The sequence below is a fragment of the Paenibacillus sp. EB106-04-04-XG159 genome (assembly GCF_058791835.1).
Genome location: NZ_JBYTDY010000004.1, coordinates 186,550 through 301,892, shown reverse-complemented (window position 1 = coordinate 301,892; position 115,343 = coordinate 186,550). Strand labels below are relative to the sequence as shown.

Sequence of the window (115,343 nt, the reverse complement as noted above, 5' to 3'; positions counted from 1 at the left end):
CGACTCCCCACGTGTCAACAGCAACGTGTCTTCCGAAAGTTGAGTATTCCATCTTCCGGTTCCCCCTTCCTAGGAATAAAATGTTTGAAAAAAATTTCATCCGCTAGGACCTACGTCATTCACTTCCCGAGGGAAAAATCTCTCGCAACATACAATGTCCTGAGTGAATCCTGGTTCCTATAATGTTTTCAACGAGATTAAAAATAACATCTAACGCTGATTATTGCAACTACTTTTTTTGTAAATTGACAGACCGCCTATTCCGAACATTAATTACTCATCTTTACCATATGATTCGGATGTCTGTATGGTGATAGCGATAATGCTAGGATATGGTTAATTATCGTTCGTTTCAATGCCATGCATTCGTTGTATTCGCCAAGTTATGACATTGCAATAGGTCAGCTTGACCAGATATCGAGCTATGAATAGATCGTTAAGGTTTAGTAAAAGGCACACTGTATATGCTATGCACGCTATGGACAAAACGGTTCCAGCCATCATCATGAGTATACAGTCTTTTTTAAGACATCCCGCTATAATCAAGTCGATCAACGCATAAGCAGCCGCATTCATAATAAAAAGCCGCATCTCCTGCAGAGCAGATGCGGCCTCTCTTATTAATATGATGTCGTATTCTTAAGCTTCCAACATGAACAGCTGTTGAACCATGGATTGCAGCTCGCCATCAATGCGAGTGATTTGAGCGGGATCATGCGTACGGTTGCGTTCGTCAAGCAGCTGGTTGATGCGGTGCTGGATCTCTCCAATTTGCCGTTCGACCGTCTTCTTCACGAACACATGCTGCAGCTTGCTAGCCGTATCCTTTTGTTCGTATACGATTCGCGCCTCGTCTCCCTTGTTCTCCACGATCTTGGAAACCGAACCATCCTCGTAGAAATAAGTGATCGTAAATCCAGCGAATACCCGATTCACAATCGCTTCTCCACGGAAAGTAGACATTAGCTTTTGCATAATTTGAGTAAGCATCGGATGCCGCAGTCGGCAAGACGTCGCACAGACATACCGATTCCCTTGCTTTTCAAACAAGAAAGTAATCTCATCGCCCTTTCCGTCCTCAAGAACTACTTCTTGAGATCCATTTTCCAATACTTTAACATGCCAGCCTATCGGCTGTCCGACTAAAGATTGCAGTAAGCGGGTCAACTGAGCTTCTGTTAATTGCATACGGGCTTTCACATACTCTGTGGCTAATCGTCTAGCCATAAATATCTCCTCAATTCCTTCATGCTTGATGTGCATGTAATCATTATACTACAGCCGTCAGTTCAATTCCTGTTCACCGGCCTTGATAATTGAGGAGATTCTCTAAAAAAACGGAACAATTCCGAATTCCGCTCAAATAATCACCGTTTTATTTGCGCTCAATCCATTCCTCCACGTATTTCCATGCAGGGTTGCGAATTGTTTTGCATGCTTGTCCTGCGCTATACATGACGATAAGCCTTTATTCCGCCGTATCCTGATCCACCTGTTCGCCAGTTCCAGCAGCTTCAACAATCATTTCCCACAGCTCATCTCTCCCTGCTCCTGTCTCAGAAGAGAACATAATTAATTTGTGATCAGGACGCATCAGCAGCGATTTGCGGATTTCCTTAAGATGGGATGCCCATTTGCTGCGCGGCAGTTTATCTGCCTTCGTGGCGACCACACACAATGGAATGTTGTAATGGGACAGCCAATCATACATTAGAATATCATCCTTGCTCGGCGGATGGCGGAGATCAACTACCTGTAGTGCAAGCTTAAGCGGCTCACGGTCCTGGAAGTAGGTCTCAATCATTCGTCCCCACTCCTGACGCTGTGTCTTGGATACTTTGGCGAAACCGTATCCTGGCACGTCTACGAAGTAGTAAGCATCATTAATCCGGTAATAGTTCAACTGCTGTGTCTTGCCCGGCTGAGAGCTTGTACGCGCTAGATTGCGACGTTGGATGAGACGATTGATGAGCGATGACTTACCGACATTAGAGCGCCCCGCCAGTGCGATTTCCGGCAAACCGTCTTCCGGATATTGAGCAGGTCCAACTGCACTAATAATAAAGTCTGCTTGTGTAATTTTCATGTATGCTTTCACCTCGAATAATATGAATAACTGCGTTAACAGTATAATTGATTTATTGCACGAGCAACAGCGGACGCCTAAAACAGCGCCCGCTGCATAGATGCTATATTGAACTGTTCCGCTCATCTAGAATCGCATGCTCCAGCACTTCATCCAGATGCTCTACAGGCACAAGGGTCAGCTCTTGACGCACACCTTCCGGAATCTCTTCCACATCACGCACATTGTCGCGAGGGAATACAACCTTCTTAATTCCAGCTCGATGCGCCGCTATAACCTTCTCCTTCAAGCCGCCGATCGGCAATACTCTGCCGCGCAGCGTAATCTCGCCCGTCATCGCTACTTCCTTCGATACATAGCGTTTCGTCAGAGCAGATACTAGCGCGGTAGCCATCGCGATGCCCGCAGACGGGCCATCCTTCGGAATAGCGCCTTCCGGCACATGAATATGCACATCCAGCTTCTCATGGAAGCTAGGGTCAAGGTGCCACTGCTCAGCTTTGGCTCTTACATAGCTGAAGGCAGCCTGTGCGGACTCTTTCATCACGTCTCCCAGCTTGCCTGTAAGCAGCAGCTTGCCGGAACCTGGAACGACGCTTACCTCGATGCTAAGCGTGTCGCCGCCGACTTCCGTCCACGCTAAGCCAGTCACCATGCCAATCTGATCATCTTTCTCCGATTGGCCATAACGATAGCGTGGAATGCCAAGATACGATTCCAGCTCATCCGCCGATATTGATACCTGCTCAACTTGCTCAGATACAATTCGTCTCGCGGCCTTACGGCATAATGCCGCTAAGCGCTGTTCAAGCTGCCGCACACCAGCTTCTCGGGTATACAGACGAATAACCTTGCGAATCGTTTCCTCATCTAACTGTACCTGCTGTTCTTCCAACCCATGGTCACGCTTCTGCTTTGGCAGCAGGTGTCGAACCGCAATCTGCAGCTTCTCCAGCTCCGTATAGCCGGACAATGGAAGAATCTCCATCCGATCTAAGAGCGGTCGAGGAATATTATGAACGGCATTCGCTGTTGTTACAAACATCACGCGTGACAGATCGGCCGGAAGCTCGATGAAATGATCGCTGAACGAATTGTTCTGCTCCGGATCAAGCACCTCCAGCAAGGCAGAAGCAGGATCGCCTCTGAAATCGGACGCCATCTTGTCGATCTCATCCAACAGCATCACCGGATTCATCGTGCCCGCTGACTTCAAGCCTTGCACGATCCGTCCAGGCATCGCTCCCACATAAGTGCGGCGATGGCCGCGAATCTCCGCTTCATCCCTTACACCGCCGAGCGAGATGCGGACGAACTGTCGACCCAGCGACTTGGCGATCGATCTCGCCAATGAGGTCTTACCAACACCCGGAGGTCCGACTAGACATAGAATGGGTCCTTTCATGCGCTTCACCAGCTGCTGCACAGCCAAGTATTCCAGCACACGTTCTTTAGGCTTCTCCAGGCTGTAATGATCCGCTTCCAGAACAGCTTCTGCTTTAGCCAGATCCAGATCATCCTCTGAACACTTGCCCCACGGCACGGATAATAGCCAATCAATATAATTGCGAATAACGGAGCTCTCCGCTGAAGTAGGCGGCATTTTCTCCAGTCGATCAATCTCTTTCGCAAGCTTCTCCTTCACCTTATCTGGCGCTTCAAGCTCCTTCATCTGTTGACGAAGCTCATCCATCTCGCCAGTTCGGCCTTCTTTATCACCGAGCTCCTTCTGGATCGCCTTCATCTGCTCGCGCAAATAGTATTCCTTCTGCGTCTTCTCAATCTGCTTCTTAACCTGCGAATTGATCTTGCGCTCAAGCTCCAGCACTTCGCTCTCGTTGTTCAAGAGCGACAACAGCAAGGATAATCGCTCCTTCACGTTCTTCGTTTCAAGAACCTCCTGCTTATCCTTCATCTTAAGCGGGAGATGACTCGCAACGACATCGGCGAATCGTCCAGGCTCCTCAATATCGGATACCGTTGCCAAGGTTTCCGGTGTTACCTTTTTGGATAGCGTGACATAGCTTTCAAACTGAGCAAGCAATGTCCGCATCATCGCTTCTATCTCTGCAGTCTTGTCATTGATATCATCAATCACTTGAACTTGCACTTCAAAGAATTCCTCGTTCGATACGTATTCCACTATTTCCGCACGCGATACGCCTTCCACCAATACTCGTATCGTACTGTTCGGAAGCCGCAGCATCTGGCGCACCTTGGCCATCGTGCCGACTTGGTATATGTCTTCTTTCGTCGGTTCCTCTACGCTAGTTTCCGATTGTGAGCAGAGCAGCAGCATCTGATCTTCCATCATCGCATGCTCTAACGCTTTCACGGATTTGTCGCGGCCGACATCCAGATGAAGCACCATGCTTGGATAGACGAGCAATCCTCTAAGCGGAAGCATAGGCAAGGTTCGTCCCTTTGCAAGTTTAAGCCTCATGGATATGGCACCCCCAAGCTATCTAGATAGATGTCTATTTCAATTGCTACTTATATATTCACCAATTGTATCAAATTGAGTGACTCAACGCCAATGAGCAATCCCGCCGTCAATCGGCGGGACTTGCATCAGAAGCGTCAGCGTGCAGAAGCGGCATTGAAGCGCCTGCAGTACGCTCAAACGGTTTAGGCAGCTCCAGCGATTCTTCCTGCCATTGCGAGCCGAACGTGTGACGCAGCACTTCATCAAAATACTCAACTGGAACAACCTGCAGTCCTTCCAAGCCAGCGAATATTTCTTGCCAGTTTTCCTTCGGAATAATGACCTTCTTCGCCCCAGCCTGAAACGCTGCCTCCACCTTCGCCAACACGCCTCCAACTGGCTTTACACGACCATGTACGCTCATCTCACCCGTGATCGCGAGCTCATGATCGATCGGCCAATGATTGATGGCGGACGCAATCGCCACGCCCATGGCTATACCAGCCGAAGGTCCATCTACAGGAGAACCGCCTGGGAAATTGATGTGCAGATCGTAATTAGCGGTTTCAAAGCTGCTGTTTCGCAGCACGGTGAGCACATTTTCAATCGAGCCCTTAGCCATGCTCTTCCGGCGCAGCGTACGCGCCCCTCCGCCCAGCTCCTCTTCCTCAACTACACCGGTAATCGTGTATTTGCCTTGACCGTTCTTCACACGTATCGCGGATACTTCAATCTCCAGCAGAGCGCCCATATTAGGCCCATACACCGCCAGACCGTTCACGAGACCGATCTGAGGCTCGCTTCCTACCTTTCGATCCGGTCGAGGCGAGATCTGGCTGCTGTTGATGACCCATTCCACATCTGCCGCATTAACACTCGATCGCCCCTCTGACAGCGCCAATCCGACCGCCAACTGAATGATATTAACGGCCTCGCGTCCATTCGTCGCATACTTTTTCAGTACGCTGACCGACTCCGGCGAAGGCGGGAATCCAATCTTCTTGATCGCATGCTCGGCAATCGTTTCAATTTCTTCCGCAAGCAGCGGTCTAAAAAATATTTCCATGCAGCGAGAACGCAGCGCTGGCGATATGTCCTGAGGTGAGCGCGTAGTTGCGCCTACCAAGCGAAAATCAGCAGGCAGTCCATTCTGGAAGATATCATGGATATACGTCGGTATATGTGTGTCCTCCGAATTGTAATAAGCGCTCTCCAAGTATACTTTGCGGTCTTCCAGCACTTTGAGCAGCTTATTCATCTGGATAGGATGTAGTTCGCCTATCTCATCGATGAACAGAATGCCGCCGTGCGCCTTCGTCACCGCTCCCGGCTTCGGCTGCGGGATGCCGGCAACCCCCATCGCGCCCGCTCCTTGATAGATCGGATCATGCACGGAGCCGATCAGCGGATCCGCGATACCTCGTTCATCGAAGCGCGCCGTTGTCGCATCGATCTCCGTAAACTTCGCCTCCTGCGTAAATGGCGAGCTTGGATTCTTCTTCGCCTCCTCGAGAATAACGCGGGCGGCCGCAGTCTTGCCCACTCCCGGCGGGCCATATACGATAACATGCTGCGGATTGGCACTGCACAGCGCAGCCTTCAGCGCGCGCAAGCCGTCGCGCTGACCGACGATGTCATTCATCGTCACGGGGCGCGTCTTCTCTGCTAGCGGCTTCGTCAGTGTAATCGAGCGCATCTTGCGCAGCTTATCCATTTCCTTGCGCGATTCACGGTCAACCGCACTGCGGTTTGACTTCTGACTTCGCAGCAGGTTCCAGAAGTATATACCGATCACGATCGCGAAGAAAGCGTTGATCAGCATTAAGATCATACTTAAATTCATAATTGTCCATCCTCCCGAAGGGTACCTTATCCATTAGCTTCTTCATCAAAAGCAATATAGGCACAAAAAAATCCGGCAAAGTTTAATACTTGGTAGTATTGCCCTTAGCCGGATTCCTTATAAGCAGGATGCAAACAATTAGCTTCTCTGCTCTATAATTTCATATTCATTTTAGTTGTTCGGACGATCCCAGCATTCTACATTTTTCAGACCAGGAACAGAATCCTTGTAGAATTGCGGCTCTTTCCCTTGCTTACGCTGTTCCCGATAATCCTTAAGCGCTGCAAATGCAAACTTCCCAAGGAACAAGATCGCTATCAGGTTGATCACAGCCATCAAGCCCATGAACAAATCAGCCATATCCCATACGAGCGAAATTTTCGCTACCGAACCGAACATAACCATAGCCACAACGCCGATTCGGTAAGCAGTCAGCCAACCTTTTTTCTTCGTTATAAATTCAATGTTGCTCTGACCATAGTAGTAGTTACCGATCAAGGAACTGAACGCAAACAGGAAGATGGCAAAGCCGATGAAATATTGTGCCCAATCGCCTATTTCTGCCGCAAGTGCTTGCTGCGTCAATTGAATTCCATTCAATTCGCCAGTTATAGGAACACCGGAGAACAAGATGATGAACGCTGTCGCGCTGCACACGAGAAGAGTATCTACAAATACGCCGAAGGATTGAATTAAGCCTTGTTTAACAGGGTGGCTTACGGTTGCTGTTGCGGCAGCATTCGGAGCGCTACCCATACCTGCCTCATTCGAGAACAAACCTCGTTTAACACCGTTCATAACAGCGGCACCGATACCACCAGCTACTGCTTCCTCGAATCCAAATGCATTGCTGAAGATGAGACTGAATACTTCAGGAATCTGTTCATAGTTCATGATCATAACCACTACCGCAATCCCGATGTATGCAAGCGCCATAACTGGGACAACCACTGACGATACCTTCGCTATGCGCTGAACTCCGCCGAAGATCGTCAGAACGACCATTACGGAAAGAATGATACCTATCGTTGCAGGTTTAATATTGAACAAATCGCCAAACGACGCACTAACCGTATTTGCCTGCACAGAGTTGAATACGAAGCCAAAGCTGAAGGTGATCAATAGAGCAAAGATAATTCCCAACCACCGAGCATTGAGCGCCTTTTCCATGTAATAAGCTGGTCCGCCGCGGAACGTATCACCGTCTCGAACCTTGTAGATTTGCGCGAGTGTCGATTCGATAAAGGCAGAAGCGGCACCGATAACCGCAATGAGCCACATCCAGAATACAGCGCCAGGACCGCCGAGCGTAATCGCAATCGCAACGCCCGCCAGGTTTCCGGTACCAACACGAGATGCCGTACTCATCGCAAATGCTTGGAATGAGGAAACGCCTTTCTTTTCCTTCTTCTCTGAAGGTTCTGTCGAATCGTCTTCATCTTTAGTGTCACGCCCCACAAGAATCCGGAACGTTTCGCCAATGGCCGTGAGCTGTACAAATCCCGTTCGGAACGAGAACCATACCCCCGCAGCAATCAAAATAACAATAAGCATCAAGTACATCTTATCATTGAACAATAAAATGAATTCATTAAGTTTATCCAGCATGCATTGCACCCTTTCTAGTAGTAGTTATCGCATTAATGGTGTAATGTCATGTTTCCTTACATAACACATTTTCTGATTTTACCCTATATTCGAGGAAAGTGAAAGTTTTTGCCCCATTGAAACTTAATCAAGTTCATAATACCAGTGATAATTTTTTTTGATCGGTATGTAAAATTTGCTAAATCGTCGAATGAAATCGTGTTCAATTGGCAATTTTTCTTGTATTATGGAAATAATGTTCAATTCTTGTCGCATGATGATTATACAGCTCTTATCCTTTTACCAATATATCCAACGCTCATGAGGAGGAAGCTTCGTGAACAAGCAGAGAACAACAACATGGAGATGGGTCTGGATGCGGGGACCGAACCAGCCCGCTGTTCAGTTTTCGCTTTCTCCTCGAATCGCTATCAGTGTGATCATCCTGTTGATCTGTCTTATAATATCGCTCATTACGGGGCTTATCATGTATGTTCAGCACAATCGTGAACTCACTGAGCTTAATACTGCCCTGCAATCACAGATAGAGCAGCAGCAAACTGCAATCGCCGCTTTAGAAGCCGATCTAACTGTACTGAATCAAGAATCTGCTCTCATGCAGTCTCAAATGGATACAGTGTCCAAACTTGAGCAGCAGCTGCGGCAATATATCGAACTATCTGCAGAAAGTGTCGCAACCAAGCTTTCCCTTCCTAATGAAGAACAATCAACGGAATCCAGCGAGAAGCCAAGATTGCATTCCTTACATACAAGCCCCTCTTCGCTATCTTTAGAACAGGATTCAGTTGGAGGTGAATTCGTTTCGCCGCCTGCTCCTACTGGTTATCAAGCGGCTTATTCATCAACTGCTGACATGCTGCAGCAGCTCGATCATATGATGGCGACTATTTTACGATGGGATAAGGATATACCAGCGCTACTCAAACAAGCTGAGGTTGTCAAAAAGGAATTAAACGCAATACCTACTTTATGGCCTACTACAGCCACACGCATCACTTCGACATTTGGAAGCAGGGATGATCCATTTAATCGAAGAGAAGCGTTTCATAACGGCCTAGATATCGGAGGCAATATAGGCGAAGTAGTGCTGGCCGCCGCAGATGGGACTGTCATTGAAGCAGGGTACGATTATGCCAGAGGAAATTATATCATCATTCGTCATACAGCGAATCTAACGACACGGTATTTGCATCTGTCCGAGATTCTGGTCGAGAACGATCAAGCAGTAAAGATGGGAACCCAGATTGGTAAGCTAGGGAATTCAGGCCGCAGTACAGGACCTCACCTGCATTTTGAAATTCTTAGGCGCGATATGCCGCTGGATCCCATGTCAATGCTCGTTTCTCCATAACATTTCATAGTTCATAGGAGTAGGAGGATGTCCATGTTTAATAAGAATACGGCCAGCAAACGACCTCCTGGCACAGATACGATTGTTGGACAAGCCAGCCGCTTTGAAGGCAAGCTTCATTGCGAAACGGATCTGCATATCGAAGGGAAGATTGTCGGAGATATCACTTGTACGAGAGATGTTATGATCGGGGACACAGGCTCTGTGTCGTCCAATATTCAAGCGGCTAATCTTATCGTAGCTGGCCAATTAAGCGGCAATGTGAACGTAAGCGGAAGCTGCGTTATTGAGCCTACCGGCAGACTCAACGGCGATGTCGTGAGCGCTACTTTCATCATTAAAGAAGGCGGCACCTTTAACGGGACTAGCCGCATGGATAAGAAGAATGCCGCAAGCGGCAAATCAGCATCTGAACCAGCCGCTTCAGCCAGCGTCTAAGCTGGAACAGCAAAGAACCTCCAGTCTCACCGCATATTTGCATGCGTGACTGGAGGTTCTTTATTGATGTTAACGTATCATTACAATTCGTACTTCATGATCTCGACTTATTGATGCAGATGCTGCTTGCGCCCAGGAATCTCGCCCGTACGCTCGTACACCTCTACAATGTTGTCGATTTCCTTCTTCAACTCGTTCAACAGTTCAGCCTCCGGCACTTTGCGGATCATCTGCCCATATCGGAACAGCAATCCTTCTCCGCGAGCGCCCGCAATGCCGATATCAGCCTCGCGCGCCTCACCAGGTCCGTTAACAGCGCATCCGAGAACCGATACCTTGATCGGAACTTTGACGTTAGCAATGTATGCCTCAACCTCGTTAGCGATGGAGAACAGGTCAATATCCAAGCGACCGCAAGTCGGACAAGATACCAGCGTCGCAGCATTCGTGATCAAGCCAAATGACTTCAGCAGTTCACGCGCAACCTTTATTTCTTCAACAGGGTCCGCGCTCAAGCTAATGCGCATCGTCGACCCGATGCCCATCGATAACAGCGCGCCGAGACCTGCCGCACTCTTAACTGTACCGGAGAACAACGTGCCCGCCTCTGTAATACCCAAGTGCAGCGGATAAGGGATTACCTCTGCTGCTTTCGTATAAGCGGCGATTGCCATCGGCACGTCTGAAGCTTTCAGAGACACGATGATATCGTGAAAATCAAGCTCCTCCAATATGCCGATATGGTACAAAGCGCTCTCCACCATCGCCTCTGGAGTCGGATATCCGTACTTCTCCAGCAGATGGTTTTCGAGCGAGCCTGCATTAACACCGATCCGAATCGGAATACCTCGCTCCTTGCACGCTTTTACAACCGCTTCAATCTTATCGCGTTTACCGATATTGCCCGGATTAATCCGAACTTTATCGATTCCGTTCTCGATTGCCTTCAACGCAAGTCGATAATCAAAGTGAATATCTGCAACAAGCGGAATATGAATCTGCTTCTTGATCTCCTTGATCGCTTCAGCGGCTTCCGCATTGTTGACAGTTACACGAACTAATTGACACCCAGCTTCTTCAAGGCGGAGAATTTCCGCTACTGTAGCTGCAACATCGGCGGTCTTCGTCGTACACATACTTTGAATAAGTACTTCATTGCTCCCGCCGATTGTGAGGTTGCCAACTTTAACTGGTCTAGTCTGTTGACGCAAATACATGTTCATTCTCCCTCCTATCGGTTGAACGACGGAAAAGCGCCCTTAGGCGCTTTCCTCTTTCTTCTTCTCCGTCGTTAGTTCTGGAATGATTCGTTCACGTACAACCTGCTCTGTTATACGGCAAGTCGTAATATCTTCGCGCGAAGGTACTTCATACATCACATCGAGCATGATTCCTTCGATGATCGCGCGCAAGCCGCGTGCGCCCGTGTTGCGTTTAATCGCCTCACGCGCAATCGCTTCTAGTGCGCCCTCTTCGAATTCCAGCTTCACGTTATCCATCTCAAGCAGCTTCTGATACTGCTTCGTCAGCGCATTCCTAGGCTCGCTCAAAATGCGAACCAATGTATTCTCATCGAGCGGCTCGAGCGTAGAGATGACTGGCAGACGTCCTACGAACTCCGGAATAAGACCGAACTTCAGCAGGTCCTCTGGAAGCGTCATCGATAAGTATTCTCCAGCCTTCAGATCTTTCTGACCGCCGTCAGCATTAAAGCCGATCACTTTCTTGCCGACACGACGCTTAATAATTTGCTCTAGGCCATCAAATGCCCCGCCGCAAATGAATAAGATATTCGTCGTATCGATCTGAATGAACTCTTGATGAGGATGCTTGCGTCCACCTTGCGGCGGAACAGAAGCGACTGTGCCTTCAAGAATCTTAAGCAATGCTTGCTGCACACCTTCGCCAGATACATCGCGTGTAATCGAAGGGTTCTCCGACTTACGGGCTACTTTATCAATCTCATCGATGTAAATAATGCCTCGTTCAGCCTTCTCCACATCGTAATCAGCTGCTTGAATGAGCTTCAGCAATATGTTCTCAACGTCTTCACCGACATATCCGGCTTCCGTCAAGGAAGTTGCATCCGCAATCGCAAATGGGACGTTCAAGATCCGAGCCATCGTTTGAGCTAACAACGTCTTACCAGAACCCGTAGGACCTACTAGCAAGATATTGCTCTTCTGAAGCTCAACATCCTCGATCTTGCTCTGGGAGTTGATTCGTTTGTAGTGATTATATACGGCTACAGACAGCGACTTCTTCGCCTGCTCCTGACCAATTACATATTGATCCAGGATAGTGCGGATCTCCTTCGGCTTCGGAATATCCTTCAGATCAACCTCGTCTTCATGACCGAGTTCTTCCTCTACAATTTCATTGCAGAGCTCTACACATTCATCACAAATATATACACCTGGGCCCGCAACAAGCTTGCGAACCTGCTCTTGTGATTTACCGCAGAAGGAACATTTCAATTGGCCCTTCTCATCATTAAATTTGAACATTCGCTTCCCTCCTTACTTCGGCAATGAAGAGCCCGGATGGAGCACCATATCAACGATGCCATATTCCTTCGCTTCATCTGCACTCATGAAGTAGTCGCGGTCCGTATCTCGTTCGATCTTCTCGAGCGGTTGTCCGGTACGGTCCACATAGATTTGATTGAGTTTCTGTCTTGTCTTAATAATCCAGTCAGCGTGAATCTTGATGTCCGTCGCTTGACCGCGAACACCGCCAAGAGGCTGGTGAATCATAATCTCGCTGTTAGGAAGCGCAAATCGTTTATTTGGTGCTCCTGCAGTCAGCAGCAATGAACCCATGCTGGCAGCCATACCAACGCAGATTGTGGATACATCGGGCTTGATGTGATTCATCGTATCCATAATCGCCATACCGGCTGTTACCGAACCGCCAGGGGAATTGATATAGAGATAAATATCCTTCTCCGGATCATCTGCTGCCAAAAATAATAATTGAGCAATGATGCTGTTCGCCACGTCATCATCAATGGCGCTGCCAAGGAAAATAATGCGATCCTTGAGCAATCGGGAGTAAATATCGTAAGAGCGTTCGCCTCGATTCGTCTGCTCGATTACCATAGGTACCAGGTTCATGATTCTAACCTCTTTTCTTTATCAAGCTTTACAATCCTATACAATTGTATTTTATCATGTTCCAGCAACAATGTCATTTTCACACTGTTATTAAAGTGTAGATCGTGCAAATATGTAGTTCCTTCACTGGTCTTGCGACCATTACTTAGCCTAGATAGCAAAATAGAGTCATCGCGACTCATCTTATGCTTATCTAAATATGTATGCCCTATCAACCATGTACCATACTCAAGGAAGGTGTAACATCACATGTTCTAAGACTGTTGTTTATGTTGTTTCGATATCTAACAGCCGTTACCGCGAGGAAAAAATAAGGCACGCAATATAAAATTGACGTGCCTTATCCTGTTGAACCGGGGGTATTATCCTCAGCCAATATATGCGATTAGTTGTTGTCTACCAAGAATTTAACTGTTTTGCGGATCAACGCTTCTTCACGAAGGTTCTCCAGGTTGCCGTTCTTCTCCAAGATCGTGCGAATTTCTTCTGCAGAACGTTGGTACGCTTGTGCCATCTTCTCCAGTTCTTCCGCCAGCTCTTCATCAGATACAGACAGGTTCTCTTCTTTAGCTACTTGCTCCAACACGATGTTGTTCTTCACGCGCTTGTCAGCTTCTTGCTGCATTTGCTCACGAAGGTCAGCAATCGTTTGGCCAGATAGAGTCAAGAACATATCGATGTCCATACCTTGCATGCGAAGACGGTTGTCAAGATCCTTCACCATGTGTTGAATCTCAGATTCAATCATAGCGCGAGGAATTTCAACTTCAGCATTAGCGGATACTTGTTCCACAACTGCTGCTTCACGAGCTTGTTCTGCTTCTTGATTCTTGCGATCTTGAAGCTGCTTGGACAAGTCAGCTTTGTACTCTTCAAGCGTATCGAATTCGCTGACATCTTTAGCGAACTCATCATCCAATACTGGAAGCTGCTTGCGCTTGATTTCGTGAACTTTAACTTTGAATGTTGCAGGCTTGCCAGCAAGATTCTCAGCATGGTAGTGCTCTGGGAACGATACTTCAACGTCTTTGAAGTCGCCTGTTCCAAGACCAACCAATTGCTCTTCGAAACCAGGAATGAAGGAGTTGGAACCGAGCTCAAGGCTGTAACGCTCGCCCTTGCCGCCTTCAAACGCTTCGCCATCAACAAATCCTTCGAAGTCGATGACTACAGTGTCGCCATTCTTAGCTGTATCTTCGTCAACGATGATCAGCTCAGCTTGACGCTGCTGTACACGCTCCAGTTCAGCATTCAAGTCTTCTTCTGTTACTTCAGCCGCAGCAGTTTCGATCTTCAGACCTTTGTATTCGCCAAGCTTAGCTTCAGGCTTAACTGTAACTTTAGCTTTGAACTTGAATGTTTGGCCCTTGCCGAATTGCTCAACATCAACTTCTGGCTGGTCTACAGGTTGAATGTTTTGTTCCTTAATCGCTTGGGTGTAAACTTCTGGGAGCAAGATATCAATGGCGTCTTGGTACAGACTTTCCACACCGTATTTTGCTTCGAAAATTGGGCGAGGCACTTTTCCTTTACGGAAACCAGGAACGTTCGCACGTTTTTGAACTTTCTTAAACGCTTGATCCAACGCTTCCGTTACGCGCTCCGCATTGACTTCTACTTCCAGAACCCCAAGGTTCTTCTCTATTTTTTCCCAGGTTGCTTTCATTTTATGCCTTCCCCTCCAAAAAGATCGCATGGCTCGAGTGTACCCTTGCACGTTCGAATAACCACTATATTATATCGAACAATAAATAGTTTTTCAAGGCAAGTCCTTCTACCACTGATTTCGCACACATAAACTGTACGAATAGTACCTACTCATATATACGCATAATGATCGGATCGTACTATAGTTTCAGCGCGCCTTCATCAATTTCTTCAACGCCTGATCATAACGCATTCTTTGCTCGTCGCTGACCGCGTACATGCGCTTCACCTCAGTCTCTTCCTCTTCCAGATGAAGGAATCCAGCGACTAGTTTGTGCAGTGCGGCAGCCCAAACATTCGTATCCGAATTATCATTGTCCTGCAATTGATCATACAACACTGAGCCGTAGATGGCTCTTAGAAATTGTTGCCACATCTCCTCAGCAAAATAGGCTAAAGAAGGTTCTCGCAGGGCTGCCACATCATGGACATATTGAGCGGGCAATCGCAGTTTGTCTGGAAATGAGGCATAGTCCATCGGAGTGCGCTCTATATGAACGACAATCTGCTCACCTGTCCGCCAGAACGTAACCGCACCAGTCGCTCCTCTTCGCTTGAGTATCTGCAGCAAACCAAATTGTACGAGCGGGTGAAGCGTCTCTCTCTCCATTAAGAATATAAGGTCATCATTCAGATCCTCATCATCGACGTTAGCCAGTTGCTCCAGCACCAGCCATTTGCGTTCATCTAATGTAATATCCTTGAGTGAATCCAATAAGCGACGAACATATTGGTCGTCCGTTCGCAGCTTCTTAGCGACTTGAGCTTGCAAGAGCTTCTCCTCAGATTCTTCCTCAAGCTCTGTCTCATCCTGCTCCATATGTGTGGTATGTGCCTGCGCTTCACTCCGATTCCTTAGTTCCGGAAACACCATTTGAAGCCAATCATACAACGCACTCCATTCACTGCGAGTATCTTCCTCTTCCCCATCGAATTGCAGCAAAAATTCCAGAAGCTCCGCGGCTTCAGCATATCGTTCCGATTCGAGGAGTCGCGTCAATTCTACCTGATAATACTGATACGTTTTGGGAAATAAGACAACATTATGTTTTCGGGCATGCTCTTCTTCTCTGTCTGTAATAAGTAACACCTGCCTTTACTTGGAAGTTGCTTTTACTTGTTATGTATTGTATTTATTGAAGATAGCCCGTCACTTCTTATAGTGACCATTCCTTCATAAAATAACGCCGTATTCCTGCATTATACCATAATCTGCTTGACTTCTGCTGAGACGCAAACATACGTACTTACCATCACTTTACCCATTTCCCACAATATGAAAAACAATAAATTATTCAATTTCTATTGCACAACAACTGTAATTTTGATAAGATCATAAATGTTCTTCAAAAAAAGCTCATATGTCCCAGTAGCTCAGCTGGATAGAGCAACGGCCTTCTAAGCCGTCGGTCGGGGGTTCGAATCCCTCCTGGGACGCCATACTTAATTACACAAGACCCCGACATGTCGGGGTTTTTTTTGTTGTCTAAAGAGATATTTTAAGTTGAACATTAGTACAAAAGGTATTCCAATCCACCAAGTATAATCACTGTAGCGCTTCATCGCGCGCAAGATAACTTGGTTTTTCCCCGTTACAGCGTGCGGTGTACGCAGAGCTGACACGTTAACGAGGAAAATCCGCTTACGTCTACGCAGCAATATACATCGAGCCTGTCGCATGCAAAGTAAAGCATCGGGGTTATTTTAATAGCGGCATACTGTTTACACCCGTTTTTGAATCGTTTATTACATATAAATGGGGCTGTCCCTAAAGTGGATTTTTTCTACCTAAGGAGCCGGGAGCGGACACACGAGCCGCTATTTGCAGCAAACACCACTAATTCGCCATACTAGCGGACCGTAGAGCCGTTATTTGACCCGAATAAGCAGTTTAGTGCTGGTTTTGAAGCAAATAGCGTCATCTGTGTCCGCAATCCCTCAAAAAATACCCCGAAATCATGAAATAGCGGCCCCTGTGTCCGTTCAAGCGCAGGTCATACGGCCTTTCTGTCACTGAATGTGCTATCGGACAAAAAAACGCTGATCCAGTTCACAGTCTCATCGACTAGATAAGCAGTTTCTTATTGGTGTAGAAACAAAGAAGGGTTGACCCAAAAGACATGAGAAAAATGACTTTTAGGACAACCCTTTTTTCCATACTATCTTATTTTATATTGATATTCTTTGCCTTCGATGGTTAATAGTGCAGTAATGCTTTTATCAGATGTCTCAACTTCTTTAGGGACTTCCGCCAAGAATATTAACGTCCCCTTTTTTAAGGGCTCAATGCTGGTGATATTCGTATAAGTAAAATCTTCCCCTCCTCGATCCTCGATTGTAGAGAACATACTATACTCATACTTGTCATCGTACTTAATCTTACAATCTAAGAATGAATCTGCTCTCTCTCCTGAGCTGCCAAGATTTTTTACTTCTATCGTTATTGCTAAATAAGTGGAGTCAGCCTCTTTTGATTCATAATACGTATAGAAGCTACCTGGTTTAGATGGTTCTATTTTCTTCCCGAATTTTGTATTAGTAATGGTATATTCGGCAACACCGTCAATTATCAATGCTTCATTCTTATTCATTGCCAGTTTCTCATCTTTTTGTTCTGTTTCTGCAGAACTAGGAGCGGCAGAAGTTGATTCCGAATTACTGTTAGAATTACTCTTTAGTTGATCAGTAAGTTTCTGATTCTCCTTCTTTAAATTTTCTATCTCAGTTTTTAGTTTTGCTATTTCTTCATTATTATTTGGATTGCTCGCGCTATCACCAGAAGAACATGCTGACACAAGTATTAGAGATGTAAGTATTAATACAAATAATATCTTTTTCTTTTTCTTTTTCATTTTTATCCCCCTCGATGGCTTCTTGCTCATCCACGACGACACGATACGATGCTTTCCGCTTGCTATATGGATTCGTGAGTCATTGTTTTCAGTGTGTATTATCGCATATATAGGAATCTTCGAGAAGTGAATTTTTACATAATAAGACATAAAACGTGTAATTAATTCGACATATCATAGGAGGTCTGACTCGTTCATCTTTACATGTATCGGTAGTAAACGGTCGGTCTACGTCAGAATCATCATCAACATACCAAAAAGTTTCCGATCCCTACGCATTGTGACAGCGGTGCAGAATATATCGATAAATTCACATCGGATCACAACGCCGATAACACGAAAAAGCCCCGCCATCATAACGATGACGAGAAGTTGAGCTGCGTTGTTAACAGAGTATCTTTCGCGGTCTACTACCGTTCATATCCTCGCTTGATAATAACGAATAACTCGTCTGAATGCTCGTTATAAGCACCCGTAAGGTGTATTATTTGTTTGGGAATTAGTAGTTTGAGTTGTTTAGTGAATATTTTGATTCCCCTAATGGCGTCCCAGGAGAGATTCGAACTCCCGACCGACGGCTTAAAAGTTCGCTTGTATGCGGCCAACGGTTTCTCTTAAAGTCTCCCAAGCGTGGATATATATTCAATTATCGTTCGTGATAAGATAGTAGAGTAAATGTTGTAAAAACAGATTGTTGGAGGGGAAACCTTTGGATAAACGTTTAGAGCAATATTTAAATGAGTGTGAGAGCAAGTTTCCGGTGGGTGGAGCAATTGTAATTTCTAAAAATAGTAATGTAATATACGCCAAAGGGTTTGGCAAAGCACGTTTAGGGGAGGATGCAATAGATTTTACGCCCGATACATTGGTTAGTATTCAAAGTGTATCAAAGAGTTTTGCAGCAGCATCTATTATGAAATTAGTTGAGGACAATCTTGTATCGTTAGATGCTCCTCTTGTTGACTATCTTCCTTACTTTCAAACAATGGATAAAAGCATTAGCGATCAGATTACTGTTAAGCAGTTGTTGTCGCATACAACAGGGCTCCCGGGAGATCTAGCGATTGGTAATCTAATTACTCCTAATAGGCAGGAGTTTACCGCATTCGATACCTTGAAAAGTCAGTTTGGGATTACGGATGACGATCTCGAGAGAATCCATACTCCTGAAGATGTGACCAGGTATTTAAGAAATGTCACATTAGAACGTGAACCGGGCACGAAGTGGAGTTATTGTACGGATGGCTACATTGTCGTTGCAGATTTATTTGAGAAAGTCAGTGGTATGAGATGGAACGATTATTTAGAAAATGAGTTATTGCCGAATTTGAACCTAGATCGAACAACATTGAACTATAAAAAAGTAATGCAGGATAGCAATAGCGCATCATACTACACTAATAATGGAGATGCTTTTGTCAACATAGTAAAACCTGATGCTCATATGGATGTATTCAGTACGCCTTTTCCGATTAATCCAATAGGGGCACCAATGGGATTTATTTATTCTACTGCGAATGATCTCACTACATATTTAACTTCTTATATGCGAAAAGAATCTTTTCTGACGAAGGAATCTATATCCGCCATGACGGAGTCTATAGGGAAAATAGATGATGATGGGAGTTATGGTTTAGGATGGGCAACTTGGAACAATAACGGATACAAGGTAGTTGAACATGGTGGAGGTTTTATAGGAGTCAGTTGCAATATAAGCATGGTTCCGACGGCGGGAATAAGCATTGTTGTGGTGTCTAATCATGACCAGACTCCATCTTATCTGATCTGCAAGGATATTGTAGATATATTTTTAGCAGATTCTTAATAAACCGGAATTTAGGTAAGATCCCGACATGTCGAGGACAGGCTGTCGAGACTTTCTCGATAGCCTGAGGAGCTGTATTCGCAGCTCCTTCTTTTCATTAGAATGGTCTTCTATTCAAGGAATTCAATTAATTATCCCCCTCAGAAAATGAGAATTATTCATATATTATAGGAGGATACACTGTGGGAGAACGTGTAATGCTTATTCGGTCCAACATATAGCCGATGACCTTTCGATCCTTCACTTCTTGATCTGCTGGATACTCAACATCCCATAATATGAAAAAGACTGTCCGCAGACAGTCTCTTCCCACAGAAGCAAATCGCAATTAAATAGATCCTGCATTCGTTCTTTGCATCATAGAGTTGTTTCGCATCATGCCTTGAGTATCCGCATTTCCTCTTCCTTGATGGCAATTGTTATACATTTGCTCTAACTCGGAATCATTGAGATTCGGATGCATTTCTTGCATGAATGGAAGCATGTCATTGAATGTAGAAGGACCTACCCCCGCAGCATAAGCAGCCGTTCCGATACCAAGCGTCAGAACCGCAGCTCCTACGATAGCGATGATTTTCGTTTTCATGATGTTCACCTCCTTTCATTCGCACGATAATCCCTAATTAAGATGGAATCTTACTTAATGTCATCCACTGACCGTCTTTGGAGGGACCGAGTTTATGAAACAATGGCATCTAATTCATCTTCATCACTCGGGGTATCGCTGATGATCGTGATATACATGCGAAGCGGCAAACAAATAATTTCTTCATTCGGCTTCGTAATATGGCCATACGTAAAGCAAATCTTTTCCGGGCAATCTGACTCTACTACTTCGATGCCATAATCACGAACTCGAAGCAGATCATAGCCTCTATTGGTATTAATCTCAATCCACTGCGTCTCTTGTGTGAGTTTTACAGTCTGATAGATATCGCCATCCACTTGAATTTGTGCGTAAGCTTCCCCTGAAGGAATCTCCTCAGGAGTAGGTTGAAGAGCATAAATCCCGTAAATGATCGCCGCAACAAGCAGTACTGTAGATATTAGGATGTAATCTCCTTTTTTAAATTTCATAGCATTCAACTTCATCACATCTCTTCTTATAGCTCAGCACTTTCAAGGCAGGATAACTTATGAATACACGTCTAAATGAACCTGCAAGATTCCTTGTGCTCTTATCTTACTTCAAAAGTATGTTGAAACTGTGTAGATCGAAACTTTCTTTTATTTAGACACAAAAAAAGTGCCTCCGCATCGAAGTCACTCTTTCTTTCCTTTCCGTTGTTTAAATCGAAGAAATCGATAAATCAGATAGATGACTATACCGATAATCGCCATCCAGGTACACGTTGATCTGAACATTCCGAACCCGATCGCAAGCGAATCGATTCGAAAGTAGGAAGCTGAAACGGTTAAACACATCAACCCGATCGCTATAAAGAACAAAGCAATGAACCAGTCTGATTTCTTCATTATGATTCCTCCTGCATCGTCGGGAGAACGAATTGAACCGTAAAACAAGTACCCTTATCCCTCTTACTGTTTACTTGAATAGTGCCTCCTTGCAGTTCGACCAACCTCTTCACGATCGACAGACCAAGCCCCGTACCGCCCGTTTTCCGTGATCTTGATTTCTCTACCCTGTAGAATCGGTCAAAGATATACGGCAGCTCATCCTCAGGTATTCCAGCGCCTGTGTCCTCTATCGAAAGAGAAAGCGTGTCAGATGTACATCGAAGATGAACATCAATATGACCTTTTTCGGTATAGCGGACCGCATTCTCCATTAGATTGAGAACAATTTGCTTCATACGTATTTCATCGCCGCGAATTAACGGAATAGATACTGAAGGATGAACAACCAGCTCTAATCCTTTGTCTTTCGCTATCAATGAAATCGTCTGCGCCGCCTGAGCGACAACATCTTGCAAGTCCACCCATTCCATGGACAGACTGATCTTTCCTTCTTCCATCTTAGCAAGTTCAAATAGATCATCCACCATGCGCTGTATACGTACACCTTCTTGATAAATAATGTCCAGGTAGCGATCCTTCTCTTCTTCTGTCGTATACAAATGGTTCTTTACAACTTTGGTGTAACCTTGCAGGTAAGTGATTGGCGTTCGCAGCTCATGCGAGATATTCGCGAAGAACTCTTGCCGTGTATCTCGATACCGCTGCAGATCGGCGGCTAAATTATTGATCGCCGCAGCCAAATCACCAATTTCATCTTTGCTGTGGATGTCGAGTCGGGTTTCTAACTCTCCAACCGCAATTTTCTTGGTTGCCTGCTGCATCATAATGAGTGGTCGAGAAAAGAGCAAAGCCATGATCCAGGTGATTCCTATCGCAAGCAAGAATGCTCCTACACCTGAAAGAAACAGCAAATTCCGCACTGCATTAAGGGATTGATCCATACTTTGCGTCGATGCCATCACATAAATAGCTGAAGAAATCTGATTATCTTGATAGATCGGTTGGCCAATCACCATATAGCGATTGCCTAATGGATCTTCGTGTTCTAAGTTAATGGTTGTCCCTGAAAAGATCTGTTGTAGATCCTCTGGTCGTATAAACGACCGATCTTCAGCGTTGTGCTCACCTGTATGATGGGTGATCTCGCCTGCATCATCGATATAAAATATACTTACATTAGAAAAATCGGCGAACGTCTTGATCATTTCCTCTGAGGGGGCATCAGTGGTCTCCACCATCGTGATGAAATGAGAGGTCATCTCTGTAACCTCTGTTCGCATCTCGGTATGATAAAAGTTTGAAAACATCTGATAGAGGCTTACACCAAGAAAAAGGAGGACGATTAAAAAAATCGCTGCGATGATTGACCCTAATTTCATCCCGATCCGATTGCGTCTCATCCTTCTCCTCCCTGCGCTGAAAATTTATAGCCCACTCCCCAAACCGTTTGAATGGGGTCATAACCCAGTCCTGCACGCTGCATTTTTTCCCGAATATTCTTAATGTGGGTATCTACGACACGAGCATCTCCCGAGTAATCATACCCCCATAATCGCTCAACCAACTCTTCTCGTTCAAACGTGCGATGATTATTTTGTGCCAGATGGAGAAGCAAATCAAACTCTTTCGGAGTAAAGTCAATGCATTCATCATAAATGCGAACTTCCCGTGCGTCTGCATGAATATTAAGGTGCTGGAAGACCAGAATTGTCTCCTGAAGTTTTTGCGCTTGACTGATCATCGAACGCCGTAATAGCGAATAGACACGCGCCACCAATTCCTCAGGCTCAAAGGGCTTCGTCAAGTAATCATCGGCTCCAATTCCTAATCCATGAACTTTGTCCTTGGTTTCCGAACGAGCTGTGAGCATGAGAATCGGCATTGTTTCGGTTTCTCGAATAGTTTTACATAGCTGCCAACCATCCATGCCTGGCATCATAACATCCAATATCAGAAGATCAAACGGTTGCTGCTTGATCAGCGACAAAGCCTCATAACCAGACGAAGCCTCTTTGACTTCAAATCCTTCTTTCATGAGATAAATGCGAAGCAGATTCCGCATATTCCATTCGTCGTCAACCACTAGAACTTGATTATTAGCCACTGCTATCACCTTCTTTATATGCGAATCCTACTCTAAATTTAATTGATATAACTTTTCTATTCAAGATTTAGTCGGCTCGTTATTTCGTTCGTTCTGAGCTTTTAGTTCATCAAGCTCTCTTTGCATCCTTTGTGTTTCTTCTGTATTTCCTTTCCCATGATTACCATACCCGTGACCTTTACCCATCCCGAACATCATGACAATCATCATAAGGGGACACACCAGCAATAACAGCCAAGACCAATCCATCACTAACTCCTCCATATCCCATTAAGGTTTTGTATATAGGCATTGTAGAACAAGAATGTGTGGAAACCATGGAGAAACCATTCAACTCATACAAAAACTCCTGCAAGCAAAGCAGTTTGCAGGAGTTCAATCGTTATTCTGGTTTGTTGCCTACACTTGGGTCAGGTGTATAGTCGCTTTGATAGTCTTTATATTTAACATCCGTTACCATACCAGCAGACGCATGGTGCAAGTCGTGACAATGAAACATCCAATCTCCCGGATTATCCGCTTCGAAGGCAACCACATATTCTTCGCCTGGCTTCACATTAAGGGTATCCTTGATAACAGGCGCTCCATCAAGCAGTTGACCATTCTTACTTAAGACTTGGAAGAAATGTCCGTGTAAATGCATCGGATGATCATCGGTTTTCGATTGATTTACAAAGGTTACTTTAACTTTTTCACCTTTATCCACTTTAATGGAATCCGTCTCAGGAAATACCTTTCCGTTTATGGTGTAGACCATTTCTCCGTCCTTCATCTCGATATTCAGATTTAGACTTACCTCTCGATCATAGGACAGATTCAAGGAGAATTTGGTCTCAGTTTGTACACCGTATTTCATCAGATTGAATTGTGGCAGCTGCTCGGAGGCGTTGGAGGCATCAGTCTGTGTTGTAGACCCCTCATATGTAACAACCGCTCTCATGCTTTTCACTCTGTCATCAGTTCCATGCTCTTCAAGCAGCCAAGACCCTGGATTATTCGCTATAAACTCGATGTCGTACCGCTCGCCTGGAGCGATGGCAATCCCTTGATCCGTAACAACAGCCGGACTATTCACCGCCTGACCATCGGAAGCCACCACTTTGAATTCATGTCCATGCAGATGCATCGTATGCGTAAGATAACCCGCGTTGATGAGACGAATACGAACCTTTTCACCATCTTTAACTACAAGCTTATTGATGGCATCACCAGTCTTTCCATTCATGGTATAAACGTCATACATGCTCATGTCATGACCTTTCATTCCTTCTGTGTCACTCATATTCATTTGACTGTGGTCCATACCACTCATGTCGCCCATGTTCATCTTGCCATGATCCATGCCTTCCATATCCATGCTTCTTGAACTCATCCATTCGTCAAGAACCAGCGTGCAATTCCGATCATAGCTATCCTTCGGATCTTCCACGATTAACGAGCCATAGAGCCCCTTATCGAGTTGATTGACGCTATCTTGATGCGAATGGTACCAATAGGTTCCTGGAACGGCAGCCTTAAACTCATACGTAAACGTTTTGCCTGAAACAACGGCGTCTTGCGTGACCCCTGGAATGCCATCCATATCATTCGGAACAGGGTAGCCGTGCCAATGAATCGAGACGGGCTCTTCCAGTTCATTCTTTAAGTTGATCTTGACTGTGTCTCCAACTTTGACACGAATCTCAGGGCCAGGTACCGAATTGTTGAATGTCCATACAGGCAAGGTTAACTGATCAGATACCTTCAGATTGCTCGCTTGTGCCGTGATGGTGAACTCCTTGCCGTCGACGATCGGTGTCTCTTTTGTGAGAACAATATTTCCATTAGAATTCGTGCAACCAGCAAACACGATACTGATCGCACCGATCGCAAGTAGGAGTTTATATTTTCCTTTCATCATCATGAACCTCCACTTCAGTTTCTGGTACATTTTCACTCTATACAAAAATTGTGTGGAAACGATGAAGAAGGACGAAATTTTAATTATCTTAATTCAAATGTTTTTTATCTATAACAAAAAACAGAGATTCTCCATTCGAATCCCTGCTAATGTCTTATTATCTCTTTGTTTCTTTAAACCCAATCAAGCGCATGCTGTTTAAAATGACGATCAAAGCAGCACCCGTATCACTCAACACAGCAAGCCACAGTGTTAAGATATCTGGAAAGATCAGAACGAGTGCAAGCAGCTTAATGATGATGGAGAACCAGATGTTTTGCATAATAATACGCAATGCCTTGCGGCTAAGCTGAATGGTATGAGGCAACTTTTCCAAATTATCAGCCATTAACACAATATCCGCGGTTTCCATAGCCGTATCTGTTCCTGCTCCCCCCATCGCAATTCCCAGATCAGCTGTGGCAAGAGCAGGAGCGTCATTAATTCCATCTCCCACCATGGCTATGGATTTACCTTCAGCTTGCAGCTTTTTAATGGTCTTTGCCTTATCTTCAGGAAGCATATTAGCAAAATAGCGGGTTACGCCAGTTCGTGAAGCCACTTTGACAGCAGTGCCTTTATTATCGCCTGTGAGCATCAGGACTTCCTCTACACCAGCTCGCTTCAAGGCTTCTATAGCATGAATACTCGTTTCTCGAATCGCATCCGCCACTGCAATCAACCCGATGAGCTTATTCAACGAACCAATCAAAATAAGAGAATTACCATCAGCTTGCAGCTCATCAAGCTGATGTTGATTGCTTGCGATAGGGTGGCCTAGTTGCTCGAAAAGCTTTGTGTTTCCGGCATAATAGGTCTCGTGTCCAATGATTGCCTGAACGCCCTTACCTACGATATTTTTATATTCAGAAGCGGATTGTGCGGATACCCCTAAATCTATCGCATGCTGCACGATTGCTTTCGCAATAGGATGTGTAGAGTATTCTTCAAGTGTTCTTGCAACGGATAATAATTCGGTTTCCGTTCCTTCATACGCGATAAGCTGCATGACTTTCGGTTGTCCTTCGGTCAAGGTTCCTGTCTTATCAAACGCAACAGATTGAATACTGCCCGCGATCTCTAGATAAGCTCCGCCTTTAATCAGCACTCCATTTCTTGCAGCATCCCCGATTGCGCTGACGATTGCGACAGGTGTTGAAATGACCAGTGCACATGGGCAAGCAACAACGAGCAGCTCCAAGCCTTTATAGAACCACTCACCCCACGTTCCGAACCCGAACAGAGGGGGAACCAACATAACTACTAAAGCTCCAATAAATACGATTGGTGTGTAGATGCGAGCGAATTTATCGACAAACGCTTGCGTGGGAGCTTTTTGATCCTGTGCTTCTTCGACTAAACGAATGATCTTAGCAACGGTAGTATCATCAGACAGCTTGGTGACGCGTACCTCAAGAGTGCCATCTTCATTCAGAGTACCTGCATATACAGGATCTCCTGCTTCTTTATCGACGGGGATGGATTCTCCTGTAATCGGAGCTTGATTAACGCTTGATGTCCCAACGACCACCTCACCATCGAGTGGTATTTTTTCACCTGGCTTAACGATAATAAGATCTCCGACCCCGATCTCTTCAACGGGGCGTCTTCGAAGACTCTCAACTTCTCTCACCCACGCTTCAGGCGGAGCAAGATCCATCAAGCCTCTAATCGAATTACGCGTCTTCTCAATCGATTTGGTCTGGAGGACATTTCCTAATGCAAATAACCATACCACTGTCGCTCCTTCAAGCCACTGACCTATAGCGACCGCACCGATCACTGCTGCAGTCATTAACACGTTCATATCCAAAGAGCGGCTTTTTACTGCGTAATAAGCACTTTTCGCCGGTCTGTAACCGCCGATCACAATGGATAATAGATATAAAGCAACAATTATCGTAGATGATACATCAACATATGATCCTAAAAAACCTAATACTAAAAAGGCTCCTGAGGCAGTAATCAGCGAGGTTCCCGAACGATCTTTTTTCATTGTCGAGGTTGACTTGCTCTTGGAGACCAATATGGCTTTAAACCCAGCTTTAGAAACCTCCTTCATAATTTCTTCAGCTGAATTATCGTGTTCAATCTTCATTTTACCAGTCGAGAAATTGACACTTACGCTGCTTACGGATGGAATGGCCTTTAAATGGTTTTCTAGCGTTACTGCACAAGCACCGCAATCCATGCCTTCAATCTCATAGACACGCGATTTTTCCTTTCTTTGAATCGGCTCTAACTCAAATCCAAGCTTCTTTACAGCTGCAGGCAGCTTATCGACAGATGAGGAATTGGCGGCTACAACTTGCAGTTTTCCTGTACTGTAGTTTACGTTAGCCTTCGTGACCCCTTCCAAGGCAGAAACTGCCTTTTCAATGGTCAATGCGCAAGCAGGACAGTCCATTCCATGAACCAGATACTCAACTTTTTCACCTTCAGATGTATCAGAAGAAGTCGAACTGTTTTGGCTTTGATCTGCCTTAGAATTCGTACAACATTTCCCCTCAGCACTCGATGTCGTTTCTACATCCAATACGGTTAATGTTTTCTTGAATTTAGGCTCTGGCTTAGGTTCTGGAGAAGAAGAACAACTCATGCTCGAACAGCATGAACTTTCTTTAGGTTCGTTATTACGCATAAGACTTCTCCTCATTCGATTTCGAGCAGCAATCGAGCTTATCGTTCTGTTCGCACGATGCGACCTCTTTTTCTACCTCAACAAATACGATATCCATCATCTCAATCAATTGCCTAATCTGGCTATTTCTTAAACTATAATAGATGAATTTGCCTTCCTGACGACTAACTACAATTCCACATCCCTTCAAACAGGATAAGTGCTGCGATACGTTCGATTGATTGCCATTCAATTCATTAACGATTTCGGACACTGTGAGCTCCTTATCTTTAATGACGTGCAGTATCTGTAAACGTGTCTTATCGGAAAATCCACGCATAAATTTCGCTTTAACATCGAGTTGGCTCGAATCCATCCTAACTCTCCTCCTTACATATTCAGATTCACTAATATGAACTCATTCATCATATTAGTGAGTATTAATATGTGTGTCAACATTTTACTTTCCCAACCCTAACCATAATCACAAAAAAGACTGCCTAATCTTACGGCAGCCTAGGTATTTTACTTAGAAACAACCTTCTGATGTTTTCGCGCCCATATTGCAACAGGAATTAGGAGCAATGAAAGAATTCCACCTGTAAGGGACAGTGCCGCATAACTAGTATTAGCTGCTACCATGCCAGAAAGAGCTCCTCCCGATGCGCCTGCTAAAGCAATGAATACATCCATTGTCCCTTGGGTTTTCGCACGCGTCGTTGGATCGGTAGCGTCCACAATAATAGCAGTTCCACTTATTAGACCAAAGTTCCAGCCAAGTCCCAATAGGGCGAGAGCGATAATAAGCACCAGCATAGAATCAGCAGGAGCAGCCGCAGCGATTACACCTGCTGCTAGTAATACCCCAGCAGAGGCAAATGACATTGCCGTTCGTCCCACTTTATCAACCAGATAGCCTGTAACCAAAGAAGGGAGATACATAGCTCCAATATGAAAACCTATCACTAAACCAACATCGCTTAAGCCGTGTCCATGATGCTTCATGTGTATGGGAGTCATCGTCATGATTGCCACCATAACAATCTGTGTCACGATCATTACGGCAGCCCCCACAATAATGCCGCGACTGTTGTTTGAATTGACATTCGCACTTTTAGTCGATGAGCTGCTGTTTGTATCTGCTCTAGCAATCTCATTTGCAACAAGAAGCGGGTCTGGATAGAGAAATATGAAGAATACAATCCCAGCTAGAATAAAGGCCGCTGCAGCTAATATAAAGGGTCCCGCTAATGCCGGAACTCCAATTGCCGTTGCGTAGCTGCCCATCACATCAACTAAGTTAGGACCAGCAACCGCACCAAATGTGGTTGAAACCATGGCAATACTAACTGCTGTCGCTCGTTGCTTGGGACCTGCTAGATCAGTGCCTGCATACCTTGCTTGCAGGTTTGTCGCAGTCCCTGCACCATAGATGAACAGCGATGCAAACAGGAGAACGATGTTATCACTTACAGCCGCAATCACCACCCCGATCGCACCGACACCACCCGTTAAGAATCCAGCTGCAAGCCCGGTTCGACGTCCGTAACGTTGAGAAATCCGTCCCACCAGTAACGCCGCCGCAGCAGAGCCAAGCGTGAATAATGCAGTAGGTACACCTGCAAAACTATCATTTCCCAGCATATCCTGAGCAAGTAATGCCCCCACTGTAACCCCTGCCGCAAGTCCTGCGCCGCCGAATATCTGAGATATAACAACAATAAATAAAGTACGCTTATATAGCTGCTTTTGCATTTCTACTGAATTTACGTATTTTTGTATATGTCTCTTCTTTATTTTGTATTCGTGTGATAAATGGGACAACGCTTGGTAACCACCTTTCTATATGCTCGATTTTTTAAAAAGTCACCATTTTGTCAGCCCACTGTTCCGCCTGCGATCATGAACTGAGCTGTTTACCGATCTCCCAATGATAGCCGAACGGGTCAGCGATACGTCCTATACGCCAGCCGTGTCCTTCGCTGACAGGTACGACTTCGGTTGCTCCAGCGGCAATGGCCTGCTCGAATGCCGAATCCGGATCATCGACGGTCATGATCATTCGAACCGTACCTCGAGCTACAACCTCAGGGCTGCAGTCAGGATCTTCTTGAATCCAGAAATTCGCCCCATTGATAGAAAGTTGTGCGATAGCAAGCTTACCGTTATCATCCTCGAGACGGTACAACTCGACCGCATCGAAGGCTGTCTTGTAGTAATCAACAGCTCTCGCCGCATCATTCACTGAAAGCCACGGTGCAATATTGGTCTCTAGCCGTTCTAAACCTGACTTAAGGTTGCTCATCCCTGTTTTCCTCCCTGTATATGTATGCCTAAACACAACTTTTATAGAATTAGAAACCATTTACATTATACTACAGCCCTTGAATATCATTAACGAAATTGCCATCGTGCGCTTTAATTCTATGTAATCGCAAAAATACTCAATCCAGTCACAGGCTTCCGTCGATAATATTGATATAATCCATCTAAGAAAAGTGACTGGAGGAGCATTCATGTACACACCTATTCCGTTCCCTGCCATAACGGCTAAGATTAAAGAGTTGAGCGGTCTTGAATTTGAGCGTTTTGCACATGCAGTCCTTGGCTGGAGCAATCCTTTGGAATACCGCAGGACACGTCAGATCCAAGATCATGCCATAGTTGGCCTTGGAATTCATAAGCATCATAGCAAGACTATTTATTCAGCCTACGGCTATGAATCGAGTACACATTGGATAGATGCTAAGAATACACTTGATGCTGAGGTCAAAGGGTTAAGAGCTTATTTTACGCGCAATCATGTGCAGTTGGAGAATTGGATTGTTCTTCTCAATCGAGAGTTGGCGGAGGACGAATACGAAGAGATTCAACGAGTAGGTATGGAAAATGAAATCAGTTCAGTTCAAGTGATGACTCCGGTGGAATTGGGACAACTGATTGTTCAATCCGGTTTATCCTATCCTGTGGGTCGGCTCTTTGGACTGCTTCCTCACGATCGCTCCCAAGATGAATTGCAGCCCTATACTGCGTCAAAGGATATTTTGTTGAATCTGCCACAGCTGCGACATGAAACCGTTGAGCATAGAAAGAAGCAGCTTATTCAGATGATGGGTGAGATTATGGCAATAGCTGCAGCGACACTCGAGGATTTTATGGACAGCGAACACACCCCGATTCAGCGCCTCATTTCATATACTCGAATAAGCGATCCGCATATCAAACTTTATGTGTACGATGATGATCAGTTCATACAATCTCAGGAGGATCATCGCAAATCCTATTCCATTTTAGAGGCGGGAGAACAGGGTGAAATCACATTCAAGGTTGTCGATCTTTATGGTATCTATCGGATCCTGAATATACTGACCAGAGACGTAGAGAAATATCAGATTAAAGATGCTTTCGAGGAATTAATGGGGATCAGTTATTTTTCGCTGACTAGACTTACTCGAATTTAACATGACAGGTACAACTAATCTGGGTCACAATGTTGTCAATGAGGCCGAGAAGAAGATGCCATAAATCGGTAAACTAGTGCTATACTTGTAAGGAAGAGAATCAATCGGTGAGTCCATTCCATAACAAGCTCACTGATTTTTTCTTGATTATTGGCATTAATCCATATATCACTAGGAGGGTTAAGATGAAGAAGAGACTGTCTTGGATCATGGTTGTTGCCCTTGTGCTGACCATGCTCGTCCCGGTTGGAGCTTTTGCTGCTGAAAGCAGCGCCCCTTATGGAGCAACACAGCAAACGGCGGCGCAGAAGGCTGACCTGTTGACAGGCACTTATGGTACGACCAGCTTGCAGTATGCACTTATTGATAATGGAAAGATCGTGGTATCCGGACATTCCGGTGTCAACCGTGTGTCTGACAACACGCCGCTGACGGCAGAAACCATGTATAGCATCGGCTCTACGAGCAAGATGTTTACTACGGCAGCTGTTATGAAGCTGGTGGATGAAGGCAAGGTAGATTTAGATAAGCCTGTGACCACCTATATTTCTGAATTCACCATGAAAGATGAACGCTACAAACAAATCACTCCGCGCATGCTATTGAATCATTCAGCTGGTTTTGGCGGCTCCACTCTTAGCAATGCTTTTTTGTTTGATGATAATGATACATACGTGCATGATAATTTGCTAGAGCAGTTATCTACACAGCGGCTTAAGGCTGATCCAGGGGCATTCTCGGTTTATAGCAACGATGGCTTCACATTAGCAGAGATTCTAGTAGAGAGAGTTAGCGGAATGGACTTTACGAGCTTCATTCATCAATATATTACAGAGCCGCTCGGAATGAAGAATACGAAGACTCCGCTCGATGCTGTGAAGGATGACCAACTGGCTGGTCTATATTATCCTGCAACTCAACAAGAGCTGCCTAAGGATACGGTTAACGCAATCGGAACCGGTGGTATTATCTCAACTGCGGAAGATCTTGTTCGCTTTGCACAGATCTTCACGGGGAACGCAAACGGAATTATTTCAGAGAAGTCCGCAGCCGCGATGAGTCAGCCCGAGTATGCAAAAGGAATGTGGCCAGAAGAGGCTGATTCGACGATTGCATACGGATTAGGTTGGGACAGCGTCAACTTGTTCCCGTTTAATGATTATGGAATTCAGGCGCTTACTAAAGGCGGGGATACGCTTCTCTCCCACGCTACACTAGTCGTGCTGCCTGAGCATAAGATGGCTGCCGCGGTCGTATCCTCTGGCGGCGTCAGCACGTTGAATCAGATGATGGCGAATGAGATGCTATTAAGTGCACTGCAGGAAAAAGGAGTCATTAAGGAATTGAAGCCTGCCAAGTCATTCGGCGCTCCTGTGAAAGCAGACATGCCGCAGGATCTGGCCAAGAATGCAGGTATCTACGGGGCACTGGGTCAATTGTTGAAGCTGGATATCAGCAAGGATGGAGAGCTATCCATTGGTTCAGTCATGATGCCTGATTTCCCTGCACAGCAATTCACGTATACGAAAGACGGTTCTTTCGTGAATGCGGACGGCAGCATAAAGGTTAGCTTCGTAACAGAAGATAACGGACGCACTTACTTATGGGTAAGAGGCTATCAGACAATACCAGGTCTTGGGCAAACGGCTTTATCCGAGTATCAAGCGGAGAAGCTGGAGGCTAATGAATTGTCTGAGGATACAGCTGCCGCATGGGCAGCACGTGAAGGCAAGATGTACTACCTCGTCAATGAAAAGTATACGTCACAAGTTTACTTGATGATACCGCCTGTCAGTGGTGTAGCAACCTTCAAAGATATGCCAGGGTACCTAGTGACGAACAAGATCACGGGGGCTAATGAAGCCATCAGTGTGCTGCAGATCCCGGTCATGGCGGGTAGAGATACGACAGATTATCGTTTCTACACCGAAAACGGTGTGGAATATATGCAAGCTGGTGGCAGTCTTTTTGCTGGTCAAGAAGTTGTAAAGCCGCTCTATCCAGGACCGCAATCCAAGACGACGATTCAAGCAAATGGACATACGAAATGGTACACGGTTCCGGAGAAGGCAGCGGGCAAGAAGATGATCGTTGACATGCCTAAGGCTAGCTCCTTTGCGGTGTATGATGCCAATGGGTTGTGTGTGAATTACACGGTAGTCAGCGGTGTACATGAAGTGGTGCTGCCGGAAAATGCGACAATTGCCTTTATTGGCGAAGCAGGATCGCAATTTGGAATTAAGTTAAAATAAGCAGCACTGCCCCACGAAGTCGATGTTGACTTGTGGGGCATTTTTATTGCTGCTTAGTTGATTACTCACTGCGCAGAGCCGCAACCGGATCCTTCTTCGCCGCCATCTTCGCGGGGATGAAGCCGCCAAGCATCGTCAGGACGACGCTAATCACGACCAGCAAAACGGCATGGACCGGGTTAAGCTGCGCAACATTCGTAAGCTCGGTTACCTTGTACATCACCGAATTGACAGGGAAGGTCAACAGATACGCGATGCAAATCCCGAGTATTCCTGAGCAAGCGCCGATAATAAAGGTCTCTGCATTAAATACGCGCGTAATATCCTTCTTCCTAGCACCCAAGGCGCGGAGCACCCCGATCTCCTTCGTTCTTTCCAGCACGGATATATAAGTGATAATCCCGATCATGATAAGGGATACCACAAGCGATATCGCCGCGAATGCGATGAGCACCAACGTAATCCCATCCATGATGCTGCTTGATATTTCCGTTACGACAGCTGCCATATCTGTATATACCACTCTGTCTTTTTCATTCTTACCTGTATTCCACGCATCCAGATAAGCCGTAATCGATTCCTTCGCGCCAAAATCAATCGGATAGAGCGAGATCGAAGCGGGAATCTCCGTTGCGCCTAGTGTGGCAAGCATCTGCTCCTTCGTCAGAGCGTTGGAGGACATTCCTTCTGACGCTGGTGGCATGCCGTCCGATGTCATTGCCAACATCTCGCCTGTGATAACGTTAACCTCAGACTCCTGCTGCGCCTTAACAATCTCTGATTTCTTCGCGTTATCGATAAAAGTTGTAGCAAGCTCATCAGAATAAGCGATGCCCGCAGGCAGTGAAGCCATCTTGGATTGCTCCTGTGCGCGAATAACACCGACGATGTTTAACGTGATCGCCTTATCGCTGTTGTACAGCTCCATCAGACTTGAGGGTGTTCTATTTACCGTGAACCGCCCATCCACTTTCTGATAATAATCGTCGTTCATCACGAGCTTCAACTCATGCCCGACCAGATCAACCAAGTCAATGCTATCCGCATTATAGTCAATACCAAGCGCCTCAAGCGCTGGTTCACTTAAGCGGTTATATTCATCCACGACCAAGACAAGATCATTCTTGGATGTCGGGAACCTTCCTTCCAGCAGATCGTAGTATTGCTCCAAGTAGCTCCCTGATGATTGTCCTGGCTTTCTAGGGTAAGCATAGAAGTTAATATTTCCTTGATTAACTGTTGTCGCCGTAGTCCCATCTGACTTCAACAAGTTCATATTCACCTTGCGCGTATAAGATATACCGTCAAGCAGCGCTGGATCAATCTTCCCCAAATAATCCATATATTTTGTTGTCAGCACATTCGTATGCATGATTGAATTCTCGCTCGGATCATAGGGGAACAGCTTCTTCTCTTCTGGATAGGATTCTAAGTCCGGAACCCCTAATGTAGGATCCTGTGCAGCATCCATGTTCATAACAGACTCCGTAATCGTAAGTGGAAAGTTCGATAATGCGCTCTTTTCGTAGGAGTTGATCTGCTTATCGAATCCGTTCGATAAGGAGAGAACCAAGGCGATCTCGATAATACCGATACTGGCTGCAAAGGCGGTTAATCCGGTTCTCCACTTTTTTGTAGAGATATTTTTACCTGAAAGCTTGAGCGCTGTAAAGAAACTCATGCTTGTCTTCTTCAGCTTATAATCTGGACTTACTTCCTGTTCAGCAAGTGCATTGGTATCAGCAACCACCTGGCCGTCGGAGAATCGGATCACGCGATCCGCGTATTGCTCCGCCAACTCGGGATTATGCGTAACCATGATGACCAGCTTGTCTTCCGCGATCGTCTTGATCAGCTCCATGATCTGTTCACTGGTCTCGGTATCCAAGGCGCCGGTCGGTTCATCCGCCAGAATAATGTCCGGATTGTTAGCCAGCGCGCGCGCGATCGCGACACGCTGCATCTGCCCCCCTGACAGCTGATTCGGCTTCTTATGCATATGGTCTTTCAACCCGACCTTCTCCAGCGCTTCTATCGCCTTGCGACGCTTTTCAGACGAAGGTACTCCACTCAGCGTCATCCCCATCTCGACATTGTCAACGATGCTCAGATGCGAGATCAGGTTGTAGCTCTGGAAGATGAAGCCCACGCTGTTATTCCGATAAGCGTCCCAATCACTGTCTTTAAAATGTGTAGTTGACTGTCCGTTGATGATCAGCTCTCCGCTGTCATACTGATCCAGTCCGCCAATGACATTCAACAGCGTAGTCTTGCCAGATCCACTCTGTCCAAGGATCGCTACAAACTCGCTTTCTCTAAAGTTAAGACTGACCTTGTTCAAGGCTACCTGAGTAAAATCTCCGGTCTTGTAGCTCTTCGTAATATGTTTCAACTGCAGCATGTGAAGATTTCACTCCTTTCTATCTATGTATAAGGTTGATGCATGCTTACGGAAATTTCAACTCATGTAGTCTTTCTCATTATGCTCATATCCACTATGATTATGACGCCGCCGGTATTTCTCACATGATAAAAAGCCGCAGGGTGGATCCTCCGGCTCGCTTCAATGATCAATGATGATTATTTGATGCTGCGTGACAAGATAATGGTATTCAACCATGTCAATTCCGATACGGTAAGCGTCCCCTTCTCCGCTTTATCGACCCACGATGCATCGGAAATGACACCTTTCTGAATCAATGCAGCAAGCGTGTCCACCAACTGCTTGCGTTGATTGTCCGTTAGGTTCAATGTGTCGTCCTCCCCCACGTCGAATTCGTATAACTTGTACTGCTCGATCAGACGGATCAACAGCTGCGGGTACTCCGGGTCGGTCGCATAGCCACCAACTCGAATCGCGTATGCAGCCGTCTTATAATCAGCGCCCAGCACGCCGTGATAACGATTGGGCTTGTCCCTAGTTCCTGCAAGAATCAGCTTGCTATGGTCAGCAATACTTTCTCCCCAGTTATGGTAGTGCCGAAACGGAGCGTTAATAGTCACCCATTTGCCATTCACATGCTCCTTTGTACTATAAGTACCGCCTCCAGCAGTGCCAGTGCCTTTGATGCCAAATAGATTATTGCCAGACTTCGTTAACCCGGACTCGCCCCAAGCGCTCTCGAGTATGGCTTGAGCGATGGTAAGAGATGCCGGGACGCGTGTGCGACGCATGTCTGCTACAGCATAAGCAGCGATTCTTGATATAAATTCATCAGGCTTCATGCTTTATATCATCTCCTTTCTTCTGGAGTTGTACTACTAGTTTATTAATGAAATCCAGAAGAGGAACGCCGCATATACCTGTCCATTCCAACAAAAATATCGCTAATCATCTTCTGACAGCGAGGTTGAATGCACAGCTAATAATAGATGATGCATGCAACCGGCTGTCATACCTTAATGGCTTTAGACCCTATGGCTTTGTGTCCCTGCCTTTCGACAGGTTTACCCATTATTCAGATTTGTTCATTGCTCATCATCAAGCTTTCATACTCTTTCCATGGCATCGGCTTGGCAAAGTAATAGCCCTGTGCCAAGTCACAATTAATATTGCGAAGAAATTGAGTTTGCTCCTCGGTTTCTACGCCTTCTACTACTACTTTCATATTAAGATCGGTCGCCAAGTTAATCATATTGGTAACCACAATCTTGCCTCTCTCATCATCTGCAACGCTCATCATAAATCCACGATCCAGCTTGATGACATCTGCAGGAATGGATTGGAGTATATTAAGGCTGGAATATCCCGTTCCAAAGTCATCTATCGCGATAGAAAATCCTACTTTCTTAAGTTGTAATAAGATATCGCATAGATACTTGATATTCTCGAATACGATAGACTCCGTCAACTCCAACTCAATGAACTCAGCGGGAACATCATACTTCTTAATGATCTGCTCTAAACGGATTACAAAATGTTCTCGAAATAGATGCATACGCGAAATATTGACTGAGATCGGGTGAGGCCTAATCCCCTTATCCATCCACATTCTAAGCAGTCGGCATACCTCTTCAAACACCATTAAATCCAAGTTGACTATAAATCCATTGCGTTCAAATACAGGAATGAAATCACCCGGAGGGATCAATCCCCTTACTGGATGTATCCATCTGACCAATGCCTCCGCGCCATATATACGGGCGTGTTTCAGATCGTATTTTGGCTGCAGGTATACAACAAATTCGCCGTTATTCAATGCGGCATGCATGCTGCTGACAAGCTCTTGAACCTTAATCTCTTGATACAGCATTTCTTCATTAAAGAAAAGACAAGTACATTCATCTTCCCTTTTGATACACTTGCAGGCCATCTCAGCACGATCAATCATCACATTGATGTCTGTCGTACGATCGATAATAGAGTAGATGCCGCACTTGATCACTAATCGGTATCTTGCTGTAAAATCACGGTGATAATCACTCAACTGCTTAGTCAGATGATTCATCCTACCCATTAATTCATGATCATGTTCGCATGTTGCAAGGAAAATAAATTGAGCACCATTACCTCTCCCTACTATTTCCGTAGGTAAGAGATTATCCGATATGGTCTTTGCTATATACATCAGGATCTGATCGCCCGCTTCGAAGCCGCAGATTTCGTTAATATATTTAAAACGATCAACATTGAATTCTACGATTGCGAAACGCTGTTCTGGATATTGAATAAGCTGGTTCTGTACATCCAATCGAAATTTAGACAGACTCGGTATTCCAGTCATTTTGTCCACATATGCGATCATTTCAATCTGCTTTTGATTCCTGCTTTTACTTGTGAGGATGTAGAATAAGATGGCAATCAGGAACACTAGAGTGATTAGGCATAACAGATAGCTGATTCGAATCACATACTTTGTATCGCCCATTACCATGTCCTTTGAAATAATAGACATCACGTACCAGTCATTGATATCCTCGATTGCAAAATAACCGATGAGATAATCACTACTATCGATCTCTAATGTACTAATCCCTTCCTGACCAGTTGCCACATCATCTCTTAATGCCTGAAGTTGTTCCTCATCGTGAGAATATGTGCTGATTTGATCGAATACATGCCCTGTCTCTATATGATGATGAGGATCATTAGGTTGAAGGATGACTTGACCTTTCTGATCTACAATATAGAGAGCTCCTTGTTGACCAAACAAGGATACATTGAGAGCCTCATAAAAGTCCTGAACAGATATGCTCGCACCTACAGCAGCTTGAACGACCCCATTTACCACAATTGGGCTCGTCATCGTTATCATCTCTTCATTCGATACTTTATCCAAGTATGGAGCAGATATGTTACTTTCGCCGTATAGTGCTTTTTGAGCTCCCATCTTATCATATGGATTAGGCTTTGAACCATCGGAGGTGAAGACTTTTTCATCATGAGTCTGGATCGTAATACGCATATAGTCGTTTTTTTGGGCAACGTATTTTAATCTCTTCCGAATAGTATCCTCTTTCCTATATTCCCTTTTCGATAGTTTATCCGCTATTTCGTTCAAGGTATATAATTCACCGATGATGATGTTTTGAATGGACTCTGCAGCATGCATGGTGGTCTCAGAAAGGGTACTTACTGCTTCTTGCTTAAGTGACTTGGTAATTTGACTAACACTGTAAGAATAATAGCCTAGTAATATCATTGCAGTAACAATGAGGAATATGATAGGCGCATGAAAATGTTTTTTAGCTCGATTCATACAAGTTTCCGTCCTGTAAGGGATATGTACTTTATGACTTTAGATGCATCATTCCTGCATGACAGTGCATAAATTGCAAATATTTATTCATAAAGTGAAATTTTTCTCTAGTCTAAAATTTTACATGAGGCTATGGACGGTTACAATGAACAATTTTGTGAAGTTAATAAATGTGAAGGGGATGATCGATGGTTCCTTTGAACTATACTTTGTTAAAACTCAAACAACGGTTGTTTTTAACAAACCTTCTCAACTGTGGGTTGTTATTTGCAATTTCACCTCCATTGAATAAAACAAGTGGGTACTATAGTATTGAGCCATAAGGCGCCTTTGATAATAGATTTATTGAGGAGTGTTATTATGACTTCCACTAATATCGGACGAAATATTGGGGATTTACGAAGATCGATCGGCATCACACAAGAAATTCTGGCAGAAGCAGTTGGAGTTACGGCTCAAGCCGTATCAAAATGGGAAGGCGGCGGTTCTCCTGATATCGAATTATTACCTTCAATCGCTAACTATTTTGGAGTATCCATTGATAGGTTATTTGGCAGAACTATAAATGATTATGCTGATGTCGAAACTGAGTTCGCCAAACAAGTGGCAAGCGAGGGACGAGATACTGCTATACAAAAAGCTTTTCATTTGTGTTGGGCTATGGAAAGAGGATTCGTAGGTGATACACAAATGGAACCTCACACCTCCCTTGATGCCATTCTTAAAAAAGAGACAGGGCATATTTTTTCTCAGATGCTGTTTAATAATGGTATTACCTTAATGTCATTACGAAATGATTTGCAATATTTTGTTATCATGCCTGAACCTGATTGTGGATGGTTAAAGGAACTGGGAAACCAAGAGGAATATCTTAAATTATTTAGGCTTCTAGCGGATTCAGATATCCTGAAGTCGCTGTATGTATTGTACGGTCGGGAAAATAAACCGTTCACTCCCAAACTTCTTGAAAGAGAGCTTGGTTTAACAGTTGAAAGAGGGACTGAAATTCTTGAGATTCTGAAAGACTACTCCCTCGTCACGACATCAGAAATAGAACTGGATGATATCGTTCAGAAGGTTTACAATTTCCGCCCTAATCCTGCGTTCATTGCCATTCTAGCCCTGTGCTTAGAAATAGTTAAACGTCCAAATTCCTTTTATTTCTATATTGACAATCGAAGTCTACCCTACCTGCAAACTGGCAAAATTCCCGCTTCAAATTGACAACTAGAGGACTCTCTACTATGAATACTAACTTAAAGATGCACACTTTTGCTTGTGTAAGTATGTTCTAGAACGATTGGGATAATCAGTCGAAATACGACTGTTATGGGATTTCTGTTGAATATACATTTACAATGAATCGACTCTGTAACATGGTTTTTCCCCGTTATCTAACCTAAACTGCGGGTTTCGCCCGCTGTAACGGGGAAATAACCTGTTATCTCGCTCTGGCCTCTTCATCTCTGTAGTGTCTCGACTCTGTAACATGGTTTTTCCCTGTTATCTCACCTAAACTGCGAGTTCCACCCGCCGTAACGGGGAAATAATCTGTTATCTCGCTCTGGCCTTCCTACTCGAGCACAGCCTTGACTCTGTAACACGGTTTTACCCCGTTATCTAACCTAACTTGCGGGTCTAGCCCGCTGTAAACTAAAACAAAACCCACGCATTTTGATCCATCTTTTTCAAAATGCGTGGGTTTCTTTTATTTTATAAAATCAATGTCATACCTTGAGCACTGCTAAATTATCTGCTCACTGTTGCGGATCGCTTAAAGCTAAATTCATTCCAGATCGAGTCCTCTTCTTTCAGCAATTCTTCTGCTTTAATAATGATATCGTTAATTTTACCTTCGTAGGCAATGCCTCGGCCAAATGCAAATGAAATAAAATAGTCATTCCAGGATTGGAAGATAGAACTAGCGGCGTCAGCTGCTCTCTCTATATAGCCCCATGCCTGTTCTTCGGTTATATAACCAACTATGTAGCTCCATCTTGCAATATTTACAGCTCGGTCAAAATCCCAGGCAGCAATGGTGTTCACCTGGTCAAAATCGGATTTCGTAAAGGAAAATCTCTTCATCATCCCTTCTTGGGCTGATTCATAGCATTCCTGCGATTTCCCCACTTCCTCCACTGTAAAAGACTGGCCAGCTTTCAGCGCCATAAGAAGCTGATCAAACTTTGCACGATGCCCTTCCGTAAGCAGCCATTCCAGGGTTTGTACTGCCTCCTCTGTATTGCTAACCTCCCAGGCAGCAGAAAGGCCACCCTTCAAAATCTCATGATTTTCCTTCACCTGCAGGATCCGTGGCGACTCAAGTCGGTAAAGAGCGATAATGGCACCGTAGGCAAGCAAATGCTGTTTCTCCTTCGGTAAAGTGTAAGCCTTCTCCATTTCTGCTCGCTGTTCTTTATTCTTTTTCATAAATCGCTTGCTCGATATAACCAAACCCGCGATAAGTAGAATCACAACCCCCACAATAATTAGAAAAGTCTTCAAACCATCACGTTCCTCTCCATGTTTTTATTTTACAATCTATGACAAAATAGGCTTGAATATTGCATTACAAATTTTAATTATATACATATGAACATATACGATAAAGTCCAAAAGTAGTCCATAAATTCTATGTTTTCTGGTGTATACGTAAGTGTTGCAACAAAAGCCAGTCCAGTCCTACTGGTCTAAAGTTGCTTAGAAGAATGGATACATATCTTCTTGAAAGGCAGTCTGAGTTAAACGTCCCTTTTCAGGTGGGTTAAAGCCGACCATAGATACGAGGAATGAGGAGATTGAACTATACTGGGTTAATGCGAAGTTATATGATAGATTGTTTCGGTTATTAAATGAACATAGCTGAACATAAAACGGCTGTCCCAGAAGGCATACTAATGACTTAGGGACAGCACGTTATTCATCATGCTTCAAGCAGCATGGATTCGTATTTCTGAATGTCCCCGGCTCCCATGAACACAAGAACAGAATCGCTGTATGCAGACAAGTCAGATCGAATATCGTCAGATACGAGTCGGGCATTCGGGATTCTCGCTCTCAGATCGTCAAGCGATACATTTCCATGGCCTTCTCTAGCCGAGCCAAATATCTCACATAGCCATACATCATCGGCCCCCTGCAAAGAAAGCGCAAAGTCATCCAGCAGCTTCTCTAATCGGCTAAATGTATGCGGTTGAAAGATAGCGGCTACTTTCTTGTCAGGGTATTTGCTCCTTACCGCTTCGATGGTGGCGCGAATCTCTGTCGGATGATGCGCATAGTCATCAATCACCAAGTTGGTGCCCCATTCCTTTTCGGTAAATCTCCGCTTCACTCCGGAAAATGTAGTCATCTGCGTCCTGATCGCGTCCAGATCCACATCCAGTACGATAGCCACACCAATGACAGCTAGAGCATTCAACACATTGTGCTTGCCGAATGCAGGAATCTTATACCGAGCAAGCTTCTCATCCTTATAAGTAACATCAAAGCTGGACCCCGTACGATCCACAGTTATATTCGATGCTCTAAGCTCATTGTTCAAGCCAAAGCCGTAGTGCAGAATATCGGTATTCGTTTGCATTAATCGGATTTGCGGATCATCTCCGCATGCCACGATATGTTTGCCTGTTTGAGAAGCCATTTCTTCAAATGCACGTCTTACATCGTCTATATCACTAAAATAGTCAGGATGGTCAAAGTCAATATTCATGATTACAGTGATATCGGGCTTATACGCTAGAAAATGTCGTCTGTACTCGCAGCTTTCAAACACAAACAAGCGAGCGTCTGCATACCCTGTTCCCGTTCCGTCCCCGATTAAACTGCATGTCGGCTCGATTGCTTTCAACGCATGAGCCATCATTCCGGTTGTTGTCGTCTTGCCATGCGCTCCCGTGACCGCGATGCTTGTATATCCTTTCATCCAATTCCCGAGAAAGTGATGGTAGCGTTGAACGGGAATGCCCAATTGCTTGCACTTAACGATAGACGGATGATTATCGTCAAAAGCGTTTGAGGCAATGACTTGCATATCCTGCGACAATGGAGCGTTTCCAAACGAGTACATCGCAATATTTCGCGCTTCGAGCGGTAATTGTGTGAATATATTGGAGTCAATGTCCTCTCCCTGCACCGTATTTCCCATGTCAGAGAGGATTTGTGCTAAAGCACTCATTCCACTGCCTTTAATGCCGATAAAATGATAATGCCCCATAGTAACCTCCAGATGAAGTAATCAGGATAGTATATTATGATCAACCCAATATGCTCCTGTGTATGAAGCCATTATACAGATTAACTCCGTTACTTCCAATCCTATGCAACCTAAGATGAACAAAGTTCGTATGGCAATATATTCCCATCATAATTTAAGTATGGTTAATTGAAGATATGTATTGAGGATAATGAAGTGTAGGAAGTACGTTAATTGTAATGATCCATTACATGTAAAATGGAGGTTGGCAACGTGGAAACTAGATATATTTTAGCTGCGTTAAGCTACTTTAGTATTTTTTTTGGAGGGATCATCATTCCTCTAGTCATCTGGATTGTTTCGAATGATCCTTATGTAAAACGACACTCCGGCCGAGCATTGCTATCTCATATCCTGCCGTATGGACTAACCTTTATCGTCTTAATGTCGTTCTTCTATGGTCAATTCATGGCAAGCGCAGCCCTTACCTTACTGTTCATGTTCGTTATTCTCGTGATGGTCATCTGGAATGTGGCCATGGGTATCAAAGTGGTGATGGAATCGAAACGATAATGCGTTATTCCCCGTTACAGCGTCTAACCGTCCATCTTCAGAACGAAAGAACAGTAGTCCAGCGGGCATCCCCCATCGAACCACTGTTCTTTTTTTCATTTCACAGTCTCAATTCGGCCCTCTTTGCTTTCCAGCTCTTTCTCCCGCTTCAATATTTCAGACATCGAATTGTTCAATGCAGCCTGTGGACCTTCAAAATGTTTATTGTAATAAGTGAGATCCATAATGACGAGCACGATCATCATCGCGATCAGCGCATAGGCCGCATTCTGGTTCGGCGGAATGATCATCATGATGCTGATGAACACGATCCAGATCAGAGACAGCACGTTGATAAAACGGCCGTATTTGCCCAGATTCCACGGACCGAGATGCTTTGGCTTGAATCTTCCCTTGGCTTGAGCGATTAAGCGAAGCAGCAGCGGTATACCGTACGCCACATACAAGCCAACGACGCTGATCGCCGTCATGAATACGATCGTCCCTACCGTATTGTCCGGATTAAACAGCTTGATGACATAGTCGATTGCAGCGAGGATAAAGGACAGGATGACCGAAAGCCAGATCGCCTTCGCAGGAGTACGGTACTTGCGCGATACCTCCGCCCAGTGTTTGCTGAATGGCATACCCTTATCACGTGAGAAGGCGTACATCATTCTGGAGAAGGAAGTAATCGAGGATAAGCCGCAGAACCACATTGCAAGTGTGACCAGCCATAGAATAACTTTGCCGAAGGTTCCGCCAAGCGCAGTCGTAATCACATAGATGAACGCGTTGCTTGAGCTTGCCGCTGCCTGAGCATCTTGAATAGACAAGGTAACGAATACAAGCATAACGAAGCCGAATACGAAGGAGTAAGCTACCGAGGTGAAGATTCCCCATGGCGCGCGAATTCGCGGATTAATTGTTTCCTCAATCGTGTGTGCCGAGGCATCGTATCCCGTAAAGGTCCATTGAGCTTGCAGCAATCCGATCAGAAATGCGAAGGCGTATGGCTTATCCGAGAACGTTTGCCCTACTTGGAATATGTATTCGAGCGGCTTCAGTCCGTCGCTTGTAAAGAATGCCAAGCTTACGACCAGCACACCGACGATAATAATGTGGTACCAGGCGGAGAAATCATTGAATTTGGCGACGAGCTTAATGCCGACATGGTTTAGAATGCCGTGACTGAGCAGGACTACCGCGAACACAATGAGAACCGATGTATCATTCGAAGTGTAACCGAATACCGAAGCCAGCAGTGGATCGGCAAATAAGGAGACAGAGTAGTCAATGCCGGCTACGATACCGATTTGTCCGATCAGGTTAATCCAGGCGGTGTACCAGCCCCAGCGCTTATTGCCGAGCAGGGATGCCCAATGATACAGAGCGCCCGCTGTTGGGATTGCGGATGCCAGCTCCGCCATGGATGCCGCAATGAGCATGACGAATAAGGCGACGAGCGGCCAGCCAAAGCCCATCATACCCGGTCCGCCGTAGAGCAGCCCGTGTCCGTACAGCGATACTGCGCCTGTCAGTATCGAAATAATAGAGAAAGAAATCGCAAAGTTGGAGAAACCGCCCATGCTGCGCAGTAGCTCCTGGGCATATCCGAAGCGATTCAAATCCTTCTTGTCCGCAAGCTGCTGCTGTTCTGACACTTGGCTCATAGGAACCTCTCCTTTTTCTTAAGGTTAACTCTGAGTGTCTGACAAGAAGTTTTCATGCTTGTTCTCATCGTATTTGCGTATGTTGCTGTTGGCTATTCCTACGATAACCAGAGCGACGACGCACGTAAACGCGACCAATAATATGCCGAGAAATAAGTTCATTCTTTCACCTCCCGTCCGATGAGCTATGAACAAGGATGCTACATCACCAGCTTCACGCCGCTCGCGCGCTGCTCGAGCATCTTGTGCAGCATCGTGCCCATATGCGCGCCTGCTTCTATAGGCGGAGTTCCGCCGCGATGGATATTAGAAATGACCGTTCGGTCTGCTTCTACCGTCCCGGCATGCGGCCGATAGCACATATAAGCGCTCATCGATTCTGAGGATACGAGCCCAGGACGCTCTCCGATAAGCAATACCAGAACCTCCGGCTGGAGAATCTCGCCAATATGATCCATACAGCCGACACGGCCGCCTTTCACGAAGAACGGGGTACCGCTCGTCAGCCCGTATACCTTCAGCGAATTCAGCAGCGCAGGCATCACGTCCGCCAGATTGCTCTCAACCGCATTCGCGCTAAGGCCGTCCGCTACGACGATTTGCACCTGCGGGCGCGGGAGGCATTTGGCTTGCAGCAGCGCAACACCTTCCTCTGTAAGCCTGCGTCCCTTATCAGGACGCCGCAGAAAGGTCTCGATATTCTCATAATGCGTTTCTACCGAGAACAGATTCATCCGCTCGAGGAAATCAGGCGATACCTCGCTGTATACGGCATCAATCGCCGCCGCATGCGCGTTGCGCAGCGCCAGCATCGTCGACGTCAGCGGACGAGTTCCAGCACGCCATACTCCGATACGCGCGGGTGTGCTGGCAAGCAGCTCATGTATCCCCTCTTCCCATTTGGGTGAGGGGATGTTGGATACCGCGGATTTAGACTGCTCCATCTCGGCTGGTTCATATCCGCTGGACTCCCTCGCGATCGACACTGCTTCCCATTCAACCTGCTCCTCTGTCCGCTGGTCCTTATAGTCATCGAGCGCCTTCATGACTTGATCCACAAGCCAATCCAGTGCAATCGGTTCTTTCATGGACACCTTCACCCATCCTCTCCGCGATAGCTAGCTGGATCCATCGCACTAGACCGCTGCCTGCCGCATGAGCTACATAAACATCGTTGGATCGCCCGCCAGCGCTGTAAGCTTGCCGTCCTGCATAATCCCGTGCTCTACAAGCCATCGCTCAAAGTCCGGCGCAGGGCGCAAGCCCAACAGCTCCCGCACCGTTGCAATATCATGAAAGCTTGTTGATTGATAGTTCAGCATGCAATCATCCGCCATCGCCACACCGATCAGATAATTCACGCCGGCTGCGGCTAACAGTACGGCCAGATTATCCATGTCATTCTGATCCGCCTTCATATGATTCGTATAGCACACGTCCACGCCCATTGGAAGCAGATGCATTTTCCCCATAAAATGATCCTCAAGTCCAGCGCGCACAACCTGCTTGTTATCATAGAGGTACTCCGGACCGATAAACCCGACAACCGTGTTGACGAGGAATGGCTTATATCGCCGCGCAAGCCCGTAGCATCTAGCCTCAAGCGTCACCTGATCGATGCCGCTATGCGCTTCGGCAGACAATTCCGAACCCTGCCCTGTCTCGAAATACCACAGATTAGGCCCAGCGGCAGTCCCTTCCCTTCGAATCAAATCATCGGCTTCATCAAGCAAGCCAGCATGTATGCCAAACGCTTGATTGCCCGCTTCCGTACCCGCTAAGCTCTGAAATATAAGATCCGCAGGCGCGCCCTGCCGAATCGCTCGCATCTGGGTCGTGACATGCGCCAATACACAATTCTGAGTCGGAATGTCCCACTTATTCATAACTTCCTTCGTCATCTTCATCACTTCACGCACGCTATCGGTCGTATCGATGACAGGATTGATTCCGATAACCGCATCCCCGATGCCGTAGCTGAGCGCCTCGAACAGCGCTGCTTTAATCCCATTCAGATCATCGGTCGGATGATTGGGCTGCGCCCGGCCTGAGAGTACGCCTTTCTGACCGACTGTATAATTGCAATGCGTCAACACTTCAATCTTGGCTGCGGCCTGCATCAGATCCAGATTGCTCATCAGCTTCGCAACTGCGGCAATCATCTCACTCGTAAGGCCGCGGCTTAAGCGAATGATGTCCGCCATGCCTGTGCTGGGCTGCAATAGATGCTCGCGCAGCTCGGCGACAGACCAATTTCGAATCTCCGAATAGATCTTCTCATTGACCTGCTCCTCGATGATTCGCGACACCTCATCCTGCTCTGGTGGAAGCAGCGGCTCATTGCGAATATCAGCAAGCGTAGCATCCGCCAGCACTGCCTTAGCCGCCATTCGCTCACTGGCGTCCAGAGCCGCGATGCCCGCGAGCTGGTCGCCGGACTTCTCCTCATTCGCTTTCGCCATAATCTCTTTCAAGCTTCGAAATTGATAAGATTTGCCCAGCAGCGTAATTCTGGTCTTCAACGGCAACCTTCTCCTTTCTACAAACCGCAGCTATGATCACAGTTACATTGCTAACGTCTTGACGATGACAGGAATTGTCGTTCCGTTCACCGGCAAGCCTAGATCCATATAGTCGCCATGCTCCACTCGAATCTGATCGATACAGATGACAGATGGATTGCCCTGACACGCCAGAACTAGCAATTGACCTAGCGCCTTTGCCATATCGCGCTCACACACGACCACCATCGTCTTCGTGTGCGGAAGAGAACTTCTGAACGCCTGTAACAAGCATTCCGATAAATGCTGCAGTTCAGCATAGGTGCAGGCTCTAAGGCCAACAATGGCGCAGCCGAAGGCTGAACCCTTCGTCTCTCTAGCTGCCAGTGCAATCGTCTCGCCGTACAACGTTGCCCCCTCTTGAAATAGACGTTTCACACGTTCAGCCAACCGCCGCCAATCATCCGCCTGCTTCAGGTCCGATAGCTCCAGCTCGACAATGGGCACATTGCGCAGCGGCAGGATTCCGCCGTCGATATACACCGTCGAGCCGCTAATCTCGGTGCTCTGCATGCCTGCGCCGAGTACCGTCGCGCGTGAAGTCTGCAGAGGCTTCAACAGCTCCAGATCGAGCCGTTGACATTCACGGCGCAGCGCATAAGCCAGAAGCGGACCGATGTCGCCGTAAACGGCAACATCCGCTAGCGTTCGAGGTGTAGAAGCCGCATAATAGTACCATTGTCCGATGCCGCCGGAGATGATCAGCTTTCGACACGCTGGTAGCCCAGTGTTCGGTTGACGAGCAGCCGAACCTTCCGCTAGCAGTAACCGCGCGTGTTCATCCGCTTCACCGGCGAAAGCCGACAATAGACTCCGACTCAACGACTCAGCCAGAACGGCAAGGTCGGCATACTCAACTTGATCACCTGTACGAATATGGATACCACAAGCCTTAAGCCACATGGATAAGGCTGAAGATACATATGTGATCGTGCCGTCAGGCTCCAAGCGTATCAATCGCCCGCCTACATGATACGTCTCGGTGTGGATCACTTTGCCTCGATAGCAGCAGGCGATATTTGCCGTTCCCCCGCCTATATCGATGTTCGCGATCACTTCCTTCTGCTCGCGCGAATGATGCAGCGCGCCGGATCCTTTGGCGGCAAGCACCGCCTCTAAGTCATTCCCTGCCGCCGCCACCACAAACGCGCCCGAATCCTGCGCCAGCATATGAAGAATCGGCTCCGCATTCTGCTTGCCCGCACTCTCTCCCGTGAATATGACCGCCCCCGTACTTACTTCCGGCGGTCTGACACCAGCGAGCTCGTATTGAGCCAGCAGCCAGGCGGCGATGCGCTCCGCATCGATCAGTGTCTCCGATAGCAGCGGCGTCGTCAGCATCGGACTCTCATACATGACCTTGCGCTCCACGATATCGTACCTTGGAAGAGCGAATGGACTCGACATGCGCGCGATGCGCAGACGGCTGATGATCATCTTTGTCGTACTCGTACCGACATCAATCCCTACGCTCGTTAACCATTGATCCTTCATCGGAATCACCCTCTGCGAGCATCCCTTGAACTGGATGATGCACGCTGTACAGTATTGGAATCTATAATGCGCTCAGCCAGCTCCCTCATCGACATGCGTCGATTCATGCTCTGATCCCGCAGCCATTCATACGCCTGTTCCTCATTCAAGCCCTGCTGCTCCATCAGCAATCCCTTGGCTCGCTCAATTCGTTTCCGATCCATTAACGTTTGCTGCAGGGCAGCCATTTCCCGATGCATGTGGAGCATCATGTCTCGCTGATTGCATGCCACCTCGATCGCTGGAATCAGATTCTCCTCTGATACGGGCTTCACGAGATAAGCGGTCACACCAGCCTGCTTCGCCTCCTCAATCCACCGAGCCTCACTATATGCTGTAAGCAGAATGACAGCGGGGGAGCCGTTCGACCAAGAAGCGCTCAGCTTCCGTATGCTCTTAGCAGCTTGGAGACCGCTGCAGCCAGGCATATTCACATCCATCAAGATAAACTCCGGTTGATGCCGATGCGCGAGCTCGATGGCCTCTTCACCGCTGCGCGCTTCCGCGACCACATCATAGCCATACTCATGAAGCATTTCCCGCAGATCCATTCGAATCAATGCGTCATCATCCACGATCAAGCTCTTGCGTTGGTAAACGTTCAGCGCAGCTGCTGTTTGGCTCAATTACACCGCCTCCCCTTCACCAAGCTTTATCCCCTCTGCTTCAGCTAGTTTGAACTTAAGCGTTGCCCTCGTTCCATAGCTTGAACCTGCGATCTCAAATGTTCCATTGAACTGGCCTTGAATTAATGTGCGTACCAAGTTAAGGCCGAAATGCATCCTAGTGCTGGAGTTTGAGCTGGAGCTGTCCTCTCTCACAGACTCTTGAATCCCTCTGCCGTTGTCGGCAACAACGAGCGTGATCATGTCCTGATCGCGCCGCACTTCCAGTCTGATATGAGGAGATCCATCCAGCTTCTCTTCAAATCCATGCACGATGCTGTTCTGAAGCAGCTCAGTAACGATCAGCGCGATCGTTGTCGCCTGTTCAGTTGCCAGATACAGCTGCTCACTGGATTGAATGCTGAACTGAATACGCTGCTCCGAATGAGTAAGCGAGCTCAAGAGCATGGGACACAGCCGCTCCAGAACCTCCTGCAGCTCTACCCGCTCCATTCCTTTGCAGGCTAGAATGTCATGGACAAGAGCGATGCTGTTCATTCGTTGTATCATGTCATGATAGGTCTGCTTGACCTCCTGATGCATGGTGCGCCTGATCTGAAGCCGCAGCATGCCCGACAGGGTCTGAATGTTATTTTTGACACGATGATGAATCTCTTGAATGAAGGCTGACTTCATCACAATCTCTTTTTCTTTCTCTTTTAATGCCGACAGATCGCGAAGCAGCAGCAGCCCTCCCACCTGTTGTCCTTCGCTGTAGAAGAGCATCGACTTTACTTCCAGCACATGCTGACCATTCACATACTCGTGACTTGCCATTCGATTTGGAGCCGCCTCTACGCTTTCCAAGCCCTTAGGGAGCAGCAGCCCGATCGTTTCTCCGATAGCGGGAACAGGATAGTCCAGACTAGCCAGCCACTCATCGGCTCTCCGATTGGTATACGTAATCCGACGCCTCTGGTCAAACAAGATCATACCCTCGTCCATCAGCCCCGTGACCTGATCCTCGCGCAGAGCCAGGCGAAGCAGCGTCTCACTTAGATGCTCTGCCGTCTCCTGCAACAATGCGATGCTCTTCTCCTGCTCCACAGTCTCGCTGATATCACGCTCCATAATAAGAGCACCGATCATCTTCCCGCCGCGGTTGTGAATAGGAACTACATTCTGCTGCATCTCCCTCTCCTCTTGGGAGAATCCGCGAGCGCCGACGACGTGCTGCCCTGACAGCAAGCAATAGAGCACAGCGGGCTCGTGCCGTGCATATGCCATCTGACCGACAACCGAGTTGGAGTACAAGCTCGCCGCCGTACGCGTTCGAGCCCATGCGACTACAACAGCGGCATGCCCGTCTCGACTGAGACAATCGATGAATACATCCGCTTGCGCGAGGTCAGCCATCAGCGGCATCTGCTGCGCCACTTGCAGCAAGTAGTCGATATCCTCGTGATCAAGCGAGGTGTATTGCTGACAGAGCTCAGCGACATACAGCGACGAATCCGACATGAGCCTCTCGAGCTCCTTTCCATCCCTAGCGCGACTATGAAAATGGACACACGATCCCTTATTTGTGACAAAACCGCGATTATATCCTCATTCGCGGACCGAGGTTCCGTTATTTGCATGAATCTCGCATGATATCGCCCATTCCCGGGCAAATAACGGCTTCTGTGTCCGTCTAAACTCCTAATGACGCAAAAATACGCACAATAGCGTCTCCTGTGTCCGTTTCAACGAGGAGGGACAACTGCCTACCTGCCATTAATTAATGCAGCAAGCTAGCCGCAAGAACCTATTTGCGATCCTCGATGAACGACAACAGCCGCTCGCGGAGCGGGTCAATATTGTGCCGGGTATGCGACGATGTATGCCACAGCTCTCCCTGCGGCAGGGCGACTCGCAGCAGCCGCTCGGCAAGCACGATATCCGCATGCGGATGATCGATCTTCGTCAGAATGCCGAGCGAAGGAATCGGAAACCCGCTGGCAAAGCTTGGCGGAAGCGTCATCCGCCGCACTGTCGAGTCCTGCACGATCACCAGCAGCCGCGCTTCAAACGAGGTGGCCATCAGCGAGCGATAGTACAGCGGATTCTCGCTGTACTCGCCCGGCGTATCGATCAGCCACTCGCGGTATTCCAGACTCTGCGTCTTGCGCGCCGGCCGCTCATCTTCGAATAGCGCGTGCATCAGCGACGACTTCCCAGCGCCGACCGAGCCTATGATCATGATTCGATTCATCTGCTTCCCCATCTCAGGACCTCGTGAGCATGGCAGGCGTATAGTGCAGCTTATGGGCAAGAAAGCTGTTGATCGCTTCCATCGCCATCTCCACTGCGGCCACTTCGCCTGTAATGACAAGCGAGCCTGTGAAGCGGTCCAAGTACCCGAGCCCGACATCGGCTGCCTTCGTGGCTATATCCGCGGCTATTATAGAAGTTTCCGTCGGGGTCAGCGTCAGAATGCCGATCGCGCCCGCTTCGTTCAGCCCCAGCTTCGTATAGAGCAGCGGATCTGGATTCGCGATGACATGAGCCAAGGTAACCTGCTTGCCAGGAACATACTCCTGCACGACTCGTTGCTTCGGTTCAGACATCCGCTTCACTCCCTTCGTTCGGAACAGACTGGCCGTCATTGAAGTCATAAGCATCCACAATGCCTACGATAATCGCATCAATCGGCACACTGCGGTTGCTGAACAGTGTTCTCGCTGGATTGCCGCGCGACACGATCACCTTCTCGCCGATCCCCGCGCCAATTCGATCCGCCGCGATAACGGTGCTGCCCTGCGGCTCATGACCCCAATCCACTGGCTGCACAATGAGCAGCTTCAGGTTCTCCATGCCTTCTTCCTTCTGTGTCGCCCACACACTGCCCATCACCTTACCTAGAAACATAGCTGTTCACCTCATCTATGATTCTAAGCTCAGCGCGGTGCTCGCGCAGAACGTCTCTTGCGAGCGGTGAAATGATCGTCCCTTGCTTCACCATCACAGCTCCAGACGAACCGGCTTGACGCACCATTTGCAGCGCCGCCTCAGCGGTTAGCAGCTTCCCTGAATATTCGTACTGCGCATCCAACTGGGCGCTTGCAGCTTCCGATGGCAGGAGTAATTGAATCACCAACTGCGCGAGCTGATTCATCTCCGCCATCATGACGCCAAGCTCCTCCAGCTGCTTCAATATCTGTCGGTATCGGCGGTCATAGCCGACAGGTAATTGCAGCGTCTTCAGCGTCCGGCGATCCGCCCGTTTCAAGCCGCTGCCGTCACTGGCTATAAATACCGGCTTATCTAGAACGAGAGCCGCTAGAATCAACTCGGACTTGATCGTTCCCTTCAAGCCGAAGGCGACACGCGCCGCTTGGTCCAAGTCCAGCTCGGGAATGACCACCGCATCATATTGATGGGGTATCTCGATTGGAGCTGGCGCGTGCTCATCAACAGCAATGCACTTGCCCGCTCCTGTGCATTCAATACACTTCGTTCCCAGCCAGCCTGATGCTTCCCCATCGAGTACGAGCAGATCATATTGGATGCCGCTTCGTTCCAATGCAACAAATTGATCCATGTATGCTTCAGACGCGCGGCTGTCATCTAGCACAACCAGCACTTGAATAGAGGGCGATGCGGCAGCTTGCAGGCTCTGAAGCAGCTCACGCACGATCTGTTCTACGGTGCTCGCTAAGTCCACAACCATTGCTCCCTTCCATTCCATCGTCTATCATGAACACCACTCCACGACATCCCCTGTTGACAGAAATGCCGCATTTGCTTCATCCAGATCGATATGATAATCCAATCTATAACGCGCATCCACTCTTACGATGACGTCCGAGAAAACGAGTGGCCGCCCATTAGAAGCGTTCGCAATCGTTCGCAGCTGAATTCTGTCTCCCTGCTGCACCTGAAACAGCTTGGCATCATCCGGTGACATATGAACATGGCGCTTCGCAATGATCAATCCCCGCTCAAGCCAGAGTGTACCCGCAGGACCCAGCAGCATCACTCCCGGCGTCTGTGCAATATCGCCAGACAAGCGAAGCGGCGTCTGAATGCCTAACTGAAAGCTGTCCGTTCGGGATATTTCTACCTGACTATGCTCACGCACGGGTCCGAGCACACGCACGTTATGCAGCTCTCCCTTAGGCCCCCGCAGCGTAACCTTTTCGGCTGCAGCGTATTGCCCTTCCTGCGACAAGGCTCGCTCAAGCGTCAACTTGTGCCCAGCTCCGAATAACATTTCCACATGCTCTTGGGACAGATGCACATGCCGATTCGAGACCCCCACCGGAATTGTGGGAACATGCCGCTCAGCGGAACCGCTAGAACTCCTCGAATCTCCTGTACCCCTTGAGTCCCCGTCACCGCGCGCCAGTCGGATGCCCCTAGATTTAAGAAAGTCTGCCGCTGCTGGCGTCAGCCTCTCCTCTTCTCCCAAGGGATACGGATTAGGGATTCCCTTAGCAAGCATCGCGCGGAGTTGCGTTTCGGTCACGAATCCCATACCGGTTCTCCTCTACCCTTCGAGCTTAGGCAATATGTATTCAATATCCGTATGCGGACGAGGGATAACGTGTACGGACAGCAATTCCCCTACCTTCTCTGCCGCCGCAGCTCCTGAATCAGTCGCCGCCTTCACGGCGCCCACATCTCCCCGCACCATAACCGTGACTAAGCCGCCTCCGACATGCACCTTGCCGATCAGCTTTACATTAGCGGCCTTTACCATTGCATCCGCCGCTTCAACTGCGCCGATCAAGCCCTTCGTTTCGATCATTCCGAGTGCAGACATTTCTCCTGCCATAACAACGCCTCCTCAACCGTATTCATTTTATTCGTACGAGCTGTTGATCACATTCTATGAATGCTGCACTTCTGCTAGCACTCTTTTTACAATCGCCAGCACTTCTTCACGACTGATCGATCTCGCATTGCGCTCAAGGTCATGGATGCCACCAGACTCCGATAGATTCATAGACTCTTGCGGCTTACTAGATGGAATATCCCGTATCCCGAATGCCACCCGCTTAATATTCATCAGATGCTGTGGACCGATATTATCCGAAGTGATGTTATTGCCGTAGGAGCCGCAGCCAAGCGTCATTGAAGGGAAGATCCCTGTACTCATGCCGATTCCGCCGAACGTCGTCCCTGAATTTACGACAATTCGCGAAGCGGGCTTCTTCAGCCCAAAGGCTTCGATCACCTGCATATCCTCCGCATGGATACCGAGTGTATGCCCTAATCCGCCAAGCGCAAGCAATTGCTTGCACAGCTCGCACCCTTCTATTTCATCCTCTACCGTATACAGTGCCAACAGCGGACATAGCTTCTCGATGGAAAATGGAACCCCCTTGCCAACCTGCTGCTCCTCCGCGATAAGCAGGCGCGTATGTGCTGGAATTGTGATGCCGGCCATCTCGGCGATAGCCTGTGCTGATCTGCCCACTATTCGCGGATTCAAGCCTCCGTTCAGCAGGATCAGCTTGGATACTCGCTCCTTCTCCTCATCTGACAAGACATAGCCGCCGAGCTTCACTAACGCCTCTCTAACCGCTGGCTTAACAGCTCGATCCACAACAAGCGCCTGTTCAGACGCGCATATCGTGCCGTGGTCAAATGTCTTGCTCTGTACAATCAGCTCCGCCGCTCGAGCAATATTGGCGCTGCGGTGAATGTATACCGGCACATTGCCGGGGCCTACGCCATAGGCAGGCTTGCCGGAGCTATACGCAGCCTTCACCATTCCCGTGCCGCCGGTCGCCAGGATCACGTCCGTGTCACGGTGCTTCATCAGCTCCGTGCTCGCTTCGAGCGTAGGCTGCGTCAAGCACTGGACCGCATATGCGGGCGCACCTGCGCGCTCGGCTGCGGCTTGCATGCGCATCGCCGCTTCCAGCGAGCAGCGCTTCGCCCCCGGGTGCGGGCTTAACACAATCGCGTTGCGTGCCTTCAAGGCGATCATCGCCTTAAACATTACCGTCGAGGTCGGATTCGTTGACGGTACGATGCCGGCGATGATCCCGACTGGCTGCGCAATCTCCCATACCTTGCGCGCTTCATCGCGGTGGATAATGCCTACCGTATGCAGCGGCCGTATCGCCTCGTAGATGTCGCGCGCGACAAATTCATTCTTCGCCTTCTTATCCGCCACATTGCCATACCCTGTTTCCTCTACCGCAAGCTTCGCCAATGCCTCGGCTTGAGAAGACGCCTCACGCGCCATCTCGTCGATGATGGCATCGATCTGCGCCTGATTGAGCTCTTCAAGCGCTGCTTGTGCTTGCTTGGCTCGCTTAAGAGCTTCCCTAACCTCTTGAATGGACAGTAAATCCGGATCCATGTCCACCATAACTCCTCCTTCCTACAAGGCTCTTCCCCTTATCCATTCACTCAGCTGTCCATCAGGCCGCGCGATGACGTGGGTTGATAGCAGCTTGCCTACTCGTTCAGCCGCGTCTTTGCCAGCTTCCACTGCGGCTTTCACGGATGCCACATCACCAACGATATAAATGGTCACGATACCCGCATCTACCTTCTCATAGGTCTGCACCTGCACATCGGAAGCTTTCGCCGCCGCGTCAGCGGCCGCAATCAAGGCAGGCACTCCCCACGTCTCGATCATCCCTAACGCTTCCTGCTTACCGGCCATAGCTCACACCCTCCATCCTTCATCGCAATGAGTGCGGTGTCTGGGCAATCTCTTTCACCTTATCGCGGAATGCCTTCGCTGCGGCAGTGCAAGCCGATTGGCTTCCGGTCAACAAGCCCCCCGCAAAGTTCGTTTCTGTCGGCGGCCCGTAAAAGGTTTGCAGCGTCACATCCGCAGCCTTCAGCGCGGCGTCCAGCCCGGCAATCGCCTCTAGGGGCGGAGCGATCAGATAAGCAATCGGATCGCCTTCCTGCACGCCAGCGATTCCGGATAGATATCGCCCTGACCGTGAGATGACATGGGCGTAATAAGCGTGGCTCGCATCCTCATTCAGCGAATAGAAGCATGCGCCGCGCTCCATAACCTCCATTGCCGCATCCAGACCGCTCTGCACCTCTGCTGGGTTATCGCCGCCAATGATGCCAATAAACTCTCCAGACAGCGGACCAGACGCATGTGCCGAGCCGGCATAAAAGGACTTGGCATACACCACATCAACCGCCGCTCGTTTCGTGGCTTCATCAATAGCGGTATAGCCCACATCGTCGATGCTTGATGTTATCAGGCCCAAGCTGCGAACGGATGCTTCCAGATTCAGATGCCTGGCAAGTCCCGCGTCCACATTCGGAATAATTCGCACGGCTAGAGGGACAGCGCGAATAGGTTGATCCAACACACGCATGCAACTCCGTTCCTCATTCGAATTGGAAACATAAAGACGCCAAGCCAATTGAGAGCGAGTAATCGCTTTCAATCGACAAGGCGCCATTGCCTCAATCATGTACTTGTATGATCAGCATATGAAGGACAACTGTGATTATTCCATGAATCAGCACAATTACTTTGCCTATAGAGCCGCGACGATAATATTTTGTAAAGAATACTTGTAATTGTTCTCTCCATTGATTACCAATAATCGCTATGGTTAACTATAGTTAGCCGGCCGGCTTAATCCTGTAGAAAGGAGTTGGTTCCGTTGATCAAACATTATGAGGTGATCTCTGCGTAAGCAGAGAGAAGCCAATGCAAGGAAAGGAGGCGTCCAACGCGGCGCCTTCTTTCCCCAATATAATATGTGCTAGAATGGTCATTTTTGCAAAAGTAGAACTTATCACGAGGTTCACAATGCCCCGTTAACCTAGTGTAAATAAATATCCCGCAGGCGGTTGTCTGCGGGACGATTTCGTTGTAGCATAGTAATATGTGTTATCCAAATAATTCAAATATTCGAGAGGAGGCGTAAGCATGTTGAATTTCATCGATTTCAATCAACAAATCGCATGTTCCAACGTGAAAGGCATTAAAGGTATCAAAGGAGGTAACCAGGGTGGGTTACGTAAACGGAAAGGATATTCTTCCGGCTAGTTTGCTGCGTGAAATTCAAAAATACGTTCAAAGTGAATTAATTTATATACCGCGTGAGTGCGGACATATTCGCGCCGGCTGGGGAGACCAGAACGGCACAAAGGAAAGTCTAGCTAGACGTAATCAGCAAATATTCGAGCTCCACGCAACAGGTGCATCCATTGACGAATTGATGAATCAGTTTCATCTCTCAAGGGACAGCATCTATAAGATTGTGCTGAAGACACGAAAGATGGTTCAAATGCAGTGAGGCCGAGAGATCGTACTCACTCATGGACCATCATATATAATCATTAAGATGCCCCGCCACGTTGTTGGACTGGGGCATCTTGCAGCATTCTTACTTGTTTCTGCCCAGCTCCCAATGGTTTTTAGCACCGGGATGCTTCAGGTTTTTCGCGAGTACAGCCTCCGCATGTTTGCGTTGATGGACGTATTTGTTGCCTTTATTAGACTTGAATTGTTCTGTCATGTAAAGCCCTCCTTCATTGGGTTCACTTCGAGTTCATTTCAATTCCATAAAAACTGTACTTTCATGATGCTTTATGCTGCTGCTCATCTGACTCTACTTCTTTACGCCTACTGCCCGAACTGCTGCTCCAGCTCGCTGCGCACCTCATTGCAGGACAATAGATTGTCCAGAAAATGCGACTGCGCATTCCAGTCCATCCCAAAAGCCTGATGATCCACAAACATCTCACTCGATCCTGGGATTACCGTTTGCGACAACGAATAAGTATACCAACCCTCCGGCGCATCCCCTTGGTTCTGTGTGATCTTTACAACCTCAAACCCTCCGCTCTGGATAGGAGCTATATAGGCAATCAGATGACCGTATTCTGGCTGCAATGGCACCACTTCAACAGAAGCGCAGACGCGTCCATTCAAGTCCGCCTTCCCGCGATAAAAAGCTTGCTGAATCTCAAGCATGATTAGCTTCCCCCTATATGATGTTCAATAAACGCTCTTGTATTGGCAGTTCCCAGCCGATACAGCTCTCGATACAATTCATGTAGACGACGCTCATATTGTTGATTAAGCTGGTCGTTCGTTTCCTTCGTGAAGAGCATAAAGTGCTCGAACATGGCATCCGACTCCTCGTCCGCCACTTGACCCATCAGCTTGTACAGCTGATCGACCTGAGCTTCTGTCGCCTCAATTTCCAGATCAACGCCTTCTGACGGCTCCGGCAATATAGTCCGGTGATGCACCGAAACATAATATTTCCTGTAATCCATGGCAACACTCCTTTTTTCATAGCATCTCCCGATGGACATACATCTTATGCCGATTTCTGCATACCCATGTTATTATCTTGATTTGCCGGCAAACCGGTTCATTGGTCTTCTGGGAAGTTACGGAACGGAGAGGATGAACAGCACATGTGTGGAATTACTGGATGGATTGATTGGAATCGGGACCTCACCCAACATACAATCGTCTTGGAGCAAATGACCGAAACTTTAACAGCTCGAGGACCGGATGCCAGAGGTACCTGGATTGCCGGTCCATGCGCGTTTGGCCACCGAAGATTATCGGTAATCGACCCTGAGAACGGTGCTCAGCCTATGATCCGTCAACATGAGAGTGGATTATATTCCATCGTTTATAACGGAGAATTATACAATTTTATCGAGCTCCGAGCGGAGCTGGCGAGCCACGGGTATACCTTCTTAACGAATTGCGATACGGAAGTGCTGCTGAATGCCTATATTCATTGGAAAGAGCATTGTGTAGAGCGCTTTAATGGCATATTTGCGTTCGCCATATGGGATGAGCGGGAACAGAAGCTGTTTATGGCGCGTGATCGGCTCGGAGTGAAGCCGCTCTTCTACAGTGAGGGCAGCGGCTGGCTGGCCTTTGGTTCAGAGCCTAAGTCCCTGCTGCAGCACCCTGACGTTCGTCCTGAGATCGGAGCGGAAGGGATTGCGGAGATCTTTCTCGTCGGACCTGCGCGCACACCAGGGCATGGAGTTTACAAATCGATGTGTGAGTTAAGAGCTGGGCATACGCTGACATTCGATCGCGATGGCAAGCATATAGCAGCTTACTGGCAATTGCGCAGCATCGAGCACGAGCACGATGCGGAAGAAACCGCACGCGCGGTGCGTGAGCTGCTCATTGATACGGTGGAAAGACAGCTCATCTCTGATGTGCCCGTCTGTACCTTGCTGTCAGGCGGACTTGATTCAAGCGCCTTAACCGCGCTGACTGTACAGTCCTACAACAGAAGAGGCATGGGGCGAATTGACACCTATTCGATTGATTATGTAGACAATGATCTCTTTTTCAAAGCGCATGCTTTTCAGCCTAATGCGGATGAGCCTTGGATTCGCCGTATGGTGGAAGAGTTGAATACGAACCATCATTGGGTCAAATTCGATACTCCTGAGCTGATCGCAGCATTGGAACACGCGGTTCAGGTTCGCGATATGCCAGGCATGACAGATATCGACAGCTCGTTGTACTTGTTCTGCCGTCAGATCAAGGAAGGCGCAACCGTTGCATTGTCCGGCGAAGCGGCGGATGAAGTATTCGGCGGATACCCATGGTTTCATCGCGAAGATGCCTTGAACGCCAATACATTTCCTTGGGCGCTCGCAACGAAGCTCCGCTTAAGCCTGCTAAAGCCCGAAATAGCCGAGTGTATCAAGGGGGAGCAATACGTCGCGGATCGATATACGGAAGCGCTGAATGAAGTCCCTAAGCTCCCGGGAGAGGATCATGCCGCCGCGCGCATGCGTGTGATGTCCTACCTGAATATTACGCGCTTCATGCCTACTCTGCTGGATCGCAAAGACCGCATGAGCATGGGGTCTGGCCTCGAAGTGCGCGTACCATATACGGATCATCGGCTTGTGGAATATGTCTATAACATTCCATGGGAGATTAAGACCTACGGCGGTCGTGAAAAGGGCATCTTGCGCAAAGCATTGGAAGGCATACTGCCAGATGATGTGTTGTACCGCAAGAAGAGCCCTTATCCGAAAACGCATAATCCGAGCTATCTGCATGCGGTGAGAACGCTTGCGCTGGAACGGCTCAGCGATTCCAGCTCCCCGCTTCACACCTTCATTAACGCGGATCGAATTCGCGAGATTGCGGCTTCCGAGGAAGCCAGCTCCCACCTGCCTTGGTTCGGCCAGCTCATGTCCGGTCCGCAGCTGTTCGCCTACCTGCTGCAGGTTGATTATTGGCTGCGCACCTACAAGGTTCAAGTCATTCTGTGAAATAGGCATTCATGCATAAGAAAGAGCCGCTGAATATGAGCGGCTCTGTTCTTTATGAGTCATATGGGTGCATGTACGATATCCCGAATTCGTGATATCATCGTGTTCTCCACGCTAGTATTCCTGCATTCATACTTTCGCAAGCTTCAATTGCTTTCTCTGGTGTGTGATAAGCCTCGCCCCAAGCTACATTATAGCGGAATTCATAGAAGCCTCCTAAAGTTGGCGCAAAGTTCGTTTCCCAGTAGTTGTTCATTGGCCAGGAATACAGATGTGCTGGATCTGATGCCAGCTTAGCATGACCGCTCAGCAAACGGGACTCATACGCTAAAGATCCCAGCTGAATCAATGGTGTATCCGGCAAGGCAATGACGATACCTTCCGACTCACCCACGTAAGCAACCCCTTCACCAGCACAATAATAATCCGCCAATGAGCCGTCGAGTTGATCTATACGCGGACGGACCAGCGCACCGGCCTTATCGACCCACAATTGAGGATGATCTACTGCAATCGGATTGCCAAACGGCAGTGATACGTACAGGTTCTCAGGATCCCAGACGCTGTCCTTATGCAGTCGTACCGCAACATCAACTCGAGGTCGATCCGCATACGCTGTGATCAGAAGCGAATAATGGCTGCAGCCGTCTACTTCATATGTCAGCTGAACCTTGCCATATACGGCTCCCTGTTCGACAACAGCTGCATTCGTGAGCTTTCCTACCGAAATCTGCGCATCGGCTCCTTTACGATTGCGTCCCATCTTGCGACGAACCTCGTTCATGTCCGATAAACCATTCGCCTTCGTGACATCATATACCGGTGTAAAGGCGTCGTGATTCCGATCCTCGCGCAGCAGATCACGATTGCTTTGCTTATCGACCCAACTTGTGATCCCTTGCCCCTTCTTCCACTCAATACGGACATAAGGAGTTTCAAGATAGACAGGTGTTACAAGCATCGTTTGCTCTTCTGGTCCCAGCATATCACTCATCCGATCAGAGCCTACATAGTCATTGCGGAACGCAGTCTTCACTGGTACCTCGCTCACCGGCTGAATCTTCAATACCCGTTCCTCTTTTGGCTGCAGCACCAGCGGCACACTCACGACAACTCCGCGTGAGACAATTGCCATCTGTGATGGATATACGGTCTGATTCTGCTCATCAATTACTTCAAATCCATTTTTGATCAAGTCATAGTGCCAAGATTCCATGATCAGATGAGCAACCTCATTCTGTTCTATTTCAAATGGATTATGAACCTTGAACTGCATCGGGCGGTCTGGAGACAGCAACGCATCTCCTTTTGCTTCCAGAATATCATAGAGTGCAGTATGCGCTAGTCTGCTCGCATTAGCCGCGTAGGCTTCCTTCCGCACGCCAAGCTCCTGGACGAACGGATTCCATGGCTCGCTCACGGAGGAATGGTAGCCCCATGTGTGCTCAGCAAATAGTGCCAGCTCATATTCGATGTCACGGATTCGCGCCTCTGAGACGATTTGATGCTCCGGATCCAAGCACTTCACCTTGTGATACACGCGTTGCGCTTCACGGAATATCTGCACATGCATAGGCGTTGAGCATGCACCGTCTGTCCACCAGTCAGGCCAGTCACCGCGATGCACAGCAATCGCATCTGGGTGATGCTCCGCATATTGACGAAGCTCTGCAAAGAAATCGTCCAGTGTAGCTGGCACAATGCATATGTCATCGCCATACTTCTCGTTCCATGCATTGACGAACTCCATCATCTGCGCATTCGGTGATCCATTATCCGTTGGCAATCCCGACAGCATAACAGGTACAAACGGGAATTCATAGCCATCCTCAGTCAATCGCTTGAGGTAACGCTTAATCCTTACTTCTGCTATTTCAAAGGTAACGCCTTTGCTTGCGTCCAGCTCATCCTTGATCGTATACGATCCTCCCAAGCCTGGCATCAAGCCTAAGTCATTACCGAACATATAATGCTCACCATTCCAGACTAAGAGGTGATCCCCATTTGGAGTCTCCCACCAAAATGGCTGCTGCTTTTTCCACAATGGGAACATCGAGTGATGAGTGTGTATACAGGTGAAAAAGTTTTGGATGCCTGCGTCTGCTAATACTTGTCCGTAGCCCCAGCCAAAGCCTGTAATGTCTGCAGTCATCGCAGAACGAACCGGTACCTGGATGCTGTCGCCATATGCTGTAATTCGTTGAATCACGGCTTCAAGCATTTCCTTGCTGATGAGCTCGCCAAAGTTAAGATAAGTACCAGACAAGCCCATATCGCCGCGTTGAAATGCAGCCTTTAACTGTGCCTTTTCCTCTTCACTCGCCTTCTGCAAGAAGGATTCAACAGGCCAGAACGTTTCACATACCCACTTATAGCCCTTCCAATCCGGTCGACGACCAGCTTCAATCTCTTGGAAAATACGCAATGCTTGGCGGATATAGTCCACATGGTACTGCTGAATCTTTTCCTGTCTTTCCGTGTAGCCTACATCTGTATGCGAATGTTGGATCGCAAATATCTTCCATTGTTTTCCGTTAGTTGTCATCATTTCTGTCCTCCCAAATCTCATAGTTGAATTAGCCGAACGGCATCATGTTGTGTAATGAAGCTTCAGCCCATAAGCCACTAGCCAAGAGTCCATGGTCCAGATGTCCTCTGAACAAGATCCCAGCTTAAGATCGGATGAATTAGCTGATTGCTCGCTCCAAATATGGAGATCTGCATCGATCATATATTTTTTTCATCGTGATGACTTCCTTATAGATATCTAATAGGATTATAAACATCATGATGCAGATTCGCTTCCGTAACTCGGTTTTACCCCGTTATCGCGCATACTCATGCTTGCTCCACACTCCGTAACGGGGTTATTACCCGTTAACTCACCCGCGGGACTCCGTTCGCATGCTGATTCGCTTCCGTAACACGGTTTTACCACGTTATCTCGCATCTTATGCCCGCTTCTCACTCCGTAACGGGGTTATTCCCCGTTAGCTCGCACGCGGGGCTCCGCCAGCATGCGAATTCGTTTCCGTAACACGGTTTTACCACGTTATCGCGCATCTCATGCTCGTTTCTCACTCCGTAACGGGGTTATTCCCCGTTAACTCACACGCGGGACTCCGTTCACCTGCGGATTCGCTTCCGTTACACGGTTTTACCCCGTTATCGCGCATCTCATGCTCGTTTCTCACTCCGTAACGGGGTTATTCCCCGTTAACTCGCACGCGGGGCTCCGCTCTCACGCCAGACTCTGTTCGAGCCGCGCAGCACTTCTCAAGCTGGACGTGAGAAAGAGCTTGCCGAAGGCATGCAAGCTGCGAAGCAAAGAGAAAGGCCGCCCCTTACAGCGCTTTCGCAGCTGCTATAGGGCGGCCTTCGCCATATATAAATTAGATTATACCTGACTTGCTCGAATCGCTTGGTCAAGATCCGCAATGATATCCTGGATGGATTCCGTTCCGATGGACAAACGAATCATACCCGGTCCAACGCCTGCAGCAATCTGCTCTTCCGGACTTAGCTGCTGGTGCGTCGTGCTCGCTGGATGAATGATCAGTGACTTCGAATCGCCAACATTCGCCAGGTGAGAGAACAGCTTCACGTTCTCGATCACCTTGCGGCCTGCTTCAACGCCGCCCTTGATCTCGAACGTCATAATAGCGCCTTTGCCGTTCGGCAAATACTTCTCAGCCAGCGCATAAGACGGATGGTTCGGAAGTCCGCAATAGCTGACAGACTCAACACCGTCATGCTTATCGAGGAACTCCGCCACCTTCTGCGCGTTCTCGCTGTGGCGCTCCATGCGCAGGTGGAGTGTCTCCAAGCCTTGAATGAGCATGAACGCATTAAACGGCGACAACGCCGCTCCCATATCGCGCAACAGCTGCACTCGAGCTTTAATGATATAAGCGATAGGACCTACTGCTTCGGTATAGACTACACCGTGATAGCTAGGATCCGGCTCGGTCAGGCCTGGGAACTTCCCGCTTGCAGCCCAATCGAACTTACCGCCATCCACGATAATACCTCCGATGGAAGTACCGTGTCCGCCGATAAACTTCGTTGCCGAATGCACTACGATGTCAGCGCCGTGCTCAATCGGACGCAGCAAGTACGGGCTCGGGAATGTATTGTCAACGATAAGAGGGATACCATGCTCATGCGCAATCGCCGCAACAGCTTCAATATCCAGCACATCTCCCTTGGGATTGCCCACTGTTTCCGCGTACAACGCCTTTGTCTTCGGCGTGATCTTCTTGCGGAAGTTCTCAGGGTCTGTCGGATCTACGAAATGAACCTTAATTCCCAGCTTCGCTAAAGTCATAGAGAACAGATTGTAGGTTCCGCCATATAAGGAAGCCGCGGATACAATCTCGTCTCCAGCTCCCGCGATGTTCAAGATGGCATACGTTATCGCCGCTTGACCGGACGCCGTCGCAAGTGCTGCCGCGCCTCCTTCAAGAGCCGCTACACGCTTCTCAAGCACATCAGTCGTTGGATTCATCAGACGCGTATAAATATTGCCGAATTCCTTCAGTGCAAACAAGTCCGCAGCATGATCTGCGTCGCGGAAAGCGTAAGAAGTCGTTTGATACAACGGCACTGCGCGAGACAGTGTGGTCGGATCTACTTCTTGTCCAGCATGAATAGCCAATGTTTCTAAGCGGTATTGCGTGTTGTCACTCATAAATTCGGCCTCCAATCCCAATGATTCCACTAGTGTATAAGTATAGTAATTTTGAAAAAGACACCTCTACAAGATGATCTTGTGAAGGTGTCTGTTCTACTCTCATAAATGTACTTCATTATACCAAAAATGTCCATACCCAAATAAATTAATCAGATTACTTGGGATTAACAAGCGATTTGCAAGTGAATTGCACGTAAATTACAAGATGGACAGACGCTGAGTCAACAGACGAAGCGCTTCGCCGCGATGGCTAATCCGCTGCTTCTCCTCCGGAGTAAGCTCCGCCATCGTGCGATCATATGACGGCACATAGAACAACGGATCATAACCGAATCCATTGTTGCCGCGCGGTTGATCAATAATCTGCCCATCAACCGTGCCCAATGCTTCATAGGCCCGCTTTTTTAACGGATCGTACAGCACCAATGCGCATACGAATTGTGCTGGACTCAGCAGATTCTGCTGCTCCTGCATCTTATTCTCGTCCTGGCAAGCCGTATCGCATGCAGGCAGCGCATGAAGTGATGCAAGCAGCTTAGCGTTGTTTGCCTCGTCATTGCCGTGCTCACCCGCATAGCGTGCGGAATATACTCCAGGTTCTCCATTTAGCCGATCCACACATAGCCCTGAATCATCCGCCAGAACGGGCATCTGCAGCGATTCAGCAACCGTCTTAGCCTTCTTCAGCGCATTCTCCAGAAAGGTTTCCCCATCCTCTACAACATCAGGAATAGCAGGATAATCGGCTAGGCTCTTCACTTTCAAACCAAGCGAAGAAAACGCATAGGCAAACTCACGGAGCTTGCCTGCGTTTCTCGTCGCTACAATGATCGTATCTCCCATGATCGGCACTGCGTATCAGCCCTCCTTGCTCAGGCTTGCAGCGCGAGCGGCGATCTTGTCTGCAATCGGACCAAGAACCGCTTTCTGCTGTTCAATCACTTGCATGATGCCGTTCTCAGCCAGCTCAAGCAGCTGATTCAGTTCTTCACGGGAAAACGGGCTTTCTTCGCCTGTACCTTGAACTTCTACGAACTTCCGGCTTCCTGTCATGACGACATTCATGTCAACCTTAGCGGACGAATCCTCATCGTAATTAAGGTCGCACAATGGGCGTCCTTGGATGATGCCTACACTTAATGATGCAAGGAAGTCGGTAATTGGAAATTTTGATAGATGATGCTGTTCTGCAATCTTATGTACTGCTATCGCCATAGCAACAAACGCGCCTGTAATCGATGTTGTCCGCGTTCCGCCATCTGCTTGGATGACGTCGCAATCCAATGTGATCGTGCGCTCGCCAAGGGCATGAAGATCGACGACTGAGCGCAGTGCTCGACCGATTAAGCGTTGAATCTCCATTGTGCGGCCAGTCAGCTTGCCTCGTGCAGATTCACGCTGGTTTCGTACATGCGTTGCGCGCGGCAGCATCGAATACTCTGCCGTTATCCAGCCCTTGCCTTGGCCTTTCATAAAAGGTGGAACCTTCTCGTCTACTGTAGCCGTACACAGCACTTTCGTGTCGCCTACTTCAATAAACACGGAACCTTCCGCGTATTTGTTTGTTTCCGTGCGAATTGTGATTGGGCGGGTGTCCTCTGCTCTGCGTCCATTGCTTCTCATTCAAGTGCCTCCTACATTGCTCCATACTCTGTGCGGGGATGCTACGCTTCCCACGTAGTGTTTCGATTCATTTCAAGTAACATCCCCTATTCTACCAAATTCCATAAGGAAAAGCATCTTGGCACCTTAAATCACTGCGTATTTTTCAACTTTAGCCTTTGCTCGCCTGATTCACCGATGGTCTTGTTACAGGCTGCGAATAGTCTTTGTCGTCTGTACCGATAATATCCTTCATTCCGTTCATCGTAATCTGCACTTTAGACACATCCGGCAGCTCGGTTAATGTAAGTACAACTGATTTTAACAAGTCAGAAGGAATCTTATCGCCCTGCCCAAACATATTGTCGCTGAGATCGACGGTAATCGTGTCGCCATTGCGCTCAACATGCTTAATCTGGGTTCCCTCTGTTGCAACCATGGACATCGCCTTCTTATCCTGCGGACCTTCGATAATCTGTTCAAGCGCTGTCTTTGCCAGATCATCGGATGGATCGACGAGACGTGTGACCGGGATATAGTACGGTTTGCCATCCATTGTTAACGAAGTAAAATAAACCATAACAGGCATCGAGTTCATATAACTGACTTCGTCTGCGATCTCTAAGTTAATACCGAAGCTGCGATTCAGGTTCGAGTCAAGCGGAATTCCGCCCACAGGCATTTCAGTGAGCTTCTGTGAGTCCATCCAGAGCTGCACCTGCTGCACATCCTTCATCGAAGTCAGCGTCCACGTTATAGACTCGAGAATGCGGCGTTCCTGCTCAGCCGAATATTGTTTGAATTGTCCTGAAAATTCAACCACTGCCAGCTTCTGCTCAGGATCGATCGTAACTTGCTTCACTGAAGTTCCCTTCGGTAAAGTGCCGCTAAAGCCTTGTGGAAGCTTAGCCGCATTCGGACTGCCTTCTACCAGAAGATCAAGTCCCGCTTTCGCTAGGGATACATTATCTTTTGCTTCCAGCTTGTAAGACACCGGCGCTAGATAGCCGTTTTGGTCTTTCAGATATACCGTCATGTTTGTATCTGCCGTTTGATCATGAATCAGACTTGTCCCTGATACACCTGCGGAATTATCTTCAACTGCGCGCAGCATCTCAGATTCAACATCGGTAGGAGGGGCGTCAATGGCGCTGTCACCTCCACAAGCGGCTAGACCCATCGATAAGGCAAGCATGCAGGCGGCTGCTCCATAGCGGAGCTTTTGGGTACGGGATACAGAGTGCGATGAATGATTCATTCGGAACTTGAACCTCCTTGAATATCGGAATTTGGATGCACGCGTTCAAACCTGCATGTGCTCTAGGCTTGAATATCGCATGTTTGTCCTATATATACGAGAAGGTTGTCCGAAACATGACAAGCATTTGCAATTTTGGCGTAAAACAGGCATGCTAAAGAAGTATGCTCAATGGGTTTATAAACCAATCTATAGAGGTGACCGAAATGACTCCTAAACACGAAGACAACAATTTGACGCAAGACGCGCATTTGCAGCCTGCTGATTATGTCCCTGAGCAGAATAAACCTTACAGCTTGAATAGTGAAAAAGTAGAGGAAGCGACGCGTGAATGGCTGCAGAAGCGCGGGGTTTCATTAGACGATATCGCAGAACTAGTGCTGTTCCTGCAACAGAAATATTATCCTGAGCTCACGCTTGAATACTGCCGCTACAACATTGATCAGGTGCTTATGAAGCGCGAAGTACAGAATGCGGTGCTGACCGGCATCCAGCTCGATCTTCTTGCGGAGGAAGGCAAGCTCATGCCTGCACTTCAGGAAATGGTGGAAAACGATGAAGGGCTGTACGGTGTGGATGAAGTGCTGGCGTTCTCGATTGTGAACGTGTACGGCAGCATCGGCTTCACGAACTTCGGATACGTTGACAAGTTGAAGCCCGGTATCCTGGAACGTCTTAACGATAAGCACGACGGTCAGATACATACATTCCTGGACGATATTGTCGGTGCGATCGCAGCGGCTGCGAGCAGCCGTATCGCTCACCGCAAGCAGGCGGAGCGAGAAGAAGATATGGAGAAGATGCGCCAGATCGCAAAAGCACAGGAGCAATCCAAGAACTAATGAAGAAGAACTACAAGCTGCTCTCTGCACAAACAGGAAGCAGCTTGTTTTATTCTTGATAAATGATTATAGAAGGTTAGTGTTAAAGCGCGTGCCAGTGTACGCAGCCATCGCTATTATCGCTGCCATCTGTCTTCACGGCTGCCGCCTGTCCGCGGCGCTCCAGTTCTCTCAGATGGGCAAGCGTTTCCCCCATTGCGAATCGGAATTGATGCACGGTCAGCTTGCCTACCGATCCGAAGGCGCGCAAGCATATCTCGTATGCTGTCATTGGCGCTTCCGTAAGCCACAGCAGCCACTGCGCCAACCGTTCCTCATGATGGAGCTTCAAGTATTCAATTCTGCTGGCCGCATGACGGAAAGGATGTCGATGCCCCGGCAGCACAAGCGCTGCTGGAAGCTCTGCCAGCCGATCCAATCCCGCCAAATACTGCTGCAGCGGTTCAGGCTCACTATTCGGCAGCAGGCTGACATTCGGCGTAATCTGCGGCAGAACATGATCACCAGCGAGCAGCACGCGATGCTCCGCATCATAGAAGCTGATATGTCCCGCAGCATGTCCTGAAGTCTCAATGGCTGTCCATTTTCGCCCACCCATCATTAGCTCTTCGCCATCACGCACGTATGTAACTTCAGGCAGTGGATGAACCTGCTCCATGAAGCTGTCCATATGGTTCTCAAGCTGCTCGGTCATTTCGGGAGGAAAACCTTGTTCCTGGAATAATTGAATCAAGGCCTCTGTCATATCGTTATCAGGGCCCCACAGCATGAGCGCGTGACGATAGCCTTCCTCTGACAGCAGCACGACTGCTCCCGTCTGCTCCTGAAACCAGCCGGCGAGCCCCATATGATCCGGGTGATAGTGAGTAAGCACGATACGTCCAATCCGCTGAACTTGAATGTTCATTTCACGTATAATATGCTCCCATACCGCTCGCGCAGTCGGGGTGTTCAACCCTGGGTCAATCACTGTCCACTGCTCTCCGTCAAGCAGCATATAGGCGTTCACCCACCGCAAAGAATAGGGAACCGGAATTCGAATCTGCCAGATTGCCCCCGCTGTTGAATCATACTCCCATTCCGTAACAGACCAGTTCTCTCCTTCTAATAGAATCCTACCAGCATGCTCTATTCCGCTGTCAATCGCAGCTCGATCCCGTCCTTCCGATGGCATGTGTACTCATCCTTATCTTGTAATTATGTTCCTATTATCCAGCATACACGATCCTGCGCTGCGATGCGATCCTATTGAACGAACATAGCGACAGCGAAACCGCTAATTTCCAAAGACTCAAGCCCGATTCCTATTGAAAATGGACGCCTGCCTGCAATAGCTTTCAATCATCCAATCACTTCACTGTTAAATGTCATACATATAATCTAACCATAAGAAAAGGAGGTTCACTGATGGCGAGATTATTAGATGCACGAACATCGCAGAATGCTTCCGAAAATAACATTAATATTCCAGTAGAGAGAGATACGCAGACGCTGTTTGCACAAGTCGGACTGGATGCGGCTGGTGCAGTCGGGGTGATTCGCGCAACGATGACAGGTATGATCGCATTGGAAATTACACGTCCAAATACCAATGTCACGATAACCATTGTGCGCGGAACGATGGCTACAGATCCGGTTGTACTGAAGCTTTCCACAACGGTTTCAGACAGCGGCGAATGCCCGCTTATACTGGCCTTTTCTGGCGCTGATTTCGACGTGCCGTTTGCACCGGAGATTGTATACACCGTATTCCTGCTCGTTAATCGCAAGGGCGTCACACGTACGGGTCCAGAAAGCTTCTTCACCCAGCTCTATTCCGACTAATCGGTTCTCCAGTGAAACTCATAGCAGCAACTTGTCACCCTCTATTGCAGGGTGATTAGCGTCATGCCGTCGGTTGCATCGTCTCCGCCGGCTTCTTCTACGAATGCTCCAACTATAAAACAAGAAGGCAGGTGGAGACCATCTCCAACACTGCCTTCTTATTTGTCTGGCTCTTATGCTTGTTCAAGCGGCTGAGAATGTCCGTAAGCCGGATACTTTCTTGTAGACGGCTTAGCCCATTCCACCGCATTGCGAATAACGCGTTGAATCTGTTCATTATGATACGTCGGATACGTCTCATGACCTGGGCGGAAATAGAATACCTTGCCCATGCCGCGCTTGTACGTACAGCCGCTGCGGAATACTTCGCCGCCAGAGAACCAGCTCACGAATACGAGCTCTTCCGGCTGCGGGATGTCGAAGTGCTCACCGTACATTTCCTCAGCAGGAAGCTCGATGTATTCACCGATTCCTTCCGCGATCGGATGCCCTGGCGTCACAACCCATAGACGCTCCTTATCGTTCGCTTCGCGCCATTTCAGGTCACAGGATGTGCCCATCAGCTTCTTGAATATTTTCGAGAAGTGACCGGAGTGCAGCACGATCAGCCCCATGCCATGAAGTACACGATTGTATACGCGCTCGACTACAGCATCATCCACTTGATCATGCGCCATATGTCCCCACCAGATGAGAACGTCAGTGTCATTCAACACCTGTTCCGTCAAGCCATTCTCAGGCATATCAAGAGTAGCGTACTGAACGCGGTAGTCGCCTTCGAGCGGCTCTCCTATCGCACCGTGAATACCCTTTGGATAGATGTCTGCTACTACTGGATTCTTCTTCTCATGTTGGTATTCATTCCAAACGGTCACTGTCAAAGGTTGAGTCATGATTGTATATCTCCTTTATTTAAACCAATATCGTAGCCAGTTAGCAGATGAAGGGTTATACCCACCACATCTCGCCAAGCGGTTCCTTCATTAAGATAGGCTGCAGTGCGTTGACCGCTTTCGTGAAGCCTTCATCTACCGACATCAAGCCATCTTCATGCTCAATGCTGATGACATAGTCATAACCTACGAGGCGCAGCTCGCTTATGATATCAGCCCATGTCTTCGCGTCGTGGCCGTATCCAACAGTGCGGAACTGCCATGCGCGGTCCAGCATATTCGTGTACGGCTGCATGTCTGTAATACCATGCATATTGACATTGATCGGATCGATCGTTGTATCCTTCGCATGGAAATGGTGCAGCGCACCTGCGCGGCCAAGAATACGGATCGCTTGAACCGGATCAATTCCTTGCCACCACATGTGGCTAGGGTCAAGGTTCGCACCGATCACGTCGCCTACAGCTTCACGCAGCTTCAACAATGTACCTGGCGAGTGAACGGAGAATCCGCCGTGGAGCTCCAGACCGATCTTGATGCCGCGGTCTGCAGCGTACTTGCCGACTTCCTTCCAGTAAGGAATCACTTTCTCCGACCACTGCCATTCGAATACTTCACGGTAATCGTTCGGCCAAGGAGCAACCGGCCAGTTCGGATACTTCGCGCCTTCATGATCTCCCGGGCAGCCCGAGAAGCCATTCACAACAGGCACGCCAAGCTTAGCAGCCAAGTCGAGAGTAGCCATGAAGTCATCATGGAACGACTTCGCGATCTCCTTCTGCGGATGCAAGGCGTTGCCGTGACAGCTCAATGCGCTAATCGTCAGATTGCGTGAATCAATCGCATCCTTGAATGCTTGCAGCTTAGCTTCATCTGCAAGCAGCTCATGCGGGTTGCAGTGCGCTGGGCCAGGATAGCCGCCGCAGCCGAACTCAACAGCTTCAACGCCTTTGGCTGCGATTGTATCAAGTGCTTCTTCAAGCGATAAATTTCCATATAGTACAGTGAATACACCTAGTTTCACGTTGAGAACCTCCTCTACCTAGTACAGCAATTATTCGAAGTAAATAGCTTTGCCTGTTTCAGCAGACTCATAGATTGCTTCGAGCAATTGAGATACGACATAAGCTTGCTTAGGAGTTACGACAGGATCTTTATCTTGATCGATCGCTTCAATCCACAAGCGCATCTCAACATCGGATTCACGTTCCGTTTGTCCGTCGAAGAATGCAACGCCGCCAGACGTCAATTCAACCTTCTGCTCATACAAGCGGCTGTGATGCTCGCCGTTAATCGACAGACCGTTGAGCATATCAGCTCCGCCTTCAGTACCGCATAGCGTACATTTAGCTTCATGCACTTGTGTTGTATTCAACGCCCAGCTGGACTCCAATACAATCGTAGCGCCGTTCTTCATCACAATCATACCGAATGCGGAATCTTCTACTGTAAACTTCTCAGGATCCCATGGTCCCCAAGCATTCGCTGCATTCTCTTTCTTGCCGAGCTTGTGGAATGAGGTACCCAGAACCACTTTAGGCTCGTAGTTGTCCATCATCCACAATGTCAAGTCAAGCGCGTGTGTACCGATATCGATAAGCGGTCCGCCGCCTTGCTTCTCTTCGTCCAAGAACACGCCCCATGTAGGCACTGCACGACGGCGAATCGCATGAGCCTTCGCATAGTACACTTCACCAAGAGTACCCTCTTCGCATACTTTCTTCAGATGCAGGCTGTCTGGGCGGAAACGGTTGTTGTATCCTACCGTAAGCTTTTTGCCTGTGCGCTCAGCAGTTTCCATCATGCGAAGGGCATCTTCCGCTTTCTTCGCCATCGGCTTCTCACTCATAACGTGCTTGTCGCTTTCCAGCGCAGCAATCGTGATTTCCGCATGGGAGTCGTTCGGAGTACATACATGCACGATGTCGATTGTGCTGTCTTTCAGCAGCTCTGTGTAGTCTGTGTATACTTTCGCGTCTTCGGAGCCGAATTTCTCTTTCGCTTCGATTGCGCGTTCTTCGATGATGTCACAGAAAGCGACCATTTCAATGTTCTTAAGTCTGGACAGGGAAGGCATATGTTTGCCGTTAGCGATGCCCCCGCAGCCGATAATTGCAATGCGATACGTCTTTGCCATAACAATAACTCCTCCTATTAGTTGAATTAGAATATTATGAAATGATGCCTTGTAAATGTTCCTTAGCCCATTGCAGGCTTGCTTCTACGCTTTCCATCGCATCACGTTGTGTAAAGTCTTGTTCTACGAGCAACCATTCTGCTCCTGCATCTTGTGCAGCCTCTGCTACGGCGCGAAGATCGAGCTCGCCTTGACCCAGTTCTACGGTGAGCGGCTTGTCTTCTTCAATTCTCAGATCCTTCAGGTGAACGAGCGGCAGACGTCCCGCGAACGACTTCACCCATTCTACTGGATTATTCCCGCTGTACTGTACCCAACAGACATCCAGTTCGCAGAAGAGTTGATCCGCAGGGATCGAAGAGAAGATAATCTCTTCCATCGTCTTAGCGCCATAAGTTGTCAAGAATTCGAAGTGGTGATTGTGGTAGCCCAGCTTCATACCGTGAGCGGCGAGACGTTCAGATGCTTGTTGCAGCTTACGTACAGTCTCGGACAAGGCTTCTTCCGTGTCATACTGCTCTGTCGGCAGGTATGGACAGATCAATCTGTCATTGCCCACTGCCTTGTTCATCTCGATATGCATCTCTAAGTTGTCTGATAACTGATCCAGCCCAACATGACTTCCTGCTGCCGCCAATCCCAAGCGGGATAACGTTGCTTTCAGCTCATCTGGCGTCAATCCGCCGTATCCTGCAAATTCGACACCTTGATAACCCATTGCGGCTACGCGCTCAAGCGTTCCTACGAAATCTTTCTCCGCGGCATCCCGAACCGTATACAGTTGCAAACCGATACGCATTTTCAACATCCACCTCAATCCAGAATTGTAAAGTTCCAATCTAAAAATAATAGTCTTGATATGGAACGCTTTCATTGTGCCATATGCTCAAGCGGTTTGCTATGAAGGATATCGTCCAAACATGAACTATCCTGCTGTTTATGGTAAACTATTTCTATAGATTATGTTGACGGGAGTGCAATAATCATGACCAATTCTGGTTCTCAGCCCGAAGAACAGCCCTTCTACGCTTTATTCTCAGGATACGCAAGACACAGCAAGCCGCACAGCCTCATTATCCCAACCTTGAAGCACTATACGATTCGCATTCAACTAGAAGGCAGCGCTCATTGCATGATTGGCGATCACTATGAGTCTATGAAGCCTGGGCACCTGCTTATGCTGGCGCCAGAACACTATTATGATCTCAAGATTGGCTATCAATCTCCTGATCGCCTGGAGCCGCTGAATAAAGTCCACAGCCTCGATTACTACATGATTTTAAATGGGCCGTGGGTTGACAGCTGGTGGGAAAAGCTTAAGCCTCCGATGTTGTCGTATCATGCCATCGATGATCGCATGCTCTCCATCTGGCGCGAGATTACGCAGGAACAACGTCAGTCCGGCACCTCTATTAATGATATTGTGATGCATTTATCATTCGTACTATTTCATATGCTGGAACGCGCTTTGGCTCAGCCTATCCTGAATCAAAGCCGCATGTCTCAGTCAGCGCAGCTGATGAAGAGCTTTATCGAGCGAAATGCTACAGAAAGCTTCACCGTTCTGGATGTTGCTGAGCATGTTAAGCTGAGCTCGTCACGAGCAGCCCATGTGTTCAAGGAAGCGTTTCAGCAGTCGATCATGGACTATGTGATAGACCTTCGCTTAAGCATGGCATGCGAGCGCATTCAGCACGGCTATATGTCGCTTGAGCAGATTGCCGAAATGTGCGGATTTCAGAGTTACTCTTATTTTCATCGCACTTTTAGGACAAGATTAGGATTATCACCAAGTCAATTCCGAGATCAGCGTCAGCTGAAGGGATAATGTTTGATGAAGATAACCTTCTGTTCCCCCTTCAAATATGTCATAGCTGCGAACGGTCCTAATTTTTGAGCATTGTGCGACAATCACAGCTGATTCTTGATTACGTTTGCATTATTATATATAGTGAAGATATAAAAAATATTTTCATGATTTATTGTGTGTGCGTAAAAATGATTTTCATGAAAAATCGTCAACGTACATTTTCCCCTAACGAAAGAGTGTGATTCCATTGTCTAGTATTTTACAAGCTATCCGGCAGCAATATGATCAATTGCATCAACAAGAACGCAAGCTAGCAGACTATATGCTTCAGTTTCCGGGTAACGTAGTGACAATGGGAATTACGGAGCTTGCTGAACAATCCGGTACTTCTGCAGCAACGGTTTCGCGCTTTTGCAAATCACTGCATTTTCGCGGATATCCGGACTTCAAGACGAAGCTCGCAGCCGATCTGGCACAGCAGACGACGCCCATGACCTATCAGGATATTATTGCAGGCAATCCGCTTTCAGAGATTGTAACCGCGATGGAAACCAATCATCTCCGTTCGATATCTGATACGACTCGCCTATTGGACGTGCATCAGCTGGAACGCGCGATTATCGCGCTCAACCAGGCTCGGCAGATTGACTTGTACGGAGTCGCCACTTCCGGCATTGTAGCGCTTGATTTCTATCAGAAGCTTATCCGGATCGGGAAGCGGGCGACGGCATTCTCTGATCCGCATATGCAGATCACGTCCGCAGCCAACCTTGGTTCGGAGGATGTGGCTATAGCAATCTCCTATTCAGGCGAAACGCCTGAGACCCTCGACGCCTTAATGTGCGCCAAGGAGCACGGAGCATTGACGATCTCTCTGACTAAGATCGGCTCCAACAGCATTGCGAATATCGCGGATATTAATCTGTTTGCCTCTTCTCTCGAAGAAGGCATGCGACGCGGCGATATGGCGTCCCGTATCGCGCAGCTGCACGTAGTTGACATCCTGTTCTCAGCTATGGTCAGCGAGCAGTTTGATGCGCATATTCCGAAGCTTGAACAATCGTATCGCATGGTACGCAAGTACCGCAAAGATAAAGGGAGGTAATATCCAACATGAACATTATGACATTCAACACGAATGAAGAATTGAACCAGATTGGCGCTAACATTATTGCGAGCCTCGTGCAAACGAAGCCGAGCGCAGTTTTGGGTCTTGCGACTGGCAGCACGCCTATCGGCATCTATCAAGAATTGATTCGTTTATATGAAAAAGGCTATGTCAGCTTCAAGCATGTTACATCCTACAATCTCGATGAATATGTCGGCTTGCCTGACGGTCATCCTGAATCTTATCTTTCCTTTATGAATAAGCAATTGTTTGATCATATCGATATCGACAAGAACAACACTCACGTTCCTAACGGCAATACAGCAGATCTGAAAACAGAATGCGAGGATTACGATGCAGCGCTTTCTGGCGCATCCATCGACCTTCAACTTCTTGGGCTTGGACATAATGGTCACATCGGCTTCAATGAGCCAGATTCTAACCTGAGCGCAGGTACTCATGTTGTTGATCTGAAAGAAGAAACTCTAAAAGCCAACGCTCGCTTCTTCGATTCCATTGACGATGTACCGAAACAAGCCGTAACCATGGGAATCGGCTCCATCCTGAAAGCGAAGATGATCATGCTCGTCGTTCGTGGCGCAGACAAAGCTGAGATCGTTCATCGCGCGTTGACGGGTCCGATCACAACTGAAGTTCCGGCATCCCTGCTGCAAACTCATTCAAACGTGGTTGTCTTGCTTGACAAGGAGGCGGCAAAATATTTCCATGAATAATCAATCCTTTACTATTAAAAATGCGCGTGTCGTTACGTTGGGCGGCATCATCAACGACGGTGTCGTACGAGTAGAGAACGGCCATATCGCTTATATTGGCACCCCTTCTCAATTATCAGCGACAGATCAAGCATGGCTTGCTGATGCCATCGATGCACAAGGCGGATACCTGATGCCAGGCTTCATCGACGTGCATGTGCACGGCGGCTTCAGTGCTGACTTTATGGATGCTTCCTCGGAGTCGTATGATAAGATTACGAAGTTCCATATGGAGCACGGCACAACGAATATGCTGGCTACCTCAATGACGCAATCGCGCCAAGCGCTTAGCGCTGTCGTTGAGGCCGTTGATGGGTATATGAAGCAGGATATGCCTTATGCTCAGCTTGCAGGCTTGCATCTGGAAGGACCATTTGTGAACCCGAAATACAAAGGGGCTCAGAACGAAGCCTTTATGCTTGATCCGCAGATCGAGTGGCTGGAAGAATGGGACCGCGAGCATCCAGGCGTCATGAAGCAGCTTAGTCTCGCTCCAGAGCGCGAGAACGCGCACAATGCGATTCGCTGGTGCCGCGCTCACGGAATTAACGTTGCGGCGGCTCATACAGACGCTACCTACGAACAGCTGACAGAAGCCGCGAACGCAGGCTTGAACCAAGCGGTTCATACGTTCAACGCGATGACTCCTGTTCATCACCGCAAGCCAGGTGTAGCAGGCGCGGTCTTGACGGATGATCGCATTACAGCAGAAGTGATCGCGGATGGACATCATGTGCATCCAGCTGTTATTAAGCTGCTCGTCCGCGCGAAGGCTGCAGGCAAGCTCGTGCTTATTACGGACGCGATGAGTGCAGCAGGTATGCCGAATGGCATTTATGACTTGGGCGGCTTGTCGGTTACGGTGCAGGATGGAGTTGCACGTCTGACTGAAGGCGAATCTCTTGCGGGCAGTACGCTGACGATGATTGGCGCTATTCAATTCATGGTCAACCAAGTTGGCCTATCTGTGGAAGAGGCTTCGCGTCTCGCCAGCATCAACCCTGCTGCGCTCCTTCGCATTGATGACGTGACAGGCAGCATCGAAGTCGGCAAATTCGCTGACCTCGTATGGACAGATGCTGACCTAAATGTTCAGCGTGTGTGGGTTAAAGGCAGAACTCATATGTAATTAGCCTTGTATATTAACGGCTGTCGAGCTAGTCTCGATGGCCGTTTTTTTCGTGCTCTAATATAATCCGAGCAGCCCCCCTCTCCTGACTCAGAGGGATAATAGTCAGACGCTCTCTGAGATATACATCATATCCAAAAGTATCTAAAACATAAGGCAACGTTAAATCACATTTTGATACTCGATTGTTTATGAACACTTGTTTTATTATTAGGTAACATAGCTAAATCAAGTATTCGTAACATTACTTAATTACGAATGGACAGAATACATCAATCATATTAACGGCTTATTTGATGGTCTTAGCGATGATTTCCACGTTTTGTTAGCGGTATGGAACTTTTCAAGCTCTTTGTTGTCTGTTTATTGGAGGTGAAACGATTGGAGGAGGAGCACCTTAGGTATGACTCACAAATCGGAACATGTGAAATCGATCGGCTAGTCAAGAAATATTGGAAGGATGTGTGGAATTACTCGTATGTATTGACTCAAAAACACGATATGGCCGACGACATTACGCAGGATACGTTCATTCGGGCTTTTCGTTCTCTTGATTCGTTCCGCGGTGAAAGTACCGTAAAAACCTGGCTGCTGAAAATAGCAAGAAATATAACAATAAATTATAAGCGTTCGGCGTTTTTTCGCAAAATTGTGCTATTGGATTGGATTACGTACAAAATGATCTCTCCACCCCTTCAGCGGAAACGACTTATTTTGACGAGCAGTTCGTGGATAGGATATGGGAACTGGTGCTCCGGCTACCGATCAAACAGCGTGAAATAATTTTGTTAAACGCTCATTACCAAATGCCAATTGCAGACATAGCAGATATCCTCGGATTGCCAGAAGGAACGGTCAAGTCGAGACTGCATCGCGCCAGATTGAAGCTTGACAAGTGGCTGAAGGAAGATCAGTGATAAAGGAGGCGGATTCCTATGAATTCTAATGAACCTCTATGGTACACACGGCTTTCCGTAGGTCCTCTCCGTCAGGAGCCACGACCAACATCTGGTCAATTGCTATCGATACAGGAAGAGGTGGCAAAAGTGAGAAAACAACGATGGTTTTGGAAACCATCTGCAGCAGCACTCTGTATTGCTTTAATTGGATTTATCGTATTTGCTTGGTCATTCCCGATGAATCTGGCAAATCCAGCTGCTGACCCCGCTATTGATCAGACTTTGAGACAGGTCATTACAGAAAGGTATCGCACCCTAAACATCTCGGGTTTTGAAATGGATAAAATCGTGCATAAAGAATGGACAAACGATGGCGTGGTTGTATTTTATACAAGAAATTACGCTCAAAAAGATGATGAATACGCGGATTTGAACTTGGAATATTGGAAGAAGACGCTGTTGGGCTGGAAATGGGTAACAGGAGGAGGTTATCAGATCAGCAGCCTAAACTATTTGAAGCAGAATGGGAGCCTAATCTTTGAATATGTAACAGGAGCTGAACCGGACGAGTCGGGAATACCGCCGCTACCGATCGTCTATGGGGAATCGTTTAATCCGGATGTAGTTAATATTGAATTGACTGATAAAAAGACTCAGTATAAGCAGGTTGCGAAAATGATCCATATCCAAGATGACCGCACGATCTGGTTCGTCCATTTCCCATTTTCCATGGGTGCGCAGATCGAAATTCGAGGTCTGGATGAGACCGGAAAAGCCGTGGTAATAAATAACATGGATATTCCGGTTATGCCTATAGAGAAGTGAATTAGACAGCAAGGAATGTGATAAAACATTTACTGAACGGGTAGGAGAATTAGGGGGTGAACGATTAATTGTTACAACACAAATGTGGACTAAAAAGTATGTGCTTGTCAATGTGACGGGAAAAATATTGACTCCCGTTAAACAGAGCCAAACATAAAAATACCTCTGGTTCTTATAAAAGTTCCAGAGGTTTTCATTAGATTGATTTCACAAACATAGCATCTTAGCGAAAAGGTACAAGCCGCTCGTTCAGCACACGAGTTGCCTCATACACATCCTGATATACTGCAAATAATGCATCATAACGTGATGCCGTTTCTTCATCTGGTGTCCATCGTTTAGCTGGCTTCAGGAATGTTGCGCTGCAAGCCTGCAGCGAGTCAAACCATCCGCAGCCGTAAGCGGCGAGCATAGCAGCCCCCATCGCCGGCCCCTGCTCCGTCTCCAGCTTAACGATATCAGCCTTGAAGATGTCCGCCTGCATCTGAAGCCACGCCTCATTTTTTGCCCCGCCGCCGATCGAGATGATCTGCTGAATTGACTTGCCCGATGCACGCAGCAGTTCAATCGACTCTCGCAAGGAGAACGTAATCCCCTCCATGACAGCTCGTGCCGCATGCTTCAGGGTATGGCTTCCGTCCATTCCGATAAAGCTGGCACGGATGTTGGCATCCGCATGAGGCGTGCGCTCACCTACCAAGTAAGGAGTGAACAGCAGCCCCTGTGAACCCGCAGGGATCTGCTCGATCCCTGCCAACAGCTCATCGAAACTAAGCTGTTGTGCGAACGTTTCCTTGAACCACTGCAAGCTGTATCCCGCAGCGAGCGTAACGCCCATAACATAATAAGCCTGCTCTTGCCCGTGATTAAAGTAATGGACCTTGCCGCGATAGTCAGCCGCTTGATCTTCCTCGTATGCCAAGACAACGCCGGATGTGCCAATGCTGCACATCGCCGCTCCCGGGGCAACGATGCCGGCGCCAATTGCGCCGCAAGCGTTATCCGCTCCGCCCGCAAATACACGCACGCCTTCGTGAAGACCCATCGCCGCTGCCGCATCCGGCAATAAGCAGCCTGTCATCGTGTGCGAATCGACGAGCGGCGGACATAGGCTTACGGGAATCCCAACCCCTGCCGCAATCTCCTCGCTCCACTCGCGCGCATTCACATCCAGCAGCAGTGTGCCGGCAGCATCCGAATAATCCATCGCCAGCTCTTTGGTCAGGCGATATCGCACATAATCCTTTGGCAGCACAAATACCGCTGCGCGCTCCATAATCTCCGGCTCATGCTCCTTTACCCACAGCAGCTTAGGCAGAGTGAAGCCTTCCAACGCTTTATTCTTCGCGATATCGAGCAGTCGATCGCCTAATCTCGCTTCGATCTGACGACATTGAGCTGTCGTTCGTGTATCATTCCATAGAATCGCTCTCCGCAGCACCTCGCCTTGACTGTCCAACAGCACAAGTCCATGCATCTGTCCGGAGAAGCTCAAGCCTTCGACCAGCGCAGGCTGAAGCTCATTCTGTTCGATTAGTTGGCGAACGGCTTGAATCGTTCCTTGTACCCAATCTTCAGGCTCCTGCTCACTATATCCCGGCCGCTCATGATATAGCGGATAGGAAACACTTGCTTCGCCGAGTACCTTCCCTTCACGGTTAACCGCTATCGCCTTAACCGCACTTGTGCCAAGATCGATGCCGATGACATAAGACATGGTCGTGTTCCTCCTTCATATATAACATGTGGGATAAAAAGGACTGCCCCGCAACAGATGTCGAGACAGTCCAAGAACCTGCTTGCAGCCGATACAGCCGCCCTATTATTCCGTAAACAAATATTGATTCAGCACCGACTTCAGGTGCTCTTGACGACCGGAAACATTTTTGCGAATCTCGTTGTTCAGCGCGTATTGTTCCAACGACTTCAGCGTCGCCTTGCCTGACACGATCTCAAGCCCAATACCCTCTTTAAAGCTGGAATAACGCTGTTCAATCACATTTTCAAATACACGGTCCTCGATCAGTTTAGCAGCAACTTTCAAGCCCTTTGCATATGCGTCCATACCAGCGATATGTGCCAAGAATAGATCGTCCTGCTCGAACGAAGCACGGCGTACCTTCGCATCAAAGTTCACACCGCCGCGGCCAATCCCGCCGTTCATTAAGATTTCATACATCGTAAGCGTTGTTGCATACAGGTCTGTCGGGAACTCATCCGTATCCCAGCCGAGCAGCATGTCGCCTTGGTTCGCATCAATGGAACCCAGCATGCCGTTAATGCGAGCTACACGAAGCTCATGCTCAAATGTATGCTGAGCCAGAGTCGCATGGTTTGCTTCCAGGTTCAGCTTGAAATGCTCCTGCAAGCCATACTTCTGCAGGAATGAAATAGTCGTCGCCGCATCAAAATCATACTGATGCTTTGAAGGCTCTTTCGGCTTCGGCTCGATCAAGAACTGTGCATCGAAGCCGATCTCTTTGGCATAGTCAACCGACATCTGGAACAAACGTGCCATATTGTCCATCTCTAATGCCAGATCCGTATTCAGCAAGCTCTCATAGCCTTCGCGACCGCCCCAGAACACATAGTTCTCAGCGCCCAGCTCTTTACCAACTTCAAGCCCCTTCTTCACTTGTGCCGCAGCGTAAGCAAATACATCTGCATTGCAAGTCGTAGCAGCTCCATGAACATAACGCGGATGTGAGAACATATTTTGCGTATTCCATAGCAGCTTCTTGCCTGTATCCTTCATATAATCCTTCATCATCGCTACGATAACATCCAGATTCTGATTCGTTTCACGGAGCGAGCTGCCTTGCGGCGCAACATCAACATCGTGGAAGCAGAAGTACGGGATTCCCGTCTTCTCCATAAATTCAAATGCAGCCTCTACGCGAGCCTTCGCCAGATCCATTCCCTTGAAATGGTTCCAGCTGCGCTCCATTACTTGATCGCCAAACGGATCGACGCCTCCATATGTGAAGGTATGCCAATATGCCATGGCGAACCGGAGATGCTCTTCCATTGTCTTGCCCATTACAACCTCGGATGCATTGTACTGCTTGAATGCAAGTGGATTCGTTGACTTGCTGCCCTCATAAGAGATCTTGCCTACTTGTTCAAAGTGAGCCATGTGTAGTTCCTCCTTATGCAGATCAATTTAGCTCTATCCTAGCACAAGCCCAATACTTTGTCTATCCATTAAACTAAGTAGCCACATTAAGTTCTCCACTGTATAAAATGAACGACGATCTGCACAAAAATCCCACCTTATCCTTCACTTTATCATCTATCTCCTTGCAACCGTCATCATCTCATCAACAGCAGTATTTTTCTCTTTTTGTTGATAAAGGTAGATATTTCTTCTACACTGTAAATAATTCTACATTCGATTCGATAATATATTTAACCACTAAACAAAGATACAGAATGATGATGTATACATATAAAGGATGAACCCTATGAAGATTACAGGCGATCAAGCTCTTGTGAAAAAAATAAATACCGCGTTAATTCTAGACACGATTCGTCTGCATGCCCCGATATCTCGAGCGGATGTTGCTGAGATGACAGGTCTTAATAAAGCGACTGTGTCTAATCTCGTGAACGACCTGATCGAGAATCAATTGGTATCTGAACTCGGTCCTGGTCAATCCAGCGGCGGTCGCAAGCCGCTTATGCTGCTATTTAACCGCCATGCAGGCTACGCGATCGGCATCAATCTTGAAGTAGATCGCTGCCAAGCGATGCTGTGCGATCTGTCCGGTCAAATCATCATTGACAGCGGTGCGCGGCAGCTCCAATCAACAGATCCCGCTTCCGTTCTGGATATGCTATGCGAATCCATCGATCATTTAAAGAGCCAAATGCCGGATTCTCCATATGGGATCGTTGGAATTGGAGTCGGAGTACCTGGGATGGTCGATGAAGACGGCACCATTCAGTTTGCTCCTAACCTTGGGTGGGAGAACGTCCCTCTGCAGGCTTGGCTGCAGGAGCGCTATCCTGAGCAAATAATCGCAGTCGAGAATGAAGCCAATTCTGGTGCTATTGGTGAGCTTCGATACGGTGCGGGCAAATCCTCGCCCCATCTGATCTATGTAAGTGTGGGTGCCGGTATCGGTACCGGCATTATCGTAGGCGGCGAGCTGCTGCGAGGCGCATTCGGATATTCGGTCGAGCTGGGCCATATGACCATCGAAGCGAATGGTCGAAAATGCTCCTGCGGCAATCGCGGCTGTTGGGAACTGTATGCCTCGGAGAAGGCGCTCCTTGACGAACGGCTTAAGTTCCCGTTTGCGACGCTGGAAGAGGCGCTCAGGCTTGCTGAGACCGATGATCCGTCAGCGCTTCACCTGCTCCAGCAGATCGGCGAGTACCTTGGTATCGGTCTCACTAATCTGGTGAATGCCTTTAATCCGCAGCTTATTATTATCGGCAATAAGCTGGCGCACTCGGAACGCTGGCTTCGCAGCGCATTAAGCCGAACCGTACAGCAGCGCGCGCTGCGCTCCCATCAGAGCGGAATGAGGATCGAATTCTCCTCCTTGGGGTCGTATGCCGCTGCCCTTGGCGCCGCCAATCTCGTGATCTCTTCCTTTATCGGAAGGGCTAAGATCAGCGTATAAGTACACTAAACATATAAACGCCTCCTCTCTCCTAAGCATACAGTTGAAGTACACGGATGGACGAGCAGCGAGGCGTTTTTGCATGATACATATCCAACAACAAAAATAGAGCGTCACATTTACCGGCACCATCACTGGCTAGAGCAAACGGACGCTTACATCTATCGACGCAAGTTGGTAGACTTGCTCATCAACGAACCTCTTTCCCATAGGTAAGGTCCAACCCCTTATCCACGGTACCGGATGGCCAAATGGTCAGGGCGATGGGCTTTGTCAGATCTTTAACTCCCCAAGCTTGATTAGCTCGACAACCGCTTGCGACCGACCCTTCACATTCAACTTCTGCATCACATTCGAAATGTGGTTACGAACTGTCTTCTCACTGATGAAAAGTTGTTGTGCGATATCACGGGTCGTTTTGTCCTGCACAAGCAGTTCAAAAACTTCGCGCTCACGGTTTGTTAACAGGAACTTGCTCTTGTGATCGCTACCCTTCAAGTGTCACCCCTCCTTGCCCGAGTTTTTGTAATTTAACAAGGTTAAGGGATACAGTCAAATTTATACTATGAAGGACAGTTTTACTTGGTGCGGTTACTGATAAAAATGGGCTGAATCAACAGCATGACCCTTGTGAACAAGGATAATCCGTCAACCAGCCCTATATAAATTCGTTACTTCTTATCGTGCTCCAGGCGCCATGTAGCTAGTCGCACCCGGTGCCGCATTTGTTGGGAACAAGCGACTTACCATTTCTTGGAACTCAGCTGAGAAGCCCTGAATTGGATGACCTGCTGCTGCTTGCTTAGCAAATTCATTCATACGCGCAACAAAGTTTGGATCTTCCGATACATATACATTTTGACAATTCGGTGCTACCTTCTTCACTTCTTGTCCGATCTTGTTCTTCAGATCTTGCGGTACTTGATCAGTCCCAGTGGCATGGGGAGTCATGGTACCGCCTTTAGTGGTGCTCTTCGACTTCATTCCGCTAGTGCTTTGTGTCGTTACAGCAACGTAAGCGTTTTTATCAGTCATCATGACATTCGCCGTTTTTACACCTGGAATAGCCGAAACCTTCTTAGCGACTTTGTCGCTCATCTCTGCCTTATTAGCGGTATGCATCTGGGTATTTCCAGTCGTTCCAGTGCCGTACGGATGCGCGCCATAAGTATTGGCTCCATAGCCCTGATGCGTTCCGCCCATGGTGTATGGGTAAGCGCCATACATGTTGGCATTGCGCGTACCATATGGAGCTGCTCCATCTGTTCCAGACGGATGAGTACCATAGGTGTTGTAGTTGCGGTTAGGATTATAATTCGGATTTGTGTACGTATTCATTCCAGGTGCAGTTGGGTGTCCTACGGTATTAGTACGAACTCCCTTAGTCGTCATACCTTGATTCGTACCGTAAGTGCAGCCAGTAAGACCAGAAGTCAGCAGCAGAGCAGCCGTTAATGATAGCAGCGCAGTTTTCAATTGCATTGTGATGCCTCCCTTGTCATGTGGATAATTATTAAGATCGGATGAAGAGTGTCACCATGCGTTAGAATGCGCAATGAGGGCAAACTTATTCTGAGCTCGAATTCCAGTTTCAGTCGCTTTGCTTCACGCAAATGAATAGACAGCTATTGACAGTGAGGATATTTTCCATTATGATCATCCCATATTTTAGTACCTGGTACTAATGAAGATCCCAGCGATCTTTTACGTATAACGTGTACCCATAATCCATATCGTAAGGAGTGTATACAATGCCAATCCGATTATTGCAATCCACAGCATATATATCAGCTTTCGGCACTTACGTGCCGGAGCATGTACTAACGAATGCCTATTTTGAGTCGATTGTAGACACGAATGATGAATGGATCACGCAGCGAACAGGCATCAAGGAACGTCGGAAGGCTGCCCCACAGGAATATGCCAGCGACCTAGGCTGTCAAGCGGTACGTCAGATGGAATCCAACTACCCAGGTTGCTTACAGAATGTAGATGCTATACTCGTTGCTACGTCCACACCTGATACCTTTTTCCCGAATACCGCTGCGCTTATTCAAGCCAAACTTGGACTCAGCGACTGCTATGCGCTGGATATTTCCAACGCCTGTGCAGGCTTTGTCAGCGCAATGCAGCTTGCGCTCGGCATGCTGGACTCTGGCATGAATAAGAAAGTGCTCGTTATTGGCTCAGAGACGCTTACCAAAACCGTTGATTACACAGATCGTTCAACCTGTATTCTGTTTGGCGACGGGGCAGGAGCCATCATTCTGGAGCAGGCTGTCCATCCAACGCAGGACAGCGACAAGCCAGCCTTCATAGCCTCATATGCGGAGACACAAGGGGATCTTCGCGGTGCCGTATATCGCTCCGCATGCGCTGATCGTATCGGAAATGAGCGCATCCTCGATCACGGGATGCTCGTTCAGAACGGTCGAGAGGTTTATAAATGGGCGCTGAGTCAAATTCCGCTAGGCGTAACGCAATTGCTGCATGCGACAGACATGAGCATCAATGACATCGACCTATTCGTACCGCATAGTGCGAATATGAGAATGATTGAAAGTATATGCGAACGCGCGGGAATCCCAATGGAACGAACGCTAACGAGTATGCAGCAATACGGCAATACATCTGCTGCCAGCATTCCGCTCGCTATCCAGCAGGGAATTGAAGACGGCAGAGTACAGACTGGCAAGCTAATGCTGCTCTATGGCTTTGGAGGGGGACTATCGCAGGCTGCCCTGCTTGTACGATGGACGTTGTAACCCACACCATTTATAACTCAGTTACATAAACTGCTATCGAGACTGGGACTTGCACCGCCTATAGGTGCAGTTCGCCTTTACGAAAGGGCGGTAGCGGATGATGAAGATGTTGTTTACATTCTATGTGCCAAGCGGTGGAATCGAAACGTTAAATCGATTACGGGGTCGAGCACTGCAGCAGATCGGGGTATACAGCCATCTGCTCTATACTCAATCCGGTGCTGGCTTGCAAAATAGCACGAATTTTCCGACATATGTAACCTCTTCTGATCACGAGATTAGTAGTCTGCTGCAAAAACATAACTTTGAAGCTATTCTTGTTTCATCTGATTTCACGATGCTTGAACGATTGCGAAGGCTCGGATATCGAGGTCTATTAATATACGAGGCTCAGGGCTTAGGCGCGCCAGATCACGCAGAGCATGTCGCTTCTCTAGCCGCGCCATATATACAGCAATATGCTCAAGGCATTCATCTGCCGTCGACTGCACACTTAATACGCTTGTTCGAGAAATATTGTCCTAGTGTCCCGCGCTATGTATTTTCTAATGTAGTCGACTACGACCATTTTCATTATCAAAAACGCCCAAAAATTCCAAACCACCCAATCATCTCATGGATTGGACGGTTAGAGCCAAATAAAAATTGGAATCACTTCCTAGACATTAGTCACCAGCTCATTCAACGCAATCCCCGCATCCGGTTGTGGATGTTTCTGGATAACAACTTGTCACAGGAAAAGGACAATAAACGATTCGCCTTCAAGATCGGCACGCTTAATCTGAAAGAAAAGCTGACTATGTTCAACAATATACCTCACGCTCGTATGATGGATTACCTCTCGATCACCGGCGACTCCGGCGGGTTTCTGATGTCCACCTCGATATTAGAAGGCTTTGGATACAGCGTTGCTGAAGCATTGTCCTGCCGTTGTCCCGTGCTCAGCTCCGATTCAGATGGTGTGAAAGTGTTTATCCAGCATAATGTAACAGGCAAATTCTATACCCACAACAATATTCAACAAGCGATTCAAGAAGGTATGGATCTTCTCAACAATGCCTCGCTGCGAGCTAAAATTCGCGCGCAAGGGGTTCAACACATCAAACAGAACTTCCAGCCGAAAGTGTATGCTCAGCACTTCTCCCAGATGCTTAATCGAATGAAGCAGCATTACAGACCCATATAGCTCTACCAACAGCGATGTTCATGAACGATAAAGCTCCCTTTCAAGCGTTATATAACGCTTGAGAGGGAGCTTTATGCCTATCATCAGCTATGGAATATGTGTTGAATAAATTGCCTTAGAGCAGGATAATATCGGCTGTTCGTCTGCTGCAACTCTACCGCTATCGCGTCCCGGTGCCTTACCGTGCCCATGGCATCGTGCCTGCGGTAAGCAGTCAAGCGATCTGGAATGTAATGAAAGTCGTAGCCCGCCAGCATGACGCGGTACCACAAGTCCAGATCATGTGTATAGGGTAGTCTCTCATCGAATTGACCGATGCGTTTAAGCAGATCTCGTTTCATCATAATCGTACAGCCATTGACCGGATTCCCCTCGAAGAAGCTCTGATAGAACGCTAACGCTGTCGTTATCCTCATCCCGGCACCAATCTCTGTGATATGTCCTTCACTGTTGATCAAGTCAAAGTTGGTATGACCGATGTATCCACCGCGATCCACCAAATATTTAGTTTGAACTTCTAATTTATTGGGATAGAATCGATCATCAGAGGACAGCCAGGTGATGTACGAGCCTGATGATCGGCGTATTCCATGATTGAGAGCCGACGCAGTGCCTCCGTTATTCTTTCTTACATATTGAATTCTCGACCGATATGGCGTTATTCGATTCATATGAGAAGTAGAGCCATCATCCACTACTATAATCTCTTTATTCTTATACGTTTGATCTAGGGCACTTTCTATCGCTTCTGCAATGAAAGGATCATTGTAAAATGGAATTATGATGGAAACGAGCGGCCTCATGATGATTCTTCACCTCCGTAACTGTTGCGATGATAATTCAATATATCAGCAATAGAGTGCTCAAAGGCTCGTGTCGGATGCCAGTCCAATGCTGCAGGAAGCATCTGCGCGCCTTGTTCTCTATGTTCGGAATAGGCTGGATTCGATGCGGCAATCGGAGTCGGGGTTGTCCCGCCTCCTTCGAAGCTCGAACTTTCCTCCTGCCAGCGGAACATCACATCCGTCAACGCCAATCGGCGAAAGGTATCCGAGACGTCGCCAAGAGATCGATTGATGCCGCTGTGCACGCTGTATACAGTGCCTGCTTCTCCTGCTTCCAGCAGCTTCTCATAAGCTGCTACCGCATCACGAACGTCCAGATAGTCCCGCATAACACTTCGTGAGCTCAATAGAAAGTCGCCCGAATTCCAGCCTCGTTCCCGCTTCGCGATATACTGTCCAAGAAGAGAGCAGATGCCGGTCGAGGGACCAGGTCCGATCAAGTTGGAGGGCTCTGCCAATATCACATCAAGTCCAAACAGCTTAGACCACGCGCGAGCCGCCAGCTCCTGCATCGCCTTGCTGAATGCATAGGGATGCACAGGAGTACCCGCTTGGCTAAGCGGCGCTTTCAGCTTGGATGTGATAATAAGCGCCCGGATATGAGGCGCAGTTCTCAGAGCGTCCACAACATGGATCGTCCCCATGACATTGACCTGCATCGTATGAACCGGCTGCTTCCACGACTCCGTTACCGCGTTCACACCTGCCAGGTGCAGCACATAATCCGGTGCAGCTTCATGCAGCGATGCTGCAACCGCAGCGCCGTCCAGCAGATCGCAAACGATAACCCGCATTCCTGCCGCGGCCAACTCTGGGTTGGCCCTGCGCACGAGTGCGGTCACCTGCATCCCGAGGTTCATAAAATGTCGGCAGGCATGCCCCCCTGTGAAGCCTGCTGCGCCTGTCACAAGGATCGACGCTCCGTTCATCATAAGACGACCGTCCTTTCCGCTAGCTCGCGCAGCATCTCTTCATAAGCAGGCAGCTCATAATGGACGTCTGCCCGCGTCTGAACAAGCGTTCGATCCGAATAAGGCTCATCCTGTGGCACGATATCGACATCGGTTTTGCCATATGCCTCTTGAAACAAATGAAGGAGCTCGCATTTGGAGACTGGTGAAGGATGAGCGAGATGGACTAACCCAGATACCGGCTCCTCGATCCAGCTATCGATCGCCTTCGCAAGCTCCAAGGTTGTGACCCCATTCCACCTTACGTTTCGATAGCCTCTAATCTTGCCCGTTTGCCGCAGAAACCAGGCTAATAAGCCGATTCCGCCCGCACGAATCTCCGGTCCGATGATCGAGGTGCGTATGCTCAAGTGAGTGCCTCCATCTTGTTCCCGACTCAACTCACCAAGCGCTTTCGTCACTGCATAAGCCGACGTCCCATCCGGCTCATCTATTTCTGAATAGCTGCCTCTTGCTCCTGAAAATACGCAGTCCGTGCTAATATGGACAACTTTGGCTCCAATCCGATTCGCTCGCTGCCGCAAGCGATGAGGCAATATTCCGTTTACCTGGTACGCTTCAATCAGTCTGCGATCACAAGCATCGTTCAGAATGCCAGCCGCATTGATGACAACGTGGGGACGCACGGCCGCTAACACATGATCTAATTGTGACATATCGGTCAGCTCGAGCAGCAGTGAGCTGTCATCCTCCTTATCACGAGTTGTATAGAATACCCTATGTGTCCCCTGCTGCTGAAAATATCGGACCAGCATATGGCCTGCCATTCCGTTCCCGCCGATAATGAGCAGCTTCATTATATAAAGCCTCCTCGCTTCAACATGCCGCGAATGTCTTCCTTGCCCATCAAGCGCACATCCGAACTGAAGCTGCAGAACGATACCGGAGCACAGTGCTCATACTTCTCCTTCAGTCCCGGAATGTATATCGTCGGCAGTATGATTAAATATTCATCGTCATACACGACCGTGTTCGTACTCTCGTATTCGCTCATCAAGATCTCATGGATCTTCTCACCTGGCCGAATCCCCTTTTCAACGATGGCTATACCTTCGAGACCCGAGGCTTCAATCAGCACCTCTGCTAAATCGACTATCCTGCAGGTCGGCATCGTCATCACATAGATCTCTCCGCCATGGCTGCTCTCCGTCGCCTTGAACAGAAGCTCGATCGCATCATGCAAGGTTAAGAAGAAGCGTGTCATTCGCAGATCGGTAATCCCAATCTCGCGTTTCGACTGAATCTGATCCTTAAACAGATGCACGACGCTGCCATTGGTCCCAAGCACATTGCCGCCTCGTACGCATACGAATGTCGTCGAGGAACGCAGCAGGTTCGCGTAAACGATCAATTTCTCTCCTATCGCCTTGGTCATACCGTAGAAATTAGAAGGATTCGCTGCTTTATCAGTGGAGATGTATATCACTTTATCAACCCGGTTATCAATTGCCGCTTCTATTACATTTTGCGTACCGATCACATTTGTCTTCAGAGCCTCGTATGGATGTTCCTCACATACCGGCACATGCTTGAGTGCAGCAAGGTGAAACACGATGTCCACGCCTCTGCACGCAGACAATAATGCTTCCTTATCCCTTACGTCCCCGATGCAAAAGGTAACCCGTCTATCTTCGAACGCCCGTTTCATAGTAACTTGAGCGGACTCGTTGCGAGAGAATACGACTATTTCCTTGGGCTGCCGCACAAGCAGCTGCCGGATCAGTTCATACCCCCAAGAGCCGGTGCCGCCGGTCACGAGTATGCGCTTATTGTTAAACATCGATCTTCCCTCCAAGCAGAAATTTTACGACTGTGTGAGAAACATGCGGCGCCATATATCCGCTCGGACAGATCCAATCGGATGGCAAGGCAGTCATAACAGCCACGGCATCGACGATACGCTCAGTTTCAAGCCCGGACACAATATTGCTGCCGCAATCAACGGTCTCCGGTCGTTCAGTGGAATGACGAATCGTAACGGCAGGAACATGGAAGATACAGCATTCCTCTTGAACTGTGCCGCTGTCGGTAATGACGCAGTAAGCCTTCTGTTCCAAATGAACAAAATCAAAGAACCCGAAGGGTTCATAATATTCAACCAAAGGGTGCATGGGAAGGTTTAATTGGAGAATGCGGCTCTTCGTCCGCGGGTGAATGCTGCATACGATTCGTTTGTCGTAACGTTCCGCTAATTGATTTAAAGCTTCGAGAATGTTGGATAATCGTGCGGGGTCGTCAACATTTTCCGCGCGATGGGCTGTTACGAGAAAATACTGCTGCGGTGCCAGCTTCAAGCGGTTGAGTATATCATTCCGCTCGATGTGGGGTTGATAGTGCTGAAGCACTTCATATATGGGGTTTCCCGTTACGATGATGCGATGACTAGGTATTCCTTCTTTCAATAGATTCTGCTTGCTCTGTTCGGTATAAGGCATGTTGATGGAAGCGATTGTATCGATCAGCCTGCGATTCTTCTCTTCTGGAACCTTGTTGTCGAAGCAGCGGTTGCCTGCTTCCATATGCACAACAGGCACTCCAAGACGCTCGGCGATGATCGCGCTGAGCGCGCTGTTCGTATCTCCCAGCAGCAAGACCCTGTCAGGCTTCTCCCGCTCCATGAGGCGTTCGGTTTCCGCAAACAGAATCGACAATTGGCTTCCAAGCGTCTGCTGATGAGGCGGCATCGTATAGTCAGGAGCGCGGAGCCCTAGCTCATCAAAGAATAGTTGACTAAGTGTAGACGTGTAATTCTGTCCTGTATGCACCAGCATATGCCGTTCAGCCGCTTGATCGAGCTGCTTCATAATTAGGCTGAGCCGGATGATCTCCGGTCTTGTGCCTAGTATCGTCATGATACGCATGCCTGATCTCCCCTCCTATAACGCGGAGCCGCACTTCGCGACAATCAGCATTAGAATGCTGATTCATCTAATGTGCTCGACGTCTCTTGGTTTCTCGAGGCCGTTGCCGCCTTTTCAGCCTTCGACTTCCTCGGCTGCCTTGACTGCTTGAGCGTCCAGAGCTTCCTGAGCGTCCAGAGCGACCTATGCGGCCAAGTCGACCGGTACGATTCTTTGCATATCTCGTAAGACTCCTTCTTCTCCTGGAGCCGCGCGGAAGCTTTCTTCCGCGAGCTGCCGACTTCCCATATTTTCGACGCGCACGCTTGTTGGTGCGTATGGATTGGTTTTGATTTCGCTTCGATGCGTTATTCCGCTTACTAGAGGAGCGGGATGACACAGGCGGGATCGGTTCACCCAGCGGAAGTTCCCGCAGCACATCATCCGATATGCGGCGAACTGCGGTTATGCCGAACCGTTTCAGCTCCTGCGGGCTTGCAGCGTGACGAAATACACCGTCCATTCGAATGTATATCTCGTGACCGCTTCCTTGCACAGCATGAAACAGCGACTCATGCTCCATGACAAAGCTGACAAATATTCGGTGCAGCTTCTGCCTGTAGTTGTCTATTCCGAATGCCTGTTGAACGGCTCTGCCATTGTGTTTCTGAACCCGTCGCAGCAGCTTCGGCTGCTCCAGCCAACCTCTTACATGTGCCGCAAGCGCCTGCCAATTGCCCGGTTCTACCGCATGTTCATCCTGGTGGACAGCTGACATTATCTCGCCCAGCCCTCCAGAACGATACACAGCGACGGCTCTGCTGAATATAAGTCCTTCCATCGCGGTCATGCCGAAGCCCTCGCGGATCAGACTCGGCACAATAACGATGTCCATAGCCGGATATATCGATTGGATAACCTGTTCGAAGCGAATGAAGGTAAAGCGAGAGGCGTAAGGGGATTGCTGAATGAGCAGCTGGCAATGCTCCATATATGACGGATTAACCGGTTCACCAATAATGAGAAATCTGCTCTGAGGAAATGACTCTGCAATCGACAGCGCCATATGGATAAATTGGTCCAGCCCTTTCTGAACCGTGATCGATGATGAGATATAGCCTATTAGCGGGGAATCATCGGCAACGCCAAGCTCCTGCCGCTTCTGCAATCGATGCTGCCCCCAAGTATGCGGCTCTAGGTCTGCCATATGCCAGGATGGCGGCAATAGGAAGCGGCAGGGCATGCGGCGCGGATCGTTGCTCGGGGGAAATGCCTGCAATGCGGCATGCGATGTTCCGATCACCGCATCCGCATAGCTTTCGATTAATGCCGCCGCTTCGGACGCATAGCCATTGTCCGCTATGCATTCTGTTATATGCCACAGCACAGGAATGCCGAGTGACTTGGCCGCCATAGCTGGCAGCGGATGGACGCTAGTATTCGTAAGTACATAGTCCGGCCTTAATTGTTGAAGCAGCCGCAGAATCGCGTTCCATTCTGAATGTTGGCGAATTTGCTCCAGGTGAGCATGCAATCCCGCAGACGGCTCCACCATCAGAGCAAACAAACTGCATGCTTGAACCCGATAAGTAATACCTGATACATAGGCTTCATGTGAGAGAATACCTTCCTGTGGAACGACTAGAATACAGTGATAATGAGGCATTAGTTCACGCAGCATAAACAGAAGGAGCTTCTCCGCACCGGTAATGTAACCGGAATTGCATAGATGAGAGAAGCATACGATTGTTGGTTTCATAGGATAACCCGTTCTTCCGGCAACCGGTGAACAGGGACGGGTTCACCTCCTTCGCCAATGTACTACACTATATTAGACTACTCCTGTCGTCGGCACGACAGATGAACCTCATACAGGCGTACAATTTGCGCATCACAAACACAGATAGGCCCCTGTTGATTCCATTCCATATAAAAAACCCTCAAAGCCGCTTGAATGCGGCTCTGAAGGCTCTGAAGGTTCTGGAGGTTCTGGATTCAGGAATAGCAAGATCTAAGGTTGAAAGGATACGAGCGAAGAATGCTGACATGCCGTGTGCAGATCTCGCCAGATCTGATTAATACGGCTATTCTGCATAATCGCCCCCATTCCGAGATAAGGGAATATGCTGTCCGCCATGGATCGCATCGCTTGCGCGGCAGACTTGGATTGCAGCACGCATTCATTTTCCATTTGCTGAGATACGCTGCCTTTCTCCATTAATTCATTCCACGAGCATTCCACATGAAATTTATAATGGCGCTTCGCTTCCGTATAAGCACATCGGCCTTCATTAATCAGATACTCCATAAATGCAGCGCGTCCAGGTCTAGCTGTCTCCCATGCATCTCGATGCTGGTTCAGCATTCCTTCTGCTTCATCCAGAAAGTGCCGCCCTATCCCAAGCGTCACAGCAGCAAATGAAATGGCAGCAAATGCGCCGAACGGATAATCGTACAACCGATGCTGAAACTCAGCATGCGGCTCCATAATCGAGAACGTGCGCTCATTCGGCACAAATGCAGCATGAACTGAAATCGTATGACTGTCCGTCGCCCGCAGGCCAAATGCATTCCAATCGTTCATTACTCGTACTTGTTCAGGTAGAAACGCAAAGGATCTTACATTCGGCGCATCTCCAGGCGAGGAGGAGCCTCCATCTTGAATGACCGCATTCGCCGTAAAGAAAGTAGCATGGCGTGAGCCGCTGCAATACTTCCAGGTTCCATCCACGATATAGCCGCCTTCCACCTGCTTGGCAGTTCCCGTAGGCATGCCGCTTCCTGCAATAACCGCTTTATCAGGACTAAACAGAGCCTGCGCGGCCTTAGGCGGCAAGAACGGCACAAAGAAGCCCCCGCCCGCTCCGATCGTAACCGTCCATCCAAAGCTGCCATCGATCCACGCAGCTTCTTCAAACACTTCCGCTGCTTGGGGGAGCGATGCCATTAAGCCGCCCAATTGCTCAGGAACGAACAGCTTAAACAGCTTGCGTTCCACGATCCAGTTGATAAATCCTGTGTGTATCGAACCTTTTTCTTCCATATATAAAGCTAGCTCTCGAATACGTTCTATTTCTGTATTTCTCCATGGTAGGATCATTTGTGTCATAGTCTCGCCTCGCAGTATTTAAATATTCTCTAAATGAACTACAGCTATCATTCTACCATGACTTTACAGATTCAACATCTGTAAGAATAAGTATATCCATGTGGCGCGCGATTCGCATTAATCGTTTCATACGGCCGAGCTCTCTCCAACGCTTTCGCCTCTCGGGCATACCAACGATCAGTTGTGTTGCCTGAGCTGTATCTGCTAGATGTACAGCTTCCGCCGCCCACGCCAGCCTGCTGACGGCGGAGTGCAGATAGAACGTCCCTCCCAGCCGTTCAATTAAGCGAGTGATCGCCGTGATTCGATGTGAATCGATAGAGCCCTGCCGTTTGAACGGTATGCATACGATATGAAGCTGAGCCTTGAGCCGATGTGCGATGCGGAAGCCATGGCGAATCAGACGCTCCGCGCTAGAATTAGGCTCAACACATACGAATATGACTTCTTCCCTTCGCCACGGACCGCGCATCTGTGCACGCCGTTCCCATGATTCTAAGCGCTCATCCACATCATCAGCCACTTCTCGCAGCGCCAGCTCACGCAGCCCGATTAGATTCGAGATGCGAAAGAAATGATTCAGCGCTTGGGGCACTTTATCCATCGCATAGATGTGCCCGTTCTGAAGCCGCTCCTGAATCGTCTGCGGCGACACATCAATCAACTCCATCTCGTCCGCGTTCCGCAGGATGCCATCTGGCACAGTCTCCCGCACTCTCACGCCTGTCAACTGCTCCACCGCATCATTCAAGCTCTCTAGATGCTGAATATTAACGGTTGTCATCACGGATATGCCCGCTTCAAGCAGGATCAGCACATCTTCATAGCGCTTGGCGCGTATGCTCCCTGGCACATTCGTATGTGCCAGCTCATCGACGAGCACAAGCTCCGGCTTGCGTGCCAGAATCGCTTCCGTATCTATCTCTTCCAGCTCGCGGCCGTTGTACAGCACCAGCTTGCGCGGGATTATCGGCAGCGATCCGACCTGTGCCGCAGTTTCGCTTCGTCCATGCGTCTCCAATAGGCCAATGACGACGTCTACTCCCTGCTCCTGCAATCGAGTGCCTTCCCGCAGCATCTTATACGTCTTGCCGACACCTGGGGCTGCTCCGATAATGATCTTGAACCGTCCGCGCCGCAGCTGCATCGCTTTCACGGCAATCTCTACCTGTGATTGCCGCTTGAAGGGCTGCATGCGCTCCGCATGCTCAGCGCGCACTGGCAGCACGCGCTCGCCTTCGCCAACCGCCCGATCCGCGACAAAGTACAGATCGGCACGAGTCAGCCGCTTCATCAAGCCGATGGCAATTGAACCGTTAAGCCATTCTTGCCAGCGCGTCTGCCGAGAATGTCCCAGCACGATCCGGGACATTCCTTCTTCCCAGGCGAATCGCTCCATCATCTTCGGAATGCCCCTCACAGAGCTTGTCGACAGCTCTGTGAGGGAAGCCCCGAGCTTATCCGCCAGCTTGCGGATCGAACGTCGAAATGAGGCTTGAACTGGCGTCAGCTCCTTATTCTCCATCACAAAAGTTACGATAGACAGCTCGCCGTTCAAGCGCTTCGCGATCTGATCGCCGCGTCTAATATGGATGGAGCCGTTCCAGCCGTACTGCGCAAGCACCACGATGCGCTCGGTCGCACCTGACGGACCTTCAAGCCCGAGTTCATGGCGGTGCTGCTCCAGCTCACCGTTCACATTGTCTGCGATCGTTCGCAGCGCCAGCTCTCGAAGGAGCATCATGCGGCTTCGTTCCGTTAAGGCTCCATTGGACCGACGCGAACGAGGCTTGCCCGCATGGCCTTCTTGATCTGAATCATGCTTGCGCCTAGCGAGCAGCGCTTCCGCTGTCACGTCAAGGAGACGGACCTCGTCCGCCTCCTTCAGCACCTCGCCCGGAATGATCCATCTTGTATCCATTCCAGCTATCTTTCTCGCCTGCTTACTGATTCTCTCATCTTCATATGCGTTCATCGTCGCAATCACGCTGATGCCGTTCTGAATTAAGCAGCGCACATCTTCCAGACGATTGATCCGTTCCGCGCCGGCCCTGTTGGGCTGAGCAAGCCCGTCGACAAGCACGACGTCAGGCATCAATGCCACAATATCCTTCACATGGATATCTTCCATCTGCTCTTCATCCAGCTGCCATCGGTACGGAGGCACGACGCGAAGAGAAGCGGCTTCTCCTTCTTGGGGCGGCGTCGTTGCCCAGACGACCTTCAGTCCCTGCTTCGCCCTTGCCAGCCCTTCGTTCAGCAGCTCGGTCGTCTTGCCGGCTCCGCTCACTGCCGCTACAAGAATGACGAATCGACCGCGCTTCAGCTGCTCCATATACTGCAGCAGCACTTCCGGCGACCGCCGACGATAAAGATCGCTCTCCCGCATGTCACCCCTCCGTTTCTCTATCCCCGCATCATGACTGAAATCACTTCATCGCCTGCTGCACGTCCAGATTCAGCAGCAGTACATTAACACGCGGCTCACCGAATATTCCAAGCTCTGGGGACTGCGTATGCTTCTTCACCAACTCCGCCAATTGCTGCTCGCTTAAACCGCTGGCTGCGGCTACCCGCGGGATCTGCGCGGCTGCCGATTCCGGCGAAATATGAGGATCAAGTCCTGAGCCTGAGTTCGTAATGAGATCGACTGGCGGAACTGATGCTGGAGAATCCGGATTATTCACCTGCCAATCCGTTATAGATTGCTGAATGCGCGTAGCAAGATCCGGATTCGATGGCGCATAGTTCGGCGATCCTGCTCCGCCTGCATCATAGGCAATACTGGATACGCGGCCGTGAAAGAAGTGCGGCTCTGTGAACGTTTGACCTACCAGCTCAGACCCAACTGCCCTGCCTTCTGCGTCATACACGATGCTTCCTTCCGCTTGCTTCGGAAATGCCGCTTGAACGACGCCTGTCATGACGAGCGGATAGATGAGTCCGCACAGCACCATCAAGCCAAAGCTCATACGCATAATCGTAGCTAAGCTGCCCGCGCCCCGTTCAGTTTCCGAACTATTTATGTCAGTTGTTTTCATAGTTAAACACCCGCACCTCTCGATATTTCATTCGTAATTTACAACACTAAGCCTAAGCACAGATCAATGATCTTAATGCCGATGAATGGAGCGATCAGACCGCCGACGCCGTAGATGAGCATGTTGCGGTTCAGCATCTTCTCCGAGCTCATCGGTTTATACTTGACACCCTTGACGGCAAGCGGAATCAAGAGCGGTATGATGATCGCGTTGAACACCAGCGCCGATAGAATGGCTGACATTGGGGAATTCAAGCCCATAATGTTCAATGAAGCCATCTCAGGAATCGCGAGCATGAACAGTGCCGGTATGATAGCAAAATATTTCGCTACGTCATTCGCGATACTGAAGGTAGTTAAGGCGCCGCGTGTCATGAGCAGCTGCTTGCCGATCGCTACAACCTCAATCACTTTGGTCGGATCAGAATCCAGATCCACCATATTAGCCGCTTCCTTGGCGGCAGTCGTCCCGCTATTCATCGCGATCCCAACGTCCGCTTGCGCCAATGCTGGCGCATCATTCGTACCGTCGCCCGTCATCGCGACCAGCTTGCCTGCAGCCTGCTCTTTGCGAATCAGCGCCAACTTATCTTCCGGCTTGCTCTCGGCGATAAAATCATCTACGCCCGCTTCTCGAGCAATCGTCGCCGCGGTCAGCGGATTGTCCCCTGTACACATGATGGTTCTAATCCCCATCTCGCGCAGCTGCTCGAACCGTTCTTTCATGCCTGGCTTAACCGTATCTTTCAAGTAGATTACACCGTATATACGGTTATCTACTGCTACAGCGAGCGGTGTGCCGCCTAATGTTGATATCTCTGTTGTCAACGTATCCAGATTCGCGGGGATGCTGCCACCGCGCTCCATAACCCAGCGCTTGATAGCATCTACAGCGCCCTTGCGTACTGAACGTCCATCCGGAAGGTCGAGACCGCTCATTCGTGTCTCCGCCTTGAACGGAATCTCTTCCCCGCTCTCCGCCAGCTCGCGGTCATACGTCCAGCCCTGCCTGCTTACCCAATCCAGCACCGAGCGTCCTTCAGGCGTTTCATCCCGATGCGACGAGATTGCGGCCCAGCGGCTAAGCTCCTGCTTATCCTCATTCACGACTGGATACAGTTCGCTTGCCAACCGATTGCCGTACGTGATTGTACCCGTCTTATCCAATATTATGGTATGAATATCACCGCATGCCTCTACCGCTTTACCAGAAGTCGCAATCACGTTGAACCGTGTTACGCGGTCCATACCCGCTATACCGATCGCTGACAGCAGTCCGCCGATTGTCGTTGGGATCAGGCAGACGAGCAAGGCGATCAATTCCGCAACGTTCATCTCGATGTTCAGATATTGCCCGAAGAAGGGCAGCGTTACGACGACGATCAAGAAAATCAAGGTCAAGCTGACCAGCACCGTATGAAGCGCGAGCTCGTTCGGGGTCTTCTGACGTTTGGCGCCTTCAACGAGCGCGATCATGCGATCTAAGAAGGATTCGCCGGGATCGCTGGTGATTCGAACGCGAATCCAGTCGCTCACGACGCGCGTGCCTGCTGTGACGGAGCAGAAGTCGCCGCCCGCTTCCTTCAGCACCGGCGCCGATTCACCCGTTATCGCCGATTCATCGACAGAAGCCAAGCCTTCCATCACCTCGCCGTCGCCCGCGATCGTCTCGCCTTCACGAACGATGATGACATCTCCTCTGCGCAATGCCGTGGAAGCAACGCGCGTGAGGGCTCCTCCTTCCGTTATCTTATTCGCATACAATTCCTTCTTCGTCTGCTTCAAGGAATCCGCCTGAGCCTTGCCGCGGCCTTCCGCCAGCGCCTCAGCGAAGTTAGCGAACCATACGGTTATGAGCAGAATAAAGCTCACTGCGCCGTTATACCAGCGCGCCGTCGGTGTCCCGAACAGGTCCGGCGCAATCGTCAGCAGCAGGGTGATGACGAAGCCCAGCTCGACGATAAACATCATCGGATTCTTAATCATGATCTTCGGATGAAACTTCTTGCACGCTTCGATAGCAGCCTGCTTCAACAAGCCGCCTTGCAGCATGCTCTTACCTGCCTTCATTCCTCGTCCGCTCCCTGTTTCATATGGAGTCTGATTATTAATAGGCATTGATGCCTTCATTGTTATTCCTCCTTGAGCCTTACCCTGTTCATCTCTCGTTTATTTCCACAGTGTCAGATGTTCTGCGACCGGTCCCAGCACAATCGCAGGGAAGAATGTCAGTGCGCCCACAATAAGGGTGCAGCCGACAAAGATTATGCCGAAAGTTGCCGTATTCGTACGGAAAGTCCCGCTCGTCACAGGAACAGGCTGCTTCTTAGCCATCGAGCCTGCTACCGCGAGCAGCAGCACCATGGAGAGGAAGCGTCCCAAGAACATGACACTGCCAGTCGCAATATTCCAGAAAGCTGTCGCATCTCCTAAACCTTCAAAGCCTGAGCCGTTGTTGGCAGCAGAAGAGGTGAATTCGTACAATGCCTGCGTTAAACCGTGGAATCCAGGATTGCTCAAGGTATCCGCTTGGGTCATCAATGCTACTGCTGCTGGGAACAGAATGAGCAGCGGATGAATAATTAACGTTACGGCGATCAGCTTCATCTCGCGGCTCTCCAGCTTGCGCCCGAGAAATTCCGGTGTACGGCCGACCATGAGACCGGATAGAAACACCGCGATCATCGCATACATGAGAACGTTGACGAAGCCTACTCCCATACCGCCGAATATGGTGTTCAGCATCATATTCGCAAGCGGGATCAATCCGCCTAGAGGGGTCATCGTATCATGCATATTATTAACTGCCCCCGTCTCGGAAGCTGTTGTAACGACAGAATATAGAGCGGACTGCGCTACGCCGAAGCGCACCTCCTTGCCCTCCATGCTCGGCCCTTCAATGCCTGCCTGATGCATAACGGGATTGCCAGCCTGTTCAGCCGTTACGGATAAGCCGGTCATCACCACAAACATGATGAGCATCGCGACGAACAGCGTCCTGCCTTCCTTGGCGTTTCCAGCCATCTTGCCGTAAGCAAACGGCGTAGCTGTCGTCACGAGCAGCATCAAGATCATCTGCAGCGTATTGCTTAATGCATTCGGGTTCTCAAGCGGATGCGTTGAGTTCGGGCCATAGAAGCCGCCTCCGTTGTTGCCGAGCTCTTTAATCGCTACAAATGAGGCTACGGGACCACGCACAATCGTCTGCTCTTCTCCCTGCAGTGTCGTTACCGTTTCGCTTGGCGACAAGGTCTGAGGCACTCCCCATGCTGCGAACAGCACAGTTGCTACAATTGCGATCGGCATGAGCACCCGAGTAATCGATCGAACCATATCAACGAAGAAGTTGCCCATCGGTCTGCCGGTCAGCCCGCGAATAATTGCAAATACGAGCGCAAGGCCAGTCGCCGGAGAAGTAAACATGAGGAATACGATGGCAACCATCTGCGACAAGTAAGATAAACCCGTTTCACCGCTGTAGTGCTGCAGATTCGTATTCGTCATAAAGCTAATCGCTGTATTAAAGGCCAAGCTGGGCTCCATGTTCGGAACACCGCTTGGATTCAACGGCAGGTAAGCCTGCACTCGAAAGATTGTATACGTGATTCCGATCATTACTACATTCGTAAGCACGAGAGCCATCGCATATCCCTTCCAGCTCTGATTGACTTCTCGTATCCCGAATATCTTGAACAAGAAGCGATCAACTGGACCAAGAATGCGGTCGCCTGGCAGCGGAGCCCCTTCGCTATTGAACACCTTCGCCAAATAATGCCCTACCGGTCGCGCCAGCAAAATAACGATCACAATCGTAATACCAATAGATAACCAGCCCAAAGCTGTCATTGTGCAGCTCCACCTTTCTCGCTTATAACCCCTATAGGAATCTAGAATTTCTCAGGTTTAACCAATGCGTAGCCAAGATAGACAAACAGTGCCGCTACAAGCACTCCCAGTGCGATCATCATGACGTTCACCTCGCTAATCAGCTTTCTAATTCAGAAGCGCTCCATCGATATACGATATACACGATCGAGGACAACAGCCCTAGCAGCGCGACCATAATGACATCCAACACAGTCTTCACACCCCTTTAGAATCGAATGAACCAGGTTCCACCTAATTTCAGCGCCGAATCGCAAAAAAACCGCACGGAAAGAGGGGGTCCTCTTCCCATGCGGTTATCTAGTCACAGCTATAGAAAGCCGGACATACTGCACGACGAAAGAAGGCTGCCTCTATGGACGCTTACGAGGTTAGCTGACGGATTCGGGCGCATGAGTCGCCCTACTCGGCTGGCTGCCGAGATTCACCCCTGCATGACAGAGCATTACTCACTCTGACATGCCTAATTGGTTCCCCCGCTCCCCTGCAACAGGGATTAAGCGATGAGCTTGGCCTTGGCTCTATGAAATTAGGATCAACCTATAGCTCTGCTAACTAATCAGATCATTCAGCAGAAACGATACCTGTTCGGATTGTGTGTACAATACCATATCCGCTCCGAGCAGCCGATAGATCGATCTTGGATTATGATGCTTCGTAATGACCACGATACTGTCTGTGGTCCAAGGTCGACAGTGCTTCAACAACCGACAGGTCAACGCAAAGCTCGTTTCAAATAAATAAATACGTCCTACTCGCCCCAAGGGCTGAGAGTCTGCCAGTGACTTGGATGTGTTGATGCGCCAAATATTTGTCACACCAAGCTGTTTCATCCGGGTAACGCACTGGGCATTGTTAACAACTGCGGCAACCGGGATTCCGGCGCCCTTAATCGATCGAACGAAGTCTACTCCCATTGCATTAGGAGCGAATACCGCAATGGTCCGATCTCTGTCATACATGATCCTCACTACCTCCTAAAATGTCCGCAAACGCATCATTCATTCGGGTAAGAGGCTGATCTGCATGCGCTGTATCTAATGTACCTGATGCTTCATGTACTTTAGCCTAAACGCGCCTCTCCTCGGACGCTTACGAGGTTAGCTGTCGGGTTCGGAATCGAAGAGTCGCCCTACTGGTTGAAGCGACAATTCACATGCCTATCGTGAATATGTCCTTAACCGGATTCACCCCAGCGAATAACATCCGCTTCGCAGCTTCAATCATCATGCGGCTGCAAGCTATACTATTCGCGATAATGGTTCCCCCGTTTCCGCATTACGCGGAATTCAGCGATGAAATCGCAACGGCTGTGATCAATTGCTGAAATGTATCTTACGCCTCCCGCAACCTTTATGTAAACGAAACCGAAAGCTGCTATTGAATTATTAAGGCTAGATTCATGTGACTAATCACACACAATCTTCTATTTTCATATTCACAGCTATGTCTTGCTCGTTTAATCTAGCGATTATCAGATCGATAAAGCATAAAGCAGATAATCTAAGAATGAACTGGTTGTAATCGTTTTTTCGACATAAAGTCATAGTTTAGCGCTCCAACCACCTATTTTTTCCACAACATGCAAAACCGCCGCTCGGAAGGTCCGCGCGACGGCTCTCAACTTAAACTAAGATCCATATATAGTTCCGAACAGCTGATTGAGCCGATGAGCATAAGTATGCTCACGCAGTGTGCGTGCAAGGCCGCGCAGCGCAATCTCACGGCGTTCTTCCTCATGCTTTAAATAATAATCAATCTTCTGAAGCATTTCTTCCGGCGAGTTATAGGTCTCAATCTCTACTCCTGGGGTGTAGAATCGCGATAGATCACTGCGCACATCTGTCAACTGCAGTGTTCCGCAGCCCAGGATTTCAAACGTGCGCGGATTAGGTGAAACGCCGACAATCTGTGCCGAATTGCTATTAAAGGTATCATCATCATGCGAGCGATGCATGTTAATCACGATCTTCGTTACATTGTACATTTCAGCTGTTTCTTGCGGGGTAAGCCAACGACCAAGATCAACCTTTTGCTTATGTTGGCGGTACCTGGCTACACGATCCCACCAAATTCCAGAGATTCGAGTGTCATAGGACATAAGCCTCGGGAAGATCGGATCTAAGAAGCGCACTCGATTCCAATAAGCAGTGCCGATGAAGCATACCTCACGCAATCTGCCGCTCGAAGTGGTCCTAGGCTGAAAATGTCCGGGATATACACCGAACGGCAAGTAATGTACATTCGCACAGCCAATGGATTGATAGAAGCTGACACAGTTCATTTCCAGGGTGAAAATAAAATCATAATGCTGCACCACATTCTTCATAATATCTGTATAGTAAGGATCATCCGTCAACCAGATTGCTGTGCGAATTCCGATCGCTCTCAGCTCGTTCAATTGCTCCACTGGAAGCTCCATCCCGTCCAGCACAAGGACGAGGTCCGGTCTGACAAGAGCCGCCGTGGAAGCTACTGCATCCTTCGACCCTATCGTAGTCACTTGTGCAACCATTCCCTGAAGGGTCGCGATCATTCCTTCATCGAGCGGTGAATAGGGATATCCCTTTCCAGTCGATACATACATGACGTGTATGTGCCTGAACGGAATCTCGAGGCGAATCACCTGTACGATGGATGCTGCTCGGCCTCTAATACAGCCTTCCTGATAGCCTTCAAATTGACCTATTCTGCGTCTGCGCCGCGCTCGAGCTGCGGTCAGAGGAGACCTCCTGCGATGCCTTAATCTGCGGGGGATTCTCATCCATCACACCTGACCCGCATAGGCCATCTGATGGCCATCCTCAAAGCCCTTTGCAAATCCCTGATTGAAGCCTTCGCTATATGCTTGGTTATAAGCTTTATTATAGGTCGGACTAGGCTTGCGAGTTAATTTAGAGCGCAGCCCCCGTACTCCTCTATGATTCTTTCGCTGAATTCGTCGCTTCAGTCGGCGATATACAGCTCTCTTTACCGCTCCTGTACTTCTTCTAGCCAGTACTTTCCCCTTGAGGCTATACACGAGCTGATTCCTCCTGTCGTTCTGGATTGTTTATCCCCGCAGGGCAGGCATATGCCATTCGCAATTCGCTGATATACAGCATATTCCCGCCCTCTCAGGCACCATCGACCGACACACTCCCATCAACATCACAGATGATAAGCTTGAATGACTGGAGCGGCCATAATGGGCAACCCTTCACCCAACGCATTCCGCTCTTGTTCTGAACGCGAATCGACCTTGCCCTCCATCTGCCAGCTAGACAGAGCGTGCGCAGTCATAAATTCTCGGCATACCGCCCCTTGCCGCTGATAGCATCTTCCTGTTTCGATCTGGAATACAGCCCCGTCCGGGATACTGCCGTCCGGTGCGGTTCTCATATTCCACTTGCTCTCAGCGAGAGCAGCGTCCATCACATCCCCGGTCGGATACCCCAGAAGATCCACTTGCGATAGCCTCACAACAGGTATGCGCACTGGACCTTTCAACGGATATTTGCTGCCGTGTTCGATCCAATAGATCGTCTCGCTCAGGCCAGTGACCGCGACATGCGTCGGGAAGAACTGCTGAGCACGAAAGTGCGCGGCCGTCTCGCCGCGTTCATTGATCGTCCATCGCTGCATTCTGTTGATCCAATCCGCCGGACTTCCCCATTTTGCGCTAAAGAACATCGCGTTTTTATCATTTACTTGGTCAAACTTCTTGCCTAGATCTCTCATGCTCTGGCTTCCATAATGGTGAATGAAGGTATCTCTAGCAATCACCAGCTTTCTGCCGCCTAGCCGCGCCCTAACAATATAGTCTTCGTCCTCAAAGTTGCCGATCTCGTACCCTTCATCAAAGAATCCCGTAGCCTGAAAGAAGGCGCGTGTAAATAAGAAGCAGAATCCGACGATCCTGTCGCAGTACTGCCACGCTCCTGGATTCGCTTTATTGTATCTGGAAGCAAATTTCCACATATCTTTTACGTCATGATAACGTACGGGAATTTGCTGTTCACCGCTAATATAATTCGTAACAGGCCCTACTATGCCGATGTTTGGGTCGCTACCCAGGCAGTTCAGCAGATTAGACAGCCAGTTCGGTGTGACGAGAGTATCATTGTTTAAAATGCAGATCGTTTGACCCTTGGCCATCATCAGTCCTGTATTGACTGCGCCTGAGAAGCCGCGATTGCTCTCGTTGATATGGAAGCGAAGCTTGCCAACCATCGACTGTAAGTATGCTTCCGTTCCATCTGTAGAAGCGTTATCGATGACAATGATCTCATGATTGTTCGGCGTATGCTTCTGTATGCTATCGATACAATCTTTCAGCATATCAAGCTTATTGTAAGATGGAATGATAATGCTCGTGCCCTCAATCATGGAACCATACTGCTCTTGTCCGCTGCGTAAACCCTCTGCATACCCATAGGCAAAGCCTTGTTCAAATTGCTCATTCGGCATAGATCGAGCGGCTTCCATAAACGGAAGCTTTCTGTGTCGTTTCGCTTTTCTAATGCTTCGTTTGCGAATGGGCATCAGCCTCTTCCGCTTCAATCTCAACGACTGCTCTCCCATACCCCTCACCTCCATCATTCAACTGAATGAAGCTTGATGCAGTTGTATTTCTGTCCAGGTTCATTACTATAATGACACTTCACCGCTGACAAGCTTGTTTGCCAGATGACCGAAGTCGATCGCTACCTTGCCGAATTGCTGCGCGATGCGCTGTGACAGAATAACAGCAGGGATGCCCGCCGCTACTAGCGCCACATCAAAGTCATGCTGGGACGTCTCATGCAGGATACGCGGAATATCATGCATGCCCAGCACTGGAGAGACAATTCCCGCAATAGCAATGCCGCGCTGCTGCAATACATCAGCCAGCTCCGCGGCCGCATTGCCAATGATAAGCACGCGGCGCCCTTGCATAATTCTCAGCATATAGCCCTGCTGAGCCAGCAAATAGTTGACAGTCGAATACGTCACACGCATCTGTCCCATATGCAGACCAAAAGCTCTAAGGGCTGGCACCAGCAGACCGTAATAATTAGGCGCACGCGAGACCGGTATCCCTACGAATGTGGCTTGGCGGATCGCTTCCGCCAGTTGATTGCGGTGCTCATGATCAGGGATATCAATTCCCGAATACCCTAGGAATGGCCCTTCTCTTCGCACCAAGCCTGAGGATATGACCGAATCATGCGCCAGTGCCAGCACCTCGCCATCGCCAAGACGAACTAATGAGAGCGGCCGCTTCTCATGCAGTGCGGCTTCTATCTCCATAAACAGAGCCTCCGGTTCGATTAACGGGCGCAGCAGATGCTGAACCTGCTCGAAGCCGAGCCCGATGACATGCTCAATAGGAATGTCAGGCAGGATCATATTTTCAGGTATGAGACGTGCTAGAATCCCTTCTCCACCTTCGTACTTTCCTTTGCGAAAGCCATCCTCAAAGGATATGCCAAGCTCTTCTTCAATCTGTACTGGGGATACAGCATACCCTCGCCCGGCAGTTCTCTTCTGCTTCTTCAGATTGCGCCAATCCTTCTTCAAGCGTTCGCGGCGCCTTCGCTGTAATAGGGCACGCTTATCTTCCTTCATCCTGCTTCGACGGCGGAGGCGCCTTGATGGAAAGGCGCGCTTTGCTGCAGACGGCTGGCCCTGAGGTGCCGTTTTCATACCATCACCCCTTACTCCTTATAAGCACCCGAACGGACGCGCTCCCACCATTGCCTATTGTCAATGTACCATCTGACCGTATGTGCCAACCCTTCTTCCAGAGATACTTCTGGCTTCCATCCCAACTCCCGTTCGCTCCTTAACGGATCGATGGCATAACGCCGATCATGCCCCAACCGATCGGGGACATACTGTATCAGCGATTCCGACTTGCCAAGTAGCTGCAGGATCATGCGCACCAGCTCCACATTCGTGTGTTCCTCACGCCCGCCAATGTTATAGACTTCTCCAGGCACACCGCGCAGATATGCCGCGTAGATAGCTGAGCAATGATCGACTACATACAGCCAGTCGCGAACGTTTAATCCATCGCCGTAGATCGGAATCGGTTCGTTATGCAGCACACGCAAGATAACGGTCGGAATCAGCTTTTCAGGAAATTGATAGGGGCCATAGTTGTTGGAACAGCGAGTTGTGATGACCGGAAGGCCATAAGTATGGAAATAAGAACGTGCCAGCAGATCAGATCCGGCCTTGCTTGCAGAATAGGGGCTGTTGGGCTGGAGGGGGGAACTCTCATCGAAACGTCCTGTTTCTCCTAGTGTTCCATATACTTCGTCTGTAGAAATGTGAATAAAACGTTTCAACTGATGAAGCCGGGCGGCTTCCAATAGATTGAAGGTGCCAAGGACATTAGTTCGTACAAATTGCTCAGGATCTGCAATGCTGCGGTCCACATGAGATTCTGCCGCAAAATGAAATACAGCGTCATAACTGCCGGCTTGAAACAGCGCAGCCACTTGATCGCGATCTGTAATATCAACTCGTGCAAGGCGGCAGCGATCTGATCCTTGCCAAGCTGCGGCATTATCGGGATTGCCCGCATAGGTCAGCGCATCTGCATTCGTAATCCGCAGTTCTGGGTATGAACGGAGCATATAGCCAATAAAGTTGCTCCCGATAAAGCCCATTCCTCCTGTTACCAACACATGCTTCATAGCTGAACCCCCTTCAGCTTCAAAGATGCTTCTTGGAGAGAATCGAATGTGCCCGCATCCGTCCACCAGCCCTGCAGCATATTATGACGCAGCTTGCCGTGAGCGGCATACAAATTGTTGACATCGGTTATCTCCAATTCACCGCGTGCAGAAGGCTTGATCATCTTGATGTATTCAAACACTGACGTATCATACATATAAATTCCTGTCACACAATAATCAGACTGCGGCCGCTTCGGCTTTTCCTCGATCCGTAGAATTCTGTCCAGGCCGCCTCCATAAAACACAGGTACCCCATATCGACGAGGATCGTGAACTCGCTTCAGCATGACACGCGCTTCCCCATACTCCTGATCTTTAAACTGCTGCACGTAAGGATGTAAATCGTCTAGAAACAGATTATCCCCCAGCAGCACGACGAATTTCTCATCCTTCGACAAGAACGGCTCCGTCAATGCAAGCGCCTGCGCGATTCCACCTGCTCCGTCTTGAATAACAAAGCTAACTCTAACGCTCATATGTTTTCCGCTGCCGATATAATCTGCATATAATGCGGCAGATAACTTGCCGATGACGATGATTAAGTCCGTTATGCCGGCAGAACGCATACGCTCAATACCGTAGGAGATCATAGGAGATTTGCCGACCGGCAGCAGATGCTTATTCACCAGCTTCGTTAACGGGTACAGTCGAGACCCAGTTCCGCCCGCTAATATAATCCCTTTCACAATATTCACTCCTCAATTATACGGGTTGACGGCTATCTATATAAATTGGTGAGGATCAATATCCCACTTGTCGACAAAGAGATTATAGTTGCGCTGCACCAGCTGCTTAAGCGCGCTGTCCCCGTGCTCTCGGAAGCTTCTGCTGCCATAATGATGAACGAGCACATCGCCGCATATCATAATCCCGAATCCGCTCAACCGAGCACGCAGGCAGTAGTCATCATCTTCATAATGACCTGGACTGAAGCGTTCATCCAGCAGCCCGATCCGATCGATTACTTCCCGTTTCATGACAAAGCACAGCCCAACAATTCGCTGAACCCGGTATCGCTTTGACCTATCAGGCTCATTGACTGCTTTTGCGATTCGGTGAAATTGCTCTAGATTATCATAATCGTATACGACCTGCTGCTTCCCTGAAGCATAATTCGTTATAGGTCCGATGATGCCGACATCCTCATTTTCACGAAGCGCGGCTCGCATATTTTCCAGCCATCTTGTCGATACGATGACATCGTTGTTCAACAAGACGATAACATCGCCGGTTGCCAGCAGCATCCCCATGTTACAAGCATGGGGAAAGCCGCTGTTGCGCGGCAGCGCCGCAAACACAAGGCCCGCTTCACGGCAATAGTCGACTGTTCCATCGGTGGAGCCGTCATCAATGACGATTATTTCATAGGGAGAATGAGTATGCTGCCGGATCGCTCGAATGCATTCGTTCAGCAAGCCTCTATTATTGTAAGTAGGAATAATAATACTCGTAACGGAAGCTGATCTCATGGCGCCGCTCACGATGAATTCCTCCTTGTTGCGATCCTACTTCGTACTTGCTGCGGTTCATGCAGGCTGTCTCCCTTAAGCTCCCATATCGCATGTATAGCTTCAATATGGTCGCCCAAGATTAGCTGCGATACAGGATTGTCTTGCCCTACATTCGTATCGCGCACTCTATTGTGCTTAATGACATCAACAGCCTGCACACTCTGTACGTTTAATCCGCGCATCAGCGCAATCGCATGGGCCTTCGGCGGAACACTTAACTGCTTTACCCCGATCGTTTCTATCGCTTTGCGGCTTAACGCATGCGGAATCGCAGTCATCGAATTCACTTCAAGGTCATTACGTTCCAAAATGGTGTTCAGCCATCGTTTACAATGACTGATACTGTCCTGCTGATCGAAACGGCCCATGTATGGCCGAAGATCGTTCAACGCAACATCTGCACCTTGTTCAATCGCCCATAAGAATGCGCCCAGCTCTTCAGCCGAAACCGCGAAGTCACTGTCGGTAAACAGAATCGCATCCGCTCTCGCTGCTTTGGCACCAATCGCGCGGCCTACATCGTGACCAAGCTTATAAGGGTAATAGATTGTCGTGACATCGCTTGATCCGCTCCGAACCGCTTCATAAGTGCTGTCAGTTGAACCATTGATGACGACGATCACGTCATCGACGACAAGGCGACCCAGTTCAGTAAGGACAGCCTTGATCCCTTCCTGCTCGTTGAGTGCGCACAGTACGATTGCCATGCGCTTCTTGCTGGGAAGCAAGACCAGTTGAGGAATAGGCTGAGGATATCCTGAAGCGAAGCCCGATCGATAAGCAGCTCCCAGCTGCTTCACTGCCTCATAACGCTTCTCTTCGCTTAGCACAGCTTGATAGTGCTCGCAGAATAAAGCTCGCATGCGTTTCTTAAGCACTGGCAGCGATGGCAGCTCAGTCTCGGCCATGCTGCTTGCATCGCGGAAGCCTGCTTCTACCGCGGCTTGCAGTTGAACTTTGCTGACTACAGCAGCGGCTGACCTGAAGAAGGATTTCCGTGAACGCGCAGAGCGCGCCTTCCTGCCGCGCAGCTTGCGCCGAGAATTAGCCAGGCGTGACGTCCGTCCCCATGTTCTCTGCCTCCGGCTTCTCGGTGCCGCTGGATATCGCTGCTTGCGTCTTGCATATCGATTATTAGGAGAACTCTTTGCCTTCAAGCGCTTCACCTCACCAGATGACGTTGCCGATCCATATCCGTATATCCGCCGCGCGGGCCAGCATGCTCGATCATCCAACGCAAGGATTGCAGATGATCATTATCAATTAATCGCTCAAGCGGATCTACCGCGCCTTCCTTGACACGCCTCTTGTTCATTCTGCCCACATCAATCGCCTTTGCGGGAATGAGGTGCAGCTGCTTCTGAATCGCGATCGCATGCGCCAGTGGCGGAATAGAGAGATGCTCTGGTCCAATCAATTCCAACGCTCTTCGGCTTAGCGCGTGCGGAACTGCTGTCATCGACATTCCTTGCAGATCCGATCGAGAGAGTAATTCATTTAATACATGCTTGGCCAAGACGACACGATGCACCTGATGTTTATTCGTTGGCCCAGAATAACGATTGAGCGCGACATCAGCCCCTGACATAATCGCATGAACAAAGGGACGCAGCTGGGCTGCTGAGATAATCATATCTCCATCTATAAACAGTAGAATTTCACCTTTCGCAGCGTATGTTCCTACTGTGCGGCCAACATCGTGCCCAAGCGGTTCGGCATGTCGAATAACGCGAGCTCCGGCTCGCTCAGCAATTCGATCCGAGCCGTCGGTTGTACCATTTGCCACGACGATAACTTCGGCGGCGGCATGTACTTTCCTGGCTTCGCGAACAACCTTAGCAATCGTGCGCCGCTCGTTCATAACGGGAATGATGACAGATACATATGGATGAGGGTGAGACATTAGAGGACGCACAGCTTTCAATGCGCGCTTCTTGCCTCTGCTGGCGCGCATGCGTAATCTTGACGTGGAAAATGTTTTAAATCGTGACTGCTTATTTGGGTACTTCTTTCGTCCCATCGATGGATTAGTACTGCGCAACCGCCTATGCTGACGCATACAATTCCCCCTCCTTGCTGCTGCATACATGCTGCTTCCTCCCATAGTATGAGCAGAGGCAGATGTGGTAACGGCACATGTACACATCATGTAGAAGAAGCCGCCCCCTAACGGAGACGGCTTGCAGAGCAAAGCAATATTATAGCCTTAGCCAATAACGATCCATGAGAGTGTTCCACTAGACTGTGGAATATGCGAGAGCAAGCTGGTCATCTCCATCTTGATTGCTAGCCGATCTCTGAGATGACGAACGATTTCTACTACAGCCCCGTCTACATACTGCTCTTTAATATAGGCATAACTGTAAGGCAGGTTCGAAGTAGCTACTATCGTATATCCAGCAAACTCATATGCTTCTGGAAATATGATACTGATCTCTACACTCTCCTCATCTTCCACGAAATCAAATGGACTCATACCAAACTGTAGAGAAGGCGCACCTTCTGAAATGGTTCTAACTGGTGTAAAGCCAAGATGCTTCACAAATATGGAGCCTGAACGGATATGATCACCGCTTACGCTCTCGCTTGCCAGCTTCTCACTCGTAACAGCGTTATTTGCGATGTGATCGGTCTGTATCGAATTCTCCACCAAATGCATGGAATTCACCACACCATAGGCAAGCTTCTCTGAAGTAATGCATCCATCCTGCAAGGTGTCCGTCGCGACCGCTTCTTGCTGCAAATGCTGCGAGGCCACCGAGCCAGACTGAAGATGCTTCGTGAAGATGGAGCCTGAACAGATATGTTCGCCATTTACGCTCTCGCTTGCCAGCTTCTCACTCGTTACAGCGCCTACCGCGATGTGATCGGTGT

At 48.6% G+C, this 115,343-nt stretch carries 104 protein-coding genes, 1 tRNA gene, 1 pseudogene and 3 riboswitches (1 of these 109 running past the window's edge); of the genes and pseudogenes, 22 read left to right on the top strand and 84 right to left on the bottom strand.

Features of this window, described 5'->3' with window-relative positions; translation table 11 throughout:
- The 6 genes from speD to AC3WTP_RS07275 form a co-directional block, all read right to left on the bottom strand.
- A protein-coding gene (gene speD / locus AC3WTP_RS07300; RefSeq protein ID WP_492393915.1) for an adenosylmethionine decarboxylase crosses the window boundary here: on the bottom strand, positions 1-52 show its 5' portion. The gene continues 347 nt to the left of window position 1, outside the view; the window shows 52 of its 399 coding nt (coding positions 1-52); it begins with the start codon at positions 50-52; the stop codon falls past the left edge of the window.
- A gap of 587 nt (positions 53-639) precedes the next feature.
- Entirely contained in the window at positions 640-1,227 is a 588-nt protein-coding gene (locus tag AC3WTP_RS07295) for a non-ribosomal peptide synthetase module (protein WP_492393914.1), read from the bottom strand.
- Between the two features lie 241 nt (positions 1,228-1,468).
- The gene (gene yihA / locus AC3WTP_RS07290) at positions 1,469-2,086 is read right to left on the bottom strand and encodes a ribosome biogenesis GTP-binding protein YihA/YsxC (RefSeq protein WP_492393913.1); all 618 of its coding nucleotides are present in this window, start codon (positions 2,084-2,086) and stop codon (positions 1,469-1,471) included.
- A 103-nt stretch (positions 2,087-2,189) separates the two neighbouring features.
- A complete protein-coding gene (gene lon / locus AC3WTP_RS07285) occupies positions 2,190-4,529 on the bottom strand; it encodes an endopeptidase La (protein WP_492393912.1) in 2,340 nt (779 codons plus the stop codon).
- A gap of 109 nt (positions 4,530-4,638) precedes the next feature.
- Positions 4,639-6,354 (bottom strand): ATP-dependent protease LonB, encoded by a 1,716-nt coding sequence (gene lonB / locus AC3WTP_RS07280; RefSeq protein ID WP_492393911.1) that lies wholly within the window; start codon positions 6,352-6,354, stop codon positions 4,639-4,641.
- A 171-nt stretch (positions 6,355-6,525) separates the two neighbouring features.
- A complete protein-coding gene (locus tag AC3WTP_RS07275; protein ID WP_492393981.1) occupies positions 6,526-7,959 on the bottom strand; it encodes an alanine/glycine:cation symporter family protein in 1,434 nt (477 codons plus the stop codon).
- A gap of 319 nt (positions 7,960-8,278) precedes the next feature.
- On the opposite strand from AC3WTP_RS07275, the gene AC3WTP_RS07270 reads away from it, so the two are divergent.
- Both AC3WTP_RS07270 and AC3WTP_RS07265 read left to right on the top strand, forming a co-directional pair.
- Positions 8,279-9,313 carry a M23 family metallopeptidase gene (locus AC3WTP_RS07270; protein ID WP_492393910.1) on the top strand — a complete coding sequence of 345 codons (1,035 nt, stop codon included), beginning with the start codon at positions 8,279-8,281 and terminating at the stop codon, positions 9,311-9,313.
- A 33-nt stretch (positions 9,314-9,346) separates the two neighbouring features.
- A complete protein-coding gene (locus AC3WTP_RS07265) occupies positions 9,347-9,751 on the top strand; it encodes a bactofilin family protein (protein ID WP_492393909.1) in 405 nt (134 codons plus the stop codon).
- A gap of 107 nt (positions 9,752-9,858) precedes the next feature.
- Here the strand turns inward: AC3WTP_RS07265 and ispG are convergent, their stop codons facing one another.
- The 5 genes from ispG to AC3WTP_RS07240 all read right to left on the bottom strand — a co-directional run bounded on the left by ispG (position 9,859) and on the right by AC3WTP_RS07240 (position 15,664).
- Complete coding sequence (gene ispG, locus AC3WTP_RS07260) at positions 9,859-10,968, bottom strand: flavodoxin-dependent (E)-4-hydroxy-3-methylbut-2-enyl-diphosphate synthase (RefSeq protein WP_492393980.1); 1,110 nt, start codon at positions 10,966-10,968, stop codon at positions 9,859-9,861.
- Between the two features lie 42 nt (positions 10,969-11,010).
- Positions 11,011-12,258 (bottom strand): ATP-dependent protease ATP-binding subunit ClpX, encoded by a 1,248-nt coding sequence (clpX, locus tag AC3WTP_RS07255; RefSeq protein WP_492393908.1) that lies wholly within the window; start codon positions 12,256-12,258, stop codon positions 11,011-11,013.
- A gap of 12 nt (positions 12,259-12,270) precedes the next feature.
- Positions 12,271-12,867: an ATP-dependent Clp endopeptidase proteolytic subunit ClpP gene (gene clpP, locus AC3WTP_RS07250; protein ID WP_492393907.1), complete on the bottom strand. Its 597-nt coding sequence runs from the start codon at positions 12,865-12,867 to the stop codon at positions 12,271-12,273.
- 385 nt (positions 12,868-13,252) lie between these two features.
- A complete protein-coding gene (gene tig, locus AC3WTP_RS07245) occupies positions 13,253-14,533 on the bottom strand; it encodes a trigger factor (RefSeq protein WP_492393906.1) in 1,281 nt (426 codons plus the stop codon).
- A gap of 189 nt (positions 14,534-14,722) precedes the next feature.
- Complete coding sequence (locus AC3WTP_RS07240) at positions 14,723-15,664, bottom strand: hypothetical protein (RefSeq protein WP_492393905.1); 942 nt, start codon at positions 15,662-15,664, stop codon at positions 14,723-14,725.
- A gap of 273 nt (positions 15,665-15,937) precedes the next feature.
- Here AC3WTP_RS07240 and AC3WTP_RS07235 point away from each other — a divergent pair.
- Positions 15,938-16,014 (top strand) — tRNA-Arg (locus AC3WTP_RS07235).
- Positions 16,015-16,733: 719 nt separating this feature from the next.
- On the opposite strand, the gene AC3WTP_RS07230 is transcribed toward AC3WTP_RS07235, so the two are convergent.
- Positions 16,734-17,426, bottom strand: a complete 693-nt coding sequence (locus AC3WTP_RS07230; protein WP_492393904.1) for a bZIP transcription factor — start codon at positions 17,424-17,426, stop codon at positions 16,734-16,736.
- 709 nt (positions 17,427-18,135) lie between these two features.
- On the opposite strand from AC3WTP_RS07230, the gene AC3WTP_RS07225 reads away from it, so the two are divergent.
- Positions 18,136-19,251 (top strand): serine hydrolase domain-containing protein, encoded by a 1,116-nt coding sequence (locus AC3WTP_RS07225; protein ID WP_492393903.1) that lies wholly within the window; start codon positions 18,136-18,138, stop codon positions 19,249-19,251.
- 328 nt (positions 19,252-19,579) lie between these two features.
- Here the strand turns inward: AC3WTP_RS07225 and AC3WTP_RS07220 are convergent, their stop codons facing one another.
- The 11 genes from AC3WTP_RS07220 to AC3WTP_RS07170 form a co-directional block, all read right to left on the bottom strand.
- Positions 19,580-19,837 (bottom strand): hypothetical protein, encoded by a 258-nt coding sequence (locus tag AC3WTP_RS07220; RefSeq protein ID WP_492393902.1) that lies wholly within the window; start codon positions 19,835-19,837, stop codon positions 19,580-19,582.
- 92 nt (positions 19,838-19,929) lie between these two features.
- Positions 19,930-20,328, bottom strand: a complete 399-nt coding sequence (locus AC3WTP_RS07215; protein ID WP_492393901.1) for a NusG domain II-containing protein — start codon at positions 20,326-20,328, stop codon at positions 19,930-19,932.
- Between the two features lie 186 nt (positions 20,329-20,514).
- Entirely contained in the window at positions 20,515-20,727 is a 213-nt protein-coding gene (locus AC3WTP_RS07210) for a hypothetical protein (protein WP_492393900.1), read from the bottom strand.
- Positions 20,727-22,130, bottom strand: a complete 1,404-nt coding sequence (locus tag AC3WTP_RS07205) for a sensor histidine kinase (protein ID WP_492393899.1) — start codon at positions 22,128-22,130, stop codon at positions 20,727-20,729. The genes AC3WTP_RS07210 and AC3WTP_RS07205 overlap by 1 nt, the downstream gene beginning before the upstream one ends.
- Positions 22,127-22,834, bottom strand: a complete 708-nt coding sequence (locus AC3WTP_RS07200; protein WP_492393898.1) for a response regulator transcription factor — start codon at positions 22,832-22,834, stop codon at positions 22,127-22,129. The genes AC3WTP_RS07205 and AC3WTP_RS07200 overlap by 4 nt, the downstream gene beginning before the upstream one ends.
- A gap of 60 nt (positions 22,835-22,894) precedes the next feature.
- Positions 22,895-23,083 (bottom strand): DUF2933 domain-containing protein, encoded by a 189-nt coding sequence (locus AC3WTP_RS07195; protein WP_492393897.1) that lies wholly within the window; start codon positions 23,081-23,083, stop codon positions 22,895-22,897.
- 133 nt (positions 23,084-23,216) lie between these two features.
- Positions 23,217-24,731 carry a multicopper oxidase family protein gene (locus tag AC3WTP_RS07190; RefSeq protein WP_492393979.1) on the bottom strand — a complete coding sequence of 505 codons (1,515 nt, stop codon included), beginning with the start codon at positions 24,729-24,731 and terminating at the stop codon, positions 23,217-23,219.
- A gap of 160 nt (positions 24,732-24,891) precedes the next feature.
- Positions 24,892-27,414: a heavy metal translocating P-type ATPase gene (locus tag AC3WTP_RS07185; protein WP_492393896.1), complete on the bottom strand. Its 2,523-nt coding sequence runs from the start codon at positions 27,412-27,414 to the stop codon at positions 24,892-24,894.
- The gene (locus AC3WTP_RS07180) at positions 27,407-27,769 is read right to left on the bottom strand and encodes an ArsR/SmtB family transcription factor (protein WP_492393895.1); all 363 of its coding nucleotides are present in this window, start codon (positions 27,767-27,769) and stop codon (positions 27,407-27,409) included. The genes AC3WTP_RS07185 and AC3WTP_RS07180 overlap by 8 nt, the downstream gene beginning before the upstream one ends.
- A gap of 149 nt (positions 27,770-27,918) precedes the next feature.
- Complete coding sequence (locus AC3WTP_RS07175) at positions 27,919-29,148, bottom strand: MFS transporter (protein WP_492393978.1); 1,230 nt, start codon at positions 29,146-29,148, stop codon at positions 27,919-27,921.
- A gap of 145 nt (positions 29,149-29,293) precedes the next feature.
- Complete coding sequence (locus tag AC3WTP_RS07170) at positions 29,294-29,698, bottom strand: VOC family protein (protein ID WP_492393894.1); 405 nt, start codon at positions 29,696-29,698, stop codon at positions 29,294-29,296.
- A 211-nt stretch (positions 29,699-29,909) separates the two neighbouring features.
- Between AC3WTP_RS07170 and AC3WTP_RS07165 the strand changes: the two genes are divergently transcribed.
- Together AC3WTP_RS07165 and AC3WTP_RS07160 are read left to right on the top strand one after the other, a co-directional pair.
- Positions 29,910-30,854 (top strand): hypothetical protein, encoded by a 945-nt coding sequence (locus AC3WTP_RS07165; protein ID WP_492393893.1) that lies wholly within the window; start codon positions 29,910-29,912, stop codon positions 30,852-30,854.
- 185 nt (positions 30,855-31,039) lie between these two features.
- Positions 31,040-33,106: a serine hydrolase domain-containing protein gene (locus AC3WTP_RS07160; RefSeq protein ID WP_492393892.1), complete on the top strand. Its 2,067-nt coding sequence runs from the start codon at positions 31,040-31,042 to the stop codon at positions 33,104-33,106.
- Between the two features lie 61 nt (positions 33,107-33,167).
- Here the strand turns inward: AC3WTP_RS07160 and AC3WTP_RS07155 are convergent, their stop codons facing one another.
- From AC3WTP_RS07155 to AC3WTP_RS07145, 3 genes are all read right to left on the bottom strand, one after another.
- The gene (locus tag AC3WTP_RS07155; RefSeq protein ID WP_492393891.1) at positions 33,168-35,507 is read right to left on the bottom strand and encodes an ABC transporter ATP-binding protein/permease; all 2,340 of its coding nucleotides are present in this window, start codon (positions 35,505-35,507) and stop codon (positions 33,168-33,170) included.
- 179 nt (positions 35,508-35,686) lie between these two features.
- Complete coding sequence (locus AC3WTP_RS07150; RefSeq protein WP_492393890.1) at positions 35,687-36,331, bottom strand: glycoside hydrolase family 73 protein; 645 nt, start codon at positions 36,329-36,331, stop codon at positions 35,687-35,689.
- A gap of 152 nt (positions 36,332-36,483) precedes the next feature.
- Positions 36,484-36,568: riboswitch (cyclic di-GMP riboswitch) on the bottom strand.
- Positions 36,565-38,805: a bifunctional diguanylate cyclase/phosphodiesterase gene (locus tag AC3WTP_RS07145; RefSeq protein ID WP_492393889.1), complete on the bottom strand. Its 2,241-nt coding sequence runs from the start codon at positions 38,803-38,805 to the stop codon at positions 36,565-36,567. Its footprint overlaps the riboswitch before it by 4 nt.
- A 360-nt stretch (positions 38,806-39,165) precedes the next feature.
- Here AC3WTP_RS07145 and AC3WTP_RS07140 point away from each other — a divergent pair, with 360 nt between their 5' ends.
- Positions 39,166-40,029, top strand: a complete 864-nt coding sequence (locus AC3WTP_RS07140; RefSeq protein ID WP_492393888.1) for a helix-turn-helix domain-containing protein — start codon at positions 39,166-39,168, stop codon at positions 40,027-40,029.
- 525 nt (positions 40,030-40,554) lie between these two features.
- On the opposite strand, the gene AC3WTP_RS07135 is transcribed toward AC3WTP_RS07140, so the two are convergent.
- Complete coding sequence (locus AC3WTP_RS07135; protein ID WP_492393887.1) at positions 40,555-41,235, bottom strand: DUF1266 domain-containing protein; 681 nt, start codon at positions 41,233-41,235, stop codon at positions 40,555-40,557.
- A 493-nt stretch (positions 41,236-41,728) separates the two neighbouring features.
- Positions 41,729-43,021, bottom strand: coding sequence for a UDP-N-acetylmuramate--L-alanine ligase (murC, locus tag AC3WTP_RS07130; RefSeq protein ID WP_492393886.1), 1,293 nt, complete (start codon positions 43,019-43,021; stop codon positions 41,729-41,731).
- Between the two features lie 252 nt (positions 43,022-43,273).
- On the opposite strand from murC, the gene AC3WTP_RS07125 reads away from it, so the two are divergent.
- The gene (locus AC3WTP_RS07125) at positions 43,274-43,573 is read left to right on the top strand and encodes a magnetosome magnetite crystal formation protein family (protein ID WP_492393885.1); all 300 of its coding nucleotides are present in this window, start codon (positions 43,274-43,276) and stop codon (positions 43,571-43,573) included.
- A gap of 95 nt (positions 43,574-43,668) precedes the next feature.
- Here AC3WTP_RS07125 and AC3WTP_RS07120 read toward each other — a convergent pair whose 3' ends face one another.
- From AC3WTP_RS07120 to eutL, 16 genes are all read right to left on the bottom strand, one after another.
- Positions 43,669-45,225 carry an amino acid permease gene (locus AC3WTP_RS07120; RefSeq protein WP_492393884.1) on the bottom strand — a complete coding sequence of 519 codons (1,557 nt, stop codon included), beginning with the start codon at positions 45,223-45,225 and terminating at the stop codon, positions 43,669-43,671.
- A gap of 24 nt (positions 45,226-45,249) precedes the next feature.
- Positions 45,250-45,387 carry a hypothetical protein gene (locus AC3WTP_RS07115; RefSeq protein WP_458568833.1) on the bottom strand — a complete coding sequence of 46 codons (138 nt, stop codon included), beginning with the start codon at positions 45,385-45,387 and terminating at the stop codon, positions 45,250-45,252.
- A gap of 38 nt (positions 45,388-45,425) precedes the next feature.
- A complete protein-coding gene (gene eutC / locus AC3WTP_RS07110; protein WP_492393977.1) occupies positions 45,426-46,169 on the bottom strand; it encodes an ethanolamine ammonia-lyase subunit EutC in 744 nt (247 codons plus the stop codon).
- A 216-nt stretch (positions 46,170-46,385) separates the two neighbouring features.
- Positions 46,386-47,747, bottom strand: coding sequence for an ethanolamine ammonia-lyase subunit EutB (locus AC3WTP_RS07105; RefSeq protein ID WP_492393883.1), 1,362 nt, complete (start codon positions 47,745-47,747; stop codon positions 46,386-46,388).
- Between the two features lie 42 nt (positions 47,748-47,789).
- The gene (locus AC3WTP_RS07100) at positions 47,790-49,280 is read right to left on the bottom strand and encodes an ethanolamine ammonia-lyase reactivating factor EutA (RefSeq protein WP_492393882.1); all 1,491 of its coding nucleotides are present in this window, start codon (positions 49,278-49,280) and stop codon (positions 47,790-47,792) included.
- A gap of 5 nt (positions 49,281-49,285) precedes the next feature.
- Complete coding sequence (locus AC3WTP_RS07095; protein WP_492393881.1) at positions 49,286-49,945, bottom strand: ANTAR domain-containing response regulator; 660 nt, start codon at positions 49,943-49,945, stop codon at positions 49,286-49,288.
- A complete protein-coding gene (locus AC3WTP_RS07090; protein ID WP_492393880.1) occupies positions 49,946-51,445 on the bottom strand; it encodes a sensor histidine kinase in 1,500 nt (499 codons plus the stop codon).
- Positions 51,446-51,731: 286 nt separating this feature from the next.
- Positions 51,732-52,238, bottom strand: coding sequence for a EutP/PduV family microcompartment system protein (locus AC3WTP_RS07085; RefSeq protein ID WP_492393879.1), 507 nt, complete (start codon positions 52,236-52,238; stop codon positions 51,732-51,734).
- Positions 52,192-52,533, bottom strand: a complete 342-nt coding sequence (eutS, locus tag AC3WTP_RS07080) for an ethanolamine utilization microcompartment protein EutS (protein ID WP_492393878.1) — start codon at positions 52,531-52,533, stop codon at positions 52,192-52,194. Before eutS ends, AC3WTP_RS07085 begins: the two co-directional genes overlap by 47 nt.
- The gene (locus AC3WTP_RS07075; protein WP_492393877.1) at positions 52,526-52,834 is read right to left on the bottom strand and encodes a EutN/CcmL family microcompartment protein; all 309 of its coding nucleotides are present in this window, start codon (positions 52,832-52,834) and stop codon (positions 52,526-52,528) included. Before AC3WTP_RS07075 ends, eutS begins: the two co-directional genes overlap by 8 nt.
- Complete coding sequence (locus tag AC3WTP_RS07070) at positions 52,821-53,630, bottom strand: hypothetical protein (RefSeq protein ID WP_492393876.1); 810 nt, start codon at positions 53,628-53,630, stop codon at positions 52,821-52,823. The genes AC3WTP_RS07075 and AC3WTP_RS07070 overlap by 14 nt, the downstream gene beginning before the upstream one ends.
- 30 nt (positions 53,631-53,660) lie before the next feature.
- On the bottom strand, positions 53,661-54,443 hold the full coding sequence (gene pduL, locus AC3WTP_RS07065) for a phosphate propanoyltransferase (protein ID WP_492393875.1): 783 nt from the start codon (positions 54,441-54,443) through the stop codon (positions 53,661-53,663).
- A 12-nt stretch (positions 54,444-54,455) separates the two neighbouring features.
- On the bottom strand, positions 54,456-54,743 hold the full coding sequence (locus AC3WTP_RS07060) for a BMC domain-containing protein (protein WP_492393874.1): 288 nt from the start codon (positions 54,741-54,743) through the stop codon (positions 54,456-54,458).
- A 54-nt stretch (positions 54,744-54,797) separates the two neighbouring features.
- Positions 54,798-56,288, bottom strand: coding sequence for an aldehyde dehydrogenase family protein (locus AC3WTP_RS07055; RefSeq protein WP_492393976.1), 1,491 nt, complete (start codon positions 56,286-56,288; stop codon positions 54,798-54,800).
- Between the two features lie 15 nt (positions 56,289-56,303).
- Entirely contained in the window at positions 56,304-56,591 is a 288-nt protein-coding gene (locus AC3WTP_RS07050) for a BMC domain-containing protein (protein ID WP_492393873.1), read from the bottom strand.
- A gap of 19 nt (positions 56,592-56,610) precedes the next feature.
- Positions 56,611-57,264, bottom strand: a complete 654-nt coding sequence (gene eutL / locus AC3WTP_RS07045) for an ethanolamine utilization microcompartment protein EutL (protein ID WP_492393975.1) — start codon at positions 57,262-57,264, stop codon at positions 56,611-56,613.
- A 654-nt stretch (positions 57,265-57,918) separates the two neighbouring features.
- Here eutL and AC3WTP_RS07040 point away from each other — a divergent pair.
- Positions 57,919-58,206 carry a CD3324 family protein gene (locus tag AC3WTP_RS07040; RefSeq protein WP_458568847.1) on the top strand — a complete coding sequence of 96 codons (288 nt, stop codon included), beginning with the start codon at positions 57,919-57,921 and terminating at the stop codon, positions 58,204-58,206.
- Positions 58,207-58,296: 90 nt separating this feature from the next.
- On the opposite strand, the gene AC3WTP_RS07035 is transcribed toward AC3WTP_RS07040, so the two are convergent.
- The 3 genes from AC3WTP_RS07035 to AC3WTP_RS07025 all read right to left on the bottom strand — a co-directional run bounded on the left by AC3WTP_RS07035 (position 58,297) and on the right by AC3WTP_RS07025 (position 59,194).
- Positions 58,297-58,428 (bottom strand): hypothetical protein, encoded by a 132-nt coding sequence (locus AC3WTP_RS07035; RefSeq protein WP_458568848.1) that lies wholly within the window; start codon positions 58,426-58,428, stop codon positions 58,297-58,299.
- A gap of 107 nt (positions 58,429-58,535) precedes the next feature.
- Complete coding sequence (locus AC3WTP_RS07030; protein ID WP_492393872.1) at positions 58,536-58,886, bottom strand: hypothetical protein; 351 nt, start codon at positions 58,884-58,886, stop codon at positions 58,536-58,538.
- Between the two features lie 2 nt (positions 58,887-58,888).
- Entirely contained in the window at positions 58,889-59,194 is a 306-nt protein-coding gene (locus AC3WTP_RS07025; protein ID WP_492393871.1) for a hypothetical protein, read from the bottom strand.
- Between the two features lie 144 nt (positions 59,195-59,338).
- Here AC3WTP_RS07025 and asnB point away from each other — a divergent pair, with 144 nt between their 5' ends.
- Positions 59,339-61,186, top strand: coding sequence for an asparagine synthase (glutamine-hydrolyzing) (gene asnB, locus AC3WTP_RS07020; RefSeq protein WP_492393870.1), 1,848 nt, complete (start codon positions 59,339-59,341; stop codon positions 61,184-61,186).
- A 97-nt stretch (positions 61,187-61,283) separates the two neighbouring features.
- On the opposite strand, the gene AC3WTP_RS07015 is transcribed toward asnB, so the two are convergent.
- From AC3WTP_RS07015 to AC3WTP_RS06995, 5 genes are all read right to left on the bottom strand, one after another.
- A complete protein-coding gene (locus AC3WTP_RS07015; protein WP_492393869.1) occupies positions 61,284-63,734 on the bottom strand; it encodes a glycoside hydrolase family 38 N-terminal domain-containing protein in 2,451 nt (816 codons plus the stop codon).
- A gap of 849 nt (positions 63,735-64,583) precedes the next feature.
- Positions 64,584-65,876: a homocysteine synthase gene (locus AC3WTP_RS07010; protein ID WP_492393868.1), complete on the bottom strand. Its 1,293-nt coding sequence runs from the start codon at positions 65,874-65,876 to the stop codon at positions 64,584-64,586.
- Between the two features lie 201 nt (positions 65,877-66,077).
- The gene (locus AC3WTP_RS07005) at positions 66,078-66,722 is read right to left on the bottom strand and encodes an XTP/dITP diphosphatase (protein WP_492393974.1); all 645 of its coding nucleotides are present in this window, start codon (positions 66,720-66,722) and stop codon (positions 66,078-66,080) included.
- A 15-nt stretch (positions 66,723-66,737) separates the two neighbouring features.
- Complete coding sequence (gene rph, locus AC3WTP_RS07000; RefSeq protein WP_492393867.1) at positions 66,738-67,502, bottom strand: ribonuclease PH; 765 nt, start codon at positions 67,500-67,502, stop codon at positions 66,738-66,740.
- A gap of 151 nt (positions 67,503-67,653) precedes the next feature.
- The gene (locus AC3WTP_RS06995; protein ID WP_492393866.1) at positions 67,654-68,739 is read right to left on the bottom strand and encodes a GerMN domain-containing protein; all 1,086 of its coding nucleotides are present in this window, start codon (positions 68,737-68,739) and stop codon (positions 67,654-67,656) included.
- Between the two features lie 206 nt (positions 68,740-68,945).
- Between AC3WTP_RS06995 and AC3WTP_RS06990 the strand changes: the two genes are divergently transcribed.
- Positions 68,946-69,581, top strand: coding sequence for a phosphatidylglycerophosphatase A family protein (locus AC3WTP_RS06990; RefSeq protein WP_492393865.1), 636 nt, complete (start codon positions 68,946-68,948; stop codon positions 69,579-69,581).
- A gap of 82 nt (positions 69,582-69,663) precedes the next feature.
- On the opposite strand, the gene AC3WTP_RS06985 is transcribed toward AC3WTP_RS06990, so the two are convergent.
- A complete protein-coding gene (locus AC3WTP_RS06985; RefSeq protein WP_492393864.1) occupies positions 69,664-70,755 on the bottom strand; it encodes an MBL fold metallo-hydrolase in 1,092 nt (363 codons plus the stop codon).
- A 233-nt stretch (positions 70,756-70,988) separates the two neighbouring features.
- Here AC3WTP_RS06985 and AC3WTP_RS06980 point away from each other — a divergent pair, with 233 nt between their 5' ends.
- Positions 70,989-71,405, top strand: coding sequence for a hypothetical protein (locus AC3WTP_RS06980; RefSeq protein WP_492393863.1), 417 nt, complete (start codon positions 70,989-70,991; stop codon positions 71,403-71,405).
- Between the two features lie 173 nt (positions 71,406-71,578).
- On the opposite strand, the gene AC3WTP_RS06975 is transcribed toward AC3WTP_RS06980, so the two are convergent.
- The 4 genes from AC3WTP_RS06975 to AC3WTP_RS06960 are packed head-to-tail and all read right to left on the bottom strand — an operon-like array spanning position 71,579 to position 75,234.
- Positions 71,579-72,298 (bottom strand): ThuA domain-containing protein, encoded by a 720-nt coding sequence (locus tag AC3WTP_RS06975; protein WP_492393862.1) that lies wholly within the window; start codon positions 72,296-72,298, stop codon positions 71,579-71,581.
- A gap of 55 nt (positions 72,299-72,353) precedes the next feature.
- A complete protein-coding gene (locus AC3WTP_RS06970; protein ID WP_492393861.1) occupies positions 72,354-73,322 on the bottom strand; it encodes a sugar phosphate isomerase/epimerase family protein in 969 nt (322 codons plus the stop codon).
- A 30-nt stretch (positions 73,323-73,352) separates the two neighbouring features.
- Positions 73,353-74,435: a Gfo/Idh/MocA family protein gene (locus AC3WTP_RS06965; RefSeq protein WP_492393860.1), complete on the bottom strand. Its 1,083-nt coding sequence runs from the start codon at positions 74,433-74,435 to the stop codon at positions 73,353-73,355.
- Positions 74,436-74,469: 34 nt separating this feature from the next.
- On the bottom strand, positions 74,470-75,234 hold the full coding sequence (locus AC3WTP_RS06960) for a sugar phosphate isomerase/epimerase family protein (protein WP_492393859.1): 765 nt from the start codon (positions 75,232-75,234) through the stop codon (positions 74,470-74,472).
- 186 nt (positions 75,235-75,420) lie between these two features.
- Between AC3WTP_RS06960 and AC3WTP_RS06955 the strand changes: the two genes are divergently transcribed.
- From AC3WTP_RS06955 to AC3WTP_RS06925, 7 genes and pseudogenes are all read left to right on the top strand, one after another.
- Positions 75,421-76,263 (top strand): helix-turn-helix domain-containing protein, encoded by an 843-nt coding sequence (locus tag AC3WTP_RS06955; protein ID WP_492393858.1) that lies wholly within the window; start codon positions 75,421-75,423, stop codon positions 76,261-76,263.
- A 229-nt stretch (positions 76,264-76,492) separates the two neighbouring features.
- Positions 76,493-77,350: a MurR/RpiR family transcriptional regulator gene (locus tag AC3WTP_RS06950; RefSeq protein WP_492393857.1), complete on the top strand. Its 858-nt coding sequence runs from the start codon at positions 76,493-76,495 to the stop codon at positions 77,348-77,350.
- Positions 77,351-77,358: 8 nt separating this feature from the next.
- Positions 77,359-78,087 carry a glucosamine-6-phosphate deaminase gene (nagB, locus tag AC3WTP_RS06945; protein ID WP_492393856.1) on the top strand — a complete coding sequence of 243 codons (729 nt, stop codon included), beginning with the start codon at positions 77,359-77,361 and terminating at the stop codon, positions 78,085-78,087.
- Positions 78,080-79,255: an N-acetylglucosamine-6-phosphate deacetylase gene (gene nagA, locus AC3WTP_RS06940; protein WP_492393855.1), complete on the top strand. Its 1,176-nt coding sequence runs from the start codon at positions 78,080-78,082 to the stop codon at positions 79,253-79,255. The genes nagB and nagA overlap by 8 nt, the downstream gene beginning before the upstream one ends.
- Positions 79,256-79,588: 333 nt before the next feature.
- Positions 79,589-79,843, top strand: a pseudogene (locus AC3WTP_RS06935) (RNA polymerase sigma factor); the annotation flags it as partial.
- A 74-nt stretch (positions 79,844-79,917) separates the two neighbouring features.
- Entirely contained in the window at positions 79,918-80,172 is a 255-nt protein-coding gene (locus AC3WTP_RS06930; RefSeq protein WP_492393854.1) for an RNA polymerase sigma factor, read from the top strand.
- A gap of 18 nt (positions 80,173-80,190) precedes the next feature.
- Entirely contained in the window at positions 80,191-80,979 is a 789-nt protein-coding gene (locus AC3WTP_RS06925; protein WP_492393853.1) for a hypothetical protein, read from the top strand.
- Positions 80,980-81,202: 223 nt separating this feature from the next.
- Here the strand turns inward: AC3WTP_RS06925 and xylB are convergent, their stop codons facing one another.
- Both xylB and xylA read right to left on the bottom strand, forming a co-directional pair.
- A complete protein-coding gene (xylB, locus tag AC3WTP_RS06920; protein ID WP_492393852.1) occupies positions 81,203-82,696 on the bottom strand; it encodes a xylulokinase in 1,494 nt (497 codons plus the stop codon).
- Between the two features lie 105 nt (positions 82,697-82,801).
- A complete protein-coding gene (gene xylA, locus AC3WTP_RS06915; RefSeq protein WP_492393851.1) occupies positions 82,802-84,115 on the bottom strand; it encodes a xylose isomerase in 1,314 nt (437 codons plus the stop codon).
- Between the two features lie 328 nt (positions 84,116-84,443).
- On the opposite strand from xylA, the gene AC3WTP_RS06910 reads away from it, so the two are divergent.
- The gene (locus tag AC3WTP_RS06910) at positions 84,444-85,610 is read left to right on the top strand and encodes an ROK family transcriptional regulator (protein ID WP_492393850.1); all 1,167 of its coding nucleotides are present in this window, start codon (positions 84,444-84,446) and stop codon (positions 85,608-85,610) included.
- Positions 85,611-85,883: 273 nt separating this feature from the next.
- Here the strand turns inward: AC3WTP_RS06910 and AC3WTP_RS06905 are convergent, their stop codons facing one another.
- On the bottom strand, positions 85,884-86,108 hold the full coding sequence (locus AC3WTP_RS06905) for a helix-turn-helix domain-containing protein (RefSeq protein ID WP_019422432.1): 225 nt from the start codon (positions 86,106-86,108) through the stop codon (positions 85,884-85,886).
- Between the two features lie 180 nt (positions 86,109-86,288).
- Positions 86,289-87,092 carry a YhcN/YlaJ family sporulation lipoprotein gene (locus tag AC3WTP_RS06900; RefSeq protein WP_492393849.1) on the bottom strand — a complete coding sequence of 268 codons (804 nt, stop codon included), beginning with the start codon at positions 87,090-87,092 and terminating at the stop codon, positions 86,289-86,291.
- 269 nt (positions 87,093-87,361) lie between these two features.
- On the opposite strand from AC3WTP_RS06900, the gene AC3WTP_RS06895 reads away from it, so the two are divergent.
- Both AC3WTP_RS06895 and AC3WTP_RS06890 read left to right on the top strand, forming a co-directional pair.
- Positions 87,362-88,375 carry a ketoacyl-ACP synthase III gene (locus AC3WTP_RS06895; protein WP_492393848.1) on the top strand — a complete coding sequence of 338 codons (1,014 nt, stop codon included), beginning with the start codon at positions 87,362-87,364 and terminating at the stop codon, positions 88,373-88,375.
- Between the two features lie 97 nt (positions 88,376-88,472).
- The gene (locus AC3WTP_RS06890) at positions 88,473-89,561 is read left to right on the top strand and encodes a glycosyltransferase family 4 protein (protein ID WP_492393847.1); all 1,089 of its coding nucleotides are present in this window, start codon (positions 88,473-88,475) and stop codon (positions 89,559-89,561) included.
- Positions 89,562-89,644: 83 nt separating this feature from the next.
- On the opposite strand, the gene AC3WTP_RS06885 is transcribed toward AC3WTP_RS06890, so the two are convergent.
- From AC3WTP_RS06885 to AC3WTP_RS06775, 23 genes are all read right to left on the bottom strand, one after another.
- Positions 89,645-90,364 (bottom strand): glycosyltransferase, encoded by a 720-nt coding sequence (locus AC3WTP_RS06885; protein ID WP_492393846.1) that lies wholly within the window; start codon positions 90,362-90,364, stop codon positions 89,645-89,647.
- A complete protein-coding gene (locus AC3WTP_RS06880) occupies positions 90,361-91,338 on the bottom strand; it encodes an NAD-dependent epimerase/dehydratase family protein (protein WP_492393845.1) in 978 nt (325 codons plus the stop codon). Before AC3WTP_RS06880 ends, AC3WTP_RS06885 begins: the two co-directional genes overlap by 4 nt.
- Positions 91,335-92,174, bottom strand: coding sequence for a dTDP-4-dehydrorhamnose reductase family protein (locus tag AC3WTP_RS06875; protein WP_492393844.1), 840 nt, complete (start codon positions 92,172-92,174; stop codon positions 91,335-91,337). Before AC3WTP_RS06875 ends, AC3WTP_RS06880 begins: the two co-directional genes overlap by 4 nt.
- Positions 92,174-93,157 carry a polysaccharide biosynthesis protein gene (locus tag AC3WTP_RS06870; protein ID WP_492393843.1) on the bottom strand — a complete coding sequence of 328 codons (984 nt, stop codon included), beginning with the start codon at positions 93,155-93,157 and terminating at the stop codon, positions 92,174-92,176. The genes AC3WTP_RS06875 and AC3WTP_RS06870 overlap by 1 nt, the downstream gene beginning before the upstream one ends.
- Complete coding sequence (wecB, locus tag AC3WTP_RS06865) at positions 93,150-94,238, bottom strand: non-hydrolyzing UDP-N-acetylglucosamine 2-epimerase (protein WP_492393842.1); 1,089 nt, start codon at positions 94,236-94,238, stop codon at positions 93,150-93,152. The genes AC3WTP_RS06870 and wecB overlap by 8 nt, the downstream gene beginning before the upstream one ends.
- Positions 94,239-94,305: 67 nt before the next feature.
- Positions 94,306-95,976 (bottom strand): glycosyltransferase family 4 protein, encoded by a 1,671-nt coding sequence (locus AC3WTP_RS06860; RefSeq protein WP_492393841.1) that lies wholly within the window; start codon positions 95,974-95,976, stop codon positions 94,306-94,308.
- 252 nt (positions 95,977-96,228) lie between these two features.
- Positions 96,229-97,326 (bottom strand): acyl-CoA dehydrogenase family protein, encoded by a 1,098-nt coding sequence (locus tag AC3WTP_RS06855; protein WP_492393840.1) that lies wholly within the window; start codon positions 97,324-97,326, stop codon positions 96,229-96,231.
- Positions 97,327-97,378: 52 nt separating this feature from the next.
- Positions 97,379-99,715, bottom strand: coding sequence for a histidine kinase (locus tag AC3WTP_RS06850; protein WP_492393839.1), 2,337 nt, complete (start codon positions 99,713-99,715; stop codon positions 97,379-97,381).
- Positions 99,716-99,755: 40 nt separating this feature from the next.
- Positions 99,756-100,367, bottom strand: a complete 612-nt coding sequence (gene kdpC / locus AC3WTP_RS06845; RefSeq protein ID WP_492393838.1) for a potassium-transporting ATPase subunit KdpC — start codon at positions 100,365-100,367, stop codon at positions 99,756-99,758.
- A 38-nt stretch (positions 100,368-100,405) separates the two neighbouring features.
- Positions 100,406-102,436: a potassium-transporting ATPase subunit KdpB gene (gene kdpB, locus AC3WTP_RS06840; protein WP_492393973.1), complete on the bottom strand. Its 2,031-nt coding sequence runs from the start codon at positions 102,434-102,436 to the stop codon at positions 100,406-100,408.
- 99 nt (positions 102,437-102,535) lie between these two features.
- Positions 102,536-104,212, bottom strand: coding sequence for a potassium-transporting ATPase subunit KdpA (gene kdpA, locus AC3WTP_RS06835; protein ID WP_492393837.1), 1,677 nt, complete (start codon positions 104,210-104,212; stop codon positions 102,536-102,538).
- A gap of 41 nt (positions 104,213-104,253) precedes the next feature.
- Entirely contained in the window at positions 104,254-104,331 is a 78-nt protein-coding gene (gene kdpF / locus AC3WTP_RS06830; protein ID WP_492393972.1) for a K(+)-transporting ATPase subunit F, read from the bottom strand.
- Positions 104,332-104,597: 266 nt separating this feature from the next.
- A riboswitch (cyclic di-AMP (ydaO/yuaA leader) is annotated at positions 104,598-104,764 on the bottom strand.
- Positions 104,765-104,802: 38 nt separating this feature from the next.
- The gene (locus tag AC3WTP_RS06825) at positions 104,803-105,213 is read right to left on the bottom strand and encodes a hypothetical protein (RefSeq protein ID WP_492393836.1); all 411 of its coding nucleotides are present in this window, start codon (positions 105,211-105,213) and stop codon (positions 104,803-104,805) included.
- Positions 105,214-105,324: 111 nt separating this feature from the next.
- Positions 105,325-105,556: riboswitch (cyclic di-AMP (ydaO/yuaA leader) on the bottom strand.
- 325 nt (positions 105,557-105,881) lie between these two features.
- Entirely contained in the window at positions 105,882-107,015 is a 1,134-nt protein-coding gene (locus AC3WTP_RS06820; protein ID WP_492393835.1) for a CgeB family protein, read from the bottom strand.
- A 3-nt stretch (positions 107,016-107,018) separates the two neighbouring features.
- Positions 107,019-107,273, bottom strand: coding sequence for a hypothetical protein (locus tag AC3WTP_RS06815; protein WP_492393834.1), 255 nt, complete (start codon positions 107,271-107,273; stop codon positions 107,019-107,021).
- Positions 107,274-107,401: 128 nt separating this feature from the next.
- The gene (locus AC3WTP_RS06810) at positions 107,402-108,814 is read right to left on the bottom strand and encodes a glycosyltransferase family 2 protein (RefSeq protein WP_492393833.1); all 1,413 of its coding nucleotides are present in this window, start codon (positions 108,812-108,814) and stop codon (positions 107,402-107,404) included.
- Positions 108,815-108,880: 66 nt separating this feature from the next.
- Positions 108,881-109,918 carry a GT-D fold domain-containing glycosyltransferase gene (locus tag AC3WTP_RS06805; RefSeq protein WP_492393832.1) on the bottom strand — a complete coding sequence of 346 codons (1,038 nt, stop codon included), beginning with the start codon at positions 109,916-109,918 and terminating at the stop codon, positions 108,881-108,883.
- 11 nt (positions 109,919-109,929) lie between these two features.
- Positions 109,930-110,916, bottom strand: coding sequence for a dTDP-glucose 4,6-dehydratase (gene rfbB, locus AC3WTP_RS06800; RefSeq protein WP_492393831.1), 987 nt, complete (start codon positions 110,914-110,916; stop codon positions 109,930-109,932).
- Positions 110,913-111,644 carry a sugar phosphate nucleotidyltransferase gene (locus AC3WTP_RS06795; protein ID WP_492393830.1) on the bottom strand — a complete coding sequence of 244 codons (732 nt, stop codon included), beginning with the start codon at positions 111,642-111,644 and terminating at the stop codon, positions 110,913-110,915. The genes rfbB and AC3WTP_RS06795 overlap by 4 nt, the downstream gene beginning before the upstream one ends.
- A 36-nt stretch (positions 111,645-111,680) precedes the next feature.
- Positions 111,681-112,439 (bottom strand): glycosyltransferase family 2 protein, encoded by a 759-nt coding sequence (locus AC3WTP_RS06790; RefSeq protein ID WP_492393829.1) that lies wholly within the window; start codon positions 112,437-112,439, stop codon positions 111,681-111,683.
- Positions 112,436-113,635, bottom strand: coding sequence for a glycosyltransferase family 2 protein (locus AC3WTP_RS06785; RefSeq protein ID WP_492393828.1), 1,200 nt, complete (start codon positions 113,633-113,635; stop codon positions 112,436-112,438). Before AC3WTP_RS06785 ends, AC3WTP_RS06790 begins: the two co-directional genes overlap by 4 nt.
- Positions 113,632-114,528, bottom strand: a complete 897-nt coding sequence (locus AC3WTP_RS06780) for a glycosyltransferase family 2 protein (RefSeq protein WP_492393827.1) — start codon at positions 114,526-114,528, stop codon at positions 113,632-113,634. The genes AC3WTP_RS06785 and AC3WTP_RS06780 overlap by 4 nt, the downstream gene beginning before the upstream one ends.
- Positions 114,529-114,675: 147 nt before the next feature.
- Positions 114,676-115,343: WIAG-tail domain (locus AC3WTP_RS06775; RefSeq protein WP_492393826.1), on the bottom strand; the 668-nt coding region annotated here is incomplete at its 5' end.

Bases quoted from the DNA above. Each gene is read 5' to 3' on its own strand.
- clpX (WP_492393908.1), bottom strand. From the start codon at position 12,258: ATGTTCAAATTTAATGATGAGAAGGGCCAATTGAAATGTTCCTTCTGC.
- kdpF (WP_492393972.1), bottom strand. From the start codon at position 104,331: ATGATCGCACTGGGAGTGCTTGTAGCGGCACTGTTTGTCTATCTTGGC.
- AC3WTP_RS06895 (WP_492393848.1), top strand. From the start codon at position 87,362: ATGCCAATCCGATTATTGCAATCCACAGCATATATATCAGCTTTCGGC.
- AC3WTP_RS07010 (WP_492393868.1), bottom strand. From the start codon at position 65,876: ATGAGTGACAACACGCAATACCGCTTAGAAACATTGGCTATTCATGCT.
- AC3WTP_RS07220 (WP_492393902.1), bottom strand. From the start codon at position 19,837: ATGAAAACGAAAATCATCGCTATCGTAGGAGCTGCGGTTCTGACGCTT.
- AC3WTP_RS07120 (WP_492393884.1), bottom strand. From the start codon at position 45,225: ATGAGCCAAGTGTCAGAACAGCAGCAGCTTGCGGACAAGAAGGATTTG.
- yihA (WP_492393913.1), bottom strand. From the start codon at position 2,086: ATGAAAATTACACAAGCAGACTTTATTATTAGTGCAGTTGGACCTGCT.
- AC3WTP_RS07295 (WP_492393914.1), bottom strand. From the start codon at position 1,227: ATGGCTAGACGATTAGCCACAGAGTATGTGAAAGCCCGTATGCAATTA.
- AC3WTP_RS07180 (WP_492393895.1), bottom strand. From the start codon at position 27,769: ATGGATTCGAGCCAACTCGATGTTAAAGCGAAATTTATGCGTGGATTT.
- AC3WTP_RS06805 (WP_492393832.1), bottom strand. From the start codon at position 109,918: ATGAAAACGGCACCTCAGGGCCAGCCGTCTGCAGCAAAGCGCGCCTTT.
- AC3WTP_RS06910 (WP_492393850.1), top strand. From the start codon at position 84,444: ATGAAGATTACAGGCGATCAAGCTCTTGTGAAAAAAATAAATACCGCG.
- AC3WTP_RS06990 (WP_492393865.1), top strand. From the start codon at position 68,946: ATGACTCCTAAACACGAAGACAACAATTTGACGCAAGACGCGCATTTG.
- AC3WTP_RS07035 (WP_458568848.1), bottom strand. From the start codon at position 58,428: ATGACAGAACAATTCAAGTCTAATAAAGGCAACAAATACGTCCATCAA.
- nagA (WP_492393855.1), top strand. From the start codon at position 78,080: ATGAATAATCAATCCTTTACTATTAAAAATGCGCGTGTCGTTACGTTG.
- AC3WTP_RS07050 (WP_492393873.1), bottom strand. From the start codon at position 56,591: ATGGCCGGTAAGCAGGAAGCGTTAGGGATGATCGAGACGTGGGGAGTG.
- eutS (WP_492393878.1), bottom strand. From the start codon at position 52,533: ATGTCTGAACCGAAGCAACGAGTCGTGCAGGAGTATGTTCCTGGCAAG.
- AC3WTP_RS06925 (WP_492393853.1), top strand. From the start codon at position 80,191: ATGAATTCTAATGAACCTCTATGGTACACACGGCTTTCCGTAGGTCCT.
- nagB (WP_492393856.1), top strand. From the start codon at position 77,359: ATGAACATTATGACATTCAACACGAATGAAGAATTGAACCAGATTGGC.
- AC3WTP_RS07170 (WP_492393894.1), bottom strand. From the start codon at position 29,698: ATGAGCAACCTTAAGTCAGGTTTAGAACGGCTAGAGACCAATATTGCA.
- lonB (WP_492393911.1), bottom strand. From the start codon at position 6,354: ATGAATTTAAGTATGATCTTAATGCTGATCAACGCTTTCTTCGCGATC.
- AC3WTP_RS06975 (WP_492393862.1), bottom strand. From the start codon at position 72,298: ATGACTCAACCTTTGACAGTGACCGTTTGGAATGAATACCAACATGAG.
- AC3WTP_RS06900 (WP_492393849.1), bottom strand. From the start codon at position 87,092: ATGCAATTGAAAACTGCGCTGCTATCATTAACGGCTGCTCTGCTGCTG.
- AC3WTP_RS07210 (WP_492393900.1), bottom strand. From the start codon at position 20,727: ATGAAGAAATCAGACTGGTTCATTGCTTTGTTCTTTATAGCGATCGGG.
- AC3WTP_RS07155 (WP_492393891.1), bottom strand. From the start codon at position 35,507: ATGCTGCAGTTGAAACATATTACGAAGAGCTACAAGACCGGAGATTTT.
- tig (WP_492393906.1), bottom strand. From the start codon at position 14,533: ATGAAAGCAACCTGGGAAAAAATAGAGAAGAACCTTGGGGTTCTGGAA.
- AC3WTP_RS07115 (WP_458568833.1), bottom strand. From the start codon at position 45,387: ATGAACTTATTTCTCGGCATATTATTGGTCGCGTTTACGTGCGTCGTC.
- wecB (WP_492393842.1), bottom strand. From the start codon at position 94,238: ATGCGTATCATGACGATACTAGGCACAAGACCGGAGATCATCCGGCTC.
- AC3WTP_RS06980 (WP_492393863.1), top strand. From the start codon at position 70,989: ATGGCGAGATTATTAGATGCACGAACATCGCAGAATGCTTCCGAAAAT.
- AC3WTP_RS07060 (WP_492393874.1), bottom strand. From the start codon at position 54,743: ATGGCAGGAGAAATGTCTGCACTCGGAATGATCGAAACGAAGGGCTTG.
- AC3WTP_RS06780 (WP_492393827.1), bottom strand. From the start codon at position 114,528: ATGCGTCAGCATAGGCGGTTGCGCAGTACTAATCCATCGATGGGACGA.
- kdpB (WP_492393973.1), bottom strand. From the start codon at position 102,436: ATGAAGGCAGGTAAGAGCATGCTGCAAGGCGGCTTGTTGAAGCAGGCT.
- AC3WTP_RS07090 (WP_492393880.1), bottom strand. From the start codon at position 51,445: ATGTCGGATTCGTCGCTGTATGTCGCTGAGCTCTGTCAGCAATACACC.
- eutC (WP_492393977.1), bottom strand. From the start codon at position 46,169: ATGGAGCAGTCTAAATCCGCGGTATCCAACATCCCCTCACCCAAATGG.
- AC3WTP_RS07205 (WP_492393899.1), bottom strand. From the start codon at position 22,130: ATGAGACGCAATCGGATCGGGATGAAATTAGGGTCAATCATCGCAGCG.
- AC3WTP_RS06810 (WP_492393833.1), bottom strand. From the start codon at position 108,814: ATGGGAGAGCAGTCGTTGAGATTGAAGCGGAAGAGGCTGATGCCCATT.
- AC3WTP_RS07135 (WP_492393887.1), bottom strand. From the start codon at position 41,235: ATGAAAAAGAATAAAGAACAGCGAGCAGAAATGGAGAAGGCTTACACT.
- ispG (WP_492393980.1), bottom strand. From the start codon at position 10,968: ATGTATTTGCGTCAACAGACTAGACCAGTTAAAGTTGGCAACCTCACA.
- AC3WTP_RS07185 (WP_492393896.1), bottom strand. From the start codon at position 27,414: ATGCGTAATAACGAACCTAAAGAAAGTTCATGCTGTTCGAGCATGAGT.
- AC3WTP_RS06960 (WP_492393859.1), bottom strand. From the start codon at position 75,234: ATGCGTATCGGTTTGCAACTGTATACGGTTCGGGATGCCGCGGAGAAA.
- AC3WTP_RS07075 (WP_492393877.1), bottom strand. From the start codon at position 52,834: ATGTTTCTAGGTAAGGTGATGGGCAGTGTGTGGGCGACACAGAAGGAA.
- AC3WTP_RS06875 (WP_492393844.1), bottom strand. From the start codon at position 92,174: ATGAAGCTGCTCATTATCGGCGGGAACGGAATGGCAGGCCATATGCTG.
- AC3WTP_RS07025 (WP_492393871.1), bottom strand. From the start codon at position 59,194: ATGGATTACAGGAAATATTATGTTTCGGTGCATCACCGGACTATATTG.
- AC3WTP_RS07215 (WP_492393901.1), bottom strand. From the start codon at position 20,328: ATGAAATTTAAAAAAGGAGATTACATCCTAATATCTACAGTACTGCTT.
- pduL (WP_492393875.1), bottom strand. From the start codon at position 54,443: ATGGGATTCGTGACCGAAACGCAACTCCGCGCGATGCTTGCTAAGGGA.
- AC3WTP_RS06860 (WP_492393841.1), bottom strand. From the start codon at position 95,976: ATGAAACCAACAATCGTATGCTTCTCTCATCTATGCAATTCCGGTTAC.
- AC3WTP_RS06885 (WP_492393846.1), bottom strand. From the start codon at position 90,364: ATGAGGCCGCTCGTTTCCATCATAATTCCATTTTACAATGATCCTTTC.
- AC3WTP_RS06825 (WP_492393836.1), bottom strand. From the start codon at position 105,213: ATGTATGACAGAGATCGGACCATTGCGGTATTCGCTCCTAATGCAATG.
- asnB (WP_492393870.1), top strand. From the start codon at position 59,339: ATGTGTGGAATTACTGGATGGATTGATTGGAATCGGGACCTCACCCAA.
- murC (WP_492393886.1), bottom strand. From the start codon at position 43,021: ATGGGGCATTATCATTTTATCGGCATTAAAGGCAGTGGAATGAGTGCT.
- AC3WTP_RS07015 (WP_492393869.1), bottom strand. From the start codon at position 63,734: ATGATGACAACTAACGGAAAACAATGGAAGATATTTGCGATCCAACAT.
- AC3WTP_RS07005 (WP_492393974.1), bottom strand. From the start codon at position 66,722: ATGGGAGATACGATCATTGTAGCGACGAGAAACGCAGGCAAGCTCCGT.
- AC3WTP_RS07195 (WP_492393897.1), bottom strand. From the start codon at position 23,083: ATGGATTGGTCTTGGCTGTTATTGCTGGTGTGTCCCCTTATGATGATT.
- AC3WTP_RS06995 (WP_492393866.1), bottom strand. From the start codon at position 68,739: ATGAATCATTCATCGCACTCTGTATCCCGTACCCAAAAGCTCCGCTAT.
- AC3WTP_RS06855 (WP_492393840.1), bottom strand. From the start codon at position 97,326: ATGACACAAATGATCCTACCATGGAGAAATACAGAAATAGAACGTATT.
- AC3WTP_RS06965 (WP_492393860.1), bottom strand. From the start codon at position 74,435: ATGGCAAAGACGTATCGCATTGCAATTATCGGCTGCGGGGGCATCGCT.
- xylB (WP_492393852.1), bottom strand. From the start codon at position 82,696: ATGTCTTATGTCATCGGCATCGATCTTGGCACAAGTGCGGTTAAGGCG.
- kdpC (WP_492393838.1), bottom strand. From the start codon at position 100,367: ATGAAAACAACTGACATAAATAGTTCGGAAACTGAACGGGGCGCGGGC.
- AC3WTP_RS06890 (WP_492393847.1), top strand. From the start codon at position 88,473: ATGATGAAGATGTTGTTTACATTCTATGTGCCAAGCGGTGGAATCGAA.
- AC3WTP_RS07165 (WP_492393893.1), top strand. From the start codon at position 29,910: ATGTACACACCTATTCCGTTCCCTGCCATAACGGCTAAGATTAAAGAG.
- lon (WP_492393912.1), bottom strand. From the start codon at position 4,529: ATGAGGCTTAAACTTGCAAAGGGACGAACCTTGCCTATGCTTCCGCTT.
- AC3WTP_RS07175 (WP_492393978.1), bottom strand. From the start codon at position 29,148: ATGCAAAAGCAGCTATATAAGCGTACTTTATTTATTGTTGTTATATCT.
- AC3WTP_RS07190 (WP_492393979.1), bottom strand. From the start codon at position 24,731: ATGAAAGGAAAATATAAACTCCTACTTGCGATCGGTGCGATCAGTATC.
- AC3WTP_RS07160 (WP_492393892.1), top strand. From the start codon at position 31,040: ATGAAGAAGAGACTGTCTTGGATCATGGTTGTTGCCCTTGTGCTGACC.
- AC3WTP_RS06985 (WP_492393864.1), bottom strand. From the start codon at position 70,755: ATGCCATCGGAAGGACGGGATCGAGCTGCGATTGACAGCGGAATAGAG.
- AC3WTP_RS07100 (WP_492393882.1), bottom strand. From the start codon at position 49,280: ATGAAGGATCAATGGTTAACGAGCGTAGGGATTGATGTCGGTACGAGT.
- AC3WTP_RS07145 (WP_492393889.1), bottom strand. From the start codon at position 38,805: ATGAATCGAGCTAAAAAACATTTTCATGCGCCTATCATATTCCTCATT.
- AC3WTP_RS06850 (WP_492393839.1), bottom strand. From the start codon at position 99,715: ATGCGGGAGAGCGATCTTTATCGTCGGCGGTCGCCGGAAGTGCTGCTG.
- xylA (WP_492393851.1), bottom strand. From the start codon at position 84,115: ATGGCTCACTTTGAACAAGTAGGCAAGATCTCTTATGAGGGCAGCAAG.
- AC3WTP_RS06955 (WP_492393858.1), top strand. From the start codon at position 75,421: ATGACCAATTCTGGTTCTCAGCCCGAAGAACAGCCCTTCTACGCTTTA.
- rph (WP_492393867.1), bottom strand. From the start codon at position 67,502: ATGAGAAGCAATGGACGCAGAGCAGAGGACACCCGCCCAATCACAATT.
- kdpA (WP_492393837.1), bottom strand. From the start codon at position 104,212: ATGACAGCTTTGGGCTGGTTATCTATTGGTATTACGATTGTGATCGTT.
- AC3WTP_RS07140 (WP_492393888.1), top strand. From the start codon at position 39,166: ATGACTTCCACTAATATCGGACGAAATATTGGGGATTTACGAAGATCG.
- clpP (WP_492393907.1), bottom strand. From the start codon at position 12,867: ATGAACCTGGTACCTATGGTAATCGAGCAGACGAATCGAGGCGAACGC.
- AC3WTP_RS07230 (WP_492393904.1), bottom strand. From the start codon at position 17,426: ATGAAAAAGAAAAAGAAAAAGATATTATTTGTATTAATACTTACATCT.
- AC3WTP_RS07150 (WP_492393890.1), bottom strand. From the start codon at position 36,331: ATGAAGCCTGATGAATTTATATCAAGAATCGCTGCTTATGCTGTAGCA.
- AC3WTP_RS07030 (WP_492393872.1), bottom strand. From the start codon at position 58,886: ATGCTTGAGATTCAGCAAGCTTTTTATCGCGGGAAGGCGGACTTGAAT.
- AC3WTP_RS06820 (WP_492393835.1), bottom strand. From the start codon at position 107,015: ATGAGAATCCCCCGCAGATTAAGGCATCGCAGGAGGTCTCCTCTGACC.
- rfbB (WP_492393831.1), bottom strand. From the start codon at position 110,916: ATGAAGCATGTGTTGGTAACAGGAGGAATGGGCTTTATCGGGAGCAAC.
- AC3WTP_RS07265 (WP_492393909.1), top strand. From the start codon at position 9,347: ATGTTTAATAAGAATACGGCCAGCAAACGACCTCCTGGCACAGATACG.
- AC3WTP_RS06870 (WP_492393843.1), bottom strand. From the start codon at position 93,157: ATGTTTAACAATAAGCGCATACTCGTGACCGGCGGCACCGGCTCTTGG.
- AC3WTP_RS06880 (WP_492393845.1), bottom strand. From the start codon at position 91,338: ATGATGAACGGAGCGTCGATCCTTGTGACAGGCGCAGCAGGCTTCACA.